86 protein-coding genes and 1 riboswitch (1 of these 87 only partly in view) are annotated in these 100,669 nt (G+C 46.4%); of the genes, 37 read left to right on the top strand and 49 right to left on the bottom strand.

Annotation, left to right across the window (positions count from 1 at the left end; translation table 11 throughout):
* Positions 1-187: 187 nt before the first annotated feature.
* The 4 genes from lon to KE626_RS11880 all read right to left on the bottom strand — a co-directional run bounded on the left by lon (position 188) and on the right by KE626_RS11880 (position 5,942).
* Positions 188-2,590, bottom strand: coding sequence for an endopeptidase La (gene lon / locus KE626_RS11895; protein WP_211973110.1), 2,403 nt, complete (start codon positions 2,588-2,590; stop codon positions 188-190).
* Between the two features lie 342 nt (positions 2,591-2,932).
* Positions 2,933-3,544 carry a porin family protein gene (locus KE626_RS11890; RefSeq protein ID WP_211973109.1) on the bottom strand — a complete coding sequence of 204 codons (612 nt, stop codon included), beginning with the start codon at positions 3,542-3,544 and terminating at the stop codon, positions 2,933-2,935.
* A 110-nt stretch (positions 3,545-3,654) separates the two neighbouring features.
* A complete protein-coding gene (locus KE626_RS11885) occupies positions 3,655-4,563 on the bottom strand; it encodes a TorF family putative porin (protein WP_211973108.1) in 909 nt (302 codons plus the stop codon).
* Positions 4,564-4,676: 113 nt separating this feature from the next.
* Positions 4,677-5,942 (bottom strand): metallophosphoesterase, encoded by a 1,266-nt coding sequence (locus KE626_RS11880; protein ID WP_211973107.1) that lies wholly within the window; start codon positions 5,940-5,942, stop codon positions 4,677-4,679.
* Between the two features lie 462 nt (positions 5,943-6,404).
* On the opposite strand from KE626_RS11880, the gene KE626_RS11875 reads away from it, so the two are divergent.
* The 9 genes from KE626_RS11875 (at position 6,405) to KE626_RS11835 (ending at position 14,397) form a co-directional block, all read left to right on the top strand.
* Positions 6,405-7,085 (top strand): metal-dependent hydrolase, encoded by a 681-nt coding sequence (locus KE626_RS11875; protein WP_211973106.1) that lies wholly within the window; start codon positions 6,405-6,407, stop codon positions 7,083-7,085.
* Between the two features lie 67 nt (positions 7,086-7,152).
* Positions 7,153-7,974 carry a ParA family protein gene (locus KE626_RS11870; protein ID WP_211973105.1) on the top strand — a complete coding sequence of 274 codons (822 nt, stop codon included), beginning with the start codon at positions 7,153-7,155 and terminating at the stop codon, positions 7,972-7,974.
* Positions 7,958-8,875, top strand: a complete 918-nt coding sequence (locus KE626_RS11865; protein WP_211973104.1) for a ParB/RepB/Spo0J family partition protein — start codon at positions 7,958-7,960, stop codon at positions 8,873-8,875. Before KE626_RS11870 ends, KE626_RS11865 begins: the two co-directional genes overlap by 17 nt.
* Positions 8,868-9,578, top strand: coding sequence for a DUF5683 domain-containing protein (locus KE626_RS11860; RefSeq protein WP_211973103.1), 711 nt, complete (start codon positions 8,868-8,870; stop codon positions 9,576-9,578). The genes KE626_RS11865 and KE626_RS11860 overlap by 8 nt, the downstream gene beginning before the upstream one ends.
* Before the next feature lie 44 nt (positions 9,579-9,622).
* The gene (dapB, locus tag KE626_RS11855) at positions 9,623-10,336 is read left to right on the top strand and encodes a 4-hydroxy-tetrahydrodipicolinate reductase (RefSeq protein ID WP_249207412.1); all 714 of its coding nucleotides are present in this window, start codon (positions 9,623-9,625) and stop codon (positions 10,334-10,336) included.
* A 176-nt stretch (positions 10,337-10,512) separates the two neighbouring features.
* Positions 10,513-10,929 (top strand): RrF2 family transcriptional regulator, encoded by a 417-nt coding sequence (locus KE626_RS11850; RefSeq protein ID WP_211973102.1) that lies wholly within the window; start codon positions 10,513-10,515, stop codon positions 10,927-10,929.
* Between the two features lie 439 nt (positions 10,930-11,368).
* Entirely contained in the window at positions 11,369-12,052 is a 684-nt protein-coding gene (locus tag KE626_RS11845) for a phosphoadenylyl-sulfate reductase (protein ID WP_211973101.1), read from the top strand.
* A 57-nt stretch (positions 12,053-12,109) separates the two neighbouring features.
* A complete protein-coding gene (gene cysD / locus KE626_RS11840) occupies positions 12,110-13,018 on the top strand; it encodes a sulfate adenylyltransferase subunit CysD (RefSeq protein WP_211973100.1) in 909 nt (302 codons plus the stop codon).
* A gap of 131 nt (positions 13,019-13,149) precedes the next feature.
* The gene (locus KE626_RS11835; protein ID WP_211973099.1) at positions 13,150-14,397 is read left to right on the top strand and encodes a sulfate adenylyltransferase subunit 1; all 1,248 of its coding nucleotides are present in this window, start codon (positions 13,150-13,152) and stop codon (positions 14,395-14,397) included.
* 124 nt (positions 14,398-14,521) lie between these two features.
* On the opposite strand, the gene KE626_RS11830 is transcribed toward KE626_RS11835, so the two are convergent.
* A complete protein-coding gene (locus KE626_RS11830; protein ID WP_211973098.1) occupies positions 14,522-15,460 on the bottom strand; it encodes an NAD-dependent epimerase/dehydratase family protein in 939 nt (312 codons plus the stop codon).
* Between the two features lie 246 nt (positions 15,461-15,706).
* Between KE626_RS11830 and kdsA the strand changes: the two genes are divergently transcribed.
* Both kdsA and KE626_RS11820 read left to right on the top strand, forming a co-directional pair.
* Entirely contained in the window at positions 15,707-16,522 is an 816-nt protein-coding gene (gene kdsA / locus KE626_RS11825) for a 3-deoxy-8-phosphooctulonate synthase (RefSeq protein ID WP_211973097.1), read from the top strand.
* 156 nt (positions 16,523-16,678) lie between these two features.
* A complete protein-coding gene (locus KE626_RS11820; RefSeq protein WP_211973096.1) occupies positions 16,679-17,080 on the top strand; it encodes a hypothetical protein in 402 nt (133 codons plus the stop codon).
* A 72-nt stretch (positions 17,081-17,152) separates the two neighbouring features.
* On the opposite strand, the gene KE626_RS11815 is transcribed toward KE626_RS11820, so the two are convergent.
* Positions 17,153-17,374 carry a PspC domain-containing protein gene (locus tag KE626_RS11815; RefSeq protein WP_089894158.1) on the bottom strand — a complete coding sequence of 74 codons (222 nt, stop codon included), beginning with the start codon at positions 17,372-17,374 and terminating at the stop codon, positions 17,153-17,155.
* A gap of 220 nt (positions 17,375-17,594) precedes the next feature.
* Here KE626_RS11815 and KE626_RS11810 point away from each other — a divergent pair, with 220 nt between their 5' ends.
* The 3 genes from KE626_RS11810 (at position 17,595) to KE626_RS11800 (ending at position 21,228) form a co-directional block, all read left to right on the top strand.
* Complete coding sequence (locus KE626_RS11810) at positions 17,595-19,865, top strand: aconitate hydratase (protein WP_211973095.1); 2,271 nt, start codon at positions 17,595-17,597, stop codon at positions 19,863-19,865.
* 142 nt (positions 19,866-20,007) lie between these two features.
* On the top strand, positions 20,008-20,637 hold the full coding sequence (locus tag KE626_RS11805; protein ID WP_211973094.1) for an HD domain-containing protein: 630 nt from the start codon (positions 20,008-20,010) through the stop codon (positions 20,635-20,637).
* Positions 20,638-20,646: 9 nt separating this feature from the next.
* The gene (locus KE626_RS11800; RefSeq protein ID WP_211973093.1) at positions 20,647-21,228 is read left to right on the top strand and encodes an LOG family protein; all 582 of its coding nucleotides are present in this window, start codon (positions 20,647-20,649) and stop codon (positions 21,226-21,228) included.
* On the opposite strand, the gene KE626_RS11795 is transcribed toward KE626_RS11800, so the two are convergent.
* Both KE626_RS11795 and KE626_RS11790 read right to left on the bottom strand, forming a co-directional pair.
* Entirely contained in the window at positions 21,225-22,292 is a 1,068-nt protein-coding gene (locus tag KE626_RS11795; RefSeq protein WP_211973092.1) for a DUF4421 domain-containing protein, read from the bottom strand. The two genes, KE626_RS11800 and KE626_RS11795, sit on opposite strands and share 4 nt — an antisense overlap.
* A 31-nt stretch (positions 22,293-22,323) precedes the next feature.
* On the bottom strand, positions 22,324-22,812 hold the full coding sequence (locus KE626_RS11790) for a metallophosphoesterase family protein (protein ID WP_211973091.1): 489 nt from the start codon (positions 22,810-22,812) through the stop codon (positions 22,324-22,326).
* Positions 22,813-22,849: 37 nt separating this feature from the next.
* Between KE626_RS11790 and purU the strand changes: the two genes are divergently transcribed.
* A complete protein-coding gene (gene purU / locus KE626_RS11785) occupies positions 22,850-23,719 on the top strand; it encodes a formyltetrahydrofolate deformylase (protein WP_211973090.1) in 870 nt (289 codons plus the stop codon).
* Positions 23,720-23,944: 225 nt separating this feature from the next.
* Here purU and KE626_RS11780 read toward each other — a convergent pair whose 3' ends face one another.
* Positions 23,945-24,532, bottom strand: a complete 588-nt coding sequence (locus tag KE626_RS11780) for a hypothetical protein (protein ID WP_211973089.1) — start codon at positions 24,530-24,532, stop codon at positions 23,945-23,947.
* 80 nt (positions 24,533-24,612) lie between these two features.
* Between KE626_RS11780 and KE626_RS11775 the strand changes: the two genes are divergently transcribed.
* Complete coding sequence (locus KE626_RS11775) at positions 24,613-25,443, top strand: CHAD domain-containing protein (protein WP_211973088.1); 831 nt, start codon at positions 24,613-24,615, stop codon at positions 25,441-25,443.
* A 213-nt stretch (positions 25,444-25,656) separates the two neighbouring features.
* Here KE626_RS11775 and hutG read toward each other — a convergent pair whose 3' ends face one another.
* The 6 genes from hutG to KE626_RS11745 all read right to left on the bottom strand — a co-directional run bounded on the left by hutG (position 25,657) and on the right by KE626_RS11745 (position 32,503).
* Positions 25,657-26,655, bottom strand: coding sequence for a formimidoylglutamase (gene hutG / locus KE626_RS11770; protein ID WP_211973087.1), 999 nt, complete (start codon positions 26,653-26,655; stop codon positions 25,657-25,659).
* Positions 26,656-26,658: 3 nt separating this feature from the next.
* On the bottom strand, positions 26,659-27,888 hold the full coding sequence (gene hutI, locus KE626_RS11765; RefSeq protein ID WP_249207411.1) for an imidazolonepropionase: 1,230 nt from the start codon (positions 27,886-27,888) through the stop codon (positions 26,659-26,661).
* A gap of 249 nt (positions 27,889-28,137) precedes the next feature.
* On the bottom strand, positions 28,138-29,808 hold the full coding sequence (gene hutU / locus KE626_RS11760) for a urocanate hydratase (protein ID WP_211973086.1): 1,671 nt from the start codon (positions 29,806-29,808) through the stop codon (positions 28,138-28,140).
* Positions 29,786-31,354, bottom strand: coding sequence for a histidine ammonia-lyase (gene hutH, locus KE626_RS11755; protein WP_211973085.1), 1,569 nt, complete (start codon positions 31,352-31,354; stop codon positions 29,786-29,788). Before hutH ends, hutU begins: the two co-directional genes overlap by 23 nt.
* A 30-nt stretch (positions 31,355-31,384) precedes the next feature.
* On the bottom strand, positions 31,385-31,864 hold the full coding sequence (locus tag KE626_RS11750; protein WP_211973084.1) for a MarR family winged helix-turn-helix transcriptional regulator: 480 nt from the start codon (positions 31,862-31,864) through the stop codon (positions 31,385-31,387).
* Between the two features lie 237 nt (positions 31,865-32,101).
* Positions 32,102-32,503: an SET domain-containing protein gene (locus KE626_RS11745; RefSeq protein WP_211973083.1), complete on the bottom strand. Its 402-nt coding sequence runs from the start codon at positions 32,501-32,503 to the stop codon at positions 32,102-32,104.
* A 126-nt stretch (positions 32,504-32,629) separates the two neighbouring features.
* On the opposite strand from KE626_RS11745, the gene KE626_RS11740 reads away from it, so the two are divergent.
* A complete protein-coding gene (locus KE626_RS11740) occupies positions 32,630-33,508 on the top strand; it encodes a bestrophin family protein (RefSeq protein ID WP_211973082.1) in 879 nt (292 codons plus the stop codon).
* Positions 33,509-33,565: 57 nt separating this feature from the next.
* Positions 33,566-34,942, top strand: coding sequence for a magnesium transporter (gene mgtE, locus KE626_RS11735; protein WP_211973081.1), 1,377 nt, complete (start codon positions 33,566-33,568; stop codon positions 34,940-34,942).
* A 224-nt stretch (positions 34,943-35,166) separates the two neighbouring features.
* Here mgtE and KE626_RS11730 read toward each other — a convergent pair whose 3' ends face one another.
* Positions 35,167-35,697: a histidine phosphatase family protein gene (locus KE626_RS11730; RefSeq protein WP_211973080.1), complete on the bottom strand. Its 531-nt coding sequence runs from the start codon at positions 35,695-35,697 to the stop codon at positions 35,167-35,169.
* Between the two features lie 102 nt (positions 35,698-35,799).
* Here KE626_RS11730 and KE626_RS11725 point away from each other — a divergent pair, with 102 nt between their 5' ends.
* The 4 genes from KE626_RS11725 (at position 35,800) to KE626_RS11710 (ending at position 43,198) form a co-directional block, all read left to right on the top strand.
* A complete protein-coding gene (locus KE626_RS11725) occupies positions 35,800-38,169 on the top strand; it encodes a S9 family peptidase (protein ID WP_211973079.1) in 2,370 nt (789 codons plus the stop codon).
* A gap of 262 nt (positions 38,170-38,431) precedes the next feature.
* On the top strand, positions 38,432-40,267 hold the full coding sequence (gene glmS, locus KE626_RS11720; RefSeq protein ID WP_211973078.1) for a glutamine--fructose-6-phosphate transaminase (isomerizing): 1,836 nt from the start codon (positions 38,432-38,434) through the stop codon (positions 40,265-40,267).
* Positions 40,268-40,436: 169 nt separating this feature from the next.
* Complete coding sequence (locus KE626_RS11715) at positions 40,437-42,638, top strand: DUF4954 family protein (RefSeq protein ID WP_211973077.1); 2,202 nt, start codon at positions 40,437-40,439, stop codon at positions 42,636-42,638.
* Positions 42,626-43,198, top strand: a complete 573-nt coding sequence (locus KE626_RS11710) for a DNA-3-methyladenine glycosylase I (protein ID WP_211973076.1) — start codon at positions 42,626-42,628, stop codon at positions 43,196-43,198. The genes KE626_RS11715 and KE626_RS11710 overlap by 13 nt, the downstream gene beginning before the upstream one ends.
* Positions 43,199-43,421: 223 nt before the next feature.
* Here KE626_RS11710 and KE626_RS11705 read toward each other — a convergent pair whose 3' ends face one another.
* The 9 genes from KE626_RS11705 to KE626_RS11665 all read right to left on the bottom strand — a co-directional run bounded on the left by KE626_RS11705 (position 43,422) and on the right by KE626_RS11665 (position 51,171).
* On the bottom strand, positions 43,422-44,471 hold the full coding sequence (locus tag KE626_RS11705) for a cytochrome-c peroxidase (protein ID WP_249207410.1): 1,050 nt from the start codon (positions 44,469-44,471) through the stop codon (positions 43,422-43,424).
* 7 nt (positions 44,472-44,478) lie between these two features.
* Positions 44,479-45,240 carry an MbnP family protein gene (locus KE626_RS11700; protein ID WP_211973075.1) on the bottom strand — a complete coding sequence of 254 codons (762 nt, stop codon included), beginning with the start codon at positions 45,238-45,240 and terminating at the stop codon, positions 44,479-44,481.
* 66 nt (positions 45,241-45,306) lie between these two features.
* On the bottom strand, positions 45,307-46,545 hold the full coding sequence (locus KE626_RS11695) for a sugar MFS transporter (protein ID WP_211973074.1): 1,239 nt from the start codon (positions 46,543-46,545) through the stop codon (positions 45,307-45,309).
* Positions 46,546-46,605: 60 nt separating this feature from the next.
* A complete protein-coding gene (locus KE626_RS11690) occupies positions 46,606-47,388 on the bottom strand; it encodes an L-fucose dehydrogenase (protein ID WP_211973073.1) in 783 nt (260 codons plus the stop codon).
* Between the two features lie 20 nt (positions 47,389-47,408).
* Complete coding sequence (locus KE626_RS11685; RefSeq protein WP_211973072.1) at positions 47,409-48,236, bottom strand: amidohydrolase family protein; 828 nt, start codon at positions 48,234-48,236, stop codon at positions 47,409-47,411.
* 114 nt (positions 48,237-48,350) lie between these two features.
* A complete protein-coding gene (locus KE626_RS11680) occupies positions 48,351-48,680 on the bottom strand; it encodes an L-rhamnose mutarotase (protein WP_211973071.1) in 330 nt (109 codons plus the stop codon).
* Between the two features lie 5 nt (positions 48,681-48,685).
* Positions 48,686-49,537 carry a fumarylacetoacetate hydrolase family protein gene (locus KE626_RS11675; RefSeq protein WP_211973070.1) on the bottom strand — a complete coding sequence of 284 codons (852 nt, stop codon included), beginning with the start codon at positions 49,535-49,537 and terminating at the stop codon, positions 48,686-48,688.
* A gap of 24 nt (positions 49,538-49,561) precedes the next feature.
* Positions 49,562-50,314, bottom strand: coding sequence for a hypothetical protein (locus tag KE626_RS11670; protein ID WP_211973069.1), 753 nt, complete (start codon positions 50,312-50,314; stop codon positions 49,562-49,564).
* Between the two features lie 74 nt (positions 50,315-50,388).
* The gene (locus KE626_RS11665) at positions 50,389-51,171 is read right to left on the bottom strand and encodes an SDR family NAD(P)-dependent oxidoreductase (protein ID WP_211973068.1); all 783 of its coding nucleotides are present in this window, start codon (positions 51,169-51,171) and stop codon (positions 50,389-50,391) included.
* 147 nt (positions 51,172-51,318) lie between these two features.
* On the opposite strand from KE626_RS11665, the gene KE626_RS11660 reads away from it, so the two are divergent.
* Positions 51,319-51,996: a M15 family metallopeptidase gene (locus tag KE626_RS11660; RefSeq protein WP_211973067.1), complete on the top strand. Its 678-nt coding sequence runs from the start codon at positions 51,319-51,321 to the stop codon at positions 51,994-51,996.
* Between the two features lie 2 nt (positions 51,997-51,998).
* Here KE626_RS11660 and KE626_RS11655 read toward each other — a convergent pair whose 3' ends face one another.
* The 6 genes from KE626_RS11655 to leuC form a co-directional block, all read right to left on the bottom strand.
* Complete coding sequence (locus KE626_RS11655; RefSeq protein WP_211973066.1) at positions 51,999-52,388, bottom strand: hypothetical protein; 390 nt, start codon at positions 52,386-52,388, stop codon at positions 51,999-52,001.
* A gap of 314 nt (positions 52,389-52,702) precedes the next feature.
* Complete coding sequence (locus tag KE626_RS11650; protein WP_249207409.1) at positions 52,703-54,208, bottom strand: 2-isopropylmalate synthase; 1,506 nt, start codon at positions 54,206-54,208, stop codon at positions 52,703-52,705.
* Between the two features lie 27 nt (positions 54,209-54,235).
* Complete coding sequence (gene leuB / locus KE626_RS11645; protein WP_211973065.1) at positions 54,236-55,315, bottom strand: 3-isopropylmalate dehydrogenase; 1,080 nt, start codon at positions 55,313-55,315, stop codon at positions 54,236-54,238.
* Positions 55,316-55,424: 109 nt separating this feature from the next.
* Entirely contained in the window at positions 55,425-56,024 is a 600-nt protein-coding gene (gene leuD / locus KE626_RS11640; protein WP_211973064.1) for a 3-isopropylmalate dehydratase small subunit, read from the bottom strand.
* Positions 56,025-56,038: 14 nt separating this feature from the next.
* Positions 56,039-56,788 (bottom strand): class I SAM-dependent methyltransferase, encoded by a 750-nt coding sequence (locus KE626_RS11635; protein ID WP_211973063.1) that lies wholly within the window; start codon positions 56,786-56,788, stop codon positions 56,039-56,041.
* Positions 56,789-56,915: 127 nt separating this feature from the next.
* Positions 56,916-58,328, bottom strand: coding sequence for a 3-isopropylmalate dehydratase large subunit (gene leuC, locus KE626_RS11630; protein ID WP_211973062.1), 1,413 nt, complete (start codon positions 58,326-58,328; stop codon positions 56,916-56,918).
* 153 nt (positions 58,329-58,481) lie between these two features.
* Between leuC and KE626_RS11625 the strand changes: the two genes are divergently transcribed.
* A complete protein-coding gene (locus tag KE626_RS11625) occupies positions 58,482-60,035 on the top strand; it encodes a hypothetical protein (protein ID WP_211973061.1) in 1,554 nt (517 codons plus the stop codon).
* A 55-nt stretch (positions 60,036-60,090) separates the two neighbouring features.
* Positions 60,091-60,654 carry an NADPH-dependent FMN reductase gene (locus tag KE626_RS11620; protein ID WP_211973060.1) on the top strand — a complete coding sequence of 188 codons (564 nt, stop codon included), beginning with the start codon at positions 60,091-60,093 and terminating at the stop codon, positions 60,652-60,654.
* Here KE626_RS11620 and KE626_RS11615 read toward each other — a convergent pair.
* Positions 60,649-61,776, bottom strand: coding sequence for a hypothetical protein (locus KE626_RS11615; protein ID WP_211973059.1), 1,128 nt, complete (start codon positions 61,774-61,776; stop codon positions 60,649-60,651). The genes KE626_RS11620 and KE626_RS11615 overlap by 6 nt on opposite strands.
* 1 nt (position 61,777) lies before the next feature.
* Complete coding sequence (locus tag KE626_RS11610) at positions 61,778-62,419, bottom strand: ABC transporter ATP-binding protein (protein ID WP_211973058.1); 642 nt, start codon at positions 62,417-62,419, stop codon at positions 61,778-61,780.
* Between the two features lie 449 nt (positions 62,420-62,868).
* Here KE626_RS11610 and KE626_RS11605 point away from each other — a divergent pair, with 449 nt between their 5' ends.
* From KE626_RS11605 to KE626_RS11585, 5 genes are all read left to right on the top strand, one after another.
* Positions 62,869-63,843 (top strand): ribonucleoside-diphosphate reductase small subunit, encoded by a 975-nt coding sequence (locus tag KE626_RS11605; protein ID WP_211973057.1) that lies wholly within the window; start codon positions 62,869-62,871, stop codon positions 63,841-63,843.
* Between the two features lie 102 nt (positions 63,844-63,945).
* Complete coding sequence (locus tag KE626_RS11600) at positions 63,946-66,321, top strand: ribonucleoside-diphosphate reductase subunit alpha (protein WP_211973056.1); 2,376 nt, start codon at positions 63,946-63,948, stop codon at positions 66,319-66,321.
* A 111-nt stretch (positions 66,322-66,432) separates the two neighbouring features.
* Positions 66,433-66,993, top strand: a complete 561-nt coding sequence (locus KE626_RS11595) for an ester cyclase (protein WP_211973055.1) — start codon at positions 66,433-66,435, stop codon at positions 66,991-66,993.
* A 362-nt stretch (positions 66,994-67,355) separates the two neighbouring features.
* Positions 67,356-67,940 carry a hypothetical protein gene (locus KE626_RS11590; protein WP_211973054.1) on the top strand — a complete coding sequence of 195 codons (585 nt, stop codon included), beginning with the start codon at positions 67,356-67,358 and terminating at the stop codon, positions 67,938-67,940.
* 18 nt (positions 67,941-67,958) lie between these two features.
* Positions 67,959-68,435 (top strand): hypothetical protein, encoded by a 477-nt coding sequence (locus tag KE626_RS11585; protein WP_211973053.1) that lies wholly within the window; start codon positions 67,959-67,961, stop codon positions 68,433-68,435.
* Between the two features lie 953 nt (positions 68,436-69,388).
* Here the strand turns inward: KE626_RS11585 and KE626_RS11580 are convergent.
* The 6 genes from KE626_RS11580 to KE626_RS11555 form a co-directional block, all read right to left on the bottom strand.
* Positions 69,389-71,173, bottom strand: coding sequence for a RagB/SusD family nutrient uptake outer membrane protein (locus tag KE626_RS11580; protein ID WP_211973052.1), 1,785 nt, complete (start codon positions 71,171-71,173; stop codon positions 69,389-69,391).
* A gap of 25 nt (positions 71,174-71,198) precedes the next feature.
* A complete protein-coding gene (locus KE626_RS11575; protein WP_211973051.1) occupies positions 71,199-74,588 on the bottom strand; it encodes a TonB-dependent receptor in 3,390 nt (1,129 codons plus the stop codon).
* A 218-nt stretch (positions 74,589-74,806) separates the two neighbouring features.
* Complete coding sequence (locus KE626_RS11570) at positions 74,807-75,991, bottom strand: FecR family protein (protein WP_211973050.1); 1,185 nt, start codon at positions 75,989-75,991, stop codon at positions 74,807-74,809.
* 66 nt (positions 75,992-76,057) lie between these two features.
* A complete protein-coding gene (locus KE626_RS11565; RefSeq protein WP_211973049.1) occupies positions 76,058-76,648 on the bottom strand; it encodes an RNA polymerase sigma factor in 591 nt (196 codons plus the stop codon).
* Positions 76,649-76,742: 94 nt separating this feature from the next.
* Entirely contained in the window at positions 76,743-77,591 is an 849-nt protein-coding gene (locus KE626_RS11560; protein WP_211973048.1) for a helix-turn-helix domain-containing protein, read from the bottom strand.
* A 9-nt stretch (positions 77,592-77,600) separates the two neighbouring features.
* Positions 77,601-78,209 carry a TrmH family RNA methyltransferase gene (locus KE626_RS11555; protein ID WP_211973047.1) on the bottom strand — a complete coding sequence of 203 codons (609 nt, stop codon included), beginning with the start codon at positions 78,207-78,209 and terminating at the stop codon, positions 77,601-77,603.
* A 51-nt stretch (positions 78,210-78,260) separates the two neighbouring features.
* Here KE626_RS11555 and KE626_RS11550 point away from each other — a divergent pair, with 51 nt between their 5' ends.
* Together KE626_RS11550 and KE626_RS11545 are read left to right on the top strand one after the other, a co-directional pair.
* Positions 78,261-80,960 carry an AsmA-like C-terminal region-containing protein gene (locus KE626_RS11550; RefSeq protein WP_211973046.1) on the top strand — a complete coding sequence of 900 codons (2,700 nt, stop codon included), beginning with the start codon at positions 78,261-78,263 and terminating at the stop codon, positions 80,958-80,960.
* 281 nt (positions 80,961-81,241) lie between these two features.
* Positions 81,242-81,625 (top strand): SdpI family protein, encoded by a 384-nt coding sequence (locus KE626_RS11545; protein ID WP_211973045.1) that lies wholly within the window; start codon positions 81,242-81,244, stop codon positions 81,623-81,625.
* Positions 81,626-81,747: 122 nt separating this feature from the next.
* Here KE626_RS11545 and KE626_RS11540 read toward each other — a convergent pair whose 3' ends face one another.
* The 5 genes from KE626_RS11540 to KE626_RS11520 form a co-directional block, all read right to left on the bottom strand.
* Positions 81,748-84,930, bottom strand: coding sequence for an efflux RND transporter permease subunit (locus tag KE626_RS11540; protein ID WP_211973044.1), 3,183 nt, complete (start codon positions 84,928-84,930; stop codon positions 81,748-81,750).
* A gap of 29 nt (positions 84,931-84,959) precedes the next feature.
* Complete coding sequence (locus KE626_RS11535; protein ID WP_211973043.1) at positions 84,960-86,096, bottom strand: efflux RND transporter periplasmic adaptor subunit; 1,137 nt, start codon at positions 86,094-86,096, stop codon at positions 84,960-84,962.
* 18 nt (positions 86,097-86,114) lie between these two features.
* The gene (locus KE626_RS11530; protein WP_211973042.1) at positions 86,115-87,449 is read right to left on the bottom strand and encodes a TolC family protein; all 1,335 of its coding nucleotides are present in this window, start codon (positions 87,447-87,449) and stop codon (positions 86,115-86,117) included.
* A 448-nt stretch (positions 87,450-87,897) separates the two neighbouring features.
* Positions 87,898-88,797 carry a lipoyl synthase gene (gene lipA, locus KE626_RS11525; RefSeq protein WP_211973041.1) on the bottom strand — a complete coding sequence of 300 codons (900 nt, stop codon included), beginning with the start codon at positions 88,795-88,797 and terminating at the stop codon, positions 87,898-87,900.
* 36 nt (positions 88,798-88,833) lie between these two features.
* Positions 88,834-89,670: a hypothetical protein gene (locus tag KE626_RS11520; RefSeq protein WP_211973040.1), complete on the bottom strand. Its 837-nt coding sequence runs from the start codon at positions 89,668-89,670 to the stop codon at positions 88,834-88,836.
* Between the two features lie 166 nt (positions 89,671-89,836).
* Here KE626_RS11520 and KE626_RS11515 point away from each other — a divergent pair, with 166 nt between their 5' ends.
* Complete coding sequence (locus KE626_RS11515) at positions 89,837-90,244, top strand: OsmC family protein (RefSeq protein WP_211973039.1); 408 nt, start codon at positions 89,837-89,839, stop codon at positions 90,242-90,244.
* Between the two features lie 197 nt (positions 90,245-90,441).
* Here KE626_RS11515 and KE626_RS11510 read toward each other — a convergent pair whose 3' ends face one another.
* Complete coding sequence (locus KE626_RS11510) at positions 90,442-91,725, bottom strand: DUF2851 family protein (protein ID WP_211973038.1); 1,284 nt, start codon at positions 91,723-91,725, stop codon at positions 90,442-90,444.
* Positions 91,726-91,851: 126 nt separating this feature from the next.
* Positions 91,852-91,971, top strand: a riboswitch (SAM riboswitch).
* 182 nt (positions 91,972-92,153) lie between these two features.
* Here KE626_RS11510 and KE626_RS11505 point away from each other — a divergent pair.
* Both KE626_RS11505 and KE626_RS11500 read left to right on the top strand, forming a co-directional pair.
* Positions 92,154-93,332, top strand: coding sequence for a trans-sulfuration enzyme family protein (locus KE626_RS11505; RefSeq protein ID WP_211973037.1), 1,179 nt, complete (start codon positions 92,154-92,156; stop codon positions 93,330-93,332).
* Between the two features lie 96 nt (positions 93,333-93,428).
* Positions 93,429-94,610: a homoserine dehydrogenase gene (locus tag KE626_RS11500; protein ID WP_211973036.1), complete on the top strand. Its 1,182-nt coding sequence runs from the start codon at positions 93,429-93,431 to the stop codon at positions 94,608-94,610.
* Positions 94,611-94,837: 227 nt separating this feature from the next.
* Here KE626_RS11500 and KE626_RS11495 read toward each other — a convergent pair whose 3' ends face one another.
* The 4 genes from KE626_RS11495 to KE626_RS11480 all read right to left on the bottom strand — a co-directional run bounded on the left by KE626_RS11495 (position 94,838) and on the right by KE626_RS11480 (position 97,794).
* Positions 94,838-95,422 (bottom strand): Maf family protein, encoded by a 585-nt coding sequence (locus tag KE626_RS11495; protein ID WP_211973035.1) that lies wholly within the window; start codon positions 95,420-95,422, stop codon positions 94,838-94,840.
* Positions 95,423-95,424: 2 nt separating this feature from the next.
* Complete coding sequence (locus KE626_RS11490; protein WP_211973034.1) at positions 95,425-96,366, bottom strand: geranylgeranylglycerol-phosphate geranylgeranyltransferase; 942 nt, start codon at positions 96,364-96,366, stop codon at positions 95,425-95,427.
* 14 nt (positions 96,367-96,380) lie between these two features.
* Positions 96,381-96,902 carry a KdsC family phosphatase gene (locus tag KE626_RS11485; protein WP_211973033.1) on the bottom strand — a complete coding sequence of 174 codons (522 nt, stop codon included), beginning with the start codon at positions 96,900-96,902 and terminating at the stop codon, positions 96,381-96,383.
* 127 nt (positions 96,903-97,029) lie between these two features.
* The gene (locus KE626_RS11480; RefSeq protein WP_211973032.1) at positions 97,030-97,794 is read right to left on the bottom strand and encodes a Rossmann-like and DUF2520 domain-containing protein; all 765 of its coding nucleotides are present in this window, start codon (positions 97,792-97,794) and stop codon (positions 97,030-97,032) included.
* Positions 97,795-98,073: 279 nt separating this feature from the next.
* On the opposite strand from KE626_RS11480, the gene topA reads away from it, so the two are divergent.
* Positions 98,074-100,425, top strand: coding sequence for a type I DNA topoisomerase (gene topA / locus KE626_RS11475; protein ID WP_211973031.1), 2,352 nt, complete (start codon positions 98,074-98,076; stop codon positions 100,423-100,425).
* 128 nt (positions 100,426-100,553) lie between these two features.
* Positions 100,554-100,669 carry the beginning of a transglutaminase-like domain-containing protein gene (locus KE626_RS11470; protein WP_211973030.1) on the top strand. 757 nt of this gene lie beyond the right edge of the window, so the window shows 116 of its 873 coding nt (coding positions 1-116); it begins with the start codon at positions 100,554-100,556; its stop codon lies beyond the right edge, outside the window.

Below are 100,669 nucleotides of genomic sequence, written 5' to 3'. Positions count from 1 at the left end.
TGGAATATACCTGATAAGCGCCTCAAAATTTGTCAGCAGAAAGAAAAGGCTGACCCAAAAGTGTATTTTACTTTTTGGTCAGCCTTTAACCCTTAAAACAATCAACATGCGTTTATACCGGGGTCACAACAAAACCGATATAAACTGTATATAGTTTGCCGTCATGACTGGCAGCAATGTTACACGCTTACTTCTTTAATAACGCAATTTCCAGTACTTGGTTCATTTGACGTACATAATGGAATTTCATCCCCTTGATATAAGATGGATTAATATCCTTAATGTCTTTTTCATTTTGCCAGCACAGGATTATTTCCCGGATACCTGCCCTTTTGGCTGCCAGTATCTTTTCTTTGATACCACCCACCGGCAATACTTGTCCACGCAACGTAATTTCACCGGTCATTGCCAGGTAGGATTTTACCTTACGACCGGTAAATACAGAAGCTAATGCCGTAAGCATGGTAATACCAGCGCTTGGCCCGTCTTTAGGCACGGCCCCTTCAGGCACATGCACATGAATACTCTTCGTGGCAAATAATTTGGGATCCAGTTTCAGCTCTGCTGCATGTGAATGCAGATAGCTCAAAGCAGTTACCGCCGATTCTTTCATTACATTGCCCAGGTTACCCGTCAGTTTCAGATCGCCTTTACCTTCACTCAGGCTGCTTTCTATAAACAGGATATCCCCTCCTACATACGTCCATGCCAGTCCTACAGCCACGCCCGGAGGATTACCTACCTTATAGATCTCATTAGAGTACCGGGGCTTGCCCAATATCTTTTGCAGGTCGGCATCTGTCAAGGTATCCGGCAATGCCTTTTCCATGGCTACCTGTTTAGCCATGTTACGCATGATAGCGGCAAACTGCCTGTCAAGTTCACGCACACCGCTCTCCCGGGTATAATCAGAGATGAGCTGTTCAATAACACCGTTACCGATCTTTACCTTTGTATCTTTTAAACCATGAGCATCCTTTTGCTTGGGCAACAGGTGCCTTTTGGCAATCTCTACTTTTTCTTCAATGGAATATCCGCTCAGGTCAATAATTTCCAGCCTGTCGCGCAGCGCAGGATGAATAGAATTGATATTATTGGCAGTAGCAATAAACAGTACCTTGCTCAGGTCAAATTCCAGCTCCAGGTAGTTATCATAAAAAGTGCTGTTCTGCTCGGGGTCCAATACCTCCAGTAAAGCGGAACTTGGATCGCCGCGCATATCGTTGCCGATCTTGTCTATTTCATCCAGGATCATTACCGGGTTGGAAGACTTGATCTTACGGATCGATTGTACCACCCGGCCCGGCATAGCGCCGATATAGGTTTTGCGGTGTCCCCTGATTTCGCTTTCGTCATGTAAGCCACCTAAGCTCAAACGAACATACTTACGGCCAACGGCATTGGCAATAGAGCGTCCCAGCGAGGTTTTACCGATTCCCGGAGGACCAACAAAACACAGGATAGGCGATTTCATATCCCCTTTCAGTTTCAGCACTGCCAGGTATTCCAGTATGCGTTCTTTAATTTTTTCCATGCCATAATGGTCATGATCCAATACCTTTTTCGCCTTCTTCAGGTCATAGCTATCAGTGGTATACTCGCCCCATGGCAGATCCAGCAACAGATCCAGGTGGTTATACACCACGCTGTAATCGGGCGTGCTGGGATGCATACGCTCCAGTTTCTCGATTCCTTTGGCAAAAGCTTCAGCAGCGGCAGCAGGCCATTTCTTTTCTTCTGCCTTACGTTTCATTTCCTTCAGCTCCCTGTCATTGGCGTCACCACCCAGTTCTTCCTTGATCGACTTCATCTGCTGCTGCAGGAAATAATCCCGCTGCTGCTTGTCAAGGTCGGCCTTGGTTTTATTGGTGATTTTGTTTTTGAGCTCGGCCAGCTGCAATTCCGTCTGTAACAATTTCATCAACAACTCTGCACGTGTACGCAGGTTATTAATTTCCAGCAACTGCTGTTTGTCTTTCAGATCAGAATTAAGATTGGAAGAAACGAAATGCACCAGGAAGGATGGGTTTTCGATATTCTTCAAAATAATACTGGCCTCTGAGGGCAGGTTAGGCGACAACTGGATGATCTGTGCAGCCAGGTCCTTGATAGAAGATATGTAAGCCTCAAATTCAGAATCGTCTTCTGCAGCTTCATCCTGCAATACGCTGATCCGGGCCTTGAAGTAAGGATCTTCCGTTACAATTTCATCTATCTTAAAGCGTTTACGGCCCTGGATAATGATGGTTGTTCCACCATCGGGCATTTTAATGAGCTTTACAATACGCGCCACTGTTCCCACATCAGTCAGATCCGTCACAGCCGGATCTTCAATCGTACTGTCCTTTTGCGCTACCACACCGATCGATTTGTCGGTTTTGTAGGCGTCATTCACCGCTTTTATAGATTTATCCCGGCCTACCGTAATTGGCAGCACAACACCCGGGAACAATACCGTATTTCGTAATGGTAATAATGCCAGTTCATCGGGAATCTTTTCATCCTCCTGTCCTTCCCCATCTTCATTCAAAGGGATAATAGGCATGAACTCCATTTCATCTTCCGAATTTCCTAAATAAAATCTGTTCATCTGAGATATTTAAAGCCTCATGAGGACATTCTGTCAGACAAGCCTGTATAAGTCCTCTTTTTTTTATGTATCCCTATATTGTCAAGTTTAATGCCAAGTGACGATTCGGCAGGGAGCGAACCAGCGGTTAGCGGTTAGCTATTAGCTGTTAGCTGTTAGCCAAATGCAGGGAAGATGAAGTTACCACTTTCAGTTTTCTATCACCAATCCTTAACATCCCTTAACAAAAAAGCAGGGGACAGATATAAAGATATCTATCCCCTGCCTTTTATATACTTGCTAAAAGCTAACCGCTGGTCCGCTGCATTTAACTAAAAGCTAAAAGCTAATGGCTAAAAGCTGTTAGAAGCTTACCCCTACACCCAGCTGTATGCTCTGGTTTTTCCAGTTGCTGGTGTTCGCTGCATCGCTAAAGTTTTTCACGTCATTGAAGCCAACGATATAACGGGCACTGATGTTAATAATTGGTAATTGCAGCCATAAACCGGCTACACCGGAAATTTCACCACCTTTAAAAGCCTCTTTGGCAGCGCCCAATACTTTCCTGTCGCTTACCATAGCACCAAACTGAGGACCTACCTGGAGTTTTAAACGTGGCGTACCCAGGTCAATATTGGCGAGTAACGGAATACTCAAATAATTCAGGCTGATTTTCTTACGGTTGTCGGCAGTACTTGCGTTCTTGTAAATGTCACTGAAATTGTCTGTTGTTTCAGTTTTGGTAGACGAAAAGATGACTTCTCCCTGAACACCAAATCCTTTTGCAAGGTTTACCTGGGCAAAACCACCGAGGTGGTAACCCAGTTTAAATCCATCCTGGAAACCGGTTCCGTCAAGCTTTCCAAGGTTGGCTCCACCTTTAACACCAAAGCGCAGGAATTTGCTGGTCTGAGCATTAACAGTTGTTACAGCAGCCATCGTCAGCACTGCTACGGCTAAAAACAGTTTTTTCATAATAATGTATTGTTAGTAATGGTTAAAATATAGACGTTCCAGGTAAACGATACCCCTATTTCCTATTTACGACCGCGTAAATACAAATTCCGTGCTATTTGTTAAAGAAACTAAAAACTGTAGGCCATGCGGGCGGTAAAATAACTCATAATTCCCTGGTCCGTACCGGTGAAAGACCTGAAAACAGTGAAGGAGGGCGCGAGATTAAGCCGGCCTACAAAATAGGATACACTCATGGTAATATCGGCCGCGCGGGGTTCAAAAGAGGTATGATCTTCGAAATTCAGTTCTCTTCCCGGATGTTTTTTCAGCTCGGTTATTTTGGGCGACCGGGTAATATACTGGAAAGCTTTAAGGTTGCTGTAATAATTGGCGGTACCCATCGTGAGGTTAACCGATGGTGTGAACAATAACACATCTGTTCTGCCAACCACTCCGGAAAAAATAAAGGGATGCCGTACAGATGCAATCACATTAAAATCATTACCACGAAGGGTCTCACGGATATGCGCTCCTTTGGAAACATCTTTTCCCCAACCATAATCCACACTTATTCCGGGTTCCAGCCACCATTTACGATAGTAAAAGTAGGCAAATACCTCGTTCTTGATCGGCGTGGCCGGTACATCGCTGGAATCTGTAAATATATAACGGGTATAAGAAATCCCCGTAAGGAAATTATTGTTTTTCGTATAGTCGTATCCGGCAGTGAAATCCCATTCAAACCATGGGTTGTTGTTGGAATTAAAAAGATAATATGCGCTAACGCCTGTATAGAAACCGCTTTTATGATAATAACTCAGCGACGGCGCTACAAATGTTTTCAACACAACAGGTAACTCGAAGTTGGTAACTTTACTGCCATAAGCGGGATTATTACCATACCCGATACCGGCCACTACTTCACTTTTTTGCTGTTTCTGTAACAGCGAATCAAGCTGTTTTTCCAGCTCTGCTAAAGTTTGCCCTGTTGCAATACGGCTACATAACAACAGGATAGTTAAGAAGTATAGGCGCATGTTTTAATAAGTACGTAGCCGCAATATAAGTGTAATTCGCCATTTCAACACCCCGATCCCATGAACGGGGCGAATAAGCGGTTAAACACTGGTTTTCTGTCGGTCAACCTTCCTTATACCAGGTCGATCACGGTAATTTCCGGTAATACGCCTACCCTTCCCGGGTAACCCAGGAAACCAAACCCGCGGTTCACATACAGGAATTGCTCGCCCTGTTTATATAAACCCGCCCATTCTTTATAGAAGTACTGCGCCGGGCTCCATTTCAACCCGGGTATTTCCACGCCGAACTGCATACCATGGGTATGACCGGCCAGCATCAGCGCAATATCGGGGTATTCGGTACGTACCTGTGCATCCCAGTGGGTGGGGTCGTGCGATAATAAGATCTTGAAAGGAATATGACTTACGCCTTCGTACGCGCGTTTCAGGTCACCATAACGGGGAAAACGTTTAATAGCGCTCCAGTTTTCCACACCCAGCAGGGCGATCTGTTCTCCGCTGCGCTCCAGCACCACGTTTTCATTCATCATCAGCTTCCAGCCCAGCTCTCCGTGAAGCGCCTTGAGGCGATCCAGGTTTTCATGCTGCATGGCGCTGTACCCGTTGGGCGTTTTATCGGGCCAGGGGAAATAGTCGCCATAGTCGTGGTTGCCCAGGGTAGAAAACACGCCCATGGGCGCTTTCACTTCCCGGAATACATCCATCCAGTTGGCCATTTCATCAGCGCGATCGTTGACCAGGTCGCCGGTAAACAGCACCAGGTCGGGTTTTTGATCCAGGATCATTTTTACCCCTTTCTGTACCGCTTCACGGTTGGCGAAGCTGCCGGAGTGAATGTCGGAGATCTGTACAATGCGGAGCCCTTTAAATGAGGCCGGCAGGTGCTTAAACGCCAGCTTCATTTTATGGACCCGGTAGTTGTATTTATTGGAGAAGCCGTATATCAGGGTGCCAAACAGGGTGCCGCCGGTAATGAGCCCCAGCCGGCTCAGGAACTGGGAACGGGTTAACCCGCTCACGGCGCTGGAAACCTCAGCCGCAGGTGCGCCGGCAAACTGGCGGATGACCCATACCACACCTCTCCTGATGTCATCGATCAACAGAAATACCGTTACCAGCAGCTTTGCCAGTACCAGACCCATAAAAAGGGCCATGAGGTATGATTTAAGCGTGGGAGGCCAGTTATGCCAGTTGAGATAGGGCAATAAGGCGATCATTACCAGGCAGGTGACCGATATAAACCAGTAAACGGAGTAGGTAATAGTTCTTACCCTGGGAGCAGACATATACACCATGGCTTTAACAGCCTGGAAAACATAGATATCCAGTAACAGAAGGAAAACAATCAGAATGACGGAATTGAGTCCGGGTCGCATTATAGAAATTTAATATAGATATGTAATAATGAAGCAATTTAACACAATATGACTGGTCGGAAAAGTTAAAACCGGTGATATGTAAGTATGCAGACGAATAACAAAGGGAAGAATTGTATGTTTTTATTTTTTTTATATACGCCGGGAGAAACAGTACATTTGCCGGCCGGCAATATACCATAGATAATTTTAATATTTTAATAATATATTAGACTTACCCCCGCTGAAACCGGCTAAAAATTAACCCGTTAACAGCTTACGATACCTATTCTGCGAACAGTTTGTGTATAAATAAATATACTACAGCGCCCGAATTTTATGTAATCGTTGTATTTTTGTCCGATTGAGCTACTTTTAGAAAGAATTACGAATTACGGATTTCAAACGGAATCGGTAAATGTTGTTTACCACATACCGTCATTTGAAATGCATAATTCGTAATTCTCCAATAAAAAGGTTATTATGAGGTATACTTGCTACGGACATTCCTGTTTTGCGGTCGAAATAAAGGGGAAAAAGATCCTTTTTGATCCTTTTATCACCCATAATGAGCTGGCTAAAAAAGTAGACATCCATGCCATAACGGCGGATTACATATTTGTTTCGCACGGACACGAGGATCACACCGCTGACCTGGTAGACCTGGCGAAACGCACCAATGCCACTGTGGTATCCAATTATGAAATTGTGACCTGGGCAGGTAAACAGGGGATAGAAAAGCTGCACCCGATGAATACCGGCGGAAAATGGAAGTTTGATTTCGGTACCGTGAAATGTGTGGTGGCGCAACATTCCAGCAGTTTACCAGATGGCACTTATGGAGGTAACCCGATGGGGTTTATTTTCATGACGGAAGAAGGTAATTTTTATTATTCAGGAGATACAGCGCTCACATTAGACATGGAATTGGTGCCTGCCATTGCCTCACTGGATTTTGCAGTGTTACCCATCGGTGATAATTTCACCATGGGTATTGAAGATGCCATAGCAGCAGCAGAACTGATCGAATGCGAAAAAATAATCGGCGTACACTATAACACTTTTGGCTACGTTAAGATTGATAGCAACGAAGCCATACAGCAGTTTGAAGATGCCGGTGTGGAATTGTTACTTCCGGAAATCGGAAGTACGATAGAGGTTTGAGGAAGAAGTAATCATCGCTGATTTATCCTTTATCCTATCAATAACCTTTGATTTTTTAAATTACACAATGGCTAGAATAATCGCGATCGCTAACCAGAAAGGTGGCGTAGGAAAAACTACAAGTGCAATAAACCTGGCAAGCAGCCTGGCTGTGCTGGAATTTAAAACACTGCTGGTAGACGCTGACCCTCAGGCAAACAGCACTACGGGGCTGGGTTTCGACCTGCGCAATGTGCAGCAGAGCCTGTACGACTGTATGGTGAACGATGTGCAGGCCAAAGACGTGATACTGGAATCTGATACTCCCAACCTGAAGGTACTGCCCTCCCATATTGACCTGGTAGGCGCGGAACTGGAACTCATCAACCACCCCAACCGGGAAAGAGTGATGAAACAGGTGATTGATAGCGTTGAAGAGGATTACGATTTTGTAATCCTGGACTGCTCCCCTTCCCTGGGTTTAATCACTGTAAACGCACTCGTAGCGTCCAACTCCGTGATTATCCCCGTACAATGCGAATTTTTCGCACTGGAAGGATTGGGTAAATTACTGAATACCATCAAGATTGTACAGAGCAGACTGAATACAGCGCTGGAAATCGAAGGGATCCTGATGACCATGTACGATGGTCGCTTGCGCCTGAGCAACCAGGTGGTGGATGAGGTAAAACAACATTTCGAAGAAAGCGTATTTAACACGATCATTCACCGCAACACCAAACTGGGCGAAGCTCCCAGCTTTGGCAAATCTGTAATTATGTATGATGCCGCCAGTACAGGTGCGATCAACTACCTGAACCTGGCAAAGGAAATTCTGCAAAAACATAACTACACTAAAATTAAATCCAAAGACAAAATCCTAGCTATTAACGATGACCAATCCAAGTAAGAAAGAGGCATTGGGTAAAGGCATCCGCTCACTGCTTCAAAACATCGACACAGATCTGAAGCATACTGCCGGCGCCCTGGGTGATAAGGTAGTAGCCGCTGCTACCGGTATAGAACGCATTTCACTGGATCAGATTGTAACTAATCCGAAACAGCCGCGTCGCGACTTTGATGAGGTTTCTTTACAGGAGCTAAGCCAGTCTATCAAACTGCACGATGTCATCCAGCCTGTTACTGTAGCAAAAATCAGCGCCAAGAAATTTCAGCTGATCGCCGGTGAACGACGCCTGAGAGCGAGTAAACTGGCCGGTCTGAAAGATATTCCGGCCTATATCCGCCAGGTAAATGACCAGGAACTCCTGGAACTGGCCTTGCTGGAAAACCTGCAACGCGAAAATCTGAATGCCATCGAAGTAGGATTGAGCTATAAACGGTTAATGGAAGAATGCACCCTCACACAGGAGCAGGTAGCCGACCGTATGGGCAAAGAAAGAAGTACTGTTACCAACTATATACGCTTACTCAAACTGCCGCCCGATATCCAGGTGGCGGTGCGTAATGGCCAGTTGAGCATGGGCCATGCCCGGGTACTGACCGGCGTGGAAAATGTCGAAAACCAGCTTTTCCTTTACAACGAGATCCTGAAAAATGGCTTGTCTGTAAGACAAACGGAAGACCTGGCACGAAAAATTAACCAGGCCGACAAAAATCATCAGCAGAAATCAGTTAAACTGAAATTACCACCTGCTTTTCAAAAAATTCAGGATAACCTGGCCAGCCACTTCTCTACTAAAGTAAAACTGGACAGAAGTAAAACTGGTAAAGGCAGCATTTTAATCGAATTTTATTCGGACGAAGAACTGGATAGCATCCTGGAAAAAATAGATATATACGGTGGCTAATAAGGCTCAATACGCATTTCATTCACTACGACGTTACTTTCTATTGTTGTTGCTCACGATTGTAATAGCTGTTCCCCTCCGGGCACAGGATACTTTACGGCCGGTAGCAAAAACAATGGATACGGTGATCCGGCCGGTACCTGCGCCAGGTACCGATACTGTAAAAGCGAATAAATCCATTTTCACAGATTCCGCCTATATTCCGAATGCCAAGCTGCCACACAGTCCGCGTAAAGCGGCGCTGTACTCGGCGGTGTTTCCCGGACTCGGACAGGCATATAACCGGGAGTACTGGAAAATGCCACTGGTATACGCAGCAATAGGTACCTGTACCTATTTTTTCATCGATAACATGAAAACGTATAAACTGTTCCGGGATGCCTACCGGCTCCGGGTAGACGGCAATCCGGATACCAACGATAAGGACCCGATTACGGTGCGTCTTGATCCTGAATCCCTCAAGGTATACCGGGATCAGTACCGCCAGTATGTGGATTACTCTGTATTGTTCTTTATATTGGCCTACGGGCTGAACATCGTGGATGCTACCGTATTTGCACACCTGCGTAACTTCGATATGTCCGACGATCTCAGCATGCGTATTTCTCCCACGCTGATCAACAACCGTACACTGGGCATTGGTGTGAACATATCCATTGGCGGCAAAAAGGCCAAAAGAACCGGGTATTTTGCCGGCCGCTGATCAATCATTTATCAATCAAACATAACATACAACTTACAAGGGTCATGAAAATAGCGCTTATCGGATATGGTAAAATGGGAAAGGCAATAGAAGCGATTGCTGTCGCTAAAGGCCACGAAATCATCATCCGTGTAGATGTAAACAGCCAGCACCTGCTGGAAAAAGAGCACCTGGAAAAGGCGGACGTAGCCATAGAGTTTTCCACCCCGGAAACCGCTTATGATAACATCCTGAAATGTTTTGATGCCAACGTACCCGTTATTTCCGGTACCACCGGCTGGCTCGATAAGCTGTCTGAAATAAAGAGTATCTGTGAACAGCGGAAACAGGCTTTTTTACATACCACCAATTTCAGCATCGGCGTAAACATCTTCTTCGAAGTCAATAAACGACTGGCAGAACTGATGGCCAGTCAGCCCCAGTATAACGTGTGGATGGAAGAAATCCACCATACCCAGAAAAAGGACGCCCCAAGCGGCACCGCCCTCACCCTGGCAGAGCAGGTAATGGCAAATGTTACCCGCAAAACCAGCTGGACAAACGACTACAGCAACGAACCCGGTACGCTGCCCATCATTTCCAAAAGAATAGATCCGGCGCCAGGTACCCATATCATTAACTATACTTCCGATATCGACGATATTACGATTTCACATACCGCCCACTCCAGGGAAGGCTTCGCTGCCGGCGCTGTGGTGGCCGCAGAATGGATCAAGGGAAAAACAGGCGTATTCACCATGCGGGAAGTACTATTCTAGCTTTCAGGCATTAGCTTTTAGCTTTTAGTAAATGCAGCGGAGATAAATTATATGTTATGCGGTTTTACTAACAGCTAACGGCTAACAGCTAAAAGCCGGAAAAGCTGTATCTTTGTACGAATATAAAGTGCGCACCGCACTATTAGTTCATCCGGGAGGGATGCAAATCAGTCAGTATGTTATCGAAAAAAACACAATACGCATTTCACGCTTTAGTACACCTGGCAGAGAACGTAGATAAAGGCCCCATCCTTATATCTGAGATCGCACAGGAAAAAAATATCTCTATCAAATTCCTGGAAAATATTTTACTGGAATTGAAGAATGCCGGCATCCTTGGCAGTAAAAAAGGAAAAGGCGGGGGCTACTACCTGATGCGGCCTCCCAAAGAGATTGCATTGGCTAAAATTATCCGCCTGCTGGACGGCCCTATCGCCCTTCTCCCCTGCGTGAGCCTGAACTACTACGAACGCTGCGAAAATTGCCGCGACGAAGCCGTTTGCGGCCTGAACGAAGTAATGGGAAAAGTAAGAGACTCCGCCCTGAAAATACTGGAAAACAAAACATTGAAAGATATCCTGACCCGGAACTAAATCCTGGTTAAAGGCCTGTAACAGCCGGCTTTCCCGGCCGGCTATCCAGCCAGCCTGTTGCGTTGGTCATCTCCCCAAAAAGACTATCTACCTACCAGACGTCCATACAGGCTATCACGTTATGTACCGCATACACGTTCATACCCGTTATACGGAAATTAACGCCCCTTCCCACCCTTTTTTATACCTTTACCCACCCCCTTTTACCCGGATAACTGCTCCGCATAAAAAGCCCTTTCCTTTGCTGCCGGCAAATACATTAAAAATAAAGAAATATATTTCCCATAATAATACCCGCGCCCATCGCACTTCTGCAAGAAAGAAAGAAATTTTTATCTTATTAGTCTATCTTTTTTATAGGTTTTATGTATTTTTGTTCATGGAGTGACCGTAATTGCTCCGCTGGCACTAGACGTATCAATCAATAAGGAAGATCTACATGACAGACATTACCACTGCGCTGGCTAACAAATCAGTGGAGGAGGCCATACAGTACCTGCTGGAACAATACCCGGGTGCAGTAGCGTTTTCCACCTCATTTGGCCAGGAAGACCAGGTAATATCAGATATTATCTGGCGTAACCACTTGCCGGTTAGAGTTTTTACCCTGGACACGGGCCGCCTTTTTCAGGAAACATATGATGTAATGGACCTTACCATGGCCCGTTATAAGCAGCCTGTAGAAGTTTATTACCCGGAAACCGCCGCCGTAGAAAAACTATTAGCCGCCAAAGGTCCCAACAGCTTTTATGAATCCGTGGAAAACCGCAAGGAATGTTGTGGTATCCGCAAAGTAGTACCCCTGAACCGGGCGCTGGAAGGGGTAAAGGTATGGATCACCGGTTTACGGGCAGAACAATCCGATAACCGCCAGGGCATGGAAACCCTCGAATGGGACGAACATCGCCATCTTTATAAATACAATCCGCTAATCCACTGGGGTTATGATGAAGTATTGACCTACCTTGAGCAACATAAGGTTCCTTATAACAAGCTGCACGACAAAGGCTTTGTAAGCATTGGCTGTGCACCCTGTACACGCGCCATCGAACCGGGAGAGCATCCGCGTGCCGGCCGCTGGTGGTGGGAACAGTCACAGAAAGAATGTGGACTGCACGGATAATACCCGTTCAGACACCGCCATTTGAAACATCGCTTTTTGATTAAATAATTATAGTCTATGACTAATCAGATAAATTGGGAATTTCCACAGGCACTGGAAGATGAAGCTATCTACATACTCCGCGAAACAGTAGCCCAGTTCGAGAAACCGGTACTGCTGTTTTCCGGCGGGAAGGATTCCATCACCCTCGTACGACTGGCACAGAAAGCCTTCTACCCGGGTAAAATTCCTTTTGCTTTATTGCACGTGGATACTGGTCATAATTTCCCGGAAACCATCGCTTTCCGCGACTGGCTTGTAAATTCACTGGGACTGGATATTATCGTAAGAAATGTACAGGACAGCATTGACCAGGGAAAAGTGCAGGAAGAAACCGGCAAATACGCCAGCAGAAATGCCCTGCAAACCGTTACCCTTCTCGATGCCATCGAAGAAGGAAAATTTGACGCCTGCATAGGCGGCGCCCGTCGTGATGAAGAGAAAGCCCGCGCCAAGGAAAGAATATTTTCTGTACGCGATGAATTTGGACAATGGAACGCCAAAATGCAACGCCCTGAACTCTTCGATATCCTCAACGGGAAAATCAATATCGGCGAAAACGTACGCGTATTCCCAATTTCCAACTGGACTGAACTGGACGTATGGAACTACATCGTTCGTGAAAAACTGGAAATCCCTTCCATCTATTTCTCCCATGAAAGAGAAATCATTGAAAGAGATGGACTCTACTGGCCTTACTCTCCATATCTTAATACAACCGCTGATGAAGTGCCTTACCGTCAGAAAGTACGTTTCCGTACCGTTGGCGATATGACCTGTACCGCAGCCGTTATTTCCGAAGCAGATAAACTGGAAGATATCATCTCCGAAATCATGGAAGCAAAGATCTCAGAACGTGGTGCACGTATCGACGACAAACGCTCTGAAGCCGCCATGGAAAAGAGAAAGCAGGCAGGATACTTCTAAACAGCTGTTAGCCATTAGCTGTTAGCTGTTAGTGTTTTTTTGCAAGGGCTGTTTTAATTTAATTTATTTCAAATAATGTTTTGGTTACCAGTAAAAAAACGAGTAGCTAAAACCAAAAAGCTAAAAAAACTATGGAGGTTTTACGTATAGCCACTTCCGGTAGTGTAGATGATGGTAAGAGTACCTTAATAGGTCGTTTATTATATGATACCAATTCCATTCCGCAGGATAAAATGGAAGCGCTGCATGCTGCCAGCAAACGCAAAGGGCTTGATTTTACCGACCTGTCGCTGCTGACCGATGGTCTGGTGGCAGAGCGCGAACAGGGTATCACCATCGACGTGGCGCACATCTACTTCTCCACACCTACCCGTAAATACATTATTGCTGATACACCAGGGCATATTGAATATACCCGTAACATGGTAACCGGTGCATCCAATGCACAGGTATCACTGATCCTGATCGATGCCCGCAGGGGTATTGTGGAACAAACACACCGTCACTTCTTTATCGCCAACCTCCTGCGTATTCCTTACCTGGTAGTATGCGTTAATAAAATGGACCTCGTGGAATACAGCGAAGCCCGTTTTAACCAGATAGTGGAAGATTTCCAGCAAATGCTCGACAACGCTGGCTTTAAAGGACAGGAAGTAAAGTTCATTCCGATCTCCTCCCTGTATGGCGAAAATGTAGCTTCCCGCACCGGCGCTATCGACTGGTACCAGGGCGCTACCCTGCTGGAATACCTGGAGGAGGTATCTTTTGATCATGAAGACCGTCTCCATCCGTCCCGCTTCCCGATCCAGAGTGTGATCAGGCCCAGAACTACCGAGTACCATGATTTCCGCGGCTTTGCCGGGAAAGTGGCCAGCGGCCATTTCAGCGTAGGCGATGAAGTGATATCACTGCCTTCCGGGCAAAAAAGCCGGATCAAAACGATCGAACAATTTGAAAAGCAACTAACGGTGGCGCATGCACGTGAAAGCGTGGTGATCACCCTGGAAGATGAAATAGACAGCAGCAGGGGCAATATGTTGGTAAAAACCGACGAAGTGCCTGTACAGCTGAAAGAAGTGAGCGCTAACATCTGCTGGATGGATCAGCAAAAACTGGTATCGGGTAAAACTTACCTGTTACAGCATGGCGTTAACCGTGTAAAGGCTAAAGTACAGCAGATCCATTATGTTACCGATGTAACGAATCACCTGCAGAACACCGAAAAAACAGAAATGGGACTGAATGACATCGGCAAAATTTCACTGAAAACAGCCGCGCCGGTATTTGCAGATGCTTACCAGGCCAACCCGGCCAATGGTGCGTTTATACTCATCGATGAATTTAATAATACTACGGTAGCAGTAGGATTTATAGAGTAGCAGAAGGCTCAAAGCATAAAGCAAAAAGCTATTGAAGCGAATGATGTAAGCGGATGTTATTAGTTCCGCATTAATCATTCGCTTCAATAGCTTTTTGCTTTATGCTTTGAGCCTTCTGCTACTCTCAGATGTTTCTAAGCATGTCTTCCGTCATCCTGGCCAGATCATACTCTGGTTTCCAGCCCCAATCCTGACGGGCCAGGCTATCATCGATGCTGTTAGGCCAGCCATCAGCAATCTGCTGACGATAATCAGGCTCGTAAGCCATCGTAAATTCAGGAATATGTTTTTTAATTTCTGCACCGATTTCCTTTGGAGAAAAACTCATCGCAGAAAGGTTATAGGCAGAACGGACCGCAATTTTAGACGCATCCGCTTCCATCAGTTCAATCGTTGCCCGGATAGCATCCGGCATGTACATCATCGGGAGGTATGTGTTTTCAGACAGGAAGCTGGTGTATTTTTTATGCTCTTTCGCTTCGTGGAAAATTTCAATGGCGTAATCTGTGGTGCCACCGCCCGGAGCCGATTTATAGCTGATCAAACCCGGGTAGCGTAAACTTCTTACATCTACGCCGAAACGGTGGTTGTAGTATTCGCACCAGCGCTCACCGGCAAATTTGCTGATACCATAAATGGTAGTAGGCTCAATGATGGTGTGCTGCGGCGTTTCCGCGGCAGGTGAGTTGGGTCCGAACACCGCGATGGAGCTCGGCCAGTATATTTTATCAAGATTCTCTTCTTTCGCGATATCCAGTACGTTGAGCAAACTTTGCATGTTGATATGCCAGGCCAGTAAAGGATTTTTTTCGCCGGTGGCAGAAAGGATCGCTGCCAGCAGGTACACCTGGGTGATATTATGACGGATCACCAATACATGCAGCATTTCCTTGTTCATCACATCCAGCGACACATAAGGACCTGTTCCTTTCAGCAGGTCGTGCTCTTCCCGAAGATCCGAAGCTACCACGTTACTGTCACCATACATCTTCCTTAAAGCCAGGGTCAGCTCCACGCCAATTTGTCCACAGGCGCCTATTACCAGAATCTTGTCTTTCTTCATACAAAAATATAATTGTAAGCTATTTTTAAATCGGACCGTAATATTAACGGGTTCGCCGCTATTTCCGTTCACCACCTTCCCGCGCATGACAATGCGATAACAATAAAAACTACCGGGCGTATCGCCCATTGTTAGCAGATTACAATATTATGACAAATGTAGTTTATCACCGCTTTGCATCCCTTCCCTTTGCCGGATAATGCCTATCTTTGCACCTTCAATTAAATGACCCAATTTTTTCAAGATATGAAGCATTTAAAATCGTTATTCAAAGAGCAATATAACCCTGAAAATTTCTTCCTGATTGCCGGTCCCTGTGTAATTGAAGAAGAGGAGATCCTGATGACGGTAGCAGAAAAAGTAACGGCTATCTGTAAACGTTTAGCGATCCCTTATGTTTTCAAGGCATCTTACCGTAAGGCGAATCGTACCAGCGTGCATTCCTTTACCGGTATCGGCGATGTAGAAGGACTGGAACTGTTACAGAAAGTGGGTAAAACATTTAATGTTCCGGTTACCTCCGATATCCACTCTGCTGCAGAAGCCGCCATGGCCGCCGCTTACGTGGATGTGTTGCAGATCCCTGCCTTTCTTTGCCGTCAAACAGACATCCTGCTGGCTGCTGCTGAAACAGGCAAGGTAGTGAATGTAAAGAAAGGGCAGTTCCTGAGCGGAGAATCAATGAAATTTGCGGTAGAAAAAATCAAAGGCGCCGGCAACGATCATATCATACTCACGGAACGCGGTACCACATTTGGCTACCAGGACCTGGTGGTTGACTACCGCAATATTCCGATCATGAAACACCTGGGAGAGCCGGTGGTAATGGATTGTACCCATTCGCTGCAACAGCCTAACCAGAGCAGTGGCGTAACGGGCGGTAATCCGCAGATGATCAGCACCATTGCCAAAGCGGCGATAGCTACCGGTGCGGATGGTTTGTTTATAGAAACACATCCTGATCCTTCCAAAGCCAAATCTGACGGCGCCAACATGCTGCGTCTCGACCTGCTGGAAGAGCTGCTGGAGAAGCTGGTGGAGATACGCCGGGTGGTTAGATAGCGAAAAGTTGAAAGCAAAAAGCAAAAAGCTATTGTAGCGAATGATAACACGGAATATAACTCCGCTTTGTTCATTCGCTACAATAGCTTTTTGCTTTCTGCTTTCAACTTTCTGCTTTTTTGTGTATATTCATGATACACAAAAACTCTGCTCACTATGATTAATATTCACGAATTAAAATCAGGTGATACCGTTATCACAAATTACGGAGGCGAAGAAAGAGAAGGGAAGATTTTGCAGGTGGATCATGAAGATAAGAAGGTGTTGGTGGCTACGGACGGAAATGAGTACTGGTACGACCTTGACAATCTTTTACCTATCCATCTGACAGAAGCCACTTTATTAAAACTGCAGTTTCACAAAGAAGAAGCTGCGTCTTCAGCATCAGGAGGAAGTTTATATGTCAGGGGACCATTTTCCGTCCGTTGGTTTGAAGCAGGACACCGGCCGTTGTTACAGCTGCAGTACCGCGATGAAGTGAGGAGTTTGAATGAGCCCATCACGCTGAATGAGTTGCAGAATCATTATCACGGCATGACCAATTTTCATCTCAGCTAAAGTTATTCACATAAAATAAAAAGAGGTGGTTCACGGTAACGCGAACCACCTCTTTATTTTATGGAAATGCTGTTATAAGTAGCGCAGGGGATTTCTCCGGGCATTCTGGATATAATTTTTCATATTAACCCAGAACGCAAGAATCATATAGACGATGAGGGGGGAGCCCATTGTCAGGAAAGTGGCATAGATGAAAAAGATACGTATCCGGGATGTGGCTACTCCAAGTTTATCTCCAATAGCGGCACATACACCGAACGCCTTCCATTCCACAAAGTCTTTTATCCGGTTCATAGCTCAAATTTATCAAATTCCGGCTGGAAAACCAAGTGAAAAACGCCGTAGGGCGGTTGTCGTTATAGACAGCTGAATATCAGCATCTTTCCTCCCGGGAGGGCGTTTCTGTGCCGGAGCGGGGCAAAATCAGCAGATATTAAGTATTTAATTTAAAAACTTGTTGTTTTTAGTTAATTTTGCGTGCAATTTTTAACCGCTCTTAAATTATTTTTTTCCCATGGTGTTTGATATTGACATGATTAAAAAAGTGTATGCGGCACTACCGGGTAAGGTGGAAGCGACCCGTAAAATGTTAGGTCGCCCGCTCACACTTGCCGAGAAGATTTTGTATGCTCACCTGTATGCACCTACCACCACGCCCTACGAAAGAGGCAAATCCTATGTTGAATTTGCTCCGGACCGCGTAGCTATGCAGGATGCAACAGCCCAGATGGCATTGCTCCAGTTTATGACCTGCGGCCGTGATAAAGTTGCGGTTCCTTCTACTGTACACTGCGATCACCTCATACAAGCCAAGGTAGGCGCTACACAAGATCTTGCGACTGCTATTGACACCAATAAGGAAGTTTACGATTTTCTTTCTTCTATTTCCGATAAATACGGCATTGGTTTCTGGAAACCAGGTGCTGGTATCATTCACCAGGTAGTGCTGGAAAACTATGCGTTTCCCGGCGGTATGATGATCGGTACTGACTCCCATACCCCTAATGCCGGCGGTTTAGGCATGGTGGCGATTGGTGTTGGTGGCGCCGATGCCGTGGACGTAATGGCTGGTTTACCCTGGGAGCTGAAAATGCCGAAACTGATCGGTGTGAAGCTGACAGGTAAAATGAGCGGCTGGACATCTGCCAAAGACATTATCCTGAAAGTTGCGGGTATCCTCACGGTAAAAGGTGGTACAGGCGCTATCGTGGAATACTTTGGTGAAGGTGCTGATAGCCTGAGCGCTACCGGTAAAGGTACTATCTGTAACATGGGTGCTGAAATAGGCGCTACCTGTTCCCTGTTCGCGTACGACAGCAAAATGGCCGACTACCTGAAAGTGACCAGCAGAGCAGATGTTGCTGCCCTGGCCGATGGCGTAAAAGAACATCTCCGTCCGGATACAGAAGTATATGCAGATCCTGCCAAATACTACGACCAGGTAATTGAGATCAACCTCGATGAGCTGGAACCCTATGTAAACGGTCCGTTCACACCGGATCTGGCATGGCCTATCTCCAAATTTGCACAGGCAGTTAAGGAAAACAACTGGCCTGAGAAACTGGAAGTAGCCCTGATCGGTTCCTGCACCAACTCTTCCTACGAAGATATTTCCCGCTCTGCCTCCCTCGCTCAACAGGCGATCGACAAGGAACTGGATATGAAATCTGAATTCACGATCACTCCCGGCTCTGAACTGGTTCGTTTTACCATTGAAAGAGACGGTTTACTGAATACTTTCGACCAGGTTGGCGGTGTAGTACTGGCTAATGCCTGCGGTCCCTGCATCGGTCAGTGGGCCCGTCATATCGACGATCCTAACCGTAAGAACTCTATCATCACCTCCTTCAACCGTAACTTCGCGAAGAGAAATGATGGTAATGCTTCTACCCACGCATTCGTAGCTTCTCCTGAAATTGTGACTGCCCTGGCGATTGCCGGTGATATCACCTTCAACCCGCTGACAGACAAACTGAAAAACAAGAATGGCCAGGAAGTAATGCTGGATGAACCGGTTGGTTATGAACTGCCGGTGAAAGGTTTTGCTGTAGATGATGCCGGTTACCAGGCTCCTGCCGCTGATGGCAGCGCGGTTCAGGTAAAGGTATCCCCTACCTCCGACCGTTTGCAACTGCTGGCGCCATTTGCTGCATGGGAAGGTACAGATCTGAAAGGACTGAAACTCCTCATCAAGGCAAAAGGTAAATGTACTACGGACCATATCTCCATGGCTGGTCCATGGCTGAAATACCGCGGTCACCTGGATAACATTTCCAACAACATGCTCATTGGTGCGATCAACGCATTCAACGATAAAAGCGATACCGTTAAGAACGCATTAACCGGCGAATATGGTGCAGTTCCTGCTACCATGCGCGACTACAAAGCACATAACTTTGGTGCAGTAGTGGTAGGTGATGAAAACTACGGTGAAGGCTCCAGCCGCGAACACGCTGCCATGGAACCACGTCACCTCGGCGTTCGTGCCATCCTGGTGAAATCATTCGCCCGTATCCACGAAACCAACCTGAAAAAACAGGGTATGCTGGGTCTGACCTTCGCTAACAAAGAAGATTACGACAAAATCCAGGAAGACGATACCATCGACATCCTGGGTCTGACTACCTTTACTCCCGGTAAACAGCTGACCGTTGCCCTTCATCACAAAGATGGCAGCACAGATGAATTTGCCGTAAACCACACTTACAACGAACAACAGATCGAGTGGTTTAAAGCAGGTGGTGCACTGAACGTAATCCGTGCAGAAGCTGCCAAAAAAGCTTAAAGCTTAAGGCATAAAGCAAAAAGCTATTATAGCGAATGATCTAAGCGAATTAATATCCGCCGGGGTTATTCGCTATAATAGCTTTTTGCTTTAGACCGTAAGCTTTAAGCCTGACAAAATTGTAACCCAAACAAAGATGATTATGCTGGAAAATGATTTAAGACGCCACTGGACTACCCTTCATCTTCCCCTTGCAGCTGATGCTTCCCTGGTTGACCATCAATACGCCCAGCTCACCCTGTTGTACAACGGAGAACAACGTTATTATCATAACCTGCTACACCTCCGGCAGCTGATTACCTTGTTGGAAATGCACCGGGAACACATACGGGATGAAGAAATCCTGCTTTGGGCTATCTTCTTCCACGACATTATATATAATGTGCTTTATAAGGATAATGAGGAAAGAAGTGCCAGGGCGGCTGCCGGTTATCTCAGCCAAATTGGTTATCCGCCCGAAAAAATCATGCTTGTCAGTGAGTTTATCTACGCTACCAAAACACATATCAATACCCTGAACAGTCCTGACCTGGATTATTTCCTGGATTTTGACCTGTACATACTGGGCAGTGCACCGGAAGTATACCGCGAATATGCACAACAGATCAGGAACGAATATGGCATTTATCATGACCAGGTATATAACCCCGGCCGGAAAAAGGTATTGCGGCATTTCCTGGAGATGCCTGCCATCTTCCGGACACCTGTTTTCAGGGAGTTATATGAAGAAAATGCCCGTAACAATCTGCGGGCGGAGTTAAACACTTTATAACCGGAATGTATGAAAAGTATAGTAGTTTTTTGCGGCTCCAGTGCGGGTGAGTCGCCTGTTTATATGCAACAGGCCACCATGCTGGGTGAAGCCCTGGCAAAGCGGGGCCTTACGCTTGTATATGGCGGCGCTAACGTAGGCCTGATGGGAGCAGTGGCCGATGGCGCGCTGCAGGCGGGAGGAAAGGTGATAGGCGTACTCCCTCACTTTCTGCAGCAGAAGGAACTGGCACATCAGGGTCTTACCCAATTAATCCTGGTAGATACCATGCACGAACGCAAAACAAAAATGAATGAATTATGTGAGGGCGTGATTGCCTTGCCCGGCGGCTTTGGCACCATGGAAGAGCTGTTTGAAATGCTCACCTGGGGACAACTGGGTTTGCATAAAAAACCCATAGGACTGCTCAATGTAAATGGCTTTTATGATAACCTGATTGCCTTATCAGCCACGATGAGCAGCAATGGCTTTCTTACCGCAGAAAACCGCAATATGCTGTTATGCAGCCATGATATCCATGAATTGCTGGAGAAAATGGAACAATATCAGCCACCCGCCAAATCCAAATGGATTACGCCGGCGCAGAGTTAACCGGCATTACTACCGGCTGTTTTTGTTTTCCACAGCGGCTTTTTCAATTCAAACCTACGCACCAGGCTGACCCTGAAATTGCCGGTACCAAATGTCTGATAGGTATGGGGTATCGGCATACCGCTGCGGGTGTTCATTCCCACATAATGTACCCCGGCAAAATAGCGGCTGGAGTTATATCCCAGTGAGGCGCGTACCGTATTACTGAATTGCAAGCCTACTTTACGGCTGACCTGGCCGTTTTCCAGGAAAAGACTGGTTACGTTACCGCCCAGGCCTGCAGTAAGCGAGAGCGATAAAAAGAAATGCTGGTGTACCACGAAAGTATAGGCATAGCCAACATTGGCAGCCAAAGAGGAAATACCTGTTTTATAATAATGTTCTTCCCGCAGGAAACTGGTATCGGCCATATTGGAAGGCACCAGGGAAGAGTCGCCCTTGACTCTGCCTAAAAACATTTCACCACCTACCAGGAAGGAACCCGCACTTTTTTTCTGGTATTCATTCTGCAGGTTAGGTGCACGATAGGAAAATCTTTTATCGTTGAAAATATATTGTGCATTTAGTCCGAAGTCAATATTCCGGATGTCCGGCCGCTGTGGATACGGGTTTAGTTTAGCATACGCTTTCCCAAATACTTCTTCCGGATTGGCCACATAATAGCCTTTGTAATATTGTCCATAGAAATCTACTACTATTTTGCGGAGATAAATATGTGATTGCAGGTCGATGTATTTTGTTTTTCCGTACTTCTCGTTATGCCGGTTAATAAACGGCAAATTAAAGCCCAGGTTGAGTCCTACAAAGCGGTAATTGGCCCCAAATCCGATATTAAAGGGAGTATTGGGCCGGTAGAGAATATCTTTTTTTTGTTTTCTGTCGAGGATATCGAATTTTGTGTATTTACGGGAGCCATATAGCCTGGCCGTGATATCTTCTGTATGATCTTCTATATAGGCCGTATCGTTTTCCGTTTTCAGCCACTTCCAGAACCGGCCCTGTGCCTGCATTTGAGCAGTAACTGTAACAAATATGACCAGCCATACCAAAATTCGTAGATTCATAAGCGTTGTAGGTTAAATCCAATGTTGATGATCAGGGTAATTCTATTACCTCCAGTTGTTGAATATTGCCTGCATCCACCTGGAAGCGCAGGAGCGTTTTAACTTTATGCCAGCCTTGTTGTCCGCATGCACCCGGGTTCATGTGTAACAAATGAAGTGCCGCGTCGGGCATTACCTTCAAAATATGAGAATGCCCACAGATGAAGAGTTTGGCAGGATGTTGTTTTAATTGTTCCTTCACACCCGGGGCATATTTCCCCGGATAACCACCAATATGTGTCATCATTACCTCTACTCCTTCCACATTAAAGCGGAGGGTTTCCGGGTAACGGATACGTATATCTGCGCCGTCGATATTCCCGTAAACAGCCCTGAAAGGTTTAAAAGCTTCCAGTTTATCTGCCAGATCCACATTGCCGATATCACCGGCATGCCATATCTCATCTACTTCTTCAAAGTACCTGAATACCTGCGGATGCAAATAGCTATGCGTATCCGACATCAGTCCTATTTTTTTCAAGAGAGAATTATATTAATATTTTTTACTTTGTAGTCATATGTCAAAACAGAACACTCCCCATATCACGGCATGTTTGCTGATCTGCTGTCCCGACCGTCCCGGTATAGTAGCTGGCGTATCCCAATTCCTGTACCGGCTGGGTGCAAATATACTGGATGCAAGTCAACACAGCACTGATCCCCGCGAAGGTTTATTTTTTATGAGAATGGAATTCCAGCTGGATGTGCTGGATAAGGCTGCGCTGGAAAGCGCTTTCCAGGAGCAGGTGGCCACCCCGCTGCAAATGGAATGGAAGATAGATTACAGCGACCGGCGTATGCGGATGGCCATCATGGTATCGGCCTATGATCATTGTTTGCTGGAGCTTTTATGGAGATGGAAAAGCGGGGAATTACCCGTAGATATTCCGCTCGTGATCTCGAATCATTCCGTGCTGGAAAAAGAATGCACTGCAATGGATATCCCGTTTCACTACCTGCCGGTAACGGCGGCTACCAAAGCACTACAGGAGCGGGAAGCCATCAGGTTGCTGGAAGAACATGCCATCGATTTTACGGTGCTGGCCAGGTATATGCAGATATTATCCCCAGAATTTGTAAGCCTGTATCCGCAGCGCATCATCAATATTCATCATTCCTTTTTGCCGGCATTTGCAGGGGCACGCCCTTACCTCAACGCCTATACGCGGGGCGTTAAGCTCATTGGCGCTACCGCGCACTATGTCACCAACGAACTGGATGAAGGCCCCATCATTGAACAGGATGTGGCCAGGGTAAGCCACCGGGATACCGTTGAAGACCTGGTGATGCTGGGGCGTGATATTGAACGGCAGGTGCTCACCAGGGCAGTGAAGGCGCATGTCGACAACCGGGTGATCCTGCATGGGAACAAGACCATTGTATTTTAATGGGCGTTTCTCCGCCCAGGATTTTTTTTGCCCGGGATTAAACTGATTTTGATGATTTACATGATTTTTTTATTGTGATTATAACTTGATTTTAAAAGATTCTGGAAGATATCAATATAGATTCGCTTATATCTTCCCGAATCTTTTAAAAATCAAAAAAGAAAAAATCATGTAAATCATCAAAATCAGTTTAATCCCGGGCAAAAAAAATCCTGAGCAAAAAAACTATTTCTGCAGGAACTTAGCCAGTTTCTTCGCGGCTACCGCATATGACTCCGTAATGCGCATGCCGGTATCAAAATCGAACCCCATCATACGACCGGGCGCGTTGTCGACCGTTATTTTAGCCACTACCTTATCCCTGTTGGCGGTTTCCACGATGATTGCTTCCGCATCGATATACGAATTTTTGCGCGCCACCCCCACATTAAAACCAGGCTCTATAAAGGTGGTGTGGAAGATCAGCGTGTAGGTCGCATCCGGGAAGTTCCCTGCTTTTAAATCGCCATTATCATTAAACAGCGAGTCAAATTTAGGCTCGTAGCGGGTGGGCCGGTCGTCTTTCCAGGCTTTGGCCCAGGTATCGCCCTTGCCGGCCTCCTTGTTGTTGTACTCCGTTGTTTTTTTACGGATATAATCGGCTTCGCTGTCTTTGCCAACAGATAAATGATCATACGTAAATTCAACATTGAGTTGTTGCTGACCTTTCAGGACACCCGGATCACCTTCTGTCAGTTTAAGTTTTTGTGCAATGGCGGGGATACAAAGCACCGTTAACAGTACCATGACTGCCATTTTGGGGAGATGTTGCATAACATAACAATTTGAGGCAAAAATATTGAAATTATCAAGACGGGATACATCCCCGGAAATTTTATTTTATCTTTAAAGGAATGCTACAAACAGCCTTATATGATTATCTCCGCAAGGAATGCGATACTGTAACGGATGCATATGCTACCCTGCAGCAGTCTCCCGGCGATGCCGGCGCCATACATGCCATGCGGGTGGGTGTAAAAAAGCTCCGGGCATTTTTTTTACTGGCGAAACAACTGCCGGATTACACTTTCGGCGCCGGCAAACATTTACAAACAGCAAGACTCATACAAACCATAGGCGGCGCTTCCAGGGATACTTACCTCCAGGGAAAGCACCTGCAGGATTATGAAAAAAAATTAAACTGGCGGTTTTCATTTGCGCACCTGTTGTTACAACATAAACAGGCCACTGCAAAGGAAATGCTGGAAACTACCATAAAATACTGCTCTCTAAAAAGGTTAGGATCCCTGCCGGAAAGGTTCCGTAATGCCATATCAGATATGGATCAAACCGAAGCTACCACTGCCCTCAGCAGCTACCTGAAGGACCAGCAGCAACGTATTATACTGCCAACAGGCCGGGCTCATCATACGGTATGGCATGAAGTACGAAAAACAACCAAAACCTTGTTCTATCAGCTCAGCATTATGGAGCAGGTGCTTCCTGCATCGCATACTGAAACATTGCTGGCACACACTAAAAAGGCCGGCGAACTGCTCGGGCAATGGCATGATACCAGCGAACTGCTGCTGTTTACAAAAGCAGCAATAGCGCAACTGAAGAAGGAAAAAATCGCCTTGCCTGTAAAATCATCACGGCTGATACAATTGCTGCAGCTCGATGTAAAAGAGCAACTGGCACAATGCAGGGAGGAGGTGAAACAGCTGATGGCGGCCAGCTTTTAATGCAGCGAATTTTTTCTTGCCCAGGATTAAACTGATTTTGATGATTTACATGATTTTTTTATTGTGATTATAACTTGATTTTAAAAGATTCAGGAAGATATCAATATAGATTCGCTTATATCTTCCCGAATCTTTTAAAAATCAAAAAAGAAAAAAATCATGTAAATCATCAAAATCAGTTTAATCCTGGGCAAGAAAAAATCCTGCGCAAGACTAATCCTGGGCAAGACAAAATTCAACCACTTCAAAAATGAGTGCTGCCGCTAGTTTGGCAGTTCTGTTATCGATATCCAGCGAAGGATTGAGTTCTGCGATATCAATGCCTGCAACCTTTCCACTTTGTAGTATTTTGCGATAGCACTGCAGGAACAAGCCATCCGGCGTAATGCCGTTATAGGCGGTGGCGCTTACGCCCGGTGCGAAGGGCGCTGCAAATACATCCAAGCAGGTGGTGAGATATACTTTATCTACCTGGTCGAGGAAATGTTGTATAGCAGCGAACAGGGTGTCTTTATCATGCAGGTGGAAAGCGTCTGCACTTACATAGGTAGCGTCTTCTTCCCCGGCTATGTTAAACAGCTGCCGGGTATTTCCGTTCTTCTGGATACCCAGTGCGAGGTAATTAAAAGGCTGTCCGGCCTGTTTGCAGTCCCGGGCCAGCTGCCAGAAGCCGGTGCCTGAGCTGGGACCTTCTGCACCTGGAATACGGATATCAAAATGTGCATCGAAGTTGATGAAGCCGGTTTTTTGTTTACCCGCAAAACTGCGGATACCACTGGCATGGCCATACGTAATTTCATGACCACCGCCGAGCAGTAGTGGCAGGTAACCCGCTGTGAGGATAGCTTTCACGGCTTCGCTGAGCATCTGCTGCGCATTTTCCAGTTCGCCGTTGACACAGATCACATCACCGGCATCGAGCAAAACCATTTGTGCGTTAAAGTGAACGGGGAAGTTGGCGATAGCTTTACGGATGGCCGCGGGTCCTTCTGCCGCACCGGTTCTGCCCTTATTGCGGCGCACGCCTTCATCGCAGGCGAAGCCCAGCAGAACAATTCCTTTCTCATCCTTTTGCAGGGCCGGCAATGGCGCCTGTAACAGATCTGCTACTTTAATTACCTGGTGCCAGCGCAGCAGGTCAGGCTCTGTACCATCTATCCGGCCTGTCCACGTAGCGGCGGACGTTGGCTGATAGCTATCCTTTGTTATCATAAATTACAAAACTGGTTCTCCTTTTTTCCATACCATAGCAGGTTTCATTTTACCCTGGTAGTAGAGTATATCCCGGTAGTCGCCGGTAGGATATGCCTGCATATCTGCTGCATATCCCGCCACGAGCTGTCCTGCGTCTTTCAGTTGCAGGGCGGGAGCTGCTCTTACAGTAAGTGCTGCCAGCACTTCTGCTGTGGATAATTTCTCTGCAGCACTCATTACGGCGGCCTGTATCAATAAATCGCCCATAGGCGCTGATCCTGGGTTCCAATCGCTGGCAATAGCCACGCTGGCGCCCGCATTTAATAATTTACGCGCCGGTGCATAATGCATCCCCAACCCTAATGAAGCACCCGGCAAAACTACGGCAACTGTATCGGAATTTGCCAGTAAAGCAATTTCTTTTTCCGTACTGGCTTCCAGGTGGTCCGCCGATAAAGCGCCTGTTTCCACTGCTACAGCGGCGCCGCCGGCACTAAACTGATCGGCATGCACGGTGGCAGCAAATCCCTGTCGCCCGGCCCCCTGCAGAAAACGGGTAGCTGCTGCCACTGAAAAGGCGGTTTCTTCAATAAAGATATCCACCCGGTTACTGAGTTGTTCCTGTTGCAATACCGGCAGCAATTCCGTTAATACCCATTGCAGGTATTCATCTTCCGTTCCTGCATAATCGCGGGGCTTCATATGCGCGGCCAAACAGGTAGACACCAGCGTAGCCCGGGTATGCAGACCCGCCTGTTGTATGGCCCGCAACATTTTCAGCTCGCCTTCCATATTAAGACCGTAACCGCTTTTTACTTCGATGGTGGTCACTCCTTCTTTCAAATGACGGTTGGCACGGGCTACCGTATTTTCTGTCAGTGTAACAGGGTCGGCTATACGTGTTTTGGTAACGGAATCCCATATACCGCCACCAGCACGGGCTATTTCGAGGTAGCTTTTACCGGCAATGCGCATAGCATAATCGCGGTTACGGGTACCGTCGTAACAAATATGTGTATGGCAATCGATAAATCCCGGCAACAGCACCATGGGCGTATCTATGAAAGCGATTTCGCTATCGGGATATTTCTGCAACAGCGACCTGTAATCTGCTATGGCAACGATTTCTCCATTTTCCACTACTACACCGCCTTTCTCTATCACGGTCAACTGCTCATCCTGTAAAGTGCCTTTGAGCGACAGGCCCGCCATAGGCAGGATCTGTGCAAAGGGGCCGATTAACGTTTTCATTCACCTGGTTTTTAAAAGACAACTTGAGATCATTGGTATTCCGCGAGTTTTTTTCTTGCCCAGGATTAGACTGATTTTGATGATTTACAGGATTTTTTTTTCTGTGATTTTGAAAGATTAAAAAAGATTATATCCGCTTATGTCTTCCCAAATCTTTTCAAATCAAAAAAGAAAAAATCCTGTAAATCATCAAAATCAGTCTAATCCTGGGCAAGAAAAAAATCCGCTGCATTAACTAAAAGCTAATGGCTAAAAGCTAAGCCCATATTTCTCTGCCCACTCCTGCGCTTTTTCGTAGCCTGCATCTGCATGGCGGAAAATTCCCAGGGCAGGATCATTATGTAATACTCTCTGCAAACATGCTGCCGCACGATCGGTACCGTCTGCCAGCACTACCATACCGGCATGTTGCGAATAACCCATTCCTACGCCGCCGCCATGATGGAAAGATACCCAGGTAGCGCCACCGCCTGTGTTGGCCATCAGGTTCAGCAGGGTCCAGTCGCTCACGGCATCAGAGCCATCTTTCATGGATTCGGTTTCCCGGTTCGGAGAAGCAACGGAGCCACAGTCGAGGTGATCACGGCCAATAACAATGGGCGCCTTTACTTTACCTGTTCTTACCAGCTCATTGAAGATAAGCCCTGCTTTTTCACGTTCGCCCATACCCAGCCAACAAATGCGGGCGGGCAATCCCTGGAAGGCCACTTTTTCCCTGGCTTTTTGCAGCCAGTTGATCAGGTGGGTATTTTCCGGGAATGCTGCTATCAACGCCTGGTCGGTGGTATAAATATCTTCCGGATCACCGGAAAGGGCTACCCAGCGGAACGGGCCTTTGCCTTCACAAAACAGCGGACGGATGTATGCCGGTGTGAATCCGGGGAAATTAAATGCGTTGGGTTCTCCGCCTTCACGGGCAAATTCACGCAGGTTGTTACCATAGTCAAACGTGATGGCGCCTTTCTGCTGCAGCTGCAACATAAAGCCTACGTGACGGGCCATGCTTTTGAGCGACAGCTCCCGGTAAGCCGCAGCATCATTTTTACGCAGGTCCAGTGCGGCGGCCAGCGTCATACCGTTGGGTACGTAACCATTCAGCGGATCGTGGGCCGAGGTCTGATCAGTGAGGATGTCGGGGATAATGTTGTCTTTCAACATACGTTCCAGCATATCACCTGCGTCGCTGACCAAACCGATAGACAAAGCCTCTCCTTTCTCCTGTGCTGCTTTGGCCCATTGGATGGCTTCCTCGTAAGAGTAGGTCATGCGGTCAATATAGCGGGTGTCCAGTCTTTTCTGGATACGGGTAGGGTCAATATCAGCGCCGATAAATACTGCTCCGGCCATAGTCGCGGCCAGTGGCTGTGCGCCGCCCATACCGCCTATACCCGCGGTCACCAACAGTTTGCCGGCGAGGTTACCGTTAAAATGTTGCCGGCCGCATTCCATAAAGGTTTCATAGGTACCCTGCAGGATGCCTTGTGTACCGATATAGATCCAGCTGCCTGCGGTCATCTGGCCGTACATCATCAGTCCTTTGGAACGCAACTCATTGAAGTGTTCCCAGGTAGCCCATTTGGGTACCAGGTTACTATTAGCCAGCATTACGCGGGGCGCCTGCGGATGCGTGCGTACAATGCCTACCGGTTTACCGGATTGTACCAGCAGGGAGTGGTCATCATCCAGTTCCAGCAGTATGTTTATAATTTTCTGCAGTGCTTCCCTGTTACGGGCGGCCTGCCCGATACCGCCGTATACCACCAGTTCATCCGGGTTTTCGGCTACTGCTGCATCAAGGTTGTTGAGCAACATACGTAAAGGCGCTTCGGTTTGCCAGGATCTGGCATGCAGCTGTGCACCATGCGGCGCTTTATAATGCGGGTGTGCTGCATATGTTTTAATAAAGTCCAAACTGGTCATTATAAAGTCCGTTTAAGTTAAGTTGATGTTGGGCCGCAGCATCGTTGGCTACGCGCACCAGTGATTGATTGGTGATGATAGTATGCAGTGCCGCAATATCATTGGCGAAGATGCGGTCTTTGGTAGCAAAGGATACTTTATCGCGGGTATACTTGTGTACGGCTTCCAGTACCGGGCCCGATTTCAGCGGACGGCGGAAATCTACGGCCTGTGCGGCATACAGCAACTCTATGGCGAGGATATATTCCAGGTTGCTGATCACCTGGTTTAGTTTACGGCCACTGATGGAACCCATGGATACATGATCTTCCTGTCCCAGTGAAGTGGGCACGCTGTCTGCGCTGGCGGGGAAGCACAGCGTTTTATTTTCTGTTACCAGGGCGGCGGTGGTATACTGCGGAATCATGAAGCCCGAGTTCAGACCGGCATCCTGTATCAGCAGCTTTGGCAGTCCGTATCTCCCTTCAATCATCATATAACAACGCCTGTCGGAGATATTACCCAGTTCCGCGGCTGCCACGGTGGCGTAGTCCAGCGGCAGAGCCATCGGTTGCCCGTGGAAGTTACCACCACTGATAGTATCTTCTGCACTAAAAATAATCGGGTTATCTGTTACGGCATTCAATTCAATGGTGGTGAGCTCCTGCAGGTGCTGCCATGCAGTGCGGGAAGCGCCATGAACCTGTGGCATACAGCGCAGGGAGTAAGGGTCCTGCACGCGGCCGCAGTCTACATGCGACGACATGATCTCAGAATGGTCCAGCAGTGTTTTCAAACGATGCGCTACCAGCTGGTTACCGGGAAACGGGCGGATGGCATGTAAACGCGGATCAAAAGGTTTGGCGGTGCCCATCAGTCCTTCAAGAGATAAAGCCCCGATGATATCGGCTGCTTCCAGGGCGTTGTGCAAACGCTGCACTGCTTTTACGGCAAACGACAGGATAAACTGGGTACCATTGATGAGCGCCAGGCCTTCCTTTGGTCCCAGTACTACAGGAGCAATGCCTTCCTGCTGCATCATTTGAGCGGTATCCGTTTTCTGCCCTTTATACCATACGTGTCCCAGGCCTATGAGTGGCAGGAACAGGTGCGACAGGGGCGCCAGGTCGCCGGATGCGCCTACAGAGCCTTTTTCAGGCACCAGTGGTGTTATGTGATGATCAATATGCCAGATAATTCTTTCCAGGGTAGACAATGCCGCACCTGAAAATCCCTGTGCCAGCGCATGTACTTTGGTGATAAGCATGATGCGGGCAATTTCTTCCGGGATAGGTTCTCCTACACCTACGCTATGGCTTTGCAGGATGTTGTACTGCAGGGCGCGGGTATCTTCTTCCGAAATTTTGGTATCACACAAGGGGCCGAAGCCCGTGTTGATGCCATATACCGTGGTATGGTGTGCTACGATGGTTTGTACATACCCGAAGCTGGTTTGTACGCGGGTAATTACTTCCGGTACCAGTATCCCCTTCACTTTGCCGGCAGCGATGTCGATGGCTGTAGCAACCGTGAGCTGGTCAATACCGTACTTAAAAATATCACTCATGATCGGTAGATTTTTCTGGTGTATGATGTATTATAGTTGTTGTTTAATTCTTTCTGCCAACGACTTTTGCTGCACGGATTGTTCAATTTGTGCGATGGCTGCCAGTACCTGCTGGCTTTGTTTGTTTTCCATTACCAGTTCATTCATCGCTTCGGTGATGGCGTCCCAAACGGGTTGTATCTGTTGCAGCAGTTCTTCTCCTTTTTTGGAAAAAGCCACCAGCTGTCGGCGGCCATCTTCCTTACAAGGCGTTGTTTTCAACAGCCCTTTCTTCTTAAGGTTGGTGACCATCTGGCTAACCGCCGAGTGGGAAATTTCCAGCTGATCTGAAATATCTATCATGGGTACCGGCTGTTGTTTCGACAACAGGTAAAACACCGGAAACCAGCTGGCATCAAAGGGAATCCCGGCCTGTTCGTATACTTTATTTACTTCCATCAGGAAATATTCACTGAGGCGGCGCAGGCGGCTGCCGAAAACCAGGTAGCCTAATGATGGATAGAATGACATAAGGAAGAATTACGAATTACGGATTGATAAATGAGACATAATCGAATATGACTATGTGTTGTTATTAATTTATATAAGCGCTTATACAATATTACAAAAGAAAAATGAAATACTATCGCGGAAATTAAATTATATAAGCACTTATATAATATAATGAAAGAAAAACGAATAGGACAGGTCAGCAGTTAATATTCGTTATAATCTTCCAACCTTTCTTAATCCGTAATCCGTAATTCTTTACTTTGCTGTTTGCTTCTTTTTGATATCGAACCAGAGCGGGGAAGTATCGGATACATCTCCATTATAGTTAATAAAGAGCTCCTCTCCTTTTTTAATATCCCGGAGGGTGATGATGCTCATGGTTTCTTCGGTGAAGTCCATTTCATATTCACAGTTGGGATGGTAATCGTGGTTATAGATAGAACAGAAACCTAAAGCCACACAAGAACGCGTTTCCTTTACGCCCCAGAGAAAAATATAGTTATGGAGTCTTGTCTGGTCCACAATTTCAGTATCATCGTAAGAGAGAACGAGCACAGGTGAAGTCTCTATTCTTGTTCCGGCCGGGATCTTTTCCTTCGTGTAGACTCCTCTGCCTCTTCCCTTCGACTTATCAATGTACAAGTACGGCTTTATCATAGCGCAATTTCAAAATAAAAGAAGACGTAAAGTAAAGTTAAAGGAAGAAGTTATCAAAATCATGTTTAAAAAATTTAGGTTTGCGGCCCGGAAATTATTTTTTTTGCCTTTTATCAAGCAATATATATGATCAATTATAACCCAAAAGAGTGGTTTACCTTTATTTTCCGCATCCACAAAGCTGATACTGTCAGGAAGCTGTTTCCTATGTTCGTGGCGCTTTCTATCTATTCGGCCATAATCGCCTGGCTGGAGCTGGAGGTCTGGAAGCTGTCGTCTAACAGTGAGCTCAAAAATATTTCGCTGATGCATGGCCTGCTGGGCTTTGTGATATCGCTGTTGCTGGTATTCCGTACCAACACCGCCTATGACCGCTGGTGGGAAGGCCGCCGGCAATGGGGGGCGCTGGTTAACAGCAGCCGCAACCTCGCTATCAAAATACAGGCGATGCTGCCGGCCAATAATACAGCCGACAGGCTTTTCTTTAAGGTCATGATCCCGAATTTTGCCTATGGCCTGAAAAACCATCTGCGGAAAACCTATATCCATGACGAGATGGAAGCTATCCCCGGACAGGAGCCACTTCATACGGATATCGGTAAACATGTGCCTAACCAGCTGGCACAGCAAATCACCAGCAAAACCATGGAACTGTACCGCAGCGGGCAGATCACCGGTGATCAGCTGATCCTGTTAAACACTGAGCTACAGTCGTTCGCCGACGTATGCGGCGCCTGCGAGCGGATTAAAAACACCCCGATCCCTTTCTCCTACAGCGTTTTCATCAAGAAGTTCATATTCTTTTATGTAATGTCCATGCCATTTGGATATGTATTCAGCCTGGGCTACCTGATCATCCCGATGATTGTGTTCATTTTCTTTGTACTGGCCAGCCTGGAACTGATTGCAGAGGAAATTGAGGATCCGTTTGGCAAAGATGCCAACGATCTGCCTGTCGATACGATTTGCAGCAATATCCGGCTGCATGTGTCAGAATTATTATAACGACTGCCCCGGCAGCGTGCTATTTTAACTTATTTTCGCAGATAGAGGCAATTGTACATGGAAAATGAAGCTTTACTGGAGAAATTCCAGACACTGACAGATGAGAAAAGTTACCGCGAACTGTCAGTTTACCTGGACGACCAGCTGATAACGGATATAGCCGAACTGATTCACGAAGACCCCGATGCCAGTGATATCATCTTTAACAACCTGTCGATCAGCAGAGCGGCAGCGGCTTTCCGTATCCTGGACTTTCCCCTGCAGGAAGATGTGATCCGCAAGTTGTCGGCCGCCAAAATAGCGGAGCTGATGAACGAATTGCCGGCGGATGACCGTACCGCCTTCCTGGAAGAGCTTCCCAGCGAAGCGGTAAAAGAACTGATCAAACTGCTCGACCCCGAAGAACGCCGCATTACGCTGTCGCTCCTTGGCTACAAGGAAAACAGTGTAGGCCGTATCATGACCCCCGATTACATTGCAGTACGGGAAGAGTGGACAGTAAAGCAGGTGCTGAACTATATCCGTGAACATGGAAAAGACAGTGAAACGATCGATGTTATCTATGTAATTGATGAAAAGGGGTACCTGCTGGACGACTTCCGTATCCGGGAATTCCTGCTGGTATCGCCCGATACCGTGGTACATACGCTGATGGATGACCGCTTTGTATCCCTGCATGCCAACGACGGACAGGAAGAGGCCATACAGGTTTTCCGGATGGAAAACAGGGTAGCCTTACCCGTAGTCGACGACCAGGGTATATTGCTGGGCATTGTGACCATCGACGATATGTTATGGATCGCGAACGAAGAACATACAGAAGATATCCAGAAGATAGGTGGTACCGAGGCCCTGGATGAGCCTTACCTCGATATGCCCATCTTCCGGCTCATAAAAAAACGCGTAGGCTGGCTGGTAGTATTATTTATAGGAGAGATGCTGACCGCTACTGCCATGGGATTTTTTGAAGACGAAATTGCCAAGGCCGTGGTGCTGGCGCTGTTTGTTCCCCTGATCATTTCCAGTGGAGGTAACAGCGGCTCCCAGGCATCCACCCTGATTATACAGGCGATGGCCCTCGGCGAAATCACGGTGGGCGACTGGTGGCGCGTGATGCGCCGTGAAATCATTTCCGGTCTTATACTCGGTGGGGCACTGGGCCTTATTGGCTTTATCCGTATCCTGCTCTGGAATACATTGTTCCATACTTATGGTGCGCACACCGTGCTGATAGGCGCCACCGTAGGTATCTCCCTTGTAGGCGTGGTGTTATGGGGCACCCTTTCGGGATCCATGCTCCCCCTGCTGCTCAAGAAATGCGGTGCGGATCCGGCCACCTCTTCGGCTCCTTTCGTGGCTACGCTCGTGGATGTAACGGGGTTGCTGATTTACTTCACGGTGGCATATACTTTAATGAAGGGCATCCTCCTGTAACTTTTTCTTGCCCAGGATTTTTTCTTGCCCAGGATTAGACTGATTATGATGATTTACATGATTTTTTCTTTTTGATTTTAAAAGATTAAGGAAGATATCAGCAAATTATTGCCTACATCTTTCTTAATCTTTTAAAATCAAATTATAATCACAAGAAAAAATCATGTAAATCATCATAATCAGTCTAATCCTGGGCAAGAAAAAATCCTGGGCAAGAAAAAAAACTAATAAGATACCTCCTTCAACGTAGTCCCGTCTTTGTTTTTTCGCACAATGAACAGCCGGTTGTATTCATTTTCCCCGATCGAATCAATATGCGGGCTGGCCCTCAGGCTGCGTAACAGGGGGATAATAGTATTGGAATGTCCTACTACCAGGATGCGTTTGCCCCAGTCTTCATGCCGGGTTACCTGGTAAATAAAGGCTTCACCGGTAGTATCAGCTGCATAGAAGCAGGTATCGAGGTGGAGGCGGATCCGGACACTGTCGGCCGTAGCCATCGTTCTTTTATAAGGAGTGATATAGATTTTATTAAGCCCGGAGTCTTTCAGCAGCCGGTATAGCGCGCCTGCTCTTTCCTGGCCGGCCGCCGTTAAGGTGGAATCAGGACCGGGATTTCTTTCCGCATGCCTGATCACATAAAAGGTTCCTGTTAAAAACGTGGTGTCTTCTGATACCTGTACCTGCTGCCGTACAGGTCTTTTGGGCTTGCAGGCCACAAAAAGCAAGAGGGAAAGTAATACAGGTATGCGCATAAACCGGATTTAGAGCAGTTGGCAACGGTACGTCCATCCAAAAGTTACGGCAATTTATGATTAAACCGTTACATTTATTCCCCAACAAAATAATGAACCACTATGAGAAAATGGGTATTACCCGCCATTATTTTTTTATCAGCCAACCGCATCTTTGCCCAACAGGCAGGCCCGCTTACGGTAGAAAAGATCATGCGCGATCCTAAATGGATAGGAACTTCTCCTGATAATATTTTCTGGGGTACCGACAACCAGACGGTTTATTTCAGCTGGAACCCCGATAAACAATTGACCGACTCCCTTTACTATGCCGGTATTAAAAACAATGCACCCCGTAAAACCGATGCCGGAGAACGCGGTCTTATAGAAGCCCGGTCTTCCGGTACTTATAATACAGATAAAACATTACTGGCCTATAGCTACCAGGGCGATATTTATTTACTGGAGATAAAAACCGGTAAAACCACCCGTATCACCAATACTACTGCCACTTCTGTCAACCCGGTATTTAGCTTTGGCGGGAAACAGGTGGTATTTCAGCAAAACCGCGACCTGTATGCCTGGGACCGCACATCAGGGCTGATCAGCCAGCTCACCAGCTTTGCTACCGGCAGCAAGCCGGCCAGCAAAGACGAAAGCCAGGCGGGTACCGCAGAAGAAAAATTCCTGAAAGCGCAGCAGCTGGAGCTGATGGACATTGTACGGGACAAAAAAGCACGTACGGATGCCGCCACCGCGTTTAATAAGGCCCATGAAATTAAACCACTGCGACAGCTGTATCTCGAAAATAAAAGATTAATGAACGTACAAATCAGTCCGGACGGGCGTTTCATTACCTACAGTCTTTTCACCGCTCCTACCGATGCCCGTAATACCATTGTACCCGAATTTGTAACCGCCTCGGGATATACTACGGATATCCCTGCCCGTGATAAAGTAGGTGCGCCACAGGGTACTTTCGAAAGTTATGTATATGACCGGAACCGCGATACTGTATTTCCCGTTAAAACAACAGACCTGCCGGGGATCAAAGATCAGCCTGATTACGTAAAAGACTATACGAAAAAAGATACTCCCGGCGTGAGGAACGTGATCATCAACGGTCCGTACTGGTCCGATCAGGGCACGCATGCTATTGCAGATATCCGCTCGCTCGATAATAAGGACCGCTGGATTGTACTGCTCGACGCCGCCACCGGCGCCGTAAAAACGTTGAACCGGCAGCGGGACGAAGCCTGGGTAGCAGGCCCCGGCATCGGCTGGACCATGGGTGGCGCCAATATTGGCTGGATAGATGAAAACACCTGCTGGTTCCAGTCAGAAGCTACCGGCTATTCCCATTTATACACCGCATCTGTCAGCAGCGGAACTGTAACACCACTCACCAGTGGCAACTATGAAGTACAGGAAGCGGCATTGTCGCCCGACAAAAAATACTTTTACATTACCACCAATGAAGTACATCCCGGTGAAAAACAGTTTTATCGTATAGGCGTTCGTGGTGGTAAGGCAGAAAGAATTACGGCGATGCAGGGTGCAAATGAAGTGAGTGTTTCTCCCGACGGCAAATGGATTGCTTACCGTTATTCCTATTCCAACAAGCCCTGGGAGCTGTATCTGCAGCCTAATACGCCGGGAGCAAAGGCTATGCAGGTGACCGACAAGGGTCAGTCCGACGAATTTAAAACCTATGCATGGCGTGATCCGCAGGTGATTACCTTCATGGCGCGCGACCAGCAACCGGTGTATGCGCGCTTATATACGCCCGATCCGGCAAAAAATAACGGGGCGGCTGTTATCTTTGTGCATGGCGCCGGATATTTGCAGAACGCCCATAAATGGTGGAGCAGTTATTTCCGCGAATACATGTTTCATAACCTGCTTACCGATAAAGGTTATACGGTGCTTGATATGGATTATCGCGGCAGCGCCGGCTATGGCCGCAACTGGCGTACCGGCATCTATCGGTATATGGGTGGCAAGGATCTGGATGATGAAGTAGACGGCGCAAAATATCTGGCAGAAAAATTGCAGGTGGACGCGCAACGCATCGGTATCTATGGTGGTAGTTATGGCGGATTTATGACATTAATGGCCATGTTTACCAAACCCGGTGTGTTTGCAGCCGGTGCCGCTTTACGCTCAGTTACAGACTGGGCGCATTACAACCACGGTTATACCAGTAATATACTGAATGAACCATTTACAGACAGTATTGCTTACCGCCGCTCCTCTCCCATCTACTATGCAGATGGGCTGAAAGGTAAATTACTGATGTGTCATGGTATGATCGACACCAATGTGCACTTCCAGGATATTGTACGTTTATCACAGCGTTTAATTGAATTGGGAAAAAATAACTGGGAGCTGGCAGTGTTTCCGGTGGAAGATCACGGATTTACTACGCCCAGTAGCTGGACAGATGAATATAAAAGAATACTTTTGCTGTTCGAGAGTTCGCTCTTGAAATGATGAAGCATTTTAAATTTTTTTATTTAGTCCGCTAGATAGAAATATATAAAGGGAATACAGTGAATGATGCAGGTGAATGTTAAGTTATCTTAATTTTCATCGGGATCGTTCCCCGTATTCCCTTTTTCATTTTACATTAGGAGCCACGTAGAATGTAATGCAGACCATATCTTAACTTAAACAATATTCACATTTCCTGATGTGATTTTAACATTTTATGCGATATTGCAATGATAAACCTTAGCACAAATCCAAAAACCTTATGTGTGGAATCGTAGCTTATATCGGGCAGAGAGAAGCCTACCCGGTAGTATTAAAAGGCCTCAAAAGACTGGAATACCGCGGATACGACAGCGCGGGTGTAGCCCTGATCAATAACGGGCTGCAGGTATACAAAAGAAAAGACAAAGTAGCAGCGCTGGAAGAATTCGTAGCAGGCAAAGATATGCGCAGTCATATCGCCATCGGGCATACCCGCTGGGCCACACATGGAGAGCCTTGCGACCGCAATGCCCACCCCCACCTGTCAGGTGATGGTAAACTGGCCATGATCCACAATGGTATCATCGAAAACTACGTTCAGCTGAAACAGGAACTGATCAACCAGGGCCATACTTTTAAGAGCGATACCGACACCGAAGTACTGCTGCACTTCATTGAAGAAATCAAAAAACAAAACCAGTGTTCCCTGGAAGAAGCCCTGCGCATCGCTTTAAAGCGTGTGGTTGGTGCTTATGTAATTGTATTGATAGATGAAGATAACCCGGATACACTGATAGCAGCCCGTAAGGGAAGTCCGTTGGTAATAGGCGTGGGTAAAGGAGAACATTTCCTGGCATCAGACGCTTCCCCCATTATCGAATACACGAAAGAAGTAGTGTATGTAAACGACTATGAAATAGCTATTATCAAGGCGGATGAGCTGATCCTCAAAAATATTTCCAATGAAAGGCAAACGCCTTACATACAGAAGCTGGACATAGAACTGGCCGCTATTGAAAAAGGCGGTTACGATCATTTCATGCTGAAGGAAATATTTGAACAGCCACAAACCATTTTCGATAGTTTGCGCGGCCGTTTGGATGCCAAACATGGTACGCTTACCATGGGTGGTATGCGCGAATACGCCGATATACTCAGTAATGCCAAACGCATCATAATAGTGGCCTGCGGTACTTCCTGGCATGCAGGACTGGTAGCGGAATACATGATTGAAGAATTATGCCGCATACCGGTAGAGGTAGAATATGCCTCTGAATTCCGTTACCGCAACCCGGTGGTAGGCGAAGGCGATGTAATCATTGCCGTATCCCAGTCGGGCGAAACAGCCGATACCCTGGTAGCCATTGAAAGCGCCAAGGAAAAAGGCGCTATCATCCTGGGGGTTTGTAACGTAGTAGGTTCTTCTATTGCGCGTCTTTCCCATGCAGGCGCCTATACACACGCAGGACCTGAAATCGGCGTTGCCAGCACCAAGGCATTTACGGCCCAGCTGGCGGTACTTTGCCTGGTAGGCCTGAAACTGGCGGCAGACAAAGGCACCATTTCTTCCCAACGTTTTCAGCACCTGCTGGATGAACTGGACCAGGTACCCGAAAAAGTAGCTACCGCACTTAAACTCGACGACCAGATCAAAGGCATCGCCGATAAATATAAAGATGCACGTGATTTCCTTTACCTGGGCCGCGGATATAACTTCCCGGTTGCCCTGGAAGGAGCCCTGAAACTGAAAGAAATTTCCTACATCCATGCGGAAGGCTACCCTGCCGCAGAAATGAAACATGGCCCCATTGCCCTGGTAGATGAACACCTTCCGGTAGTAATTGTAGCCACGAAAGACAGCTACTACGAAAAAGTAGTGTCTAATATTCAGGAAATCAAAGCCCGTAAAGGCAAGGTAATAGCGGTTGTAACAGAAGGCGATACCACCATTCCCCCTATGGCGGATGATGTAATTTTTGTGCCTGCGGCAGATGAAATGGTAGCACCCATCATCTCTGTAATACCATTACAGCTGCTCGCTTACCATATAGGCGTATTAAAAGGTCTGGATGTAGATAAACCCAGGAATCTTGCGAAATCTGTGACAGTAGAATAAACAGCTTTTAGCCATTAGCTGTTAGCTTTTAGCTTTTAGTAAATGCAGCGAAGAATATATTATATTAGTCTTCGCTGCATTTACTAAAAGCTAACGGCTAAATACCGGCTCGCTGCATTTACTAAAAGCTAAAAGCTAATGGCTAACAGCTAAAACAACCAATATCCTCATGAACAATATCCGGAAACGCCCCTTGTCTGACCTGGGGTATAACTTTATTGAAACCACGTTACCGAAAGGAAAAGACGAATACTATCTCCGCAATGAGCAATGGAGCAGACAAGATCAGTACAGGAAATTAACAGCATATGAAGTAGAAGCCCTGGTACGTAATGACAATACCTCGGATGACTGGAATATTATTTTCGTGTCCCACGAATTTAATCCGCAGCTGGTTCAGCACTGCCATTTTTTTGGGATGGTGCGTATTGGCAAACTGGAACCTTACTATCTTGAGTTCCATAACCTGCGCATGCCGGTGGGTTTGTACAACAGTACGATCTGCGCCTGCGACTTTGGCGACAATGTTGTGGTGCACAACGTTAACTATCTTTCACATTATATACTCGGCAATGAGGTGATTGTAGCCAATGTCAATGAAATGGCCACCACCGATTATGCCAAATTCGGAAATGGTATCCTGAAAGAAGGTGAAAGCGAAGGCGGTCGCATCTGGATGGAACTATGTAACGAAAACGGTGGCAGAAGCGTGATGCCATTCGACGGGATGCTCCCCGGAGATGCTTACCTGTGGACCCGCTACCGGGACGACGAACAACTGCAACACCAGTTTAAACTATTTACTGAAAAGCAGTTTGATAAACGTCGTGGTTATTATGGCATGGTAGGCGACCGCACGGTGATCAAAAATTGCAAGATGATCAAAGATGTGACCATCGGCACCGATGCCTATCTGAAAGGCGCCAACAAACTGAAAAACCTCACCATCAACAGCAACAGCGAAGCATCTTCACAAATTGGGGAAGGCTGCGAAATGGTGAACGGCGTGGTAGGCTTTGGTTGTCGTGTATTCTATGGCGTTAAAGCTGTTCGTTTTGTGATGGCCTCCCATTCACAGCTGAAGTATGGTGCGCGGCTCATCAACTCCTACCTGGGAAACAACGCTACCATTTCCTGCTGCGAAGTATTGAATTCATTGATCTTCCCCGCGCATGAGCAACACCATAACAACTCGTTTCTCTGTGCGGCACTCATCATGGGACAAAGCAATATGGCCGCCGGCGCCACCATCGGTTCCAATCATAATTCCCGCGGAGCAGATGGTGAAATTATCGCCGGCAGAGGCTTCTGGCCCGGACTCTGCGTCAGCCTGAAACACAACTCCCGCTTTGCCAGCTTCACCCTCATCTCCAAAGGCAACTACATGTCCGAACTAAACATCCCTATTCCGTTTAGTCTGGTTGTAAACGATGAACATGAAAACCGCCTGAAGATAATGCCCGGCTATTGGTTCCTGTACAATATGTACGCGATTGCCAGGAATTCATGGAAGTATGTGGACCGCGATAAACGCACAGAGAAAGTACAGTTCATCGAGTACGATTACCTGGCGCCAGATTCAGTGGAAGAACTGTTCCAGGCCCTGGCCATCATGGAAACGGCCACCGGAAAAGCCTGGTATGCATTGCCGGAAAACGCGCCCAAAAAAGAACTAGCTGAAAAGGATATACGTAAAAAAGGCAAAGAGCTGTTAAAAAATAACCCTGAAGAAGTGGCTAAGCTGACCATTCTTTCCAAAGGCTTTGAAAACAGCTCCCGGGATGTGGAACTGCTGAAGGTGCATCGGGCTTATCCCCTGTTCCAGGAGATGATCGTACTTTACGCTGTCAAAAATATACTGGCATCCAACAAGCCTTCTTTCCTGGCCCTGCAGGCCGCTGTAAGCACCGCTAAGCGCAGCGAATGGCTGAACATTGGCGGACAGCTGATGAAAGCCGATACCGTGGCTACGCTTAAATCAAAGATCAAAAAGAATAAGATCAGCGGCTGGCCACAGCTGCACGCCGCCTACGAAGAAATAGGCAACGAATATGCAACGGATAAGTTGCAGCATGCAGTGGCCTGTTTACTGGAAATCAAGGAAACTTCGCTGAAAAACACCACCACCACGGATCTGGCGCAATGGATGAACGATTCTGTTGTGACCATGGAATGGATCACGGCGCAGATAAAACGCTCCCGCGAAAAAGACTATAAAAACCCTTTCCGTCAACTGGCATATGAAAGCGAAAAAGAAATGAATGCCGTTGTTGGCAGCCTGGAAGATAATAGCTTTATTAAGCAAACAATTTCCGACCTTGAAGCCTATAAATCAAAGGTTAATCAAATCATAGGTGAATGGGAACTGTAGAAAAAATAAGATGCGGCTGGTCTGCCAAAGATAAATTATACCAGGACTACCACGACCAGGAATGGGGTACGCCCAACCACGATGATCAGCATCTCTTTGAAATGCTTTGCCTGGAAGGAGCACAGGCCGGCCTGAGCTGGTATACCGTGCTTACCAAAAGGGAAAACTACCGCAAAGCATTTGATAAATGGGATGTCAAAAAAATTATAAAGTACGACGAAAAAAAGGTGGAGCAACTGATGCAGAATGAAGGCATTATCCGTAACCGCCTGAAAATAAATTCAGTGATCACCAATGCCAAAGCGTTTCTCGCCGTGCAAAAAGAATTTGGCAGTTTCGACAAGTACATCTGGTCATTCGTAAATCACAAACCCATTATCAACCACTACAAGCATCTCTCAGGCGTTCCAGCCAAAACAGCCATTTCCGATGCGATGAGCAAGGATCTGCTGAAACGGGGCTTCAAGTTTGTGGGATCCACTATCTGCTATGCGTATATGCAAGCTGTGGGGATGGTAGATGATCATACGGAGGATTGCTGGAAAAAGCGGAAATCGTAGCGGATATTGTCTTTCTCAGGATTGTTTTGCCCAGGATTCAACTGATTTTGATGATTTGCAGGATTTTTTCCAGTGAAGATTAAAAAAGATTAGAGGAGACATAAGCAGATAGTTTCGCTCATATCTCCTCTAATCTTTTTTAATCCTATAAAATCAAAAATAAAAAATCCTGCAAATCATCAAAATCAGTTGAATCCTGGGCAAGACAATATCCGCAGGAACCTCAATGAATCAATATTTCACTCAACGCCTGGTTATTAATAAAGCTGTAATCTGTCAGTGTATTCAGAAAGAAATATAACTGCCTTTTCTCCTGGTCCGACAGCGGGATACCTTTTTTCACTATGGGATCAGTGGTACCGGTTACGGCTACACCATGGTCGTAGAAATCAAAAACCTGGTAAATATCGTAGAAACGTCCGTCATGCATGTAAGGCGAGCTTTTAAGGATATTGCGCAGGGAAGGCACCTTAAAACGAAGATTATCATCTGTATTACCGGTAACTTTCATTCTGCCCACATCATTTAGCGCCGGCAGGTAGGGCAGTCCGTTACTGCGGTAAGTAAGGTCTGTAAATAATGGTTCTTTATGACAGGCAGCGCACTTTTCCTGGAAGATGTTATAGCCTGCTTGTTCTTCTGCCGAAAATACAGCGCCGGGTAGTTTACGCATCACGCTGTCGTACCTGGAATTGGCCGATATCATGGTGGCCACAAATTGTGTTAGCGCTTTGAACATGCGTTCACTGGTAATGTCCTCCGAGCCAAAGGCCGCTTTAAATTTACTGCGATAGGCAGGATCTGCCTGCATTTTCCGAAGCAGCTCTTTCAGGTCCACCGCCATTTCGTTGTGATCCGTTAATGGCGTCAGTGGCTGTATTTCCAGGTGGTTTACACCTCCATCCCACATAAACGCTTTTTGCCAGATCATATTAAAAAGTACCGGTACCGACCGGTTACCCTGCTGGCCTTCTACGCCGTGGGCCAGCGCATGATCAAAATGCCCGAAAGCCGCGAACTGCTGGTGGCAGAAACCGCAGGATACGGTGCTGTCTTTGGACAAACGAAAATCATAAAACATAAACCGGCCCAAAGCCACGCCTGGTTTGGTAAGCGGGTTACGGGAAAAATCATAAACCGGCTTCGGAAAATTCGGTGGCAATTGCAGTAAATACGGCTCCGGACCACCCGCATATTTCTTTCCCGCCCGGCCCTGTACCAGGATCAGCAACAGGCAGAAAGCCCCTACGATATATATTGCTTTGTACTTCAAATTGATTCTATGGTTTGGTAATACCGGTTATCCGGAACATCTGCCGGTAGTTACCTGCTACCTGTTTTGCCTTGATGCCCGGCGCCATAATCACGGTTATCTTCTTAAAACTTACGGTATCAGGTAAAAACCATTTCTCCACATTTGCCACCAGGTTTACATTAGGCGTTGATGTAGCATTAATGGTAAGTGACTGGGTAAAAGATAGTGTTACATATTGCAACACCTGGTCTTTTGCTTTATAACCACCCACATGAAACAGGAATTCCTGCGTAGGAGATGTGATCACCGGGGAATGCCCTTCCAGCTGCGCCATAATATAACCGCTGTTCCAGGTCCAGAACATGCCGGATTCTACTGCCAATGCGCCCGATTGTACCCCGCTCATGTTGCGTATGCTGTCTACCCCCACCAGGAAACGGATAGCCTTGTATTGCCCTGCAGGAATGTTTTCCAGGCGAATTGTTTTAGAGCTGTCAATAGCATCATCTACCAGGAAATAGGCAGGTGGCAATGTGATCATTTCTCCATTGACAGCTTCTATTGAAAAATTACTGAGAAAATAACGGAAACGGCTAATGGTAAATGGTTCGCCTGCAGCATTGGTATAGGTAGCGGTTTTCCTGACCAGGGGTTGTTGTCCCATCACATGTGTAACCGACAATTGCAGGGAGGAAGATCCATGACCGGCATCAGGAGCAGCCTGGCCAAACAGGGTGTTTAACACCAGGAAGCAGCAAGCATAGAAAATAAAAATCCGCAAAATCATGGCGTCCTCTTTTGTGTAAGGAAGTTACACGATTTTGCGGATTAAGTATTAAAAGAAATCAGTTGCTTATACTCTTTTATACCCTTTCCAGCCGTAGAGGAATACGATCACAAAACAGAAGGTAGGAATACCGTAAGAGATGGCGAGCGACTGCCATTCTGTGACAATCCCCATTACATAAGGTACAGAAGCGCCACCTACGATAGACATTACCTGGAAAGATGCACCGCGTTTGGTATGTTTTCCGAGATCTTTTACACCCAGCGCAAAAATGGTTGGGAACATAATAGACATAAAGAAGAACACCGCAATCAAGGCATATACGGAAGCAGCGCCTTCACCGGTCATTACAAAAGCGCATAATAGTACGTTGATAAACGCATAAATCGCCAGTAACTGGTTAGGAGCAATTTTACGCATCAGGGCTGTTCCTACAAAACGGCCGCCCATAAACAGCGCCATACCTACCGCCAGCAGGTAAGATGCTTTTTCGGTGGTAATACCATGCCAGTAAGCGGTTACGTAGTTGATAAATAATGCGCCCACGCCTACCTGTGCAGCCACGTAAAAGAATTGCGCTACCACGCCCAGCACAAAATGCCGGTGGGCAAACAGGGGGCGGGTATCGTCCATTACAGCCTGGCCTTCCTGCTCTGCTTCTTTAATTTCCGGTAATGGCGTTTTATAGAAGAAGGCTGCAATCAACAGTACCACAATACCGATCACGATGTAGGTGAGCTGTACAGTGGTCAGATCACCCTTGCCGGTACCGAAAAATAATTTACCGCCGATAATAGGTCCCAGGAAAGAACCCAGTCCATTAAAGCATTGTGATAAATTTAAACGTTGTTCAGATGTTTCTTTTGGCCCCAGCACCGTAACATACGGATTGGCAGCCGTTTCCAGGCAGGCTAATCCACAGGCCAGTATAAATAATGCCAGCAAAAAGAAATCAAAGTTAAGCGCACCTGCAGCCGGATAAAAAAGGAAAGCGCCGGTGGCATATAATGCCAGTCCGAGGATAATTCCTTTCTTATAGCCAAATTTGTTCATAAACATCCCTGCGGGCAATGCCATCAGGAAATAAGCACCGAAATAGGCGCCCTGCAACAGGGTAGAGCGTTTGGTGGTAATGTTCAATACTTCCTGGAAATGTTTGTTCAGTACGTCCAGCAAACCATATGCGAGTCCCCATAAAAAGAACAGGCTGGTCACTAATATAAACGGGAACAGGTATTTGCCCGATTCAACACCGGTATCTTTACTGCTGGTATAGGTGGAATTACTAACTGCGCCTCCGGCCATAACGAAGAATTTAATGTTTCAGGTGAATGTATAATGATAACGTGAGTTTGGCTCTGTTCCTTAGCTGATGGATCTGTCGAGGTGTGTGTAACCACCGTCTACGTATACTATTTGTCCGGTTGTATGTGATGAACGTGGCGACAGCAGGAATACCGTTGTATTGGCAATTTCTGTTGAAGTGGTCATTCTCTTTTCAAATGGAATTTTGGCGGTAATAGACGCCAGTTTCTCCTGTGGATCAGGTAAAGAGTTAATCCATGTTTCGTACAGTGGCGTCCATACTTCGGCCGGAATCACGGTATTGATACGGATAGAGTACGGCAGCATTTCCACTGCCCATTCACGGGTCAATGCATTGATAGCGCCCTTAGAGGCAGCATAGCCGCTGGTATTACCCTGGCCGGTGCTGGCTACTTTTGAGCCGATGTTCACTATATTTCCTTTGGTAACTTTCAGGTAGGGTAATGCGAAATGGGCCAGGTTATAGTAGTGGGATAAGTTGTTCTGTAACGACTGCATAAATCTTTCCGGGCTGCCGTTCTCAAGACCTACGCCATCATTGGCGCCGGCATTGTTTACCAGTCCGTCGATCTTACCATACTTTGCTACGGTTTCAGCGATTACTTTTTTACAATCCTCCACTTTTCCCAGCTCTGCAGTAATGGCCAATGCCCTGCCACCGGCCGCAATTATGTCGTTGACGGTTTTTTCATTATCTGCGGTACTTCTGCCGGCGATAACTGCAATGCCACCTTCTGCTGCTACCAGTTTTGAAATAGCTTCCCCGATTCCTTTAGCGCCACCGGTAACAATGATCACTTTCTCCTGTAATCCTAAATCCATAGTTTGTATGATATTATTTTTTATAGATGATAAAATGAGAGCGCGTTTCCTCCCATTATCTGATATTGTTCTGTTGTTGATAAGGTGCTGATAAAATCTGTAACGATTCCTTTTACCTCGTGGTATTCCGCTGCCACCAGGCATACGGGCCAATCGGAACCATACAGCAACCTGTTTGCACCAAAGGCTTCCAACGCCACTTCCAGGAAGGGCCTGAAATGTGCCGGTTCCCACTGCTGCCAGTCGGCTTCTGTTACAAGGCCGCTCAGCTTACAGTATACATGCGGTGACTGTGCAATGCGACGCATATGTGCTGCCCATGCTGCCAGCTCACCGGCTTTTACATCCGGTTTGGCCAGGTGATCAATGATCAGCGCCTGTTCCGGAAACTGCACTACAAATTCTTCTACCGCAGGTAACTGTTTCGGATATACGAGAATATCATAGGTAAACTGGTGCTGCGACAGTGCTTTGATGCCACGGCAAAAATGCTCGCCCAGGATAAACCGGTTATCCGGCTCCCCTTGTACAATATGCCGAAAACCTTTCAGCTTCGGATGTTGCGCATATTGCGACAATTGCCCGCTAATATTATCGGCACGCAGATCGATCCATCCCACTACCCCTTTGATAAAATCGTGCTTTTCCGCCAGTGATAACAAAAAGGCGGTTTCGTTGGGCGACTGGTCGGCCTGTACGGCTATACAGCCGTGAACGCCGTTCTCTTCCAGTACCGGCGCCAGGTCTTCCGGTAAAAAATCCCGGCGGATCACCTCCATAGATTCATCTATCCAGGCGTCGCGGACAGGCTCATATTGCCAGAAATGTTGGTGTGCGTCAATAACCATGTAAAGAATAAATTAGGAATTACGAATTACGAACTACAGCTGTTGATTACGAATTACAATCCTTTTGCAAACACCTATCTCCTGCACATTCCGTAATTCATAATTCGTAATTCTTTATAATGTAAAGATCTGGTCCATAATAATCCACTTCTCTCCTTCTTTCGCTACCGGCAATGCCTGCTGGTATTTCCACATCAGCTGCTCCCATACCTGCACGGCAGGATTAGCGGCATCCATGGCATCTTTACGTTCAAAAGAGAAGGTGTCGTCTACTTCCATGATCATAAACAGGCGGTTACCGGCGCGGTAAATATCCATGACGGTAATACCACTGTCTGTGATACTTTTCTTTATTTCAGCAGATACCTTGCGGTGATATGCTTCATATTCGCTGATCATCTGCGGATCATCCACCAGGTCCAGTGCCAGGCAATATCTTTTCATACTTATTATTTAAATGCTACTGCCGTTTGTTTGGAAGTACCCAGGCCATCGATACCCAGTTCAATCACATCACCTGCTTTGATATACACCTGCGGATTCATACCCAGGCCCACACCTGCCGGTGTGCCGGTAGAGATAACATCTCCCGGGAGCAGGGTCATAAACTGGCTCAGGTAAGCCACTACGAACGGAACATTGAAAATGAAATTGGAAGTGTTGCCATCCTGCATTTTCTGGCCGTTAACGGTGAGCCATAAACGAAGATTGTTTACATCTGCTATTTCATCTTTCGTAGCCATCCAAGGGCCAAGGGGAGCAAACGTATCGCAGCTTTTTCCCTTTACCCACTGACCGCCTCTTTCGATCTGGAAAGCTCTTTCGCTGTAATCGTTGTGCAGGCAGTAACCCGCTACGTAATCCAACGCATCTTTCTCTTCTATATAGCTGGCCTTTTTACCGATTACCACAGCCAGTTCCACTTCCCAGTCAGTTTTCTGACTGTTGCGTGGAATCACCAGGTCATCGTTAGGGCCTACCAGTGCAGTAGTGCTTTTGAAAAACACGATCGGTTCTGCCGGGATAGCAGCATTGGTTTCCCGGGCATGATCGGCGTAGTTAAGACCGATGCAGATAATTTTGGATGGACGTTGCAGCGGCGCTCCCAGGCGGGTACCGGCAGGTACCTGCGGGCATTCGCCGGCATGTGCGGAAAACCAGGCAGACAAGCGGGTCAACCCGTCTGTAGCCAGGAATTTTTCTCCGTAATCTTCACCAAATGCACTTACGTCGAACATACCTGCATCTGTTACAACACCCGGTTTTTCTTCTCCCGGTAAACCAAACCTGATCAGTTTCATTTCAATATTTTTTATTTGTTATGCTTACTTGATTTCTTTCAATGTTTTTACCTGCAGCCGGCCATTTTCCACATGGAGATCAATTACCGGTTCTGCTTTATTGTCGGTTACAAAGGAGAAGTATACGTGATCATCCTGCCCTGTTGGCTGGATCACAGCTTTCGCTCCTTTCGGCACCGCCATAAACATGCTTTTTCTCAAACCACCGAATTCCACGTACAGTTCCAGGCTATCGGGCGATGCATCCGGTTTGATTTCTGCAATAAAATCGGCCAGGATCTTTCCTGACTGAATATTTTTGCTGTACTTCTGCACCAGGTTACCGCCGGCCGAAACTTTACCCAGTCCCATGGTGTTTTCCATGTAACCCCAGATACGTTCAGAAGGAGAAGCAAACCATAATATTTTCAGGTCGTTTTTATCCGATACGGAAGCGTGATAATAACGTGGCTGATGATTCGCTTTCAGTACCCCTACATAAGCGCTGTTGGGAGCATCCCACAATACTTTGTACAGGTCGTCGTCTGAGGCATCTTTCAAAATAGTTTGTTCAAATACTTTTTCTTTTTCCTGGCCATTCATCTTAAACTTGATGGTCACCAGGGCCGTATCTTTTTCACGGTTTGTAATGGTCACTGCTATGGAACCCGCCGGTGTAGCAGGATGTACGGCAGCAGCCGTATCCGTAGCTGCGTTACCGTTAGCATTCGGGTTCCCGGAATTACAGGCAGATAATATGGCTATTGCTATTGCCAGCCCTATTCGAAAATGTTGCATGATATAACTAAAAATTAATGAATGAATATCTTGAAAGATACGGGTAATCGTCCGCACTTAGAAACCTCATCGCATTAATTATTAAGCCTGATAAATCCACCATCAATCGGATAATCGGAACCGGTAATAAACCCTGCTTCATCGGAGCACAGGAATAACGCCAGGTTACCCACTTCCACAGGTTTTGCCATGCGGCCGATCGGTTGTGTTTTGCTCAGTTTTTCAAACATTTCCGCTTCTTTTCCGGGATAATTTTTTGCGATGAATCCGTCTACAAACGGTGTATGCACCCTGGCCGGGGATACGCAGTTGCAACGGATGTTAGCGCCCAGGTAGTCTTTCGCTACCGATAAAGTCATGGTCAGCACCGCTCCTTTACTCATAGAGTAGGCGAACCGGTCCGGTATACCCACGCTGGAAGCGATAGATGCTACGTTGAGGATCACACCGCCCCCTTGTGTTTTCATTTGTTTAATGACCGCATACATGCAGTTATAGGTACCTTTTACATTTACCTGGTACACCCTGTCGAAGTCCTGTTCAGCTGCATTTTCCAGGTTGCCTACGTGCGCAATCCCCGCACAGTTTACCAGGATATCCAGTTTACCGGCTGTTTTCGCAATACCGTCCATCACCGCAATCACTGCTGCCTGGTCGGCTACATTGCAGCCATGTACGGTAGCCTGGCCACCTGCCGCCCTGATTTCTTCCGCTGTAGCTTTACCGCCATCCTCATTCAGCTCTATAATGTGCACCTGTGCACCCTGTGCGCCAAATGTTTTCGCTATTGCCTGTCCTATGCCGCTACCACCACCTGTGATAACCGCTACTTTGTTATCTAATCTGAACAGTTCCATCATTAAAAATTTTAAGGGTTCTAAAATACCTATTAAAATAAGGCGATTGCAATTGTATTTTCACTGTATTTCATACTTTCTTGCCTAATTTTCGCAAAATTCAATAATTCCGCAGGATTTTGACCCTTTTTCCGGAATTTTAAGGGCATGAGAATATTCCTGGCAGCAACTCTCCTATGGGCCATTTCAGGCGCCGCTTCTGCACAAAAAATACCGGTAAACAAGTATGGACTGGCAGTCCTCGGCAACCGGCAACAATATGATCAGCTGGTAAAAGCCGACAGCAACCAGCGACTGGTAAACCTGGAACAATACATCCCCGGGATCCGGAAAGATGTTCGCTATGCTACCACCAACAATTTCACTAAACAACGGCTTTATACCAAAACAGATATCTACCTGCGGCTACCTGCTGCCAAAGCGCTCAGGGCAGTACAGGCAGCATTGCACAAAAAAGGATATGGATTACTGATCTTCGACGCCTACCGCCCCTATCATGTAACGGAAGCAATGTTTAAGATTGTCCCGAACGACCTCTATGCAGCCGATCCCAGGAAAGGATCAGGGCATAACCGCGGCGTAGCGGTAGACCTGAGCATGATAAGTCTGAAAACAAATAAGCCCGTGGCGATGCCTACGGACTTCGATGACTTTACCACAAAAGCACATGAAAACTATAATCCTTCCGACCCTGCGGTGGCGGCCAACCGCAAGCTGCTGCGGGATACCATGATACAATTTGGATTTAAGGGAAGCTCTACAGAATGGTGGCATTACTATTTGCCCGACTATAAAAAATACCCGCTGATGGATATCTTCTTTTAATACTACCGGATAACTACGGTATCCACACGATCAGGGAGTCCCTGCCATTTGATATAATAAGTACCGGCGCCACGGGGAACAAAAACATAGGTCTTGGTTTGCGTTACCGGTACTTCGGGGCATACCGCGCATTTATTATAAACAGTTTCCACCCCCACCTTAACAACATTGCCTTCCCTGGATTCGTAGACTTTATTAATAGCAGTACAGCTGCTTGGCATCACACAACTCAGGTCAAAAAAAGCACCATCCTGGTCCGCGGCCTCAGAAGAGGTGCCCATGTACCGCACTCCACTGATATTGCCCGGCTGGTATTGTGAACAGCCATCGTCTGACTTCTGACAGCCAGAAAATATAAAAAATAGTAACAGGGATATAAACACCGTTCTCATCGGGGAAAAATATTACTTATCCTGTTGAACGGGCGAGAAGGGGAAAGGTTACATCAGCTGTTAGCTGTTAGCTTTTAGCAAGCGGATATTGTCTTGCCCAGGATTAGACTGATTATGACGATTTTCAGGATTATTTTTTTTGATTAAAAAAAGATTAGCGAAGACCGATGGTATATATCTCCATCTATCTTCGCTAATCTTTTTATCTTATAAAATCAAAATGATAAAATCCTCTTAATCAGTCTAATCAGTCTAATCCTGGGCAAGACAATATCCGCTTGCTAACAGCTAAAAGCTAATGGCTAAAAGCTGGTTCAATAAATCTTGTTCAGCGCATCTACATAGGCATGTACGGATGCATTAACGATATCGGTGGAGATACCGAAACCGTAGTAGGACTGTCCGTTATGTTTTACGCGCATATTCACTTTGCTGACGTCATCACTGCCGCCGCGCATGGATTGTATATTGAATTCATCGAGTTCAATATCATCTTTGATAATATCGTGGATAGCGTTGATGGTAGCGTTTACCGGGCCGTTGCCTGCGGAACTGGCTTCTCTTTCTTCGCCGTTGATACGCAGTTTTACGGTGGCCATCGGGCGCAGCGGATCACCGCAAACTACCTGCAGCAATGTTACTTTGATAGCGTTTTCACCATAGGTTTTTGCATCACCGTCGCCCATCAGTTGCAGCAGATCGGCATCGCTGATTTCCTTTTTGGAATCGGCCATCACCAGGAAGCGTTCGTATACTTCATCTACGTTGATGCGCTCCAGGTTGTAACCCAGGCGCGACAGGTGATGTTTCAGTGCATGACGGCCGCTGCGGGCGGTGAGGATAATAGCGTTGGAGTTGATCCCTACGTCTTCCGGGTTCAGGATTTCGTAGTTTTCGCGGTGCTTCAGCACACCATCCTGGTGGATACCGGAGCTATGCGCAAATGCATTACGGCCCACAATGGCTTTGTTTGGCTGTACCGGCATATGCATCATGGTTTCTACCAGGTTGCTGATTTCGTAGATGCCTTTCGAATTGATCTGGGTATGATAACCGAGGGCATGATGCGTTTTCAGGATCATGGCCACTTCCTCCAGAGAGGTGTTACCAGCGCGCTCGCCGATACCATTGATCGTACATTCCACCTGGCGGGCGCCGTTGATTACACCTGCAATGGTGTTGGCGGTAGCCAGTCCGAGGTCGTTATGACAGTGTACGGAAATAATGGCTTTATCGATATTGGACACATGATCTACCAGGTATTTGATTTTTGCGCCATACTGATCCGGCAGGCAGTAGCCATTGGTGTCGGGGATGTTAACGGTGGTAGCACCGGCCGCAATAACGGCTTCGATCATGCGGGCCAGGTATTCGTTATCAGCGCGGCCGGCATCTTCTGCATAAAATTCTATATCATCTGTAAACTTGCGGGCATACTTTACGGCAGCTACTGCACGCTCCAGTATTTCATCGCGGGTGCTGTTAAATTTATATTTGATGTGCATATCCGAAGAACCGATACCGGTATGGATGCGGCCACGTTTTGCAAAACGTAACGCGTCGGCAGCGGCATCAATATCTTTGGTATTGGCACGGGTTAATGCACAAATAACGGGTTCAGTAACGGCTTTGGAAATTTCCACTACGCTCTGGAAATCGCCTGGGCTGGAAATAGGAAACCCGGCTTCGATAATATCTACGCCGAGTGCTTCGAGTTTTTTAGCTACTTCAATTTTTTCCACAGTAGTCAGCTGACAGCCAGGGACCTGTTCTCCATCACGCAAGGTGGTATCAAAGACGTATACACGATTTTTATCCATGATAAGTGTAATAATTTTATTGAATGATTAATTCAGATTCTCCAATACTTTGGCGCCCATGGCGTCGGTACCCATAATGCAATCGTTAACAGTATGTTTGTTAGCGATATCCATTGTTCTGAAGCCTTGTCTGAGTGTAGCTTCCACTGCCTTGATCACCCGTTGAGATTCTGTTTTCAACCCAAATGAAATATCCAGCATCAGTGCTGCAGATAGGATAGACGCCAGCGGATTGGCAATACCTTTACCGGCAATATCATGTGCTGAACCATGGATAGGCTCGTAGAAACCAATGCTGTCACCAACAGACGCGGAGGCCAGCATACCCATAGAACCTGCTATCTGGGAGGCTTCATCGGTGAGGATGTCGCCAAACAGGTTACCGGTAACTACCACATCAAAGCGTTTTGGATCTTTGATCAGCTGCATAGCGGCATTGTCGATAAACATATGTTCTGTTTCCACATCGGGATATTCTTTGGCTACTTCCTGTAATACTTCTCTCCACAGCCGGCTTGCTTCCAGCACGTTTGCTTTATCTACGGAGCAGAGCTTCTTACGACGGGTGCGTGCTGCATCATACGCTTTGCGGGCAATACGTTCTACCTCATAACGATGATAGATCATCAGGTCGGAAGCGGTATTACGGTCGGCGGTTCTCATCTTTTCCCCAAAATATACATCGCCGGTCAGTTCACGGAAAAACAGGATATCGGCGCCGCGCAGTATTTCCGGTTTTATGCTGGATGCTTCCAGTAGTTCGTCGAATAATTTTATCGGGCGAAGATTAGCATACAATCCCAGTTCTTTCCTGATCTTCAGTAATCCCTGTTCTGGTCTTACTTTCAGGGTAGGATCGTTGTCATACTTAGCATGACCGATAGCACCAAACAGGATCGCATCGGAGTTCCGTGCTTTCTGCAATGTTTCGTGAGGCAGCGGATCACCGGTAGCTTCAATGGCTACGTGGCCCATAACACCTTCTTCAAAGGTAAAGGTGTGATGATAGTTTTTGGCAATTGTCATCAGCACTTTCTGTCCCCATGCCGTCACTTCCTGTCCGATCCCATCGCCGGGTATTACTAGTATTTTCTTCTCAAGACCCATATATAGCTTTTTAGCTTTTAGCTTTTAGTTGTTAGCTTTTAGTTTTTAAGCGATTGTTAGAAATTATTTTGCTTTTTGCTTTCTGCTTTTTGCTTTCTGCTTTCTGCTTTTAAAAATTAAATGTCCTGGTGGTTTCGTATTGTTCAATTTCCTTACGGAGACTAAGCAAATAGTCGATATCATCGTACCCGTTCAACAGGCATGTTTTTTTATACTGGTTGATATCAAAACTCTCTTTTTCACCGGTGGCGGCGATTTTAATGAACTGGTTTTCCAGGTCTACTTCCAGCGCTGCTTTTGGATCGGCCTCAATGGCTTTGAAGATTTTATCCAGGAAGTCGTCGGAAACCTGTATTGGCAGGATGAAGTTATTGAGTGCGTTGTTTTTGAAGATGTCTGCAAAAAAACTACTCACCACTACTTTAAAACCAGCGTCGGCAATAGCCCAGGCTGCGTGTTCGCGGGATGAACCGCAACCAAAGTTCTTTCCAGCCACCAGGATTTTACCACCATAGATGGGATTGTTGAGTACAAAATCTGCTTTCGGTGTATTGTCAGCCTCATAGCGCCAGTCACGAAACAGGTTTTCGCCGAAACCATCACGGGTGGTTGCTTTCAGAAACCGTGCCGGGATGATCTGGTCTGTATCTATATTTTCGATGGGTACAGGTACCGCAGGTGAAACGAGATGTTGAAATATTTTACTCATAGTGAATGTTACATTTAAATTTTTGTGGCGGCTACACGTAAGCGGACATAGTCGGCATACAGTTCTCCATCTTTCATCAGCCTGGGCGCCAGCTCATGCTGTACCTGCTGCAAAATGGCGCCTTTATCTTTTTCCGGTACGTTGGCGAAGAAATGTCCGCCAAACATCTCCAGCCAGTCGGCGATACCCGTTTCCGGGTTCACGAGCTTCGACGGGCGATCAAAAAAATGTACCCGGTCTATTTTAAACCCGGCCTGTTCCAGCAGGGTGGTATATGCTGCCGGTGAAGGAAAATACCAGAAAGGTTCGTAGGTATATCCCCGTTGTTGCATCGCTTTTTCCAGTGCTGTCAAAATCTGCTGCACATTGCCTTTACCTCCCATTTCAATAGCCAGGCGGCCTCCTGTCTTCAACTGGGCATACATCCTGGCAATAGCCTTTTCTTTTTCACGTACCCAATGCAGCGTGGCGTTGGAAAAAATACCATCAAACTGCCGGGGTAAAGAAAAGGTGGTGGCATCCGCTACTTCAAAAGTAAGTGCCGGGAAATTTTCGCGGGCGCTTGCTATCATGGCAGCAGAAGCATCTATACCTGTTACTGTTGCTCCTTTCTGCGCCAGTTGAGCGGTGAGCTCCCCGGTGCCACAACCCAGGTCCAGGATATTTTCTCCGGCCAGTGGTTGCAGCCAGTCAATAAGACTGTTACCGTATTCAAATACGAAGGCATGCTTTGCTTTATATAAATCGGCGTTCCATTGATCCATAGCGATACAGCTTTTAGCTTTTAGCGGTTAGCAGTTAGTGTTTCCTTGTTTGGGCCCATTTGGGCATTGAATAACTAACAGCTAATGGTTTGAGTCCATTGGGCATTGAATAACTAACAGCTAATGGCTAACTGCTAACAGCTGTCAGCAGTGTCCTTACATCGGTTACCCTGCCGGTAATGGCGGCGGCGGCGGCAGTGAGCGGACTTGCCAGGAAGGTGCGGGCGTTGGGTCCCTGGCGGCCCTCGAAGTTACGGTTGGAGGTAGAGATGCAATACATCCCGGCCGGCACTTTGTCTTCGTTCATGGCCAAACAGGCAGAACAGCCTGGTTCACGCAACTGGAAACCGGCTTCGGCGAAGATCTTATCGATACCTTCTTCCATTGCCTGGGCTTCTACTTGTTTTGATCCCGGTACAATCCATACTACCACATCATCTGCTTTATGCTTTCCCTTTACAAAATCCGCTACAAGACGCAGATCTTCGATCCGGGAGTTGGTACAGCTGCCAATAAATACATAGTCCACTTTTTTGCCCAGCAGTTCCGCGCCGGGTTCGAGATCCATGTATTCGAGTGATTTTTTGAAAGAAGGTCTTTCTTTCTCTTCCAGCTGCTCCAGGGAAGGAATGTGGCGGGTTACGCCCATGCCCATGCCCGGATTGGTGCCGTAGGTGATCTGCGGTTCGATATCGGCGGCATCAAAGGTAAGTACCTTGTCGAATTGCGCATCGTTGTCGGAATACAGGGTTTTCCAGTATTCCAGCGATTGATCCCAGTCTGCTCCTTTCGGGGCAAACTCACGGCCTTTGATATAATCGAAGGTGATATCGTCTGGTGCAATGAGTCCTCCGCGGGCGCCCATTTCAATGCTCATATTGCAAATGGTCATCCGCGCTTCCATACTCAGGCTGCGGATGGCTTCACCGGCATATTCCACGAAATAACCGGTAGCGCCGGAAGCGGAAATTTTAGAGATAATATATAGAATGATGTCTTTAGAAAGTACCCCTTTCCCCAGTTGTCCGTTCACCTCGATCTTCATGCGTTTGGGTTTGTACTGCAGGATACACTGGGTAGCCAGTACCTGTTCTACCTCAGAGGTACCGATGCCAAAAGCCACCGCGCCAAAAGCGCCATGTGTGCTGGTGTGGCTGTCGCCGCATACAATGGTCATTCCCGGCAGGGTAATGCCCAGTTCGGGGCCTATTACGTGAACAATGCCCTGGAACCGGTGCCCCAGACCATACAATTCCACGCCAAATTCCGCGGTGTTTTTTGTCAGCATTTCCACCTGGTGGCGGCTTAATGCCTCTTTAATGGGCTGGTCCTGGTGAAGGGTAGGTACGTTGTGATCGGCTGTGGCCCTGGTTTTCGCGGGGCGGAACACGGGGATACCGCGTTTGCGCAACCCGTCAAAAGCCTGGGGACTGGTTACCTCGTGAATAAAGTGCGTGTTGATATACACAGCATCGGGATGTCCCGGCTTGCTCACCACGATATGGCTGTCCCAGATTTTATCAAATAACGTTTTTCCCATCCTTTTGCTTCCTTTTAGAATTGTTTATACCTTCAAATCTAATGGTCATTAATTAATTGCCATATCGCTAAATTTGCTTTAATTACAACCTTTAACAGCCCTCGATACACATTAACATATTGTTTATCAGTAAATTACAAGATTTTAATAACGATGCCCAACAGTCAAAGCGACGCCTTATTCATATTAATAAAAACGTTAACAAAAGCGGAAAAACGCAATTTTCAGCTCGCGTTCAATAAAAACAATACCAAGGAAGACGTGTTGTTCATCCAACTTTTTACCACCCTGGACAAAATGAAGGAGTATGATGAGGAGCAAATTCTCAGGAAAATAACCGATATCAAAAAACAACAGCTCTCTAACGTTAAAGCACATCTTTACAAACACCTGCTGTCGAGTTTGCGGCAGCTATATAAACAAAAGGATCCCCTGATCGACCTGCGGGAGCAGCTGGACCATGCCCGGGTACTTTACAACAAGGGCTTATACAACCAGAGCCTGAAGATCCTGGCCAAGGCCAAAACCATGGCCCTGGAGCAGGAAGAAGTAATGCTCACCTACGAAATTGTGGAGTTTGAGAAACTGATCGAATCACGTCACATCACCCGCAGCCTGGAAAACCGGGCAGAAGTATTGAGCGCCGAATCCAGGCAGATAGAGCAGCAGCTCACCAATATCAGCCGCCTTTCCACACTGTCGCTCCGTATGTATGGCCTGTACCTGAAGCTGGGACATGCCCGCAATGAACGCGACGGAGAAATGGTGAAATCGTTTTTTGAAAGCCAGTTACCGGCCCTGCAGCATGCGCACATGAGCTTTTACGAAAAAGTATACATGTACCAGGCCTCAAGCTGGTATTACTATATCCTGCAGGACTTTGTGATGTATTACCGTTACACCCAGAAATGGGTGGACCTGTTCCGGAAATATCCATCGCTGCAGCAAACGGATATGGACCTGTACATTAAAGCCCAGCACAACCTGCTGACCGCTCATTTCTATACGTCCAACTCTGAGAAATTCAAATCCGCGTTGCAGGACCTGGAAGATTTCATACAGGAAAACCAGGACAATTTCCATGAGAATACGCGCACCTCTGCGTTTGTGTACCTGTATACGGCGAAGATAAACCGTTACTTCCTGGAAGGCACGTTCAGCCAGGGTTTGGAGATGGTGCCGGAGCTGGAAACAGAGATCAGCAACCATACCTTAAAAATAGACCAGCACCGGGTGTTGGTGTTTTATTACAAAATTGCCTGTTTGTACTTTGGTAGCGGAGATAACAGCAAAGCCATTGTTTATCTCAATAAAATTATCAATTTAAAAATTGGTAACCTGCGGGCCGATATACAATGTTTCGCCCGCATCCTGCACCTGATTGCGCATTATGAGCTGGAGAACTACAGCCTGGTGGAATATCTTATCAAATCCGTTTATCACTTTATTTCCAAACACAAGGATCTTGGATTGGTTATGGAGGAAATCATGAAATTTTTACGCCGTTATATTTACGCTAATCCCAAAGCGTTACGCAATGCGTTTGTAGACCTGAAAGACAGGCTGGAACAGATTTCGCAGGACCCGTATGAACGCCGTTCCTTTCTTTACCTGGACATTATTTCCTGGCTGGAAAGTAAAATTGAAAGTATCCCGGTACAGGAAGTTATTCACCGCAAATTTGTGAATAAAGAGAAAAGGATATAGCAAACTTTTTTTCCGTCAATAAAATCTATATTCGTCCAACATAAAATGTGCAAATATGTCCGACGAAAAAGAGTACCATTTTATTGCCATCTCCGGCAGTCTCCGTAAAGGTTCCTACAACACCATGGCGTTAAAAGCATTGCAGCTGCATGCTCCTTCCAATATAAAAATTGAGCAGGTTCATTTTAACGATATCCCGTTTTACAATGCCGATCTGCATACCGAACAATTACCGGAACAGGTGGTACCGCTGGTAAAAAAAATTAAAGCGTCTGATGGGGTGATTATTGTTTCACCTGAATACAACTACTCTGTTCCCGGTGCGCTGAAAAACATGATAGACGTGGTTTCCAGGCACCCCGACAAGCCTTTCAGCGAAAAAGCCGTAGCTATTATGGGTGCTTCGCAGGGGCAGGTAGGTACAGCGAGAATGCAGTATCATTTACGCCAGGTAATGGTATTTCTGAATGCCTTTGTGATCAACAAGCCGGAAATCATGATCGCGAATGCGCAGCATAAGTTTGATGAAGCCGGTAATCTCACGGATGAGCATACGATGAAACAGTTGCCGCAGTTATTGTTGTCGCTGGCAAAGCTGAGCGACAAAATGGGCTCATGATTCGGGCTCTATATAAGGTTCGTAGCTGCGATATTTTTTAAAGAAGATAATGGCCGATGCTGCCTGTAACAACAGGATAGCCGGCCATTCATAATGTCCGAGAATCATGAACAATACGATGAAGGAAGTGAGCATGGTATATCTTACATGTACTTCCGGGTTCATTTTCGGGAAAAACAGCATGGACCGGAACAGGATGAGCAATGATAATGCGGTGCAGAAAACAGTGATCAACCCCACAGCCGATGTTTTCGTATAGGCGTTAACAGTAATGATGATCATCTCCGGTAAAAACATAATGACGTATACCCCTATCAGCCGCAGGTAATGGGTAAATAATGAAACGGGCAGGTTTTCCATAAAGTTGAGATAGGTATCATCGAAGGCGCGGTGGTGCACCATCAATTGCATATGTGCCAGCACGCTCACCATTACGCCCAGTTGTAAACCGCGCAGATCAAAATATTCGCCCCGTGTCATGACCAGGAAGGTGAGCCATAGTATGGCGGCGGAAAATAGTTTGGTGCTAACGATGCGGCGGGGAAAATTGGTAAACAGTTCGTACAGGAAAAACAGTACCGGCGGTTTGGTAAAATGCCGGTTGATCCAGCGTTGAAGGTGACCGGTAAAAAAGATGATATCCGGTTGTGCCAGTTTTCTTTCGTATAACGTTAACGGCCATATGCAGTTGGCAATATTGAGTACAACGATGATGGCCGCGGGGATATAATAATGTTGCTGAATGGCCACGAGGAGTGCAATACCGGCATACACCAGTACCGGCATATAAATGCCGGTATGCAGGAGGAACCAGGTGCGGATGCGGGCGGGTTTATCGATGCTGCCCATGGTAGAGAACAGGAAATCATATCCCTGCAGCTGGAATGTTTTGAGGATAAACCCGGTACATTTTAATACGTATGCTGTCCAGAGCAGGAGCACCAGGAACAGGAAGCTGTAGTTTCCCAGGAAGCCGAGCATTAATGCTTTATGATAATTAATAAGATTAGCCCCGTTAACTACCCCGAAGAGGGCATAGAAAAGTACCAGGAAAAAGCCGGTATTATCGATATAAAACCGCCTGGTAAATATTTTACTCAGTATAGCCGAAGTGGTACGCATATTAATTGAGCGTAATATTTTTATGGGCTACTTTCAGTGTGCCCGTTACCGTTAATTCTTCCGCATCCAGTGGCTGGTGGGAGGTGATACAAAAGGAAACGCCTTTGGCGCTGTAGGTCCTGATAAGGTCGTAGAGGACGGTTAGTGCCCGGGTATCGATGGTAATAAGCGGCTCGTCGAGCAGGATCAGGGCCGGGTTCCCGGTGAAGGCCAGCAGCAGTGACAGCTTTTTAAGCATGCCGCTGGAGTAGCTGCTTACCGGGTTATTAACAAAGATATCCACACCCAGTCTTCCGCCAATATCCCCGATCTCCTCCCGGTTACCTCCTTTTGTATGGAGATATAGTTCCAGCAAGTCGCGCCCGGTAAGGAAAGAGGGGTAAAGCGGCTCTGCTTCCGCATAGTTGATGAGGCGGCGGAACTGTACGGGATGTTCCCGGCTGCTCACGTTGCCGTTAAGCAGTATTTCCCCCTTAAACGGGATCAAACCCGCCATCACCTTCATGCAGGTGGTTTTTCCCGCGCCGTTTTCACCCTGCAGCCAGTAGATGCCGGCAGGCAGTTCCAGTCGGTCAATATCCAGGATGGGGACATCCTGGTAACTCTTTTTAACGGCACGAAGGGCTATAACCGGGTCGGACATACGTAATCAGCTTAAGGATGTAAATATGAAAAATTAACGCATATATATGCAGAAAGCAGGAGCTTTTTAACAAAAAATTTTTAATGCCTTTTTTTAATTGAAGGTCATGCGTTTAGCAGTAGCAGGAAAAAAATTTATCATATATGCCACAATATACACAGGGGTCATTTCACATACAAATGATATTATATATAGACAGGGTATGAAATCCGTGAAACATGCTACACCACTATACCGCGAGAATGTTTTAAGTCTTTTTCCACACCTGTTGAAAACTTAAAAGTGCCACCCATAACCTGATGCTTACATTTGTAATCCTGAGCGTATGGATTTTAGGAACAGGAATGTTGAAATATGATTTGTGTTAGGAGAAGAGTGTAGATTTCAGTATGCTGACCCCAGACAGAAAAACCATAAAACCTTCGACAGTACCCATAAAATAATTAAAGATGAGTAACGAGAATGAAATTCTTTTAAAAGAGAACAAGGATCGTTTTGTGCTATTGCCGATCAAATACCCAAAAATCTGGGAGCAATACAAAAAGCACGAAGCAAGTTTCTGGACAGCGGAAGAAATAGATTTAAGCAGTGACCTGAAAGACTGGGCAAGCCTGAACGATGGCGAGCGTCATTTCATTTCTCATGTGCTGGCATTTTTTGCTGCCAGCGACGGTATTGTAAATGAGAACCTGGCAGTAAACTTTATGAGTGAGGTACAGATCCCGGAAGCCCGTTGTTTTTACGGATTCCAGATCATGATGGAAAACATCCACTCTGAAACATATGCATTACTGATTGATACCTATGTAAAGGACCCGGCAGAAAAAGACCGCCTGTTTCATGCGATCGATACCGTGCCTGCGGTAAAGAAGAAAGCAGAATGGGCATTACGCTGGATTGAAAATGGCAGCTTTGCTGAGCGCCTCGTGGCTTTTGCGGCAGTAGAAGGTATCTTCTTCAGCGGCAGCTTCTGCTCTATTTTTTGGTTAAAGAAAAGAGGCCTGATGCCCGGACTGACCTTCTCTAACGAGCTGATCAGCAGGGACGAAGGACTGCATTGCGAATTTGCCTGCCTGCTTTACAGCATGTTGGAAAATAAGCTGAGCGAAGAGCAGGTGCATACCATCATCCGGGATGCCGTAAGCTATGAGAAAGAATTTATTACAGAAGCCCTGCCGGTTGGTTTGATCGGCATGAACGCAGAACTGATGTCGCAATACATCGAATTTGTTGCTGACAGATGGATAGGTGAACTGGGCTATCGCAAAATATTCAATGCGTCTAATCCCTTTGATTTCATGGAAATGATTTCTTTACAGGGTAAGACCAACTTCTTTGAGAAACGTGTGGGAGATTACCAAAAGTCCGGTGTAATGGGCGGTACCAAAGAATCGCAGACATTCAGCCTGGAAGAAGATTTCTAAAATAGCGTTTCGCATTTCGACAAACGCGACGAACAAACCAATTTACTAACCTCCTTTAGTTAACAGCTAACAGCTGATAGCTAAAACCTAAATTCTCCACCCATGTTCGTAATCAAAAGAGATGGTAGAAAAGAAGCAGTGAAATTTGACAAGATCACTGCGCGTATTGAAAAACTCTGCTACGGTTTCAATACAGAATATGTTGATGCAATCGACGTAGCAAAAAAAGTAATACAAGGTTTGTATGATGGGGTAACCACCAGCGAACTTGACAACCTGGCTGCCGAAACAGCCGCTTCCCTCACGACCAAACACCCGGATTACGCACTGCTGGCTTCCCGCATAGCAGTGAGCAATCTGCACAAAAATACTATCAAGTCGTTTTCCAAAACGATGAAGAAACTGTATGATTATATTGATCCTAAAACCGGTAAATCAGCCGCTTTATTGTCTGACGACGTTTGGGAGATCATTAATAAAAATGCAGACATCCTGGATTCAAGCATTATCTACGACCGCGACTTTGCGTTTGACTACTTCGGTTTTAAAACGCTGGAGCGCTCTTACCTGCTGAAAACAGACGGAAGGATACAGGAACGCCCGCAGCATATGCTGATGCGCGTGGCGGTAGGCATTCACAAAGAAGATATTGAGTCTGCCATCAAAACGTATAACCTGATGAGCGAGCGCTGGTTTACACATGCCACGCCTACCCTCTTCAATGCCGGCACACCAAAGCCGCAGATGTCTTCCTGCTTCCTGCTCACCATGCAGGACGACAGCATCGAAGGTATTTACGATACCCTGAAACAAACGGCTAAAATTTCGCAGAGCGCCGGTGGTATCGGTTTAAGCATTCATAACATCCGTGCTACCGGATCTTATATCAGTGGTACCAACGGTACTTCCAACGGTATCATTCCAATGCTGCGCGTATTCAACGATACCGCACGCTATGTAGACCAGGGTGGTGGTAAGCGTAAAGGCGCTTTTGCCATTTACCTCGAGCCATGGCATGCCGACATCTATGAATTCCTGGATCTGCGCAAGAACCACGGTAAAGAAGAGATGCGCGCCCGTGACCTTTTCTATGCACTCTGGATGCCTGACCTGTTTATGAAACGCGTGGAAGCCAATGGCGATTGGTCATTGTTCTGCCCGCACGAAGCACCAGGACTGCATGAATGCTGGGGTGAAGAATTTGAAACATTATTCGAACAATACGAAAAAGAAGGTCGTGCCCGCAAAACCGTGAAGGCACAGGACCTCTGGTTTGCCATCCTCGATGCACAGATAGAAACCGGTAATCCATACCTGTTGTATAAAGATTCTGCCAACCGCAAATCCAACCAGCAGAACCTGGGTACCATCAAGAGTTCCAACCTGTGTACAGAAATCATCGAGTATACTGGCGCAGATGAAGTAGCCGTATGTAACCTGGCTTCTCTCGCCCTGCCACGCTTTGTCATTGATGGTAAATTTGACCACGATAAATTATACGAAGTAACTTACCAGGCTACGCTGAACCTGAATAAAATCATCGACAACAACTACTACCCTATCGAAGAGGCCAGACGCAGCAACATGCGCCACCGCCCCGTAGGATTGGGCGTACAGGGTCTTGCCGATGCGTTTATCCTTATGCGTTATCCGTTTGAAAGCGACGAAGCCAAACAACTGAACAAGGAAATATTTGAAACTATTTACTTCGCAGGTTTATCCGCTTCCAACGAACTGGCTAAGAAAGACGGCGCCTACGAAACATTCCCCGGCTCACCTGCTTCCAAAGGTATCCTCCAGTTTGATATGTGGGATGTAAAACCTTCTGCACGCTGGAACTGGGATAAACTAAAAGCAGCGATTGTAAAGGATGGTATCCGTAACTCCCTGTTGCTGGCGCCAATGCCTACTGCCTCTACATCACAGATCCTCGGCAACAACGAATGTTTTGAACCATACACTTCCAACATCTACACCCGTCGTGTACTGAGTGGCGAGTTTGTAATCGTAAACAAACACCTGCTGAAAGACCTCGTAGAACTGGGTCTGTGGGATAATGATATGAAGACTAAAATTATTTCGCACAATGGCTCCATCCAGAACATTGCCGAAATACCATCAAATATCAAAGAACTGTACAAAACAGTTTGGGAGATCAAACAACGTAACCTCATTGATATGGCAGCCGATCGCGGTGCTTTCATCTGCCAGTCACAGTCACTGAACCTGTTTGTTGATACGCCCACCAATGGCAAACTCACCTCTATGCACTTTTACGCCTGGAAGAAAGGTTTGAAAACAGGCATGTACTATCTGCGTACACAGGCTGCTACACAAGCAGTACAGTTTACCGTAGAAAAACAAGGCGGTCAGCAATTACAACCGGTAATCGCTGCCGGCGGCGACAGCCAGGAAGAAGAAATCGTGGTTGGTGCAGTATGCACCATGGAAGAAGGTTGCGTTACATGTAGTGCATAAGGGTTTATGTAAGTATAAATGCGAATCCCTGGCTGCAAGGCCAGGGATTTTTTTTGCCTGCTAAACTTATCCGGCACTGCTTTGTTATTAATACCTCAATCCCTTGTTATCATGAAAAGCTACTACCTGATCTTTGCACTGATACTGCTCTGTTTTACCAGTTGCCGGCAAAATAACACCACTACCTCCGGGAACATAGACTCCCTCCGCAATGCCCTGCAACAGGTCACCGCCGAAAGAGACCTCATCGCGCAACGGCTGCAACGCTTTGACTCCCTGGATTTTGATTTCTACAGCCACCAGCAATGGGATTCCCTTAGCATCAGCCATGCAGCCGATATTGTCGTTACCTATCCTGATGGCCATCAAACCAGGAATCTACCCACGCATATAAAAGAACTGGAACCCCTGTTCATATTTGCCCCCGATACCAAAATAGGCGCCCACCCCGTGAAATTCGGCTCAGGCGACTGGACCTGTGTTATCGGTGAAATGACAGGCACCTTTTCCAAACCCATGCCACTGGGTAATGGTAAAAGCATAGCCCCCACCGGAAAATCATTTAAACTGAGCATGTGTACCGTAGGGCATTGGCAGGGTGGTAAAATGATGGAAGAAATGCTGTTTTGGGATAACGCAGCGTTGATGCAACAGATTGGATTGGGGAAATGAAGTAATGCCATCGCTTTATAACCAGGGGGTAAATTTGATCACGATAAATTGAACGAAGTAAAATACAGCAAATAGTCATATCTTTATTCAATAGAATAATCCCTGATAGACCTATGTTGAATGTTCCCTGATATTTACGTTTGTAGCCATTGGTGTTTATTCTGCACTCATAATCCCTTTTACTTATAATCTGTTATGTTAATGATAATATCCATTACCTGAGCAAACGCTGTAGAGCCGGACAACCCGTTTTCTGCATATATCAATGTTTCTAAAGATGCTGTTGTTAAACCGGATAGCTCAGGGAGCATATCCTTGCACCAGTATCTGCCAAATCAAGACTGAAGAAAATTACCCCGAACATGAAAAAAATTATTTGCCTTATTCTAATTTTAGGTGGATTTAAGACCTCCCTTGCCCAAAATCCTGGCCTGCTAAAGCCCGCTCCAGCCCTCCCGTCCCCGAGCGGCCTGAGTAAATTCGGCGATATCCCTGTTGACCTGCACACCGGAGCATTAGATAACCCCACACCGAATAATACACTTTACATTAATGCATCCAAGCTTGATTTTGGAGATTTAACAACCTCTCAATTCCCAAGTTTAAATACTACTACGCCTCAAAATCTTTTAACCGGCGATAATTTCTTTAGATCCGTAGGAAATGAACGATTAAGAGGTACCGTATATGCATTAGGACGCGTTGATATGCAATTGATTGATAGGGAACATGGATTGGTAAAAATCGTCAACAATTCGGCTACTGATTATGATTGGAACAATGGGGGCGGAACTATAAGAAACACGCTTATTGATTTCGAGAGATGGCGTGCTGACCTTGATACCAACAGCGGTTTTAAGGCGTATTTTTATGGTATTGGTAAATTGAGTACTCCTTCAATATTCAATAATACAGGCGGAGTTCGCTTACAAGGCTTAGCGCAGTAAATTCTAACTTTTACTATTATGAAGAAAAACACGGTTCAATTTTCTATTTGTTTATTATTTACACTGCTACTTAATGCCTGTGACTGCGGGATATGGGGAGCACATGACTTAGGTGATAAACTAACCTTATTGGAAGGCGATAAAACGGAAGACAGGATTATTGTTTATTGCACAGATAAAAGTGGAGAATGTTGTCGTGGTGGCATTTCTGTAGTACCTTCCCAGGAAAGGCATTACGATACTAACGGCAACTACGCTGAATATGTCTTAACCGCTAAATCAAACGAAAAATTTGTAGTAACCAAAACTATTCAATTAAAGGATAAAAAGGAAAATTACTGGGTTATCAGTAAGGGTTTTAATATAATGGATCTTAATTGTGATAAAATCAATTGTGATAGCATCATCCAATCTCATATTATTGGCCCTTTAGACTCCAATGCTTTCGAGAATAAAATGAAAGAACTTAAAATAGATTTAACTCTTGATAAATAGCTGATGGGTAAATGCGAAATTAGGGAAAAACACCTTGTATCGGTTTGGAGGCAACTATTTAAATATTCCACCTTGATTCTATAAAAATAATTATTGTTGTCCGGCAAAAAACATCCACAGTCCAATCCTGTGGATGTTCTTATTGAATAGCGTCTTAACCATTTCTCTCGACCAATACAGAAAATATGTTACGGATGAAAATATGGAATTTAACCTTAAAAGAGATGACAATAACATATATACATTGACATTAAATAACGGATCAACAATACTATATAAAAACCCCTCTAAATGCAAGGTGACTGAGGAGTCCGTTAGTTTTTCAAACAGAGAAAACGGACGAATATATCTTTTGGACAGAACATGCTATTTGGAGCTTGTAAATAAAGAGTATGTCAAAAAGTTTCAAGAATTGAGATAATCGGAAGGTAGCCAAAAAACGTCTTATCGTCCTATTCGGCTGACGATTGGCGATGAACATCTTCCATTACGTTGAAGAAAAAGCCATTGGAACAACAAATATGTCTCTATGAATACAAAGAACTTTTATCACAATGGGCTGTTTTCCTTCCTTATTTTTATTATCCTTATTAGTAAAGATGTATTAGTTAGTTCTCTTCACCTGATTCCTGAAAGGAGCCCTACTAAGAGATTAATTAGCTGGTTGGTGGTATTACCGATTTCGATAATTGGAATTATTTTGTCAGTTAGAATTGTCAAACACTACCTTCATTACTGGCTTGACAAGCGTGTCCTATTGATTAATAGGACATTGTTATTGTCATTACCTATTTTACTGTATGTAATGTATTACGTCATATTATTTATTGCCAGCTTATGTATGCTTATAAATTATACCGCATAGTACCATGTCAGAATACTTGAAAATCTCTATAAAAAAAATGCCGCCTCAAAAACAAGAGGCGGCATTTTATCTCCGTTAAAAAAAAGAATCACTTCCATCCATCCGTTTGCGCCAAATTGCTATTCAGCTGTATCTGCTCCAACGGAACAGGCTCCATATAATACTTATCCAGCCAGCCTACCGGCATAGGATAGAACGCTACCGATCCGTCGCTGTTTAAAGTAATCGGCGTTCCTGCTCCGTAGTCCGATACTTTTACTTTAGCACCCAGCAATTGCTTATTGAAATACTCACCTTTCTTCCATCTTTTTAAGTCATTAAAGCGGAATCCATCTCCCATCAGCTCTACACGCCTTTCTCTCCTGATTTCCCATAGAACGGGATCTATACCGGCATCTCTTTTGGTATCGAAGGCGCCGTTGATATCGGCTACCAACATGTTTGGCAGTCCGGCTCTGGGCCGAAGTTTATTAATCGTCATATCTGCAATGCCTTGGTTAAACTGCCCCAGCTCCCACATTACTTCTGCATAGTTGAGCATTATTTCTTCTATTCTGAAGATGGGGAAATCGGTGGTGGCCACTCCGGTGGTGCTTACATCGGTAAATGTATTGTACGGTTTGTAGTAATAGTAGCCGGTGGAGGTATTCATGAAACCTTGTGCGCCGGGGGTTTTGTCGTTCAGGAAGTGTGGGGCTCTGTACAGGTAGTATCCTGCCCAGTTGGCTACAGGTAGCCTTTTACGGTTGGCATCATTACCTGGTAAGGTAGCCATGAAATCAATAAACTCGTTGTCGGCAGGGTTGCTGGTACGGGTGTATGATGTTACCTGGCCGGAGGCTATTACCCGGTATGGAGGCAGTGCGGTATAGTATAACCTTCTGTCTCTTTTTCTGAACTCCGCATTCATCGTGGAGTCGCTGTAGCCTGTAGTAGTGGAGGATATAGGCCTGCCGTCTGCACAGAGATAACTTTCTACTGCGTCTTTTGATAAGTCTGAGCCCCAGGAGGAAGTACGTACATAACGGGCTGCATTGTGACCAGCCTGACCGGTAATGTACTGACGGGCCAGGATAATTCCCGGTTTCCCTACGAGTTCATCTGAATTAAATACATCATCGTAGCTGCCCATTACATTGGGGAAGGAAGCCAGCAGTTTCTCTGAATATGTTTTACAGGCATTGAGATAAGTGTTTGCATCCGGCATATTCCGGTACTTGCGCCAGGTGCCTTCAAACAATCCGAAACGCGATAACAGCGCGCGTACGGCATGCACATTTATCGTGTTGGGACCATCGCCATCTGTTTTAATATGCGACTCCGCCCATACCAGGTTATCCAGGATGTTTTTGGCTACCTGGTCCCGTGGTGTTCTGCTGCCATATAACACGCTGGTGGAAGTATCTGATACCTTATGCTCAATCCATGGAACATCGCCATAGGTAGCCAGTAAATCATAATATCTCATCGCCCTGAAGAAGTAACCAACACTTCTCCAGTGATCTTTGTCTGTTTGGTTCATCAACGACTGGTCAATATTATCCAAAGCGATATTCACCCTGCGTACAAAGCTGAAATCCCATTGTGTGCCGGAGGTTACGGCAGGAATGATCTTTAACTGGAATGCATAGGGAGATTTATTGGAAACATTATAGCTGTTTACAAAATTATCTGAATTAAACTCTCCTCCAGGCACATCTATATCATAGTAGGGCAGGTATTCATAACAGCCCCACATATACGTTTTAAAATTATCAGCTGTTTTGAAGGAAGTAGCTTCCGTCATCTGATCCAATGGTAATTTATTGAGATAGTCTTTGTTGCAGGCAGCTGCGGTCAGCAAAGACAATAGTAGCAATATATTTCTTTTCATTACACGCATTTTAAATAATCAGTCATTAAAATGAAGCATTAACACCGAAAGAGAACATGCGCATCATTGGGTAGTTGATGCCATAACCTTTGTCGTCAGTGGAGGTTGGATCCAATCCTTTAGGGAATTTGCTGAAAGTAAAGAGATTTTCTCCACTAAAGAATACCTGCAGCTTGTTGAATGAAACCCTTTTCAGCATTGATTCCGGCAGACTATAAGCCAGGCTCAGGTTTTTGATACGCATATATGCAGCGTTGGTGAGATACCTTGTCTGCACAAATTTGTTGATAGCAGAATTACCGGCTGCTTTGGCATAAATACGCGCATAATGAGCATCAGTATTGGTGGGTGTCCAATAATTAAGTTCATGTTGGAAAATGGTTCCAAATTCGTAGTTATAAGGGAATGTCAGGTTGTTGCTAAGCCAGAGATCGCGCTTCCCCACTCCCGCAATAACAAAAGAGAAATTCCAGTTTTTATAACCAACTCCTCCGCTAAGACCGTACTGTAAAGCCAAACGATTGTTGCCTATTATTGACATATCGCCATGGTTAGCCAGCGTATTCTGACCATTGGTGATAACGCCATCGCCATCAAAATCTTTATACAAAACATCTCCGGGATTAGGCGTAACGAGGTTCGAGCCATTTCTTACCTGTTGAACAATACCGGATTTGATCACGCCATTATTAAAATCCGATTCCTGGTATAACCGGTCGGTGGTATATCCCCATATTTCTGCCATGTCCTTACCCACATAATAGGTACTGGAAGCAATAGACCCTGCTTTATTATTATCGAATTTGGTAATTTTTGATTTGAAATCATAGAGATTGGCAGAGATGTAATAGTTGAATTCACCCACCTTATCTCTCCATTCCAGCAACAGTTCATATCCCTGTGACTGCAGGTTGGCAGCGTTTTGCAGCGGCGCGCCTGTTCCTAATACTGCTGGCAATTGAATAGCGCTGGTGAGCATATTCAATGTTTGTCTTCTGTACCAGTCGGCAGATACGTTCAACCGGTTATCCAGGAAACCAGCATTAATACCAAAGTTGAGCGTTCTCACCGTTTCCCAGGTGAAATTAGGACTGATCAGTCCTGGTGTACTTAAGGTGGTAGGACGCGTACCGCCCACCATCCAGCCTGTCAGCGCAGGATTCATGGCATCCAGGAAACGATAAGGTGCAATATCCTGGTTACCCACTTCCCCGAGTGATGCCCTGAGCTTCAGCTCAGATAACACCGGTTTGAGCTGCTGCATAAAGCCTTCTTCAGAAATACGCCATCCGGCGGAAGCAGAAGGAAAGAAGCCCCATCTGTGGCTGGCAGGGAATTTAGATGACCCGTCTGTTCTGCCATTTATTTCCAGCAGATATTTTCCCTTATAGTCATAGTTGATACGCCCGAAGAAGCCTTGTACGCTCCATTCCAGGTAATTATCGTCGGCGGTAAGATTCCCGACAGCGGTAGAAATAGAAGGAAGATCAGTAGATATCATCTGGGTTTTGTTGGCCCAGAGCGCCTCGCTATGAAAATCATCCTGGTTGTAACCACCCATTACGGTGAAGTTATGGTGCCCGAATGATTTGTTGTAGTTCGCATATAAGTTGAGCGTCCGGCGATCGTCTGACTGGTTGGACTTATAGAAGGCTGCGTTATTAGCCGGTACCGTTGTTTTTACAACAAACTCGGAAATATCTGCATAGTTGAACGATTTGTTATAGCTGGTCACCGTTTCCCGGAGATTTTCGTAGAGGTATTCTCCGGTAATGGTGAGGCCCTGTATCGGTTTTGCAATCACCTTTCCCATTAACCGGATATTATCAAAACGGTCTTTTGTAGGTACGGAGTTCAGCAACAAATTTTTAGGGGTGCCGGTTGGATACAGCACGCCACCAATGGTCATGGTATCCACCGTTGGTACGTAAGAAGGGCTGTTGCTGGCGGTTCCCCATAGCCAGCCGCTGTTTGGGTCCGATTTAACGGAGTTGTAGTAACTCGCATCCACCTGGGTAGTGAGCCATTTCGTAACATCGGTGGTAACAAAAGATTTTACATTATAACGTTTGTAGGAGTCGGCATTGGATACCATGATACCATCTTCTTTTACGGTGCCCAGGGAAACACGGTAAGCAGTTTTTTCTGAGCCACCACTGATCGCAAAGTCGTGCATTTGCTGAACGCCGGCATTATCGAATAACTGGCCTATCACATCCGACTGGGCCAGCTGGTATCTTACACCTGCATCCGTAGTATATCCCAGTGGAAATTTGGAAGGGTCGGCCTGGTAATCGTTCAGAAATTGCAACCACTTATCCACGTTCTGACCCGTCCAGTAGGCGCCGTAGCCCATATCCTTATAGGCCTGTACGGTCGCCAGCGGACTGGCAGCCTTTGGAATAGAGCTGGGGGTGGAAAAAGTAAAGTTGTTGTTGTAGTCGAATCTTACCTTGCTGTTTTTCGTTCCTTTTTTTGTGGTGATGAGTATAACGCCAAAGGCTGCACGCGCACCATAAATAGCAGCGGAACCGGCATCTTTCAGTACGGTAACCGTTTCAATATCATTTGGATTCAGCATGTTCATAGGCCCGCTGAAAGGAATATTGTCTACCAGGATCAAAGGTCCGCCCCCATTGATACTGGTGGTACCACGGATGTTAAAGGAAAAACCACCACCGGGTTCGCCGGTACCGGAAGTCACCTGTAACCCCGGTACAATACCCTGCAACAGTGTTCCGGCAGTGCTGGCAGGACGGTTCCCGGCTACTTCGTCCATTTTAACGGTATTTACAGAACTGGTAAGATTGGTTTTCTTCTGTGTACCAAATCCTACCACCACAATTTCATCTATCCTTTTGTCGGCCGGTTTCAGCACGATATCGAGATTACCGGATTTAGTCACCGGGATTTCCATCGGATCGTAGCCTATAAAGGAAAACACCAGTATACCGCCTTTTTCCGGGATATGCAGCGTGAAGGCACCGTTGGCGTCAGCGGTAGTGCCTTTGCTGGTACCTTTGAGCGAGACAGTAGCCCCTACAAGCGCCTGTCCTCTTTCATCTGTAACCCGGCCTTTGATAATGATATCGGCCAATACTTCGGCGGTATTGGGTGGTGTTGGCCGCTCCCTGATCACAATCGTTTTTTCATAGATCTTGTAATCAAACGGCTGCCCGATAAAACATAAGGCCAGCACCTTTTCCACCGGCATATCGCGGATGGTGAGATCTACTTTGTTGGCGCGCTCCAGCAGGTGGCTGTCGAACCAGAAATCGTAGCCCGTTTGCTTTGTAATAGACCGAAGGACTTTCTCCAGGGACATTTTATCTGCGGTAATTGTCACATTCTGAGCGCTCGTTTTGGCCGACAATTGCAGGCAGACAGATAATAGGAATAACACTGTCAGTTTCATAATCAATAGCTTCTTTAGTAAAGACCATTGGCTGAATTCCCTTTTTTGAGAGGAATGCAAGAAAATCATACTTTTGTTTTTAGGCGTGTCAAAAAATGGCTTCTTACCAGGAAGCCTTGTTTTACGATCAAATATTTGCGCATGCCTGAACCAGGCCGGAGGTCGTACCAGGACTTCCGGCTATTTTTTATTCATGGCAATGTTGGCAGAGCCTTGCTTTAAGGGAGCACTGTCAGTTTTTTACCTTCCAGCCTGAAGCTTATTCCGTATAGTTCAATAATTTTTAATACGGCTGCCAGGCTTTTGTCACGTGAAATTTTTACGGTAAAGAAGCGATCCGGTACCGGCCCCTGGTATACAATGTCCACATCATACCATCTGCCCAGTTGCTGCATAATGGACTTCAGGTCTTCATTCCTGAACTGAAATACATTTGTTTTCCAGGCGAGGGCTTCTTCCAAATCCACGTCCTGGTTAATAATTAACTGGCCATCTGGTGGTGAAATGGCTTGTTGCCCGGCAGTCAGCATTTTCATTGTTCCTGTCTTATTTTGGCTGATCTGAATTTTTCCTTTTACTAATGTTGTTTTTATGGTTGACTCATCTTCGTACGACTTAATATTGAATGCTGTTCCCAGCACTTTAATTTCCTGGCCTTTACTTTTTACAATAAAAGGCTGCGAAGCAGCGCCGGCCACATCAAAATAGGCCTCTCCGGAAACGCTGACAAGGCGCTCTTTTTCAGGAAACGGCACCTGGAAGGAAATGGTAGAGGCTACGTTTATCCACACCTGGCTGCCATCCGGCAGCGCAATGAGCAAAGGCTTGCTCCCCCTGGGAACGGTGATGGTATTGAGTTCCGGAGCAGTGGACCTGGAACGTCCTGCATATTCAATTTTATCCGGCGATAATTTCTGCGCCAGGTTGCTGCCGGGGATAATATCGGCGCCATTCTGCAGACTGTCGATATACACTCTTTTGCCATTACTTAATGTTACATAAGCCCGGTTGCTGGCCGGAGAAAGAATGTCTGCCTGATCGTTCCGGGTAACGGCCAATGGCCTTGATGTAGGTGTACGCCAGCGATTGGCAAAGTACAGCGATGCGCCCGCTATTAGTAAACAAATGCTGGCCGCATACAGCGCCCATCTACGGTAATTGCGCACAGGACGCAGGTTGGTGGCGGTATACCCTTGCAGTTGCTGCCATACCCGAGTTTTGGTATGATAGATGTCCAGCAGCTCCTGCTTTACGGCGGCTTCGTTGCGAAACTCGTCCATCAACGCACGGTTTTTCGCATCGGCATTCAGCCAGGCGTCCAATTGCTGCTGTTCTTCAACAGTGAGGTCTCCTGAGAGATATTTCAGGATGAGAGCTGTTATTTGTTCCTGTTCCGGCGACATTAACGCGATTTAGTATTGGTTGTAATGATATAAACACCACCGCTTACCAATTGTCCCGAAGTTTTTTTATTTTTTTTGCGAGAGAAGAATAATCAGGCAAAGCAACTCATTCTTCAGCAATTTGGTGCGTAGTTGTTTAATGGCTTCGGTTTTAAGATTCCTGACGGTTTTTTCGCTGATCCCCGTCTGATCAGCTATTTCAGCATTTTTTAACCCTTTCAGGCTGAGTTGCAGGATGTCAGACATTTTTCCTGGCAGCTTCCCGATTTCCAGGTACAGGTGCTGGTAAATTTCCTCCCTTGGGTCACTGAATGACTCCAGCGACAATTGTTCATCGGATTGTTGCCTGGCCAGCTCCTGGTGGCGGCGATTCATGCGATCCTCATCCCTCAGATGATTCAGACAGGCATTTCTGGCAATAGTATATAGCAATGCGCTGATATTGGAACCGGCAGCCAAACTGCTACGCTTATCCCATAGCTTTACAAACGTTTCCAACGTGATGTCTTCTGCTACCTGCCGGTCTTCCACGAATTTGAGTGAAAAAGAGAACACCAGCAGAAAATAATAGTTGTACACTGTTTCGAATGCCCTTCTGTCATTATTCGACAGTTGACGGAGCAATACTATTTCATCAAATGGTAGGTAGGCAGACATTAATAATCAATCCTGTATAGGTAGCTAATATAGTAAAAGCCGATATTCCGGACAATTAATCTTTCCATGAAGCTGACAGCCGGCTTGCTTTTCTTCAGGAGTAATATTGTCCCGGCCGGGTGGTACAAAATTCCTTCCCCGCAATTTGTTTGATAAATATTTCCGGCGTGGTGCCTAAAAAATGGCGAAAGTCCTTGATCAGGTGACTCTGGTCATGATAGCCAAAATCGTGGATAAGGTCATACCAGTCTATCTGCGCTGCCGGGTTTTCCATGAGGTAATTGATCACCTGCTTAAAGCGCAGAAAACGCAACAATTCCTTGGGTGAATATCCTACATACTTTTTAAATCTCAGTTGTATGGACCGCTCCGATAAATCCGCATCGGCAGCAATAGCTTTCGCAGGCTGGATAAGTGGATCGTTAAAATATTCAGCCCCCTGCAACAGGGGAAGCGCCGCTTCTTCTGCGTCGTGCATATACGTTAGTATATAGTCGCTCAGTAACCCGATCCTCTCTTCCGGCACATTACTCCTGTTTAATATCTCCCATAACTCCTCATAATCGCGTTGATGGATAAACGTATCAGGATGATATACTGTTTCTCCATTCAGCTCATCCACCGGCAACTGGAATAAGCGGTAGAAACCATCGAGGTTAAATACGGTTACCACTATATCCGAACCCGGCAGGATTTCGTAATTCAGCATTTTTCTCAACGGACCCACCACGCCTACACGCGCTACCTGCAACGTATCGAAAGGATCACCGGCAAATGAAATGCGTGCCGGCGCACCAAAATTGAAAATGAGCATCATCTCATAACTCGGCGAAAGATGGTTGACAACGGCCGGATCATCTGCCGTTGATTGTATCACATAGAAGTGCTTTACTATCCCGGATAGCGGAAACTGCACATCAAAATGTTTACCTGTCAGCGCCATAACGAAAATTTAACATTCATCATCATGCAGATCTTCTGCCTTAAAACCCCATTCATCCAGTAACGTATTATACTGTGCGTCCGGCAATCCCTGCGTGGCGTAATGCCCTGCAATCGTCTTCTGCCGCATGGCTTCATATATACTCACGGCACAGGCCACCGAAATATTCAGAGAGCGGATAATGCCCATTTGCGGGATAATAAAATTACCATCGGCCATATTCCTCACTTCCTCGCTCACACCATTTTGTTCATTGCCAAATACCAGCGCCACCGATCCGCTGAAATCGATATCGTATAAACTAACCGCATCTGTAGCCAGATGAGTGGTAAGGATCTTATCATACTTTTTTCTCAAAGCCGCCATACAGGCAGCAGCATCATCAAACTGATAGGTGGTGAGCCAGCGTTCCGCACTACTGCTGCTGCGATGCCCCCACTTTTTCACACGGGGCGCCCGTGTTGTAATCACATAAATATCCTGTATGCCCACAGCATCACATGTACGCATCACCGCTGCTACATTATGCGGATCCTGTACATTCTCCAGTACTACTGTTAAATTAGCCTGCCGCCTCTTTAATACAGACAGTAACCGTTCCTTTCTTTCTGGTGTCATAGCCCAAAAATAGCAAAAAGCTTATCTTCACTCCTAAATTAAAATTAACCTATGCTCAAAAAGATCCTGAAAATTGTGGGTATCACAATCGTGGTCTTGATTCTGGCCGCTATTGCCATACCCTATTTCTTTAAAGACAAGATAATAGCTAAAGTAAAAACAGAACTGAACAACCGGCTTACCGCCAAAGTGGATTTTAAAGATGTGGATATCAGTATCTTCCGTCATTTCCCACGGCTGGCCGTTGGCCTGGAAGACCTACAGGTAGTGGGTACCGGCGAATTTGCCGCTGATACCCTCCTCGCGGTAAAACAGGTAGATGTAGCCCTCAACCTGATGAGTGTAATAAAGGGAGATAAGATGGATATCTATAACATCGCCCTTATACAACCACGGATACACGCTATCGTAAACAAAGATGGCGCCGCCAACTGGAATATCACCAAACCCGATACTACCGCCGCCAATCCCGCAGATACCAGCAAAAGTAAATTTGCCCTTAGTCTGCAGCAATACAAAATAGAAGATGCCTGGATCAGCTATGACGACAGGCAGGGTAATATGGCCCTACTCATTACGGGTTTAACCCACCAGGGTAAAGGTGATTTCACCCAGGACCAGTTCCTGCTGCAAACCAGCACCGTAGCCGATGGCATCACCTTCAGGTATGGACTGATCCCCTATTTATCACAGGTAAAAACCAAACTGGATGCAGCTATCCAGATAGATAACAACACCAGTACCTATAGCTTTAAAGATGGTAAAGCATCGCTCAATAACCTGGAACTGGCCCTGCAAGGTCTTTTCAAAATCGTTAATGACTCTACCTATGGTATGGATATGAGCTTTAAAGCGCCTTCCACTAATTTTAAAGACCTGTTGTCGTTAGTACCTGCGGTATATAAAACAGATTTCGATAAGATAAAAACCAGCGGTACTGCTGCTTTTAACGGATTTGTAAAAGGAAACTACTCTCCCGTACAAATGCCTTCCTTTGGACTGGATCTCTCCGTAAAAGACGGCTTCTTCCAGTATCCCGATCTGCCCAAGCCTGTAAAAAATATACAGATCGCCATGAAGGTCAGCAACCCCGATGGCGTACCGGATCATACCATCATCGATATGCCCACCGGCCACCTCGAAATGGATAATACACCGCTGGATCTGCGCCTGTTAGTTAAAACACCGGTATCCGATATGTATGTGGATGCTGCTGCTAAGGGGAAACTGGACCTGTCTAAAATCACACAGTTTGTGAAACTGGAATCCGGCACTAATTTATCCGGTTTGCTCGATGCCGACATCAGTGCCAAAGGCAATATGAGCGCTATTGAAAAACAACAGTATGATCGCTTCTATGCCGCCGGCACCCTGCAATTGAGCAATATGCTTTATAAAAGCAAAGACTACCCCGATGGCGTAAAAGTAAACAACCTCTCTTTGCAGTTCAATCCTAAAAATGTAACCGTAAAGGACCTGAACGGTCAATACCTGGGTACCAACTTTGAAGCAAACGGAGAAGTAAATAACCTCCTCGCCTATACGTTTAAAAACGCACCGCTGGATGGTAAGCTTAACTTCAAGGCAGATGAAATAAATCTCGATAAATGGATGGGTACCACGCCTGCTGCTGCCGATCCGGCCACTGCCAAAAAGGATTCAGCTGCTGCCGTGCCTTTTGCAGTTCCGGCCAATCTCAATATAGGATTACAGGCTAACGTGAATAAAATTCATTACGATAAAGCAGATCTGACCAACGTGGCCGGAAACCTGCTGGTAAAAGATGAAACGGTAACCATGCAGCAGCTCAAAGCCAACGCACTGCAGGGAACCATGGAAATCAACGGCAGCTACAGCACTAAAGCCAGCAAAACCAACCCCGACATTAACCTGGCCTATAACGTACAAAACCTGGACGTACAGCAAACATTCAACACCTTTAACACGGTGCAGAAGTTAATGCCGATCGGTAAATTCCTTTCCGGTAAAATTACCTCACAGTTAACCGTGCATGGTAAATTAGGCAAGGACATGTCGCCCGACCTCAGCACGCTCACCGGCGATGGCAGCCTGCTGCTGATCCAGGGCTTCCTGAAACAGTTTGCCCCGGTTGACCAGCTGGCCAATACCCTGAATGTGGCGCAACTGAAAGACTTATCCCTCCGTGATATTAAAAACTACTTCTCTTTTGAAAACGGCCGTGTAAAAATCAATCCGTTCAATGTTACAGTGGGCGGTATCAAAATGAATATCGGCGGTTCACACGGCTTTGACCAGTCGCTCGATTACACCCTGCAGCTGGCATTGCCCCGCAGCCTGATGGGCTCCGCCGGCAATACCCTCGTCAACAACCTGGCCTCACAGGCGCAAAGCAAAGGCATCCCGGTAAACCTGGGCGACAGCGTACACCTGCAGGTATTAATGGCAGGTAATATCCTCAAGCCAAGTGTAAAAACCGATCTGCGCGAAACCGCCAACAACCTGAAAGCACAGGCAGCTGAACTGGTGAAAAATAAAATCGATACGGTGAAAAACACGGTGAAAGACAGTCTTAACCAGATCAAAAACACTGCGGTCAACTCCCTGAAAAATGAATTAAAAAATCAACTCAGCGGAAAAAAAGACTCCACCTCAACCGGCGCCGGTAAACCGCTGGAAAATGTAGGTAAACAGGCCGGAGAATCTGTAAAGAATACCCTGAACGGCCTGTTTAAAAAGAAGAATAACGCCGCCGATACAACGAAACACTAACTACAGCTGTTAGCTATTAGCTGTTAGCTGTTAGTAAAATGCAGCGGATTTTGTCTTTGAGCAGGATTATACTGATTTTGATGATTTTCAGGATTTTGTTTTTTTGATTTTATAAGATTTAGGGAGATCTCCGCGAATATATACGCGGAGATCTCCCTAAATCTTTTTTTCTTATAAAATCAAAAAAACAAAATCCTGAAAATCATCAAAATCCTTATAATCCTGCCCAAAGACAAAGTCCGCTTTTTTTTCGTAACTTATGGTAACCAAACCCCCGGACCATGTTGTTGCGTTTCCTCCATTCTACGTTCTGCAATGCTGCGATCTTTGCCGGTATATTATTCTTTGTGATGGGATATGTTATCCATCTCTTTCCACCCAAAAGCACCAAATCCTGGTATGGTTACCGCAGTTTCCTGTCTACCAAAACACCTGAAATGTGGCGTTCAGCCAATGAATATGCGGCCTATATTTCCCGGCGGATCGGTGTGATATTGATGGCTACCGGTGTGGCTTGTGCGCTGATATTCACCAGTCAAACAGACTGGTTCCTTTACATCACGGTGGGCGCGGTAGTGGCCGGCACCATGTATATGGTGGGCGACACCGAATGGCAACTGACCCGGCATTTTGATAAAGACGGTAACCGTATCCTTCCCGAATAAAAACAAAAGAGGCGCTGCCTGCGCAACGCCTCTTCGTTATATATAGTTATAACCCCTTCTGTTTCCTTCTTCTCACCCATCTTCCCTCATCAGGATCATCAACATAATCACCTGCATCACAGTTACAGTTTTCCCTGTATATCATGCTCTGGTACTGACTGATAATTTTCCTTCATCTTACGGAGTTTCTCTTTACCATAAGCAAGGCGGGTGATCACCACGTACAATACCGGCACTATAAAGATCGCCAGGAAAGTGGCGGTAAACATACCACCCAATACGGTCCATCCCATCGTTTTACGTGCTTCCGCACCCGCGCCGGAAGAAAATACCAGCGGCAGGATACCCAGCAGGAACGCCAGCGAAGTCATGATGATAGGGCGTAAACGCAGTTTTGCTGCCTCTACGGCGGCTGTTACCACATCCATGCCTCTATCCACACGCTCTTTGGCAAATTCCACGATCAGGATAGCGTTCTTGGCGGATAACCCAATCAACGTGATCAACCCGATCTGCGCATATACGTTGTTGCTCAGCTTAGGCAGGAAGGTAAGCACCGTAATGGCCCCAAAGGCGCCAATAGGCACGGCCAGCAGTACCGAGAAGGGTACCGACCAGCTTTCATACAAAGCTGCCAGGAACAGGAACACAAAGATGATAGACAAGGCAAAAATGTATACGGTTTTAGAACCGGACAATAATTCCTCACGGCTCAAACCGGAGAACTCGTATCCATATCCATCCGGTAATGTTTCCGCCGCCACCTCTTTCAGCGCATTGATAGCATCACCACTACTGTAACCCGGAGCAGGGTTACCATTGATTTCCGCTGAACGGAACAGGTTATAGTGGGAAATCACCGGGGCACTTTCAATGACCTTGTAGGAAGTGAGCGTACTCAATGGCACCATAGATCCCGCCGAGTTACGCACAAACAACTGGTTCAGGTTCTTGATGTCGCCACGATAAGTAGAATCTGCCTGCGTCACCACACGGAAATTACGGCCATAGATAGTAAAGTCATTGATATAAGCACTACCCATATACGTTTGCAGGGCAGACGCAATATCAGATATTTTCACACCCATTTTCTTTGCCTTTTCACGATCTATGTCCAACTGGTAACCAGGGGTACGGGCGGTAAAAAACGAGAATGCTTTGGCTATTTCCGGGCGACTGTTAGCTGCCTGCAGGAACTTCTGCAACACGCCTTCAAAAGCTTTTACTTCGCCACTTCCCTTCTGTTCCAATACAAACGAGAACCCCGCCGTAGAACCCAAACCAGGAATGGCCGGTGGCGGAATAACCACTACGTTTGCCTCTTTATATTTCGACAGCTTTTTCTGCAATGCGGCCACGAGACCAAAAACCTGCAGGGAATCCGGTTTACGCTCATCCCATGGTTTCAGCTGGCAGAAGATAGTAGCACTGTTGGATTTGGTAGCAAAGTTTACCACATTCAAACCTCCCAACGCGGCATAGTGGGCAATGCCTTCCGTATTGTCCAGGTCCTTCATCATTTGCTGCATCACGGCCAGCGTACGCTCTGTGGAAGATGATTCTGGCAGATCAAACGTAATGTAAATACGGCCGTCATCTTCTGTGGGAATGAACCCGGTAGGTTTGGCCTTAAACAACATCATGGTACCCACAAAAATGCAGACCAGGATCACTACCACAAACCTGAAGTAACGGATACTCTTTTTCACCCCCATAGAATAACGGGAAGTAGTATGTCCGAACCAGCGGTTGAATTTGAAAAAGAACTTGTTGAGCCCTTTCGAATCCTTATCCAGGTGCATCGGCTTCAGCAGCAGGATACACAACGCCGGTGTTAATGACAACGCCACAAAAGCGGAAATCATTACAGAGATGGCGATGGTGATCGCAAACTGCTGGTATAAACGACCCACGATACCTGGTATAAACCCTACCGGTACAAACACGGCCGCCAGGATCAGCGCAATCGCAATTACAGGTCCGGAAATTTCTTTCATGGCCTGTGCGGTCGCATCTCTTGGTGTCATTTTCTCATGGTCAATATTATGCTGCACTGCTTCTACCACCACAATGGCGTCATCCACCACGATACCAATGGCCAGTACGAAACCGAATAGCGTTAAAGTGTTAATAGTAAATCCGAGTGGTATAAAGAAGATAAAGGTGGCAATAATAGACACCGGGATAGCGAGTACAGGTATCAGTGTGGCGCGCCAGCTCTGCAGGAACAGGAATACCACAATCACTACCAGTATAAGCGCCTCCACCAGGGTGTGCAATACTTCTTCGATAGAAACTTTTACTACCGATACAGATTCAAAAGGCACTACATACGCCACATCGTTGGGGAACTGTTTTTTCAGTTCTTCCATGGCGGCCGTTACGTTTTTTGCAGTTTCAATAGCGTTGCTTCCCGGGGCCTGGTATACCAGCAGGTAGGCCGCACGCTTTCCGTCCACGAAGTTGTTACCTGCATAGTTGAATTTACCCAGTTGCACACGGGCTACATCTTTCAGGTATACCAGCGTACCATCCGAGGGACGGGTTTTGATAATAATATTTCCAAATTCCTCCGGTGTAGACAAACGGCCTTTGGTGAAAATGTTATATTCAAAGGTTTGTCCTGTTTGCTGCGGCGGCGCTCCTACGGAGCCGGCGGTGATCTGTGCATTCTGCTCTGCCAGCGCGGCGCGGATATCATCAGCGGTAACACCCATTTCCGCCAGCTTATCGGGTTTCAGCCAGATGCGCATACTGAAATCATCGGCACGCGTGAAAATATCACCCACCCCTTTTGCTCTCAGCAAGGCATCTTTAACGTATACGTTAGTGTAGTTATCCAGGAAGGTGATGTCATGTGTGCCTTTGGGAGAATACAAGGCTACCAGCATAAGAATGCTCGGGTTACGCTTCCTAACAGTTAAGCCTAAACGCTGCACTTCCTGTGGCAGGGTAGGTTGGGCAATACCAACACGGTTCTGCACATCCAGGGCGGCAATGTTGATGTCGGTACCTACTTCGAAGTTCACCGTCATACTCATTTGGCCACTGCTGGTGTTGTTGGTATTGATATAGGTCATTCCCGGTGTACCGTTCACCTGTACTTCCACGGGGGTAGCCACTGTTTGCTCCACCGTTTGTGCATCCGCGCCGGTATAGGTACCTGTTACCTGTACGGTGGGGGGCGAAATCTCCGGATACTGCCCAATGGCCAGGTTCATCATCGCCAGTATGCCCACCAGTACCAGTACAATAGATATCACTATTGCTGTTACGGGTCGTTTTATAAAAGTATCTGCAATCATGGTCTTTCGCTGTTGATTCTACTGATAAACTATTTCTTCTCAGCCGCGCCTTGCGGTGCTGCTGGTATTCCTATCTGTATTTTGCCACCGTCGCGTAAACGCTGGAAGCCTTCAATAATGATCTTGTCGCCGGCCTGTACGCCATCCATGATCACTATTTTATCGGCAAGCCGCGGACCGAGATGTACTTTCTGCTGAGCGGCTACAGAGTCTTTTGCCACAAATACAAAGTACTCTCCCATCTGTTCAGTAATTGCTTTGTAGGGGATGATCACCCGGTCGCCCGACTGTGCATTTAAAACGCGTAACACGCAGCTCATACCGTCTTTCAGCTTATCGTCAGGATTATTGAATTCGATACGTACGCGGATAGTACCGGTTTGGTTATCTACTCCGCGGTCTATCGCCAGGATCTTACCGGCGTGTACATATTGCGTACCATCCGACAATTGTAAACGGAACGTTGTATCGTTACCGTTACCCTTTCCCTGCATTTCGGCAAAGCGTGGAATATCATTTTCTGTTACCACAAAATCCACTGCGATAGGATTTTCACTGGAGATAGTATTCAGCAAGGTGGTTCCAGGACTCACCTGAGCGCCCAGTTTCACCTGGGAAATACCAATGCGTCCGGTAAACGGTGCTTTGATCAGGGAATAATCCAGATCGGTACGCACCGCTGCCATGTTGGCTTCTGCGGCAGCCAGCTGGCTGCGGGAAGTTTCCAGGGTCGCCTTGGCATTATCCAATATCTGGCGGGCTACCGCGTCCTGGTCGGCCAGGCGCTGATAACGGTCGTCATCTTTCTTCGCTCTTTCAAAAGTAGCCCTGGCACTGGCTACATTGGCCTGTGCCTGTAAATAGGCCGCTTCATATTTACGACGGTCTATTTCATACAGGGTTTTTCCTTTCTGCACCACTTCACCTTCTTTAAAAAAGATACCGGTAATAAAACCTGATACCTGGGAACGCAGCTCCACCTGGTTCAGGGCAACTACCGTAGCGGGATATTTATCGTAATAAACGGCCGGTGCTACGGATGCCTCCGTGATATTTACTGGTGTAGGGGGCATTACAGGCGCCGTTTTTTTGGCAGGACCACTGCAGGCAGAAAAGCCCAGGATACTGGCAGCGCTGATTAAGACAATGTTGTTCATTTTTTTCATATCCGTTCCGGTTACCATTTAATAATTAGCTGTTAAGGTTCCTAATGCTTTTTGCAGATCTATCCTGCTGGACAGTACCTGGTACATGGAATTGTAGAAGTTCAGTTGCGCGGAGCGCAGCTCTGTTTCAGATATCAGTACATCGAGATAGGTTTTAATACCTTCTTTATACTGCAGCTGTAACATATCATATACATCCTTTGCCATCTGCACATTTTCCTTCAATGTGAGATAGTCGTTGTAATTACTCTTGTATGTTGCCATTGCCTGCGCATACTGCGAATTGATCTGGCTTCTCAGCGCGGCATAATCCCATTGTGTACGCTGCAGCTGCAGTTCCGCCATCCGGATATTATGCACCCGCTTTCCACCCTGGAAAATAGGCAGCGACAATTTCAATCCCAGCAAAGAATTGGGAAAATCCTGGCTGTATAACTTGCCGAAATCAGCGCTCTGGTAAGCAAAGGCGTAGTTAATAAAGGCTGATACGGTAGGCAGATAGCTCCATTTGTTATACCTCACATTGGCACGCTGCAGGCTTTCCTGTGTCTGGAGTAACTGGTACTCTATCCTGCCTTTATAGTCGGCCACCAGCAAGGTGTCTGCCCCGGTTACCTGTGCCGCTACCGAAGATGAATCCTGCACTAAAGGCACATCGCCGGCATTGGCAGGATACCCCATTAACTCCTTGAGATATGCCTGTTTAGCAGTCACCAGTTCCCTGGCTGCTTTTTGCTGGGCGCGGGCATTGTTCAGGGAAATGGTGGCGCGCTTGGCGTCAGTTTTATCTACCACTCCACTCGCGTACTGGTTATTCGCATCTTTCAGACTGCGCTCCAGGCGGGTAATATCTTCACTCAGTACTTTAATCTGTTCTGCGGTGAGCAGTACGTCATAATAGGCTTTGCTGACATTGGCCACCAGGTCGATCTGGTTGCGCGTAGTGGTTTGCCGGCTCTGTTTTCGTACATCCCTTGCCGTATTTGTGGCCAGCAACAGATCGCGGGTAAAGAGGTTTTGATTGAGTGCGAACTGCGCGGTAGAAGTGTTGGCCACACCCACTTTGGTAGGATTGCCACCAAATATGGACGTGGGCAGTTCAAGATAATGCTGGATATTATAATCCAGGTTAATCTGCGGATACCAGTCAGCCAGTTTACTTTTCACTGTTCTGTCGGTGATGGCTTCATCAATGAGCGACTGGCGTATGACCGGCTGGTGTGCGATAGCATAGCGGATGCATTCCTGCAGGGTAGCACTGGTTAACAGGGAGTCCGTAGATTGCTGTGCAAATAACTGCGGGGAAATCAATAACCCACAGGACACAGCTAACAAATAAAATGCTCTTTTCATAAAAGGCTTTTGACATTCAGTTCATCATTGTACCAATCGAAAGAAAATAATACCAGCATCAAAAAAGAGCTGAAAGCTGAAAGCTAAAAGCAATGGCTAATGGCTAAAAGCTAAAAGCTTCACAGCACGGCATCATTATTCTTTATTTTCTATATAGAGGTCTTCTATATAGCATTCTTATTACCGCAAAAACATGTTAAGCTGTAATCACTACAGCAAACAGGCAGGTTGATTAGAGAGTTGCTTATTCAAAATAATCTGAAACCGGGCATCACGGTTTCCAGGTGTGGTTCCAGGTATCTGAATACAACGTATAACAGAGAAGTAGGTTAGACAACAATCATTTTGTTGCTTAGGTAAAATCAATTCGGGCGCTAAGATACTGCTATGAAAACAAAAATCCACCCTTTTGGGTGGATTTTAACAATTACGTGAAAATCAATTCCGGTCATCCTTTATTCCGACCGCTGACAATATGTTTTTCCGCATGATAAGAGGATCTTACTAACGGTCCGGACTCTACGTAGTCCAGTCCCATGTTGTAACCTATCTCGCGTAATTCGGCAAATTCATCGGGATGTACAAAGCGTGCCACGGGCAAATGTTTGGGAGTAGGTTGGAGGTACTGACCCAGCGTCACTACATCGCAACCGTTGTCGTACAGATCCTGCATAGCCTGTACCACTTCTTCCTTGGTTTCGCCCAGGCCCAGCATAATACCGCTCTTGGTACGCATGCCGCCTTCTTTCAAACGGCGGATCACTTCCAGGCTGCGGTGATATTTTGCCTGTATCCTTACCTGTTTGGTTAAACGCTCTACGGTTTCCAGGTTATGAGATACGATTTCAGGCGCCACATCAATAATACGCTGGAGGTTTTCCCACTGACCGCGGAAATCCGGGATCAGGGTTTCCATGGTGGTATTGGGATTTAAAGCCCTTACTGCGTTGATGGTATTGGCCCAGATGATAGAACCGCCGTCTTTCAGTTCATCCCTGTCTACAGAGGTGATAACGGCATGTTTTACTTTCATCAGGTAAATGGCTTCTGCCACGCGTTGAGGTTCATCGAAATCCACCGCCTCCGGGCGACCGGTAGCTACGGCACAAAAGCCGCAACTGCGGGTGCAGATATTTCCCAGGATCATGAAAGTAGCGGTGCCGGCGCCCCAGCACTCGCCCATGTTCGGGCAGTTACCGCTTTCACAGATGGTATGTAATTTATGGGTATCTACCAGGCTTCTCACCTGTTTGTAGTTCTCGCCTATGGGTAATTTAACGCGCAGCCAGTCTGGCTTTTTCACTCTTGTTGTAGCCGGTTCGGCGGCTATTACGGGTAGTTCTTGCATCGCTTATTCCTTTCTTTAGAAAAGCAAAGTTAACACTTATCTCTTATTCCAGCGCTTCCCGAATTGGATGCTCACATATCCATTGAAAAAGAACTGTTTATTATGGTCTACCCCATTTGCCACCACCATAATTGGAATCTTTTTACTATACATTTCCGCATTTACCCCTACTTCCAGGGCGCTTACCACCTCGTTAAAGTGGGCCCAGTCGAAACGCATCCCCAATTTGGCATGTAAACCTGGTACTACGGAGAGGTCGCTCCAGCCCTTCCCAAAACCGCCTGCGCCGTTGATATTCTGCATGGCCAGGAAGGCATCAGGGTTGGCAGGATCAAATTTCACGTCTTTATTGGAACCATCTTCGGTGATCATATTCAGGTAATAGGGCTTCAACAGTCCCAGGGAGATACCGCCATAGTAGATCGCATCCACCTCTACCCCGTTCTTATTCCCCTTGCCGCCGATCAGGTAACGCTGTCCCACGCCCAGCTTGGCCTGGTAGAAATTATTCTGTTTACCGAAAATATAAGGACGCTGGGTAAATGAATTGCCGCTGCTCTTCTTTACTTCTTTGTTGCTTTTCTTTTCCCCGAATTCAAACTGGAAATAATTGACCTTTTTCCTGCTTTTTCTATATCCCATTTCCACAAAACCACCCCAGCCATCGGTATTCAGGCGGCCTCCCACGGAAAAGTCGCGCTGAAACACGTTCTCTCCTTCTTCCTGTTCCCGGAAAATGGCGATCTTTTTCAATTTACGCTGCTCCTTATCGCTTTTCTTTTGTTGTGGCGAAGTGCTGGTGGTATTGGTAGTTTGCGCAAACAAACCACCGGATAATGTTGCTAAAAACAGGATTACGTATATTTTTTTCACAGTGGGCTATTATTATAGTAAATAAACGCTTGAACAAAGGTATTGTTATGTATATATTACAAACGTAGCTAATTTTTTTTTAGTTTAACAACGCTTCCCCTTTTCCATCTTGCAGTTATACTGAAAATACATTTAATTTTACGGCTTGATCATTAAAAAACAGACTATGCAAACCGCATCTATCATCTATAACGGGGAATTGCGCACTACCGCCACCCATTTGAAATCAGGCACTGTTATAGAAACAGACGCACCTGTTGATAACAATGGTAAGGGAGAAAGGTTCTCTCCAACCGACCTCGTAGCCGCTGCACTGGGCTCCTGCATGCTCACCATCATGGGCATCAAGGCCAGGGAAAGTAACTGGGCCATCGATGGCACCAAAGTAAGCGTGCTGAAGATCATGGGAACAGAACCCCGCCGTATCACCGGTGTTAACGTAGTATTTGATTTCCCCGCCGGTCATAACCTGGGCGAGAAAGAAAGAACCATCCTGGAAAGAGCTGCGCTCAACTGCCCGGTGGCAAAAAGCGTGCATCCCGAGCTGGTGCAGGACGTTACATTTAACTGGTAACTATTTTGTCTTGCCCGGGATTAAACTGATTTTGATGATTTAAAGGATTTTTTTCCTGTGATTTGAAGGATTTTAAAAGATTTTGGAAGATTTAAGTAGACATACGCTTATATCTCCCCAAATCTTTTAAAATCAAAAAGAAAAAATCCTTTAAATCATCAAAATCAGTTTAATCCTGGGCAAGAAAAAAATCCTGCTCACGTTCCACTCAAAATTTTCACTCCCACCGCGCAATGCAGGCATCTTTTTTCATCACAGTAGTACTGCTTTAGCTGCAGCAACGCCTGCGACTCCATAGCGCTTTCCTGCGTTATCCCCAATTGTACCCAGCTGTTGGTAATGCTGTTTTTTTCTGCCGGCAGCTGTTGCAGGAAATGCAGCGCTTTCTCCTGGTAATATTTAAGATTTTTTTCCAGACCATACAGGAACAACAGTGGTAGCACGGTGTTGATTAAAATGCCATGCACGGCCTGTTTACCGGGACGGTGGGTATTAGGTACGGGTTGTCCGAAACGGTAGTGCGTATGCCAGTACGCCGATGGCTGTACGAAAAACAGCTGTTCCAGCTCCTCCAGCCGGGAGGCTTCCAGTATGCTGGAAAACAGGTGGGTGGTTTGCTGTAGCAGCGCCGCAAAGGTGGCCAGCCGCATGGTAGGGAAGGACGCGGGGCGCATGCGAAGCCAGTTCCAGCTGTGCAACGCCATCGGGCAAAGACGGTATTTATGCCGCAGATGACAAAAGATATCCTGCAACTGCAGGGCATAAGCATCTATATGGGGTACATCCAGCATGCCGGCCTGCCCAAACACCAGGGCTTCCACCTGCAGGGTATGATGCCGGTGCCGCATCAGCAGCGTATGAGGCAGCGACTGGGCCAGCTGCAGTAACGGAAGCGCGTTTACAGGGGTGCCGTAGCTTTGTGCCACGGCCCAGTAGCAAACTTCCTCCCAGTTCCGGTGATTGCTCTGCAGCCACGCGCGGAAACTGTTCATTTTGCGCTCCCAGCGCTCGGCCAGCAGCCGCTCCTTCCAGCTGAGCCAGGTAAGGGAAGGTACCGAAGCGGCGTGCGGGGCACAGGGCACAAAGGGCGCCAGCTGCCGCAGCTGTTCATACCGCTGCAGCAACAGCTTGGGGATGTATTGCTGTAATTCCAGGCAGGGCACACCCGGAATACGATCGGCAGGCATGTCATGCACAAACACCACATGCAGGATAATCCGCCCGTACTGTTGATTATGCTGATGTCCATGCCGGAACCAGTCGGATGTACGCAGGTGCAACTCCACCTGTCCCATCCATAAAGTATTGCCTATCCTGATTTTTGCCGCCGAAAAATCTGGCCCGCCATGATGATTATGAAGGCCGGGATATAAGATCTGAACGGGCTCCCCACCTGTAGTGGTGAGATGATCCTGCCTGAACAGCCGGAAAGCCCAGATGTGCTGGAATAGCTCCTCTGAGAGCAACGGGTTAACAAACATAAGATATGGTTGGGTATTAAAATAATATCATGTAAAGGTAATAAAACATCAATTAATAAATAAATTACTGATTCAATTTGGAAATCTGATGAAAGTGATATTACCTTTGCGCCAGTTCTTACACATCACTTATCCAGAAAGGCGGAGGGACTTGGCCCTGCGATGCCTTAGCAACCTTTCCTGATTTTTATGATCAGGAAAAAGGTGCTAATTCCTGCCCCGGTGCAAATCGGGGAAAGATAAGTTGGCAGAGATAATACTTCACAGATATATATAACTTTCTAAAAGAGCTCTTCCAACATATGGAAGAGCTTTTTTTATGCCCGCTCCCACCCTTTCATGGATTTGTTGTTGTTTAAGTTGATCTTTAATGATAAAGTTGCAGCAGATAATTGTGACATTGAACATCATTAAAAATAATTTATAACATGAAAACAGCTACACAACTGATTCATAGCATTCCGGTAGACGAACTGACAGGCGCCATTTCAGTCCCTATCTATCAAACATCCACCTTTGTGCAGGAATCACCCGGCATCAATAAAGGCTTTGAATTTTCGAGGGCAAACAACCCCACGAGAAAAGTGCTGGAAGACCTGATCTGCAACCTTGAAGAAGGCTTTGCCGGCTTCGCGTTTGCCAGCGGTATGTCGGCCATAGATGCGGTACTGAAGCTGTTAAAAACCGGCGATGAAATCATGGCGGTGGAAGATACCTACGGCGGCATCTTCCAGATATTTAACCACATGTTTGAACGCTTTGGTATCAAAGTTAATTTTGTAGATACCAGCAACATCGATAAAGTATTGGGCGCCATTACACCCAATACAAAGATCATCTGGCTGGAATCGCCCACCAATCCAACACTACGCATCTCTGATATAAAATCTATCAGCAAAATTGCCAAACAACATAATATCCTGCTGGTAGTAGACAATACTTTCAGTACCCCGTTACTGCAACAACCACTTACACTGGGCGCCGATATCGTTATCCACAGCGCCTCCAAATACCTGGCCGGTCACTGTGATGTCATCGCCGGACTGGTAGTGGTAAACAGTAAAGTACTGGCAGACCAGATCCGTTATAACCAGAATATTTCCGGTAGTATACTCAGTCCCTTTGAAGCATGGCTTACCATACGCGGAGTGGAAACACTTTACCTGCGGCTGGAAAAACAATGCAGCAACGCCGGCGCCATCGCTAACTGGCTGGCCACACACCCGGCTATCGATAAAGTATATTATCCCGGTTTGGCTACGCATAAAAACCACCACATTGCCCGTAAACAACAAAAAAACTACGGCGCACTGGTGAGCTTTTCCCTGAAAAGCGACAATATCAAAAACGCGATCCGCATCGTAAACGCCACCAAACTGTTTAAACTGGCAGAAAGCTTCGGCGGCGTGAAGAGTATGCTGGCCCATCCGGCCACCATGACGCATCGTAACATACCGGAAGATTTCCGGAAAAAAACAGGTCTACAGGATTCCTGTATCCGTTTGTCGGTAGGTATCGAAGATGCCGATGACCTGATCAACGACCTGAAACAGGCGCTGGATAAATTAAACCATCCGGCAGGCAAGCAAATTACTGTTTTACAATAAAGCCGCTAGTGGGTAGTACAACACCTGGCCATTCGGAAACTGATCATCTCCGGTAACCAAAAACTATTGCTAAAGGCTGCAAGCTCAAAAAAAAGTATGGAAAACAAGACCATCAATTTAGGTATTTTCGGATTTGGTGTCGTAGGACAAGGACTCTACGAGGTTTTGAACAGAACAAAAGGTATTAATGCAAGGATCAAAAAAATCTGTATTAAAGACCCTAATAAATCAAGACCTATCGATAGCAGCTATTTTACGACCGATAAGAATGAAATTCTCGAAGATCCTACCATTGACGTAGTAGTAGAACTGATCAATGACACCGAAGCAGCCTTTGAAATCGTAAGCACCGCATTGCGCAACGGCAAAGCAGTTGTAAGCGCCAGCAAACGCATGATCGCTGAAAACCTGCCGGCGCTGTACCAGCTGCAGGCAGAAAATAAAGTACCGTTCCTGTATGAAGCCTCCAGCTGCGCCAGTATTCCCATTATCCGCAACCTGGAAGAATATTACGACAATGACCTGCTCAATGCCGTAGAAGGTATCTGTAACGGCTCTACGAATTATATTCTGACAAAAATATTTGAAGAAAACCTCAGCTTCACCACCGCCCTGCAACAGGCGCAGGACCTGGGGTTTGCCGAAACTGACCCTACCCTCGACATCGAAGGATATGATCCCAAATTCAAAATTGTGATCCTCCTCCTCCATGCCTTCGGTACATTCGTAAAACCGGAAGAAGTATTCAATTTCGGTATCCATCACCTCAATGACTTCGACATACAGTTTGCCAAACAGAGAAACTGTACCATCAAACTGATCGCCCAGTGTCGCCGTCAGAACGGGCACGTGTCCTCGTACGTACTGCCACACCTCATCAAAGAGCATAACCTGCTTTATGATGTGTACAATGAATACAATGGTATCCTGCTGGAAAGCGCATTCACCGACAAACAATTCTTTGTAGGTAAAGGTGCAGGTGGTACCGCCACCGGCAGCGCTGTACTCTCGGATATCTCCGCCCTGGTGTACAACTACCGCTATGAGTATAAAAAAATCAAACAAAACAACCAGCCCAGCTTTACCAACGATGTAAATCTGAAAGTTTACCTGCGCTACAAAACACCCGACCAGGTAGATCTGGCAGAGTTTTTCAACATCTCTGAAAAATACGAATCTACGGAGTGGCGTTATGTGGTAGGGACTATCAACTTACAGAAACTGAGAGAAGCAGGTTGGCTGAAAAATAAAAATGTGAATCTCCTGGTATTGGAATAAAATAACTAAATAAGCAAAAACCAATCGATTACCGCGCTGGTCCCAGCGCGGTTTTTTTTCTTGCCCAGGATTTTGTCTTGCCCAGGATTAGACTGATTTTGATGATTTAAGGATTTTTTCCTTGATGATTTTAAAAAGATTAGCGAAGGTAAAGTGGGTATCCGCTTCCGCCTTCGCTAATCTTTTTAATCCTGTAAAAATATAATCCTTAAATCATCAAAATCAGTCTAATCCCGGGGAAGACAAAAAAGTTCCAGCTCCTCTACCACCCTGCTCACCGGTAATCCCATTACGTTGTAAAAGCAACCGTTGATACTATCAATCCCCACAGCGCCGATCCATTCCTGTATGGCATAAGCGCCCGCTTTATCAAAAGGCTTATACTGATCCACGTAATAAGTGATCTGCTCCAGCGTGAGTGGTTTGAAGTGTACCGCTGTTGTTTTCGAAAAAGCCACTTCTTTTGCGGCCTGTTGGATAATAACGCCAGTGACTACACGATGTTCGCGCCCGCTGAGACGGGAAAGAATGTCGATGGCATCATTCCTGTCTTTCGGTTTGCCGATGATGGTATCATCAAGCACCACTACTGTATCGGCAGCTACAATAATATCTGTTTCAGCACACAGTTCGCGCACAGCCGCCGCCTTCTGACGGGCAATATGCACCGGTATATCCGGTACGGCCAGTTCCGGCGGAAATGTTTCTGCGGTTTCTACTACCTTCACCTGGAAAGGCACACCCGCCTGCTCCAGCAGCTGCTTTCTGCGGGGCGACTGCGACGCCAGGATAACCGATTCACCTTTATACATCTCTATAAATAAATTTTAAAAAATATCATGGATAAAATACCCGTTAACATCACCACTTTCACCAGGGAACTCACTTTGTGATAGTGCTCCGGTAAAGTAGCCTGCTTCAACCGCAGATAAACGTACAGGCATGGCAGTTGTACAAACAACAATAAATAACCGATGGCAATATACCAGCCTAATATCCACACCCTTATTTCCACCGCCAGGATGATGATGGCTAATGCCAGCAACAACATATTACAAAAGCGTTTGGCGGCCAGCACACCCCAGGCAATGGGCAACGTACGGCAACCATCTTTGCTGTCGCCCATCATGTCTTCCAGGTCTTTCACAATTTCCCGCACCATGGAAATGAGGAAGGCAAACAGCGCATACACTCCAATAATCTGTATCAGCTTTCTGCCGGTAGCCGACATAATCGCTTCAAAACTATGGTAGATCTGCTTCTCATAAAATCCTACTACTACCACCGCCAGCGCCGTTAACAGGGAAATAACCACGTTACCGATCAGCACCTGTCTTTTAAAAGAGGTGGAATAAAACCATAACAGCAGCGAACAGATCACCTGTGTAAAGCCCAGGTAAAACTGCCCCGTTTTAAAAGCCACCATAAAACCCAGGGATACCCCGGTCATGTTAAGGATAGTATGCCAGGCCATCGCCCAGCGGCGGCTGATGATCTTGTCCAGCACCATTTTATCCGGCTTATTAACAATGTCGATGTTAATATCGAAGTAGTCATTGATGATATAACCGGCAGCAGCCACCAGTACGGTAGACAAACTGAGTAAAATAAACTGGGGAACAGGCAGTGAGGGTTCTTCACCGGAGCTGCGCAGTACAGGTTCTACTACGCAATATTGCAGTAAAAACTGGGTAAGGCCAATATAGATCAGGTTCGGGTACCTGATCAGTTTAAAAAATGCAGCCCAAAGCTTCATAGTTTTTTCTTTTATTATTTCGATGCAATTCCTTCATCCATTAACCAATGTCCATTCAGTTTCAGCACTTTTTCCATGACTTCCCGCACGCACCCCTGGCCACCGGGGAAAGGGGAAATATACTTTGAGATACTTTTTATTTCTGCCGCGGCATCTCCCGGGCAGGTGGGCAATCCTACGAGCTGCATAGGCAGATAATCCGGGATATCATCTCCCATATATAATATCTCTTCCCAGCGCAGCTCATTTTCAAATACATAATCCTGCAGTTTTTCCTGCTTATCATGTACACCGGTATAAATGTCTTTGATCCCAAGCCCCTGTAACCTGCTTACTACACTTTCTGATTTTCCTCCGGAGATGATCACCACCCTGTAGCCTTTCTTCACCGCCAGCTGTAAGGCATAGCCATCCTTGATATTCATCCTGCGGGACATTTCTCCCCCCGGCAGCAACTGCAGGGTACCATCCGTGAGTACGCCATCTACATCGAGCACAAAAGTGGTAATAGATTTAAATAAAGCCAATACGTTCATGGGGCCAAAAGTAAAGAATTACGAATTAGAAATGACGAATTAGGAATTACGAATTACGGATTTGCGGGTAGGAATGAAGCAACCATCTACCCACAAATCCGTAATTCCTAATTCCTGATTCGTAATTCTATTTATGGTGGAACTGGTAAATCGCATCTGACATAACCTGGTACACCAGCTGCAGGTATTCGTTGCCGGCCAGCAGGTCCCGGTGCAGGCTCATGGTAGTTTCATCCTGGCGGAGGGCCGGACCGGTTTGCACGGTTTCGGGCGGGTATTTCTCCAGCCGGTCAAATGTCTCCTTTATAATAGGTTGCAACAGGGTAAAATCGAGCTCCTCTTTTTCACAATAAGCCTTAGCCTGGGCAATCAGGTGGTTGGTGAAATTATTGCAAAGCACCGCCGTGAGATGATATTTAAGCCGCTGGGCGGAGGTGGTAACGGTAACACTGCCTGAAATGCTTTGGGCGAGGGCCTGTAAACGGCGCAGTACTTCATCGTTGCTGGCCTCCAGCATCACCGGGATAGGTGGATAACTTTTAATTTCCTTACGGATAGATTGTAAAGGATATAATACACCCGTATTGGCAGAGATCCGCGAGATGGCTCCCAACGGCACGGCACCGGCAGTATGTGCCACAATGCGTTTGCCCAGGCGCAGCTGGTCGCTTAACTCCGCAATGGCGGCATCACTTACGGCCAGCAGGTAAACGTCGGCCTCCATATTAATATCCAGCAAATCGTCGGTATAGGAGGCATTCAGCATTTCACCCAGCTCCCGCGCATGCGTCAGCTGCCGGCTCACTACCTGCTTGATCTGGTGGCCATGAATTTTTAAGAGCTGTCCAAAGCAATATGCAACATTACCAGTACCAATGATGACTATATCCATGATTGAAAGAATTGGGAATTACGAATTACAAATTACGAATTACGCTTTATGGGAGAAAAACGGGGAATCTCCCTGGAAATCCGTAATTCATAATTCGTAATTCTTTAAATATACGTGTTTTAGCGGGTCCCCGTTTTTTTCATTACATTACAACCTATTTTAACGTTTAAAAGTGACCTTATTTTTTAATTTGACGGTACTTTTATATTATTGCGGAATTCCTTGAAGTAATTATTTAACAGAATTTTGCGTATTTAGCAGCATATTAAAGAAGCATACATGGCAAAAAATTTAGTTATAGTTGAGTCCCCGGCGAAAGCCAAGACCATCGAAAAAATATTGGGCAAAGACTTCGAAGTCAAGTCCTGCTTCGGTCACATCCGTGATCTGGAGAAGGATGACATGGGGATTGACATAGAAAATAACTTTAAGCCTAAGTATGTTATACCGGAAGATAAGGAAAAGGTAGTAAAGGAGCTGAAGAAGCTGGCGAAAGATACTGACGAAGTATGGCTGGCAACGGATGAGGACCGTGAGGGAGAAGCCATTTCCTGGCATTTGTGTGAGGTGTTGCACCTGGATCCGAAAACAACCAAACGTATTGTTTTTCATGAAATCACCAAACCGGCAATAGAAAATGCAGTACAGCATCCACGCAAGCTGGATATGGACCGCGTAAACGCACAACAGGCCCGCCGTATACTGGACCGTATTGTGGGTTTTGAAATTTCCCCGGTATTGTGGCGCAAAATGAGCATGCGTAATTCCCTCTCTGCTGGTCGTGTACAGTCCGTAGCGGTACGACTGATCGTAGAACGGGAAAGAGAAATCAACCACTTCCAGTCTGTCAGCACCTTTAAAGTAGAAGCCTATTTTACAGGAAAAGACATCAATGGTAAAAATATTTCCTTCAAGGCAGACGGTCCCGGCAAATTTAAAACAGCCGAAGACGCGGAGAAATTCCTGCAGCAGTGTGTGGCCGCCGCCTATACGGTAAAAGACATACAGGTAAAGCCAGGTAAAAAATCGCCCGCAGCGCCATTTACCACCTCTACCCTGCAGCAGGAAGCCAGCCGGAAATTAGGCTACAGCGTTTCTAAAACCATGCTGCTGGCCCAGAAGCTGTATGAAAGCGGTAATATCACCTATATGCGTACGGACTCCGTAAACCTGTCTGATACCGCGGTAGGTGAAATTGAGAAAGCGATTAAAAAGAGTTTCGGCGACAAATACCATCAGCACCGTAAATTCAAAAATAAAAATGAATCCGCACAGGAAGCGCATGAGGCCATCCGTCCTACCTACATGGAAAACACCACCGTAGAGGATAGCGATACCCGTAAACTGTACGAACTGATCTGGAAACGTACCATCGCCAGCCAGATGGCCGACGCGGAACTGGAAAAGACCATCGCCAAAATCGATATCTCTACCAACCACGAAGAGCTGACAGCCAGCGGAGAAGTACTGAAATTTGACGGCTTCCTCAAAGTATATATGGAAAGCCACGACGACGAGGAAGAACAGGAAGATGAGCAGGAAGGTTCATTACCACCACTGGCGGTAAAACAATCGCTCGACCTGAAAGAAATGAAGGCTACTGAAAGATTCTCCCGCCCGGCGCCACGTTATACAGAGGCCAGCCTGGTAAAGAAACTGGAAGAACTGGGCATCGGCCGCCCTTCTACCTACGCGCCTACCATTACCACTATACAGAAGCGTAACTATGTAGAAAAAAGAGATAAAGAAGGTATTAAAAGAGATTTCCGCATCCTGGTGCTGAAAGCTGATAAGATCAGCAAACAGACCGAATCTGAAAATACCGGCGCCGAAAAATCAAAACTGTTCCCGACCGATCTGGGTATGATCGTTACCGACTTCCTCAACCAATACTTTAACAACGTAATGGACTACGGCTTTACCGCCAAAATTGAAGAAGAGTTTGATGAAATCGCCAGTGGTAAAAAGGTGTGGAACAATATGCTGAAGGAATTTTATTTTCCTTTCCACAAAGATGTGGAAAACACGCTCGAAAATGCAGAGCGGGTAAAAGGAGAACGTCCGCTGGGAACAGATGCCGCTTCCGGTAAGCCTATTGTGGCACGTATGGGCCGTTATGGTCCTATGATCCAGATAGGCAGTGTGGAAGATGAGGAAAAGCCCCGTTTTGCAAAATTAAAGGCCACACAAAGTATTGAAACCATTTCGCTGGAAGAAGCCATGGAATTGTTTAAATTGCCCCGTAACCTGGGGCTGTTTGAAGGTACCGATGTAGTGGTGAATATTGGCCGGTTTGGCCCATATGCCCAGCATGATAAAAAGTTCTATTCGCTGAAAAAGGAAATGGATCCGTACACCGTAGAACTGGATGAAGTAGCGCCGCTGATTGCTGAAAAACGTACGGCAAAAGATGAACGCACCATCAAAATATTTGAAAAAGAAAAAATACAGATCCTGAAAGGACCTTATGGCCCTTACATCAAACAGGGTTTGAAGAACTTTAAAATACCAAAGGAAAAAATAGATACGGCAGCCGATTTAACAGTAGAAGAAGCTAAGGCCATCATTGAAGAAGCCAAAGCGAATCCGCCTAAAAAGAAAGCGCCACCCAGGAAGAAGAAAGCTGAATAACGCAGTGGTAAGAATAAGATGGAAAATGGAGGCAATGATAATAACTGCAGTGTGAGTGATATGCTTATTATTTAATTTGCCAACAGGATCACATTATTTGATGATTACCACATGATCATAATAATGGTATGAACGAAAACAGAGAAATAAACGCTTTGTTCCACCTGTTGGATGATCCGGATCTGGAGGTATTTGATACGGTAGCCAGTAAAATATTACTGTACGGTAAAGATATTATCCCCAA

The organism is Chitinophaga hostae, assembly GCF_018224885.1.
GTDB lineage: Bacteria > Bacteroidota > Bacteroidia > Chitinophagales > Chitinophagaceae > Chitinophaga > Chitinophaga hostae.
The sequence above is the reverse complement of the archived record's forward strand: the minus strand, read 5'-3'. Positions and strand labels throughout refer to the sequence as shown.

Bases quoted from the DNA above. Each gene is read 5' to 3' on its own strand.
- lon (WP_211973110.1), bottom strand. From the start codon at position 2,590: ATGAACAGATTTTATTTAGGAAATTCGGAAGATGAAATGGAGTTCATG.
- KE626_RS11890 (WP_211973109.1), bottom strand. From the start codon at position 3,544: ATGAAAAAACTGTTTTTAGCCGTAGCAGTGCTGACGATGGCTGCTGTA.
- KE626_RS11885 (WP_211973108.1), bottom strand. From the start codon at position 4,563: ATGCGCCTATACTTCTTAACTATCCTGTTGTTATGTAGCCGTATTGCA.
- KE626_RS11880 (WP_211973107.1), bottom strand. From the start codon at position 5,942: ATGCGACCCGGACTCAATTCCGTCATTCTGATTGTTTTCCTTCTGTTA.
- KE626_RS11875 (WP_211973106.1), top strand. From the start codon at position 6,405: ATGAGGTATACTTGCTACGGACATTCCTGTTTTGCGGTCGAAATAAAG.
- KE626_RS11870 (WP_211973105.1), top strand. From the start codon at position 7,153: ATGGCTAGAATAATCGCGATCGCTAACCAGAAAGGTGGCGTAGGAAAA.
- KE626_RS11865 (WP_211973104.1), top strand. From the start codon at position 7,958: ATGACCAATCCAAGTAAGAAAGAGGCATTGGGTAAAGGCATCCGCTCA.
- dapB (WP_249207412.1), top strand. From the start codon at position 9,623: ATGAAAATAGCGCTTATCGGATATGGTAAAATGGGAAAGGCAATAGAA.
- KE626_RS11850 (WP_211973102.1), top strand. From the start codon at position 10,513: ATGTTATCGAAAAAAACACAATACGCATTTCACGCTTTAGTACACCTG.
- KE626_RS11845 (WP_211973101.1), top strand. From the start codon at position 11,369: ATGACAGACATTACCACTGCGCTGGCTAACAAATCAGTGGAGGAGGCC.
- cysD (WP_211973100.1), top strand. From the start codon at position 12,110: ATGACTAATCAGATAAATTGGGAATTTCCACAGGCACTGGAAGATGAA.
- KE626_RS11835 (WP_211973099.1), top strand. From the start codon at position 13,150: ATGGAGGTTTTACGTATAGCCACTTCCGGTAGTGTAGATGATGGTAAG.
- KE626_RS11830 (WP_211973098.1), bottom strand. From the start codon at position 15,460: ATGAAGAAAGACAAGATTCTGGTAATAGGCGCCTGTGGACAAATTGGC.
- kdsA (WP_211973097.1), top strand. From the start codon at position 15,707: ATGAAGCATTTAAAATCGTTATTCAAAGAGCAATATAACCCTGAAAAT.
- KE626_RS11820 (WP_211973096.1), top strand. From the start codon at position 16,679: ATGATTAATATTCACGAATTAAAATCAGGTGATACCGTTATCACAAAT.
- KE626_RS11815 (WP_089894158.1), bottom strand. From the start codon at position 17,374: ATGAACCGGATAAAAGACTTTGTGGAATGGAAGGCGTTCGGTGTATGT.
- KE626_RS11810 (WP_211973095.1), top strand. From the start codon at position 17,595: ATGGTGTTTGATATTGACATGATTAAAAAAGTGTATGCGGCACTACCG.
- KE626_RS11805 (WP_211973094.1), top strand. From the start codon at position 20,008: ATGCTGGAAAATGATTTAAGACGCCACTGGACTACCCTTCATCTTCCC.
- KE626_RS11800 (WP_211973093.1), top strand. From the start codon at position 20,647: ATGAAAAGTATAGTAGTTTTTTGCGGCTCCAGTGCGGGTGAGTCGCCT.
- KE626_RS11795 (WP_211973092.1), bottom strand. From the start codon at position 22,292: ATGAATCTACGAATTTTGGTATGGCTGGTCATATTTGTTACAGTTACT.
- purU (WP_211973090.1), top strand. From the start codon at position 22,850: ATGTCAAAACAGAACACTCCCCATATCACGGCATGTTTGCTGATCTGC.
- KE626_RS11780 (WP_211973089.1), bottom strand. From the start codon at position 24,532: ATGCAACATCTCCCCAAAATGGCAGTCATGGTACTGTTAACGGTGCTT.
- KE626_RS11775 (WP_211973088.1), top strand. From the start codon at position 24,613: ATGCTACAAACAGCCTTATATGATTATCTCCGCAAGGAATGCGATACT.
- hutG (WP_211973087.1), bottom strand. From the start codon at position 26,655: ATGATAACAAAGGATAGCTATCAGCCAACGTCCGCCGCTACGTGGACA.
- hutI (WP_249207411.1), bottom strand. From the start codon at position 27,888: ATGAAAACGTTAATCGGCCCCTTTGCACAGATCCTGCCTATGGCGGGC.
- hutU (WP_211973086.1), bottom strand. From the start codon at position 29,808: ATGACCAGTTTGGACTTTATTAAAACATATGCAGCACACCCGCATTAT.
- hutH (WP_211973085.1), bottom strand. From the start codon at position 31,354: ATGAGTGATATTTTTAAGTACGGTATTGACCAGCTCACGGTTGCTACA.
- KE626_RS11750 (WP_211973084.1), bottom strand. From the start codon at position 31,864: ATGTCATTCTATCCATCATTAGGCTACCTGGTTTTCGGCAGCCGCCTG.
- KE626_RS11745 (WP_211973083.1), bottom strand. From the start codon at position 32,503: ATGATAAAGCCGTACTTGTACATTGATAAGTCGAAGGGAAGAGGCAGA.
- KE626_RS11740 (WP_211973082.1), top strand. From the start codon at position 32,630: ATGATCAATTATAACCCAAAAGAGTGGTTTACCTTTATTTTCCGCATC.
- mgtE (WP_211973081.1), top strand. From the start codon at position 33,566: ATGGAAAATGAAGCTTTACTGGAGAAATTCCAGACACTGACAGATGAG.
- KE626_RS11730 (WP_211973080.1), bottom strand. From the start codon at position 35,697: ATGCGCATACCTGTATTACTTTCCCTCTTGCTTTTTGTGGCCTGCAAG.
- KE626_RS11725 (WP_211973079.1), top strand. From the start codon at position 35,800: ATGAGAAAATGGGTATTACCCGCCATTATTTTTTTATCAGCCAACCGC.
- glmS (WP_211973078.1), top strand. From the start codon at position 38,432: ATGTGTGGAATCGTAGCTTATATCGGGCAGAGAGAAGCCTACCCGGTA.
- KE626_RS11715 (WP_211973077.1), top strand. From the start codon at position 40,437: ATGAACAATATCCGGAAACGCCCCTTGTCTGACCTGGGGTATAACTTT.
- KE626_RS11710 (WP_211973076.1), top strand. From the start codon at position 42,626: ATGGGAACTGTAGAAAAAATAAGATGCGGCTGGTCTGCCAAAGATAAA.
- KE626_RS11700 (WP_211973075.1), bottom strand. From the start codon at position 45,240: ATGATTTTGCGGATTTTTATTTTCTATGCTTGCTGCTTCCTGGTGTTA.
- KE626_RS11695 (WP_211973074.1), bottom strand. From the start codon at position 46,545: ATGGCCGGAGGCGCAGTTAGTAATTCCACCTATACCAGCAGTAAAGAT.
- KE626_RS11690 (WP_211973073.1), bottom strand. From the start codon at position 47,388: ATGGATTTAGGATTACAGGAGAAAGTGATCATTGTTACCGGTGGCGCT.
- KE626_RS11685 (WP_211973072.1), bottom strand. From the start codon at position 48,236: ATGGTTATTGACGCACACCAACATTTCTGGCAATATGAGCCTGTCCGC.
- KE626_RS11680 (WP_211973071.1), bottom strand. From the start codon at position 48,680: ATGAAAAGATATTGCCTGGCACTGGACCTGGTGGATGATCCGCAGATG.
- KE626_RS11675 (WP_211973070.1), bottom strand. From the start codon at position 49,537: ATGAAACTGATCAGGTTTGGTTTACCGGGAGAAGAAAAACCGGGTGTT.
- KE626_RS11670 (WP_211973069.1), bottom strand. From the start codon at position 50,314: ATGCAACATTTTCGAATAGGGCTGGCAATAGCAATAGCCATATTATCT.
- KE626_RS11665 (WP_211973068.1), bottom strand. From the start codon at position 51,171: ATGGAACTGTTCAGATTAGATAACAAAGTAGCGGTTATCACAGGTGGT.
- KE626_RS11660 (WP_211973067.1), top strand. From the start codon at position 51,319: ATGAGAATATTCCTGGCAGCAACTCTCCTATGGGCCATTTCAGGCGCC.
- KE626_RS11655 (WP_211973066.1), bottom strand. From the start codon at position 52,388: ATGAGAACGGTGTTTATATCCCTGTTACTATTTTTTATATTTTCTGGC.
- KE626_RS11650 (WP_249207409.1), bottom strand. From the start codon at position 54,208: ATGGATAAAAATCGTGTATACGTCTTTGATACCACCTTGCGTGATGGA.
- leuB (WP_211973065.1), bottom strand. From the start codon at position 55,315: ATGGGTCTTGAGAAGAAAATACTAGTAATACCCGGCGATGGGATCGGA.
- leuD (WP_211973064.1), bottom strand. From the start codon at position 56,024: ATGAGTAAAATATTTCAACATCTCGTTTCACCTGCGGTACCTGTACCC.
- KE626_RS11635 (WP_211973063.1), bottom strand. From the start codon at position 56,788: ATGGATCAATGGAACGCCGATTTATATAAAGCAAAGCATGCCTTCGTA.
- leuC (WP_211973062.1), bottom strand. From the start codon at position 58,328: ATGGGAAAAACGTTATTTGATAAAATCTGGGACAGCCATATCGTGGTG.
- KE626_RS11625 (WP_211973061.1), top strand. From the start codon at position 58,482: ATGCCCAACAGTCAAAGCGACGCCTTATTCATATTAATAAAAACGTTA.
- KE626_RS11620 (WP_211973060.1), top strand. From the start codon at position 60,091: ATGTCCGACGAAAAAGAGTACCATTTTATTGCCATCTCCGGCAGTCTC.
- KE626_RS11615 (WP_211973059.1), bottom strand. From the start codon at position 61,776: ATGCGTACCACTTCGGCTATACTGAGTAAAATATTTACCAGGCGGTTT.
- KE626_RS11610 (WP_211973058.1), bottom strand. From the start codon at position 62,419: ATGTCCGACCCGGTTATAGCCCTTCGTGCCGTTAAAAAGAGTTACCAG.
- KE626_RS11605 (WP_211973057.1), top strand. From the start codon at position 62,869: ATGAGTAACGAGAATGAAATTCTTTTAAAAGAGAACAAGGATCGTTTT.
- KE626_RS11600 (WP_211973056.1), top strand. From the start codon at position 63,946: ATGTTCGTAATCAAAAGAGATGGTAGAAAAGAAGCAGTGAAATTTGAC.
- KE626_RS11595 (WP_211973055.1), top strand. From the start codon at position 66,433: ATGAAAAGCTACTACCTGATCTTTGCACTGATACTGCTCTGTTTTACC.
- KE626_RS11590 (WP_211973054.1), top strand. From the start codon at position 67,356: ATGAAAAAAATTATTTGCCTTATTCTAATTTTAGGTGGATTTAAGACC.
- KE626_RS11585 (WP_211973053.1), top strand. From the start codon at position 67,959: ATGAAGAAAAACACGGTTCAATTTTCTATTTGTTTATTATTTACACTG.
- KE626_RS11580 (WP_211973052.1), bottom strand. From the start codon at position 71,173: ATGAAAAGAAATATATTGCTACTATTGTCTTTGCTGACCGCAGCTGCC.
- KE626_RS11575 (WP_211973051.1), bottom strand. From the start codon at position 74,588: ATGAAACTGACAGTGTTATTCCTATTATCTGTCTGCCTGCAATTGTCG.
- KE626_RS11570 (WP_211973050.1), bottom strand. From the start codon at position 75,991: ATGTCGCCGGAACAGGAACAAATAACAGCTCTCATCCTGAAATATCTC.
- KE626_RS11565 (WP_211973049.1), bottom strand. From the start codon at position 76,648: ATGTCTGCCTACCTACCATTTGATGAAATAGTATTGCTCCGTCAACTG.
- KE626_RS11560 (WP_211973048.1), bottom strand. From the start codon at position 77,591: ATGGCGCTGACAGGTAAACATTTTGATGTGCAGTTTCCGCTATCCGGG.
- KE626_RS11555 (WP_211973047.1), bottom strand. From the start codon at position 78,209: ATGACACCAGAAAGAAAGGAACGGTTACTGTCTGTATTAAAGAGGCGG.
- KE626_RS11550 (WP_211973046.1), top strand. From the start codon at position 78,261: ATGCTCAAAAAGATCCTGAAAATTGTGGGTATCACAATCGTGGTCTTG.
- KE626_RS11545 (WP_211973045.1), top strand. From the start codon at position 81,242: ATGTTGTTGCGTTTCCTCCATTCTACGTTCTGCAATGCTGCGATCTTT.
- KE626_RS11540 (WP_211973044.1), bottom strand. From the start codon at position 84,930: ATGATTGCAGATACTTTTATAAAACGACCCGTAACAGCAATAGTGATA.
- KE626_RS11535 (WP_211973043.1), bottom strand. From the start codon at position 86,096: ATGAAAAAAATGAACAACATTGTCTTAATCAGCGCTGCCAGTATCCTG.
- KE626_RS11530 (WP_211973042.1), bottom strand. From the start codon at position 87,449: ATGAAAAGAGCATTTTATTTGTTAGCTGTGTCCTGTGGGTTATTGATT.
- lipA (WP_211973041.1), bottom strand. From the start codon at position 88,797: ATGCAAGAACTACCCGTAATAGCCGCCGAACCGGCTACAACAAGAGTG.
- KE626_RS11515 (WP_211973039.1), top strand. From the start codon at position 89,837: ATGCAAACCGCATCTATCATCTATAACGGGGAATTGCGCACTACCGCC.
- KE626_RS11510 (WP_211973038.1), bottom strand. From the start codon at position 91,725: ATGTTTGTTAACCCGTTGCTCTCAGAGGAGCTATTCCAGCACATCTGG.
- KE626_RS11505 (WP_211973037.1), top strand. From the start codon at position 92,154: ATGAAAACAGCTACACAACTGATTCATAGCATTCCGGTAGACGAACTG.
- KE626_RS11500 (WP_211973036.1), top strand. From the start codon at position 93,429: ATGGAAAACAAGACCATCAATTTAGGTATTTTCGGATTTGGTGTCGTA.
- KE626_RS11495 (WP_211973035.1), bottom strand. From the start codon at position 95,422: ATGTATAAAGGTGAATCGGTTATCCTGGCGTCGCAGTCGCCCCGCAGA.
- KE626_RS11490 (WP_211973034.1), bottom strand. From the start codon at position 96,366: ATGAAGCTTTGGGCTGCATTTTTTAAACTGATCAGGTACCCGAACCTG.
- KE626_RS11485 (WP_211973033.1), bottom strand. From the start codon at position 96,902: ATGAACGTATTGGCTTTATTTAAATCTATTACCACTTTTGTGCTCGAT.
- KE626_RS11480 (WP_211973032.1), bottom strand. From the start codon at position 97,794: ATGGATATAGTCATCATTGGTACTGGTAATGTTGCATATTGCTTTGGA.
- topA (WP_211973031.1), top strand. From the start codon at position 98,074: ATGGCAAAAAATTTAGTTATAGTTGAGTCCCCGGCGAAAGCCAAGACC.